General features: G+C 61.5%; 105 protein-coding genes and 3 pseudogenes (2 of these 108 only partly in view). 56 read left to right on the top strand and 52 right to left on the bottom strand.

The window, feature by feature from the left end; genetic code table 11:
• A protein-coding gene (locus CH290_RS10180) for a 2,3-bisphosphoglycerate-dependent phosphoglycerate mutase (protein WP_033188508.1) crosses the window boundary here: on the top strand, window positions 1-598 show its 3' portion. The gene continues 95 nt to the left of window position 1, outside the view; 598 of the gene's 693 nt are visible here — the last part of the coding sequence; the start codon falls outside the window, past its left edge; its stop codon occupies window positions 596-598.
• 235 nt (window positions 599-833) lie between these two features.
• On the opposite strand, the gene CH290_RS10175 is transcribed toward CH290_RS10180, so the two are convergent.
• Both CH290_RS10175 and CH290_RS10170 read right to left on the bottom strand, forming a co-directional pair.
• Window positions 834-1,199: a nuclear transport factor 2 family protein gene (locus tag CH290_RS10175; protein WP_254924969.1), complete on the bottom strand. Its 366-nt coding sequence runs from the start codon at window positions 1,197-1,199 to the stop codon at window positions 834-836.
• Window positions 1,200-1,531: 332 nt separating this feature from the next.
• Complete coding sequence (locus tag CH290_RS10170; RefSeq protein WP_033188509.1) at window positions 1,532-2,386, bottom strand: acyl-CoA thioesterase; 855 nt, start codon at window positions 2,384-2,386, stop codon at window positions 1,532-1,534.
• Window positions 2,387-2,695: 309 nt separating this feature from the next.
• Between CH290_RS10170 and CH290_RS10165 the strand changes: the two genes are divergently transcribed.
• Together CH290_RS10165 and CH290_RS10160 are read left to right on the top strand one after the other, a co-directional pair.
• Window positions 2,696-4,180: an aldehyde dehydrogenase gene (locus CH290_RS10165; protein WP_033188451.1), complete on the top strand. Its 1,485-nt coding sequence runs from the start codon at window positions 2,696-2,698 to the stop codon at window positions 4,178-4,180.
• 248 nt (window positions 4,181-4,428) lie between these two features.
• The gene (locus CH290_RS10160; RefSeq protein ID WP_033188452.1) at window positions 4,429-5,469 is read left to right on the top strand and encodes a zinc-binding dehydrogenase; all 1,041 of its coding nucleotides are present in this window, start codon (window positions 4,429-4,431) and stop codon (window positions 5,467-5,469) included.
• Between the two features lie 75 nt (window positions 5,470-5,544).
• Here CH290_RS10160 and CH290_RS10155 read toward each other — a convergent pair whose 3' ends face one another.
• Together CH290_RS10155 and CH290_RS10150 are read right to left on the bottom strand one after the other, a co-directional pair.
• Window positions 5,545-6,474: an MBL fold metallo-hydrolase gene (locus tag CH290_RS10155; protein ID WP_052083067.1), complete on the bottom strand. Its 930-nt coding sequence runs from the start codon at window positions 6,472-6,474 to the stop codon at window positions 5,545-5,547.
• A 157-nt stretch (window positions 6,475-6,631) separates the two neighbouring features.
• Window positions 6,632-7,993 (bottom strand): MFS transporter, encoded by a 1,362-nt coding sequence (locus CH290_RS10150; RefSeq protein WP_052083084.1) that lies wholly within the window; start codon window positions 7,991-7,993, stop codon window positions 6,632-6,634.
• 234 nt (window positions 7,994-8,227) lie between these two features.
• On the opposite strand from CH290_RS10150, the gene CH290_RS10145 reads away from it, so the two are divergent.
• The 4 genes and pseudogenes from CH290_RS10145 to CH290_RS31050 all read left to right on the top strand — a co-directional run bounded on the left by CH290_RS10145 (window position 8,228) and on the right by CH290_RS31050 (window position 11,466).
• Entirely contained in the window at window positions 8,228-9,415 is a 1,188-nt protein-coding gene (locus CH290_RS10145; RefSeq protein WP_033188453.1) for a CaiB/BaiF CoA transferase family protein, read from the top strand.
• A 52-nt stretch (window positions 9,416-9,467) separates the two neighbouring features.
• Window positions 9,468-10,655: an FAS1-like dehydratase domain-containing protein gene (locus CH290_RS10140; protein WP_033188454.1), complete on the top strand. Its 1,188-nt coding sequence runs from the start codon at window positions 9,468-9,470 to the stop codon at window positions 10,653-10,655.
• Window positions 10,656-10,710: 55 nt separating this feature from the next.
• A pseudogene (locus CH290_RS31125) lies at window positions 10,711-10,959 on the top strand (acyl-CoA thioesterase domain-containing protein); the annotation flags it as partial.
• Window positions 10,960-11,250: 291 nt separating this feature from the next.
• Window positions 11,251-11,466, top strand: a complete 216-nt coding sequence (locus CH290_RS31050; protein WP_329955221.1) for a hypothetical protein — start codon at window positions 11,251-11,253, stop codon at window positions 11,464-11,466.
• A gap of 36 nt (window positions 11,467-11,502) precedes the next feature.
• Here CH290_RS31050 and CH290_RS10130 read toward each other — a convergent pair whose 3' ends face one another.
• On the bottom strand, window positions 11,503-12,273 hold the full coding sequence (locus CH290_RS10130; protein ID WP_052083069.1) for an IclR family transcriptional regulator: 771 nt from the start codon (window positions 12,271-12,273) through the stop codon (window positions 11,503-11,505).
• Between the two features lie 352 nt (window positions 12,274-12,625).
• Here CH290_RS10130 and CH290_RS10125 point away from each other — a divergent pair, with 352 nt between their 5' ends.
• The 7 genes from CH290_RS10125 (at window position 12,626) to CH290_RS10095 (ending at window position 21,481) form a co-directional block, all read left to right on the top strand.
• A complete protein-coding gene (locus CH290_RS10125) occupies window positions 12,626-13,798 on the top strand; it encodes an iron-containing alcohol dehydrogenase family protein (protein WP_052083070.1) in 1,173 nt (390 codons plus the stop codon).
• 445 nt (window positions 13,799-14,243) lie between these two features.
• Window positions 14,244-14,687, top strand: coding sequence for a MarR family winged helix-turn-helix transcriptional regulator (locus CH290_RS10120; protein WP_033188456.1), 444 nt, complete (start codon window positions 14,244-14,246; stop codon window positions 14,685-14,687).
• Window positions 14,684-16,099 (top strand): MFS transporter, encoded by a 1,416-nt coding sequence (locus CH290_RS10115; protein WP_033188457.1) that lies wholly within the window; start codon window positions 14,684-14,686, stop codon window positions 16,097-16,099. Before CH290_RS10120 ends, CH290_RS10115 begins: the two co-directional genes overlap by 4 nt.
• A 540-nt stretch (window positions 16,100-16,639) precedes the next feature.
• Window positions 16,640-17,587: an ABC transporter substrate-binding protein gene (locus CH290_RS10110; RefSeq protein WP_033188458.1), complete on the top strand. Its 948-nt coding sequence runs from the start codon at window positions 16,640-16,642 to the stop codon at window positions 17,585-17,587.
• A gap of 66 nt (window positions 17,588-17,653) precedes the next feature.
• On the top strand, window positions 17,654-19,432 hold the full coding sequence (locus tag CH290_RS10105) for an ABC transporter permease (RefSeq protein WP_052083071.1): 1,779 nt from the start codon (window positions 17,654-17,656) through the stop codon (window positions 19,430-19,432).
• Window positions 19,433-19,451: 19 nt separating this feature from the next.
• Window positions 19,452-20,600 (top strand): ABC transporter ATP-binding protein, encoded by a 1,149-nt coding sequence (locus CH290_RS10100; protein WP_170947640.1) that lies wholly within the window; start codon window positions 19,452-19,454, stop codon window positions 20,598-20,600.
• Window positions 20,601-20,608: 8 nt separating this feature from the next.
• Window positions 20,609-21,481: an SDR family oxidoreductase gene (locus CH290_RS10095; protein ID WP_141216144.1), complete on the top strand. Its 873-nt coding sequence runs from the start codon at window positions 20,609-20,611 to the stop codon at window positions 21,479-21,481.
• Between the two features lie 174 nt (window positions 21,482-21,655).
• Here CH290_RS10095 and CH290_RS10090 read toward each other — a convergent pair whose 3' ends face one another.
• Window positions 21,656-23,074, bottom strand: a complete 1,419-nt coding sequence (locus CH290_RS10090) for an MmgE/PrpD family protein (RefSeq protein ID WP_080748653.1) — start codon at window positions 23,072-23,074, stop codon at window positions 21,656-21,658.
• Between the two features lie 463 nt (window positions 23,075-23,537).
• Here CH290_RS10090 and CH290_RS10085 point away from each other — a divergent pair, with 463 nt between their 5' ends.
• The 4 genes from CH290_RS10085 (at window position 23,538) to CH290_RS10070 (ending at window position 26,429) form a co-directional block, all read left to right on the top strand.
• Window positions 23,538-23,867 carry a hypothetical protein gene (locus CH290_RS10085; RefSeq protein WP_033188460.1) on the top strand — a complete coding sequence of 110 codons (330 nt, stop codon included), beginning with the start codon at window positions 23,538-23,540 and terminating at the stop codon, window positions 23,865-23,867.
• Between the two features lie 67 nt (window positions 23,868-23,934).
• A complete protein-coding gene (locus tag CH290_RS10080; protein ID WP_033188461.1) occupies window positions 23,935-25,119 on the top strand; it encodes an acyl-CoA dehydrogenase family protein in 1,185 nt (394 codons plus the stop codon).
• Window position 25,120: 1 nt separating this feature from the next.
• A complete protein-coding gene (locus CH290_RS10075; protein WP_033188462.1) occupies window positions 25,121-25,657 on the top strand; it encodes a MaoC/PaaZ C-terminal domain-containing protein in 537 nt (178 codons plus the stop codon).
• Between the two features lie 73 nt (window positions 25,658-25,730).
• Window positions 25,731-26,429: an IclR family transcriptional regulator gene (locus CH290_RS10070; protein ID WP_230620886.1), complete on the top strand. Its 699-nt coding sequence runs from the start codon at window positions 25,731-25,733 to the stop codon at window positions 26,427-26,429.
• 1 nt (window position 26,430) lies between these two features.
• On the opposite strand, the gene CH290_RS10065 is transcribed toward CH290_RS10070, so the two are convergent.
• The 6 genes from CH290_RS10065 to CH290_RS10040 all read right to left on the bottom strand — a co-directional run bounded on the left by CH290_RS10065 (window position 26,431) and on the right by CH290_RS10040 (window position 34,540).
• Entirely contained in the window at window positions 26,431-27,687 is a 1,257-nt protein-coding gene (locus CH290_RS10065; protein WP_033188463.1) for an MFS transporter, read from the bottom strand.
• Between the two features lie 143 nt (window positions 27,688-27,830).
• Window positions 27,831-29,240, bottom strand: coding sequence for an aldehyde dehydrogenase family protein (locus CH290_RS10060; RefSeq protein WP_033188518.1), 1,410 nt, complete (start codon window positions 29,238-29,240; stop codon window positions 27,831-27,833).
• A gap of 239 nt (window positions 29,241-29,479) precedes the next feature.
• Window positions 29,480-30,229, bottom strand: a complete 750-nt coding sequence (locus CH290_RS10055; protein WP_033188464.1) for an enoyl-CoA hydratase/isomerase family protein — start codon at window positions 30,227-30,229, stop codon at window positions 29,480-29,482.
• Window positions 30,226-31,800: a class I adenylate-forming enzyme family protein gene (locus CH290_RS10050; protein ID WP_033188465.1), complete on the bottom strand. Its 1,575-nt coding sequence runs from the start codon at window positions 31,798-31,800 to the stop codon at window positions 30,226-30,228. Before CH290_RS10050 ends, CH290_RS10055 begins: the two co-directional genes overlap by 4 nt.
• Complete coding sequence (locus CH290_RS10045) at window positions 31,797-32,975, bottom strand: FAS1-like dehydratase domain-containing protein (RefSeq protein WP_033188466.1); 1,179 nt, start codon at window positions 32,973-32,975, stop codon at window positions 31,797-31,799. Before CH290_RS10045 ends, CH290_RS10050 begins: the two co-directional genes overlap by 4 nt.
• A gap of 77 nt (window positions 32,976-33,052) precedes the next feature.
• Complete coding sequence (locus tag CH290_RS10040; RefSeq protein WP_033188467.1) at window positions 33,053-34,540, bottom strand: aldehyde dehydrogenase family protein; 1,488 nt, start codon at window positions 34,538-34,540, stop codon at window positions 33,053-33,055.
• 216 nt (window positions 34,541-34,756) lie between these two features.
• On the opposite strand from CH290_RS10040, the gene CH290_RS10035 reads away from it, so the two are divergent.
• From CH290_RS10035 to CH290_RS30215, 6 genes and pseudogenes are all read left to right on the top strand, one after another.
• The gene (locus CH290_RS10035) at window positions 34,757-35,944 is read left to right on the top strand and encodes a CaiB/BaiF CoA transferase family protein (RefSeq protein WP_033188468.1); all 1,188 of its coding nucleotides are present in this window, start codon (window positions 34,757-34,759) and stop codon (window positions 35,942-35,944) included.
• Window positions 35,945-35,968: 24 nt separating this feature from the next.
• Window positions 35,969-36,319: pseudogene (locus CH290_RS30695) on the top strand (alcohol dehydrogenase catalytic domain-containing protein); the annotation flags it as partial.
• Window positions 36,320-36,343: 24 nt separating this feature from the next.
• Entirely contained in the window at window positions 36,344-36,994 is a 651-nt protein-coding gene (locus tag CH290_RS30690; RefSeq protein WP_230620888.1) for a zinc-binding dehydrogenase, read from the top strand.
• 82 nt (window positions 36,995-37,076) lie between these two features.
• Window positions 37,077-38,300, top strand: a complete 1,224-nt coding sequence (locus CH290_RS10025) for an acetyl-CoA C-acetyltransferase (protein ID WP_052083075.1) — start codon at window positions 37,077-37,079, stop codon at window positions 38,298-38,300.
• Window positions 38,297-40,477, top strand: coding sequence for a malate synthase G (locus tag CH290_RS10020; RefSeq protein WP_094620661.1), 2,181 nt, complete (start codon window positions 38,297-38,299; stop codon window positions 40,475-40,477). Before CH290_RS10025 ends, CH290_RS10020 begins: the two co-directional genes overlap by 4 nt.
• A gap of 467 nt (window positions 40,478-40,944) precedes the next feature.
• Window positions 40,945-41,082, top strand: coding sequence for a hypothetical protein (locus CH290_RS30215; protein ID WP_155295519.1), 138 nt, complete (start codon window positions 40,945-40,947; stop codon window positions 41,080-41,082).
• A gap of 204 nt (window positions 41,083-41,286) precedes the next feature.
• Here the strand turns inward: CH290_RS30215 and CH290_RS10015 are convergent, their stop codons facing one another.
• Window positions 41,287-42,348, bottom strand: a complete 1,062-nt coding sequence (locus CH290_RS10015) for an asparaginase (protein ID WP_052083104.1) — start codon at window positions 42,346-42,348, stop codon at window positions 41,287-41,289.
• A gap of 102 nt (window positions 42,349-42,450) precedes the next feature.
• A complete protein-coding gene (locus CH290_RS10010) occupies window positions 42,451-43,299 on the bottom strand; it encodes an alpha/beta fold hydrolase (protein ID WP_033188808.1) in 849 nt (282 codons plus the stop codon).
• A 762-nt stretch (window positions 43,300-44,061) separates the two neighbouring features.
• On the opposite strand from CH290_RS10010, the gene CH290_RS10005 reads away from it, so the two are divergent.
• The 6 genes from CH290_RS10005 (at window position 44,062) to argH (ending at window position 50,869) form a co-directional block, all read left to right on the top strand.
• Window positions 44,062-44,955 carry a transporter substrate-binding domain-containing protein gene (locus tag CH290_RS10005; RefSeq protein ID WP_033188807.1) on the top strand — a complete coding sequence of 298 codons (894 nt, stop codon included), beginning with the start codon at window positions 44,062-44,064 and terminating at the stop codon, window positions 44,953-44,955.
• Between the two features lie 2 nt (window positions 44,956-44,957).
• Complete coding sequence (locus CH290_RS10000; protein ID WP_033188806.1) at window positions 44,958-45,905, top strand: amino acid ABC transporter permease; 948 nt, start codon at window positions 44,958-44,960, stop codon at window positions 45,903-45,905.
• A 5-nt stretch (window positions 45,906-45,910) separates the two neighbouring features.
• Window positions 45,911-46,663 (top strand): amino acid ABC transporter ATP-binding protein, encoded by a 753-nt coding sequence (locus tag CH290_RS09995; protein WP_033188860.1) that lies wholly within the window; start codon window positions 45,911-45,913, stop codon window positions 46,661-46,663.
• Between the two features lie 73 nt (window positions 46,664-46,736).
• Complete coding sequence (locus tag CH290_RS09990) at window positions 46,737-48,101, top strand: NtaA/DmoA family FMN-dependent monooxygenase (RefSeq protein WP_141216150.1); 1,365 nt, start codon at window positions 46,737-46,739, stop codon at window positions 48,099-48,101.
• Window positions 48,102-48,238: 137 nt separating this feature from the next.
• Window positions 48,239-49,129, top strand: coding sequence for an alpha/beta hydrolase (locus CH290_RS09985; protein ID WP_170947644.1), 891 nt, complete (start codon window positions 48,239-48,241; stop codon window positions 49,127-49,129).
• A 234-nt stretch (window positions 49,130-49,363) separates the two neighbouring features.
• Entirely contained in the window at window positions 49,364-50,869 is a 1,506-nt protein-coding gene (gene argH, locus CH290_RS09980) for an argininosuccinate lyase (protein ID WP_141216148.1), read from the top strand.
• A 181-nt stretch (window positions 50,870-51,050) separates the two neighbouring features.
• On the opposite strand, the gene CH290_RS09975 is transcribed toward argH, so the two are convergent.
• The 6 genes from CH290_RS09975 to CH290_RS09950 are packed head-to-tail and all read right to left on the bottom strand — an operon-like array spanning window position 51,051 to window position 57,371.
• On the bottom strand, window positions 51,051-51,689 hold the full coding sequence (locus CH290_RS09975) for an isochorismatase family protein (RefSeq protein WP_052083102.1): 639 nt from the start codon (window positions 51,687-51,689) through the stop codon (window positions 51,051-51,053).
• Window positions 51,686-54,025 (bottom strand): xanthine dehydrogenase family protein molybdopterin-binding subunit, encoded by a 2,340-nt coding sequence (locus tag CH290_RS09970; protein WP_052083101.1) that lies wholly within the window; start codon window positions 54,023-54,025, stop codon window positions 51,686-51,688. Before CH290_RS09970 ends, CH290_RS09975 begins: the two co-directional genes overlap by 4 nt.
• Window positions 54,022-54,552 (bottom strand): (2Fe-2S)-binding protein, encoded by a 531-nt coding sequence (locus CH290_RS09965; RefSeq protein WP_033188803.1) that lies wholly within the window; start codon window positions 54,550-54,552, stop codon window positions 54,022-54,024. Before CH290_RS09965 ends, CH290_RS09970 begins: the two co-directional genes overlap by 4 nt.
• Entirely contained in the window at window positions 54,527-55,429 is a 903-nt protein-coding gene (locus CH290_RS09960; protein WP_033188802.1) for an FAD binding domain-containing protein, read from the bottom strand. The genes CH290_RS09965 and CH290_RS09960 overlap by 26 nt, the downstream gene beginning before the upstream one ends.
• Window positions 55,426-56,082, bottom strand: coding sequence for an SRPBCC family protein (locus CH290_RS09955; protein WP_033188801.1), 657 nt, complete (start codon window positions 56,080-56,082; stop codon window positions 55,426-55,428). The genes CH290_RS09960 and CH290_RS09955 overlap by 4 nt, the downstream gene beginning before the upstream one ends.
• Window positions 56,079-57,371 carry an FAD-dependent monooxygenase gene (locus tag CH290_RS09950; RefSeq protein WP_052083100.1) on the bottom strand — a complete coding sequence of 431 codons (1,293 nt, stop codon included), beginning with the start codon at window positions 57,369-57,371 and terminating at the stop codon, window positions 56,079-56,081. The genes CH290_RS09955 and CH290_RS09950 overlap by 4 nt, the downstream gene beginning before the upstream one ends.
• 308 nt (window positions 57,372-57,679) lie before the next feature.
• On the opposite strand from CH290_RS09950, the gene CH290_RS09945 reads away from it, so the two are divergent.
• The 3 genes from CH290_RS09945 (at window position 57,680) to CH290_RS09935 (ending at window position 60,054) form a co-directional block, all read left to right on the top strand.
• Window positions 57,680-58,726, top strand: coding sequence for a 2,5-dihydroxypyridine 5,6-dioxygenase NicX family protein (locus CH290_RS09945; protein ID WP_033188800.1), 1,047 nt, complete (start codon window positions 57,680-57,682; stop codon window positions 58,724-58,726).
• Window positions 58,727-58,751: 25 nt separating this feature from the next.
• On the top strand, window positions 58,752-59,351 hold the full coding sequence (locus CH290_RS09940) for an SRPBCC family protein (RefSeq protein WP_033188799.1): 600 nt from the start codon (window positions 58,752-58,754) through the stop codon (window positions 59,349-59,351).
• 175 nt (window positions 59,352-59,526) lie between these two features.
• Complete coding sequence (locus CH290_RS09935; protein WP_230620920.1) at window positions 59,527-60,054, top strand: MarR family winged helix-turn-helix transcriptional regulator; 528 nt, start codon at window positions 59,527-59,529, stop codon at window positions 60,052-60,054.
• A gap of 82 nt (window positions 60,055-60,136) precedes the next feature.
• Here the strand turns inward: CH290_RS09935 and CH290_RS09930 are convergent, their stop codons facing one another.
• A complete protein-coding gene (locus tag CH290_RS09930; RefSeq protein ID WP_033188798.1) occupies window positions 60,137-61,474 on the bottom strand; it encodes an MFS transporter in 1,338 nt (445 codons plus the stop codon).
• 461 nt (window positions 61,475-61,935) lie between these two features.
• Between CH290_RS09930 and CH290_RS09925 the strand changes: the two genes are divergently transcribed.
• Complete coding sequence (locus CH290_RS09925; protein ID WP_230620919.1) at window positions 61,936-62,811, top strand: alpha/beta fold hydrolase; 876 nt, start codon at window positions 61,936-61,938, stop codon at window positions 62,809-62,811.
• Window positions 62,812-62,837: 26 nt separating this feature from the next.
• Here the strand turns inward: CH290_RS09925 and CH290_RS09920 are convergent, their stop codons facing one another.
• The 5 genes from CH290_RS09920 to CH290_RS09900 form a co-directional block, all read right to left on the bottom strand.
• Window positions 62,838-63,725, bottom strand: a complete 888-nt coding sequence (locus tag CH290_RS09920; protein ID WP_033188797.1) for an isocitrate lyase/PEP mutase family protein — start codon at window positions 63,723-63,725, stop codon at window positions 62,838-62,840.
• 33 nt (window positions 63,726-63,758) lie between these two features.
• Complete coding sequence (locus tag CH290_RS09915) at window positions 63,759-64,865, bottom strand: zinc-binding dehydrogenase (protein WP_033188796.1); 1,107 nt, start codon at window positions 64,863-64,865, stop codon at window positions 63,759-63,761.
• Window positions 64,866-64,922: 57 nt separating this feature from the next.
• The gene (locus tag CH290_RS09910) at window positions 64,923-65,717 is read right to left on the bottom strand and encodes an SDR family NAD(P)-dependent oxidoreductase (protein ID WP_033188795.1); all 795 of its coding nucleotides are present in this window, start codon (window positions 65,715-65,717) and stop codon (window positions 64,923-64,925) included.
• Between the two features lie 41 nt (window positions 65,718-65,758).
• Entirely contained in the window at window positions 65,759-67,036 is a 1,278-nt protein-coding gene (locus CH290_RS09905) for an FAD-dependent monooxygenase (RefSeq protein WP_230620918.1), read from the bottom strand.
• 216 nt (window positions 67,037-67,252) lie between these two features.
• Window positions 67,253-68,338 carry an XdhC family protein gene (locus CH290_RS09900; protein WP_033188793.1) on the bottom strand — a complete coding sequence of 362 codons (1,086 nt, stop codon included), beginning with the start codon at window positions 68,336-68,338 and terminating at the stop codon, window positions 67,253-67,255.
• Between the two features lie 531 nt (window positions 68,339-68,869).
• On the opposite strand from CH290_RS09900, the gene CH290_RS09895 reads away from it, so the two are divergent.
• The 5 genes and pseudogenes from CH290_RS09895 to CH290_RS09875 all read left to right on the top strand — a co-directional run.
• A complete protein-coding gene (locus CH290_RS09895) occupies window positions 68,870-70,210 on the top strand; it encodes an MFS transporter (protein ID WP_052083099.1) in 1,341 nt (446 codons plus the stop codon).
• A gap of 45 nt (window positions 70,211-70,255) precedes the next feature.
• Window positions 70,256-71,557: an LLM class flavin-dependent oxidoreductase gene (locus CH290_RS09890; RefSeq protein ID WP_033188792.1), complete on the top strand. Its 1,302-nt coding sequence runs from the start codon at window positions 70,256-70,258 to the stop codon at window positions 71,555-71,557.
• Window positions 71,554-72,060, top strand: coding sequence for a flavin reductase family protein (locus CH290_RS09885; RefSeq protein WP_033188791.1), 507 nt, complete (start codon window positions 71,554-71,556; stop codon window positions 72,058-72,060). Before CH290_RS09890 ends, CH290_RS09885 begins: the two co-directional genes overlap by 4 nt.
• On the top strand, window positions 72,057-72,698 hold the full coding sequence (locus CH290_RS09880; protein ID WP_052083098.1) for a 3,4-dihydroxy-2-butanone-4-phosphate synthase: 642 nt from the start codon (window positions 72,057-72,059) through the stop codon (window positions 72,696-72,698). The genes CH290_RS09885 and CH290_RS09880 overlap by 4 nt, the downstream gene beginning before the upstream one ends.
• 559 nt (window positions 72,699-73,257) lie before the next feature.
• A pseudogene (locus CH290_RS09875) lies at window positions 73,258-74,031 on the top strand (site-specific integrase); the annotation flags it as partial.
• Between the two features lie 715 nt (window positions 74,032-74,746).
• Here the strand turns inward: CH290_RS09875 and CH290_RS09870 are convergent.
• Window positions 74,747-75,082, bottom strand: coding sequence for a MerR family transcriptional regulator (locus CH290_RS09870; RefSeq protein ID WP_254924970.1), 336 nt, complete (start codon window positions 75,080-75,082; stop codon window positions 74,747-74,749).
• 104 nt (window positions 75,083-75,186) lie between these two features.
• On the opposite strand from CH290_RS09870, the gene CH290_RS09865 reads away from it, so the two are divergent.
• Both CH290_RS09865 and CH290_RS09855 read left to right on the top strand, forming a co-directional pair.
• Window positions 75,187-75,906 (top strand): SDR family NAD(P)-dependent oxidoreductase, encoded by a 720-nt coding sequence (locus CH290_RS09865; RefSeq protein ID WP_033188789.1) that lies wholly within the window; start codon window positions 75,187-75,189, stop codon window positions 75,904-75,906.
• Window positions 75,907-76,593: 687 nt separating this feature from the next.
• Window positions 76,594-77,184 carry a TetR/AcrR family transcriptional regulator gene (locus tag CH290_RS09855; RefSeq protein WP_170947643.1) on the top strand — a complete coding sequence of 197 codons (591 nt, stop codon included), beginning with the start codon at window positions 76,594-76,596 and terminating at the stop codon, window positions 77,182-77,184.
• Here the strand turns inward: CH290_RS09855 and CH290_RS09850 are convergent.
• Window positions 77,162-78,313 (bottom strand): alkene reductase, encoded by a 1,152-nt coding sequence (locus CH290_RS09850; protein ID WP_052083096.1) that lies wholly within the window; start codon window positions 78,311-78,313, stop codon window positions 77,162-77,164. The two genes, CH290_RS09855 and CH290_RS09850, sit on opposite strands and share 23 nt — an antisense overlap.
• Before the next feature lie 192 nt (window positions 78,314-78,505).
• Between CH290_RS09850 and CH290_RS09845 the strand changes: the two genes are divergently transcribed.
• Window positions 78,506-79,090 (top strand): TetR/AcrR family transcriptional regulator, encoded by a 585-nt coding sequence (locus tag CH290_RS09845; RefSeq protein ID WP_033188787.1) that lies wholly within the window; start codon window positions 78,506-78,508, stop codon window positions 79,088-79,090.
• Between the two features lie 74 nt (window positions 79,091-79,164).
• On the top strand, window positions 79,165-79,887 hold the full coding sequence (locus CH290_RS09840) for an SDR family NAD(P)-dependent oxidoreductase (RefSeq protein ID WP_033188786.1): 723 nt from the start codon (window positions 79,165-79,167) through the stop codon (window positions 79,885-79,887).
• A gap of 22 nt (window positions 79,888-79,909) precedes the next feature.
• Here the strand turns inward: CH290_RS09840 and CH290_RS31045 are convergent, their stop codons facing one another.
• The 3 genes from CH290_RS31045 to CH290_RS31120 form a co-directional block, all read right to left on the bottom strand.
• Complete coding sequence (locus CH290_RS31045) at window positions 79,910-80,119, bottom strand: mycothiol transferase (RefSeq protein ID WP_329955230.1); 210 nt, start codon at window positions 80,117-80,119, stop codon at window positions 79,910-79,912.
• Between the two features lie 306 nt (window positions 80,120-80,425).
• On the bottom strand, window positions 80,426-80,638 hold the full coding sequence (locus tag CH290_RS30210) for a hypothetical protein (RefSeq protein WP_170947642.1): 213 nt from the start codon (window positions 80,636-80,638) through the stop codon (window positions 80,426-80,428).
• Window positions 80,563-80,841, bottom strand: coding sequence for a MerR family transcriptional regulator (locus tag CH290_RS31120; protein ID WP_080748673.1), 279 nt, complete (start codon window positions 80,839-80,841; stop codon window positions 80,563-80,565). The genes CH290_RS30210 and CH290_RS31120 overlap by 76 nt, the downstream gene beginning before the upstream one ends.
• 94 nt (window positions 80,842-80,935) lie before the next feature.
• Between CH290_RS31120 and CH290_RS09825 the strand changes: the two genes are divergently transcribed.
• A complete protein-coding gene (locus CH290_RS09825; protein WP_033188785.1) occupies window positions 80,936-81,850 on the top strand; it encodes an NADP-dependent oxidoreductase in 915 nt (304 codons plus the stop codon).
• A 420-nt stretch (window positions 81,851-82,270) separates the two neighbouring features.
• On the opposite strand, the gene CH290_RS09820 is transcribed toward CH290_RS09825, so the two are convergent.
• From CH290_RS09820 to CH290_RS09810, 3 genes are read right to left on the bottom strand one after another with little or no spacing between them, the layout of a single operon-like run.
• The gene (locus CH290_RS09820; protein WP_230620917.1) at window positions 82,271-83,296 is read right to left on the bottom strand and encodes an alpha/beta fold hydrolase; all 1,026 of its coding nucleotides are present in this window, start codon (window positions 83,294-83,296) and stop codon (window positions 82,271-82,273) included.
• Window positions 83,293-83,790: a mycothiol transferase gene (locus tag CH290_RS09815; protein WP_033188784.1), complete on the bottom strand. Its 498-nt coding sequence runs from the start codon at window positions 83,788-83,790 to the stop codon at window positions 83,293-83,295. Before CH290_RS09815 ends, CH290_RS09820 begins: the two co-directional genes overlap by 4 nt.
• Window positions 83,791-83,815: 25 nt before the next feature.
• Entirely contained in the window at window positions 83,816-84,469 is a 654-nt protein-coding gene (locus CH290_RS09810; RefSeq protein ID WP_212555945.1) for an SAM-dependent methyltransferase, read from the bottom strand.
• A gap of 86 nt (window positions 84,470-84,555) precedes the next feature.
• Between CH290_RS09810 and CH290_RS09805 the strand changes: the two genes are divergently transcribed.
• A complete protein-coding gene (locus CH290_RS09805; protein WP_033188783.1) occupies window positions 84,556-85,152 on the top strand; it encodes a helix-turn-helix domain-containing protein in 597 nt (198 codons plus the stop codon).
• Between the two features lie 1,514 nt (window positions 85,153-86,666).
• Here the strand turns inward: CH290_RS09805 and CH290_RS09800 are convergent.
• Window positions 86,667-87,590, bottom strand: a complete 924-nt coding sequence (locus tag CH290_RS09800; RefSeq protein WP_052083095.1) for a DUF1942 domain-containing protein — start codon at window positions 87,588-87,590, stop codon at window positions 86,667-86,669.
• Window positions 87,591-87,896: 306 nt separating this feature from the next.
• Between CH290_RS09800 and CH290_RS09795 the strand changes: the two genes are divergently transcribed.
• Entirely contained in the window at window positions 87,897-88,355 is a 459-nt protein-coding gene (locus CH290_RS09795) for a hypothetical protein (protein WP_094620660.1), read from the top strand.
• A gap of 161 nt (window positions 88,356-88,516) precedes the next feature.
• Here the strand turns inward: CH290_RS09795 and CH290_RS09790 are convergent, their stop codons facing one another.
• On the bottom strand, window positions 88,517-88,768 hold the full coding sequence (locus tag CH290_RS09790; RefSeq protein WP_033188781.1) for a hypothetical protein: 252 nt from the start codon (window positions 88,766-88,768) through the stop codon (window positions 88,517-88,519).
• A 604-nt stretch (window positions 88,769-89,372) separates the two neighbouring features.
• Between CH290_RS09790 and CH290_RS09785 the strand changes: the two genes are divergently transcribed.
• Window positions 89,373-90,230, top strand: a complete 858-nt coding sequence (locus CH290_RS09785) for a hypothetical protein (protein ID WP_141216147.1) — start codon at window positions 89,373-89,375, stop codon at window positions 90,228-90,230.
• A 590-nt stretch (window positions 90,231-90,820) separates the two neighbouring features.
• On the opposite strand, the gene CH290_RS09780 is transcribed toward CH290_RS09785, so the two are convergent.
• Both CH290_RS09780 and CH290_RS30205 read right to left on the bottom strand, forming a co-directional pair.
• Window positions 90,821-91,825, bottom strand: a complete 1,005-nt coding sequence (locus tag CH290_RS09780; RefSeq protein ID WP_033188779.1) for a hypothetical protein — start codon at window positions 91,823-91,825, stop codon at window positions 90,821-90,823.
• A gap of 90 nt (window positions 91,826-91,915) precedes the next feature.
• Complete coding sequence (locus tag CH290_RS30205; protein ID WP_155295518.1) at window positions 91,916-92,071, bottom strand: hypothetical protein; 156 nt, start codon at window positions 92,069-92,071, stop codon at window positions 91,916-91,918.
• A gap of 1,339 nt (window positions 92,072-93,410) precedes the next feature.
• Between CH290_RS30205 and CH290_RS09770 the strand changes: the two genes are divergently transcribed.
• Entirely contained in the window at window positions 93,411-94,067 is a 657-nt protein-coding gene (locus CH290_RS09770) for a hypothetical protein (protein ID WP_052083094.1), read from the top strand.
• A 542-nt stretch (window positions 94,068-94,609) separates the two neighbouring features.
• Here CH290_RS09770 and CH290_RS09765 read toward each other — a convergent pair.
• A complete protein-coding gene (locus tag CH290_RS09765; protein WP_033188777.1) occupies window positions 94,610-95,971 on the bottom strand; it encodes an MFS transporter in 1,362 nt (453 codons plus the stop codon).
• A 41-nt stretch (window positions 95,972-96,012) separates the two neighbouring features.
• Window positions 96,013-96,933: an amidohydrolase family protein gene (locus CH290_RS09760; protein WP_033188776.1), complete on the bottom strand. Its 921-nt coding sequence runs from the start codon at window positions 96,931-96,933 to the stop codon at window positions 96,013-96,015.
• A 104-nt stretch (window positions 96,934-97,037) separates the two neighbouring features.
• Here CH290_RS09760 and CH290_RS09755 point away from each other — a divergent pair, with 104 nt between their 5' ends.
• The 5 genes from CH290_RS09755 to CH290_RS09735 all read left to right on the top strand — a co-directional run bounded on the left by CH290_RS09755 (window position 97,038) and on the right by CH290_RS09735 (window position 101,041).
• Window positions 97,038-97,757 carry a GntR family transcriptional regulator gene (locus CH290_RS09755; protein ID WP_329955124.1) on the top strand — a complete coding sequence of 240 codons (720 nt, stop codon included), beginning with the start codon at window positions 97,038-97,040 and terminating at the stop codon, window positions 97,755-97,757.
• 276 nt (window positions 97,758-98,033) lie between these two features.
• Window positions 98,034-98,771, top strand: a complete 738-nt coding sequence (locus tag CH290_RS09750) for a PIG-L deacetylase family protein (RefSeq protein WP_033188775.1) — start codon at window positions 98,034-98,036, stop codon at window positions 98,769-98,771.
• On the top strand, window positions 98,768-99,481 hold the full coding sequence (locus CH290_RS09745; RefSeq protein ID WP_033188774.1) for a 4-carboxy-4-hydroxy-2-oxoadipate aldolase/oxaloacetate decarboxylase: 714 nt from the start codon (window positions 98,768-98,770) through the stop codon (window positions 99,479-99,481). Before CH290_RS09750 ends, CH290_RS09745 begins: the two co-directional genes overlap by 4 nt.
• Window positions 99,478-100,560 (top strand): 4-oxalomesaconate tautomerase, encoded by a 1,083-nt coding sequence (locus tag CH290_RS09740; RefSeq protein ID WP_033188773.1) that lies wholly within the window; start codon window positions 99,478-99,480, stop codon window positions 100,558-100,560. Before CH290_RS09745 ends, CH290_RS09740 begins: the two co-directional genes overlap by 4 nt.
• A gap of 82 nt (window positions 100,561-100,642) precedes the next feature.
• On the top strand, window positions 100,643-101,041 hold the full coding sequence (locus CH290_RS09735) for a WhiB family transcriptional regulator (RefSeq protein WP_080733802.1): 399 nt from the start codon (window positions 100,643-100,645) through the stop codon (window positions 101,039-101,041).
• 301 nt (window positions 101,042-101,342) lie between these two features.
• On the opposite strand, the gene CH290_RS09730 is transcribed toward CH290_RS09735, so the two are convergent.
• Window positions 101,343-102,368 (bottom strand): aldo/keto reductase, encoded by a 1,026-nt coding sequence (locus CH290_RS09730; RefSeq protein WP_033188772.1) that lies wholly within the window; start codon window positions 102,366-102,368, stop codon window positions 101,343-101,345.
• A complete protein-coding gene (locus CH290_RS09725; RefSeq protein ID WP_033188771.1) occupies window positions 102,365-103,006 on the bottom strand; it encodes a TetR/AcrR family transcriptional regulator in 642 nt (213 codons plus the stop codon). The genes CH290_RS09730 and CH290_RS09725 overlap by 4 nt, the downstream gene beginning before the upstream one ends.
• 186 nt (window positions 103,007-103,192) lie before the next feature.
• Between CH290_RS09725 and CH290_RS09720 the strand changes: the two genes are divergently transcribed.
• From CH290_RS09720 to CH290_RS09710, 3 genes are all read left to right on the top strand, one after another.
• On the top strand, window positions 103,193-104,653 hold the full coding sequence (locus tag CH290_RS09720) for a DHA2 family efflux MFS transporter permease subunit (protein ID WP_033188770.1): 1,461 nt from the start codon (window positions 103,193-103,195) through the stop codon (window positions 104,651-104,653).
• A 76-nt stretch (window positions 104,654-104,729) separates the two neighbouring features.
• Window positions 104,730-105,146: a DUF1761 domain-containing protein gene (locus CH290_RS09715; protein WP_033188769.1), complete on the top strand. Its 417-nt coding sequence runs from the start codon at window positions 104,730-104,732 to the stop codon at window positions 105,144-105,146.
• A gap of 111 nt (window positions 105,147-105,257) precedes the next feature.
• Window positions 105,258-106,403: a metallophosphoesterase gene (locus CH290_RS09710; RefSeq protein WP_033188768.1), complete on the top strand. Its 1,146-nt coding sequence runs from the start codon at window positions 105,258-105,260 to the stop codon at window positions 106,401-106,403.
• An 11-nt stretch (window positions 106,404-106,414) separates the two neighbouring features.
• Here the strand turns inward: CH290_RS09710 and CH290_RS09705 are convergent, their stop codons facing one another.
• The 10 genes in view from CH290_RS09705 to CH290_RS09660 are tightly spaced (at most 10 nt apart) and all read right to left on the bottom strand, a layout consistent with a single transcriptional unit that may run on beyond the window.
• Entirely contained in the window at window positions 106,415-107,539 is a 1,125-nt protein-coding gene (locus CH290_RS09705; RefSeq protein ID WP_033188767.1) for an alcohol dehydrogenase catalytic domain-containing protein, read from the bottom strand.
• 10 nt (window positions 107,540-107,549) lie between these two features.
• A complete protein-coding gene (locus CH290_RS09700) occupies window positions 107,550-108,509 on the bottom strand; it encodes an ROK family protein (protein ID WP_020113248.1) in 960 nt (319 codons plus the stop codon).
• Window positions 108,506-109,210, bottom strand: a complete 705-nt coding sequence (locus tag CH290_RS09695; RefSeq protein WP_019667785.1) for an HAD-IA family hydrolase — start codon at window positions 109,208-109,210, stop codon at window positions 108,506-108,508. Before CH290_RS09695 ends, CH290_RS09700 begins: the two co-directional genes overlap by 4 nt.
• Window positions 109,207-110,088: a TIGR03619 family F420-dependent LLM class oxidoreductase gene (locus CH290_RS09690; RefSeq protein WP_033188766.1), complete on the bottom strand. Its 882-nt coding sequence runs from the start codon at window positions 110,086-110,088 to the stop codon at window positions 109,207-109,209. The genes CH290_RS09695 and CH290_RS09690 overlap by 4 nt, the downstream gene beginning before the upstream one ends.
• Window positions 110,085-110,876, bottom strand: coding sequence for a VOC family protein (locus CH290_RS09685; protein ID WP_020113250.1), 792 nt, complete (start codon window positions 110,874-110,876; stop codon window positions 110,085-110,087). Before CH290_RS09685 ends, CH290_RS09690 begins: the two co-directional genes overlap by 4 nt.
• Entirely contained in the window at window positions 110,873-111,772 is a 900-nt protein-coding gene (locus CH290_RS09680) for an NADP-dependent oxidoreductase (protein ID WP_020113251.1), read from the bottom strand. Before CH290_RS09680 ends, CH290_RS09685 begins: the two co-directional genes overlap by 4 nt.
• Complete coding sequence (locus tag CH290_RS09675; RefSeq protein WP_033188765.1) at window positions 111,769-112,602, bottom strand: SDR family oxidoreductase; 834 nt, start codon at window positions 112,600-112,602, stop codon at window positions 111,769-111,771. Before CH290_RS09675 ends, CH290_RS09680 begins: the two co-directional genes overlap by 4 nt.
• Window positions 112,595-113,578, bottom strand: a complete 984-nt coding sequence (locus CH290_RS09670) for a zinc-dependent alcohol dehydrogenase (RefSeq protein WP_230620915.1) — start codon at window positions 113,576-113,578, stop codon at window positions 112,595-112,597. The genes CH290_RS09675 and CH290_RS09670 overlap by 8 nt, the downstream gene beginning before the upstream one ends.
• 8 nt (window positions 113,579-113,586) lie before the next feature.
• Window positions 113,587-114,789, bottom strand: coding sequence for an MFS transporter (locus CH290_RS09665; protein WP_020113254.1), 1,203 nt, complete (start codon window positions 114,787-114,789; stop codon window positions 113,587-113,589).
• Window positions 114,790-114,792: 3 nt separating this feature from the next.
• Window positions 114,793-115,343, bottom strand: the 3' portion of a protein-coding gene (locus CH290_RS09660) for a 3-oxoacyl-ACP synthase III family protein (RefSeq protein ID WP_033188763.1). It continues 487 nt past the right edge of the window; only the last 551 of its 1,038 coding nucleotides appear in the window; its start codon lies beyond the right edge, outside the window — the gene reads right to left on this strand; it ends in the stop codon at window positions 114,793-114,795.

Raw genomic sequence — 115,343 nt, 5'->3', positions numbered from 1 at the left:
GAAGGGACGTCTCGGTGCAATGAACGCTGGGCTTCTGCTCGCCAGTAGCGACGTACTGCCTGACGTAGTCCACACTTCACTCTTGCGGCGTGCTATTGACACCGCATCGATCGCTCTGGACGCCGCTGACAGGCACTGGATCCCGGCGCAACGCTCGTGGCGACTCAACGAGCGGCATTACGGCGCTTTGCAGGGTCGTGACCGAGACGGTGCTGCCGCGGAATGGGGTGCCCACCAAGTGCGAATGTGGCGAAGGAGTTTCCGCGCTCGCCCGCCGTCGCTGCCCGGTGAAGGCGCTCGACAGCAACTCTCCGGCTATCGCTACGCAGGTATCGCAGATGTGCCTAACGGTGAGTCTCTCGCTGATGTTCACGAGCGAGTGGTGCCGTACTACCTCGACGAGATCATCCCCGATCTCGATGCGGGGAGAACGGTTTTGGTCGTGTCGCACGGCAACACTCTGCGCGCCTTGTTGAAACATCTGGATGAGATTTCCGACGACCAGATCGACACTGTCGAGGTGCCCATCGGTCGACCACTTCGCTATCGGTTCGACGATGCTCTGTGTCCCATCGTGACGGGTGGGGTATACCTGTAAGTGATTCCAATCTCCGGTGCCGCTCGTGGCCGTCGGATCCCTCACAGTGGCGTCTTGCAACTACGTTGTGATGATGATGGTCGTCGCTCGGCGGATCCAGGGAATGGGCGATCGCGTATTTACGTTGGCGTTACGCATCATTCGTGACGAGTTGCGGACGTAAAGTCCCCGGCGCCGTGGGAATCACTGCGCTCTTGCTTGGAAGTGGAGTCGAGGCCACGATGTCGCCTCGATCTCAATAGGTGCTGGCCACGGTCTTCGTCGCGATCCACCGGCCGGCAGATCGGGCGTAATCGGTGGTCAGTTGCAGGTTCCACGTCCTCCGATGGCCCCAAATGCAAGCGTCCACCACGCTTTGGCCGACGACGGTGCCGATTTCGCCGACGCTGTCGAGCGAGGTTCGGTGTTCGCGAGCGGAGAAGTACCGCATCTCGCCCGATTCGATCTGCTTCAGCCAATCCTTCTTCGTCTGCGTGTGCCCGGTCATGTGGGTCAACGTGTACTCCTCGGCCAGGAGATCGTCGAGCAGATCGGTGTCTTGTTCGACCATGCCCCGGTACATCGAGCGATATGCACTCAACAGGTCGGCTTCGCCACACATCATGAGTCTTTTCGGCGGCCGGCGATACGCAATTCGCTTGCTCGTCCGACGGCGTCGAGTTCGGCGCAATTCCATTCTGTCATTGTGTCCGCACCTTTCAGATCCCTTGTCAATCCAGGTGAGTCAGCATTATCACCAGACCGATCACTGATGTGAACGGCAGGGCCATGGTTCTGCTCATTGCCCAACGGTAGGCGTACGCACGTGACCGGGGGAGGCACTGGCAGTACCTGGAGGGACAATGAATCTCCCGAGCTGGGCGTCCACGTCCCCAGCGATCCGAGAACATCGCCACGGTGCGTCGTCGGCGTCCACCTCGACTGTCGGTATTCTCATCTCTGTAGCGCGAACCGGCCGGAGGGCGTCGACTTGGAGCTGTCCGCCTGGATACGCGTCAGTCCTTCTTGCATGACAGCAGCCACCATTCGCCCACTCGAGTCGAAGATTTCGCCGCGCGTCAGTGCCCGTCCGTCCGCGGCCGACGGGGAACTTTGGTCGTAGAGCAGCCACTCGTCTGCCCTGAACGGCCGCAGAAACCACAGAGCGTGGTCGAGCGATGCTGCTTGCACCGCGACCCCAGGATGTTTCGCCATCGCTGAGCGAAGGAGCATCATGTCGCTCATATAGGTCAGGGCGGAGACGTGAAGCGAGTGTTCGTCCGGCAGCGGCGCTCGATAGCGAAACCAAACTTGTTGACCTGACGCGGTAACCGACGTGCCGTCCTCCGCCGGTTGTGTCAAGCGGATGTCCCACTCCTTCCACTCTTCGTACAGCGAGTCGCCGTACTCGGACAATGTCTGCGGGTCCGGCAGCGATGCTGGTTCGACCACGGTCGGCATCGGGTCCTGATGAGAAATACCTGAATCGGCGGCATGGAACGATGCCGACATCGTGAAGATCGCTTCGCCGTCCTGGACTCCCGTTACCCGCCTCGTGCAGAAGGAGCGCCCGTCTCGTACCCGGTCGACCGAGTAAACAGTCGGCGCAAGGGGATTGCCGGGCCGCAAGAAGTATCCGTGCAGCGAATGGACGCGAACGTTGTCCTCTACGGTCCCGACGGCGGACATCAAGGCTTGCCCCGCCACCTGGCCGCCGAACGTTCGCTGCAGCTTGCTCTCGATGGTGCGTCCGCGAAAAATGTCTCGATCCATGGGCTCGAGGGTGAGAATGTCTTCGATGTTTGCCACCACTTGACTGTACGGGACGGTACTACATTCTCGGCCGTCGGATTCGAGAAATCGTCGAGCCGAGCATGGGTGTGATCTTGACTGCTGATCGGTATGGGCGACCGGGAGCTGAGCTATGTCGAGCCCAGAATGCGCTTCCGGGTGTCGCAGTGTCGAGAGCAGCCTTGCTCCTGATGTCTGTTTAGTCAATGGTATGTCAGTCAGGCACTTTACTATTTTGTCATTGGTAATTATGGTGTGGGTCACGCGACCGAGGCGCTTCGAGTCACTCGAGCCCGCGGCTCACATCCGCTCGACAGGAAGACCGATATGAGCATCACGACGTTCGAAATGCCCCTTCGCCATGCCGATCGGCTGTACATCGGCGGCCGGTGGGTAACCCCGTCGACGACAGCGACCATCAGCGTGGTCGACTCCGCGACTGAACTGCCCTTTTATGAGGTGGCCGCAGCGAGCGCAGCCGACATGGACCGTGCGATCGGAGCCGCACGCGAAGCGTTCGACAACGGCCCCTGGCCGGAACTGACACACGGGGAACGTGCCGAGTACCTCCGTGGGTTCGCCAACCACCTGCGGCAGCGTGCTGCCGACATCGGCCAGGTCTGGCCCCGAGAGTCGGGAGTTCTGCACTCGCTGGCGAAACCGTTCACCGATTTCGGTGCAAAGGAGTGGGACGATAACGCCGACCTGGCGGGCACTTTCGCATTCGAGGAACAGATCGCGCCGAGCGCGGGTGGTGTTTTCGGACTCCGGCGACGCGAGCCCGTCGGCGTAGTAGGTGCAATTATTCCGTGGAACGGCCCTCTCGGTTCGATCTCGCACAAAGTCGGTCCTGCCCTTCTGGCCGGATGTACCGTCGTGCTGAAGTCCGCGCCTGAGGCGCCGGGAATCGGTCTCATCGTCGCCGAGATCGCTGAGGCAATAGGACTACCGGCCGGCGTTCTGAACGTTGTCACTGCCGACCGCGAAACGTCGGAACTGCTGGTGCGCGATCCTAGAGTCGACAAGATCTCGTTCACTGGATCGACCCTTGCCGGTCGGCGCATCGCGTCCATTTGCGGAGGCAGGATCGCACGCGTCAGTCTGGAGCTCGGTGGCAAGTCCGCCGCGATCCTGCTCGACGACGTAAATGTCGAGGACGCGGCCAAGTCGTTGGCAGCGGCAGAGTGCATCGTGAGCGGGCAGGTTTGCTATTCGCTGACCAGGATCGTCGTGCCGCGTGCTCTTGAAAAGGACTTCGCCGAAGCGCTGGCGGTCGCATTCTCCGGTGTATCGGTCGGCGATCCCTACGACCCTTCCACTCAGATCGGGCCGCTGGCATCTGCAGTTCAGCGAGACCGGGTCAAGGGTTATATCGCTCGCGGCGTCGATCAGGGCGCAAAGTTGGTATCCGGTGGCGGACGTCCTGCACACCTTGATCGGGGCTTCTACCTCGAACCGACGGTGTTCTCGGGTGTGAGCAACAAGCACGATATCGCCCGTGAGGAGATCTTCGGACCTGTCCTCAGTGTCATCCCGGTGGACAGCGAACACGAAGCGGTGCGGGTCGCGAACGACAGTATTTACGGCCTCAATGCTTCGGTCTTCACTCCTGATGCAGATCGCGCACATGCCATCGCGCGGCGGTTGAGAAGCGGTACCGTCGGCCACAACGCGACACGAAGCGACCTTCGCTTGGGCTTCGGGGGCTTCAAGCAGTCGGGACTGGGGAGAGAAGGCGGCGTCGAGGGCCTACGCAACTATCTCGAAACGAAGGCCATCATTCTGGAGGACGTTCCCGTCGACTATCGCTAGCTGACGAGAGGTGAGGGTGAGTGCAGGCGAGACCGAAAGGGCGGCTCGCTGCGCGCGCTCACATATCTGCAACTGCTCCGACACTGTTCCCGACCATTCGGAACGAACATCGACGCGCATGGAAGCGGCCGTGGAGGGGGTACTCACGGTACCGGCTTCACCCGTCACTGTTGCACATCGGCCGAACGCAGTCGAATAGCAACAGCGCGGGGTCTCCCGCGATTCATCGATCGAGAAGGACAGTGTCAATGAAAGCCACATTCATGTATGCCCCCGGCGATGTCCGAGTCGAGACCGTACCCGACGCCGCGATCATCGAACCTACCGACGCGATCGTCCGCAACGTGCGCGGATGTATCTGCGGGTCCGACCTGCATCCGTATCACTCGATGGAGGCTTCGACGGACGGACGCGCCATGGGTCACGAGATGATCGGTGTCGTGGAGGAAATTGGATCCGCAGTATCGACTTTGAAGAAAGGTGACTTCGTCATCGCGCCTTTCGTGATGAGCGATAACACGTGTTCGTTCTGCCGCGACGGACTTCAGACTTCATGCAAGCACGGTGCGTTCTTCGGTAGCCCTGCGATCGGAGGCACGCAAGCGGAGTATCAACGTATCGCTCAGGCGGACGGCACACTGGTAGTTGTACCTGGAATCGATGACAAGAGTGATTTGCTGCCGAGTCTGCTGACCCTCTCGGATGTGTATCTCACCGGCTACCACGCTGCCGTCATGGGTAAAGTCGAGGCGGGTAAGACCGTCACGGTGATAGGTGACGGCGCGGTCGGACTGTCTGCCGTGCTCGCGTCGAAGCAGTTGGGTGCCGAGCGCATCATTCTGATGGGACGCCACAAGGCGCGCACTGATATCGGTATCGACTTCGGAGCTACCGACATCGTTGCCGATCGCGGCGAGGACGGTATCGCACAGGTGATGGAACTGACGGGCGGCGAAGGCAGTCACATCGTTCTCGAAGCAGTCGGTCTGATGCCCGCGTACGAGCAGTCCTACGGCATCGTGCGACCTGGTGGTGTGATCAGTCGAGTGGGCGCACCCCAGTACGAAGACGCGCCCGTCGGTTTCAGTTCTTTGTTCGCGCACAACGTAACTCTCACCGGGGGCATCGCACCTGTTCGCGCCTACATCGAGCAGGCGATCCCACAGGTGCTCGAAGGTGACATCAATCCAGGAAGAGTATTCGACAAAACGGTCGCGATCGACGACGTGCCTTCTGGATACGCCGCAATGGACACCCGCGAGGCACTCAAGGTGCTCATCGAATTCTGATTACGACGTCGGGGGCGGCTCACGTTCCGCCCGAACGCTTGTGGGGTTTGGGCGGAACGTGAGCCGAACGACAATTCAACTATCTCGCCTTGTCTCCAGGGTCTCGGTGAGTAACCCGCCGTTCCGGACGAAGCGCAGGTAGAGATCTGTCTGAAGGAGTGCGGACTGCAGCCGCAAGCCCTCGAGCCGGTTTGCGCCGCCACCCCACGTCAGTTTGTGGACGATCGACCATGTCGAGGCGTTCTGAGATGCTGTCTCCACCGAGTCGACTTCGTTGGCGCGGCGCAGTACGTGCGCGCGGATCTGTCGGCATCGCGCATCGAGATTCAGAAACCGGTACTCGTGCCCAGGCGCCACTTCGTAAGTGTTGTAGGGCGTAAGCCGAGACAAGGAATGAAGGAAGTCGCGGACAGGGTCGCTGTCCGCTGGGATTCCGCCGCGACCGATGCCAGGGTAGATGCGAGGCATCACGTGATCGCCTGTCAGCAGAAGCTTTTCGTCGGCGAGCGCGAAGCACGTATGGCCGCGGGTATGTCCGGGAGTGTGGACAACGCGCACATGTCTTCCTGATATCGGTAGCTCGACACCGTCGACGAGCCGGCAACTCGAGTCAGGAACGATGGGGGGAGCCGGACGCGGGGTGATCTGCAGGCGGTGTCGTTCGGGCGTCGGTACATCCCAACGGTCGCCGACTACATCGACGTCGTGGGAGTATCTGCCGTCAGCGGCGTGTGTGTTCGAGTCGTCGAGATCTGCCGGGTGGATATAGAGATCGATTCCGTTACGGACGGTCAGCCAGTGGGCCAGGCCCATGTGATCACCGTGCAGATGAGTTACGACGACACTTGCCAATTCGTCGAGCCCGGAGCCCGCCGCGGTGAGTGACGCGACGAGGTGTTCGCGATTCTCCGGTGTGTCGAACCCTGGGTCGAAAAGGTGAGTGCGCCCGTCGGATCCACGAATGAGATAGGTGAGTGTGTAGGGGACGTCGTGCCGGTAGGGCATGGGCAATGACCAGATTCCGGGCCTCACCTCATCGACCGGAGGCAGCGTCCGCGCGTGACAGCGGGAGTATTGAACGGCACTCACTGCACGAATCGCATCCGATTCTGGGTATGACACTGACACGATTGCGGTTTACTTTCGTGGAGGGTTCGGTGGGCTATTTCGTGAAGGCTGTCGGGAACGTGCCTGGTTCGGAGCTCATCGGTTCGCGCTCTTCTTCGCCACGATCGACGGCACCGGTGTGTCGGACCGATCTGACGGAGCCGTAGACAATGCTTACTGCAGCCAGTACGAAGATTGCGGACACGCCCCACGTTGCGTTGGTGGGCGACGACTGCACTAGGCCCAGCGCCAACACCGGAGCCAGGCCACCCGCGACAGCGCCTGCCGTTTCTCTACTGAGGCCGATTCCCGACGTTCGAATCTCCACTGGAAACTGCGCGGAGAAAAATGATCCCTGGGCTGCGGTCATGAGCGGCATTGCAATGCCGGTGGTGACGACCAACGCCAGCCAAATCCACAGTGCGTTTCCGGTGTTGAGCAACCAAAAGAACGGGAACGCAGCGAGGGCGACGATTATGCCTCCCGAGCGGAGGACATTGTTGGTTCCGAATCGATCACACATCATGCCGGCGAGTGGAACGACCACCACGGCGACAGCCGTTGCTATGGCCACGCCGGTCGCACCGACGTTCGCTTCTACGCCACGGTAAGTCGTCATGTATGCGAGTGAGAAGGTCTTGAACAGGTAGCTTGCCGCAGTCGAGCCCAGCATCACGAGAAACGCCGCGAGTAGACCGCGCTTGTGATCTTTTATCAGCGTGCGGAACGACGATTTGTGTACGTCAGGTTGTGCCTTGACCGAAGCGACGAACTCCGGCGTTTCAGGCATCACCCGTCGGACGTAGACGCCGACACCCAGCAACGCGAAACTCGCGAGGAATGGAAGACGCCAGCCCCAGTCGAACAAGAATTCATCGCTTGCGCTCGTGAGGACGGCGACGGTGATGGACGACACAAGCAAACCGAGATTGGTACCGAGTGACGGCCACGAACCTTGGCGTCCGCGGCGCCCAGCGGTTGCATGCTCCGTCGCAACGGCGGTGGCGGGGGAAAATTCTGCCCCGGCACCGAGTCCCTGCATGAGGCGGAGAACGACGAGAAGAATCGGTGCCGCCACGCCGATTGTTTCGTAGGTCGGCAGCAGGCCGATGCAGCCGGTGGCAACACCCATGACGACGAACGACATCATCAGGACGCGCTTGCGTCCCAGTCGGTCGCCGAGCGCGCCGAAAACGATACCGCCGAACGGACGCGCGATGAACCCGACTCCGAACGTGGCCACCGACGCGAGCGTTGCCGTTGCGGGATCGAAAGCAGGGAAGAACAGCCGGCCGAAGACCAGCGCCGCCATGGAGGCAAACAGAAAGAAGTCGAACCACTCGAGGGCGGTTCCGATGACGACCGCCGACCGAACGCGTCGGATTCGGATCGCATCTGCTGAGTTATCGCGGGACACGTGAGCTCCTGGAACATAGTTCGTATATGCGAGATTAAGTTCGCTGATGCGAATGTAGCACAGCTCACAGCACGAGATCGAGGTGTCGGCAGTCATCGTGCATCGCGCGTCGGCCCTGGCCGTCGCGGTCGAATTGGTGCGGTCTACGTCGTTCTGTGAGCGTTGACACATGGCTTGCCTGCACGTTATGGTCGCAATAGCAATTACTTGTTCGTAAATAGAAACGGAGAATGCATGTCGGCCCTGAGCGGAGTGAAGGTGATATGCGTGGGTCAGTTCTACTTCGCTCCTTACTGCTCCATGTTGCTAGCACGTCTCGGGGCCGACGTCGTGAAGGTCGAATCTCCGAGCGGTGACCCGTATCGAAAGCTGCCCTCTACTTACGACGACGGGGTCTCGATCCAGTTCTCGATGATCAATTCGGGGAAGCGGTCGTTGAAGCTCGACCTCAGTGTTCCGGACGGCCAAGATGTACTACGTCGCCTGGTAGCTGGCGCTGACATACTCATCCAGAACTTGTCGCCGGGAGCTATGGATCGATTCGGACTGGGGTACGCCGCACTCGAGAAGATCAACCCGCGACTTATCATGGCGTCGGGCACCGGCTTCGGGTCGTTCGGTCCCTATGCAGGCGAGCCGGCGATGGACCTCACCGTCCAGGCACGGACTGCGATCATGAGTACCACCGGTGACATGGATGGTGAGCCGTTCCGAACCGGACCGTCCGTCGTGGACTTCATGGCGGGTTCGCACCTGTTCGGCGGCGTGATGACCGCGCTCTATCAGCGAGAGCGGACCGGGCGAGGCCAGCACGTGGAGGTCGCTCTCCAGGACGCAATCCTTCCGTCTTTGTCATCGAACATTGCAGGAATGTTGAACAGTAAGGGTGCGATGCCCGAGCGGACCGGTAATCGGCACGGAGGTCTTGCCGTGGTTCCGTACAACGCTTACCTGGCTTCCGACGGGTGGGTGACCGTGCTGTGCCCGACTCAGGCTCATTGGGAACGCCTGTGCCTGTTGATGGGTGACCCCGATGCTCGACACGCTCGATTCGCGAACATGGATCTACGCTGCGTCAACGTCGATGAGGTCGACGCAATCGTCGGCAAGTGGACGATCACGCACACCAAGAGTGAGATCGCGGCGATCCTGGCGGAGGCTCGCATTCCGAATGCCCCGGTCCTCAGCCTGCAGGAAGTCGTAGACGACCCGCACGTCGCCGAGCGTGGAGTTCTCCGCCGGATGAAGGACGACGAGGGTGAATGGCTGACGTTGGGAAGCCCACTCTTCCTGTCGGATTCGCCATTGGTCGAGCCTGAGCGTGCGCGTGGGCTCGGTGCGGACACGGACGACATCCTTGGCAACGAGCTGCAGATGACGCAAGATCAGATATCGAGCCTACGCTCCCGCAGCGTCATCTGACCGTCGCTTCCTCGCCGATTGCCTCCCCTCCCATTTCGTACAGGAGTAAGAAATGCGTCCCGTGGACACCGAATCGAACGTTGGCATCTCACGGGAATTGGCCGCGGGAGTTTTTACCGACAAGATGCTTTCCGACATGCGCGCCCTGATCGGAACAGAACTGCGCACCGAGACCTCGGTGAACAACGAATACGCAACGCGCACCGCCATTATGCGATTCGCCGAAGGTATCGGTGACGGCAATCCTTTGTGGGTGGACTCGGAATACGCTGCAGGCACACGGCACCGGGGCCTGGTCGCCCCGCCGAGCTTCATCTTTGCGTGCCTAGGCGGAATACAGGTGGGGTGGCCGGGACTCGGTGGGTTTCATGCCGAAACGACCATCGATTTCCGGCGTCCGATTCGATTGGGGGACAGAATCACGCCGAAGGTCTTCTTCGACGGCTTCGACGGCCCTATCGAAACCAGCAACTTCGGTGGTCGACGGATCAAGGACTACCTTCGGCAAGAATACTGGAACCAGGACGGTGAGCTGGTGGCGAAGTTCATTTGTTCACGGATGCGGTTCGAGCGCAACGAGATGCGGGCGCGTAAGGAATCACGCTCGGTCGAACTACCGCATCCGTGGACCGACGAAGAGCTGAGCGCGATCGACGAGGATATCCTCGCCGAGTCTCCGCGAGGGGCGAACCCTCGTTTCTGGGAGGACGTTACGGTCGGTGACGAACTCGAACTGCTCACCAAGGGGCCGATCGGGTTGACCGACGAAATTGCCTTCATCGCGGCCGGTGCGGCACCGATTCCACGTGTCTCCGCTCACGGCGTCGCGCTGCGTCGCTACCGCAAGCACCCGAAGTGGGCGTACCGCGATCCACGTACCCATGCGCTCGAGCCGGTGTATTCGGTGCATTACAACGGCTACGCCGCAGGGTTGCAGGGCGCACAGATGGCTTACGACGTTGGTATCCAGCGCACGTCATGGCAGATCCAGCTACTGACGAATTGGGCAGGAGACGACGGTAGTGTGGCCTCGATCTTCGGTCAATATCGAGGCCACGTCTACCTTTCGGACGTTGTCCGCCTCGGCGGGCGCGTGCTGGCCAAGGAACTCGACGCCACTGGCAGTCATGTTGTGCGGATCGAGACGTGGGCGTACAACCAGCGCGGCCAGAATGTCATGCCCGGCTCCGCGGTCGTGACACTTCCGAGTCGCGGTCGACTGCCTGCGAACCAGTCATGACCGGCGCTGCCCTTTTCTCTGTCCAGTCGAGCTCTGCAGGGAGCACCTGATCCCGTTGCCTGCTGCCGCAGGCAAATGGGGACCAGGGCGGATGCGGGGTATGGCGGTCAGCGGCGTCCTCGCTCGCGCTGTCGAGCACGCTGTAACCGATCCCGTTTTGCGTCCGGTGCGATGGACCTTGGAAATGTGCCGCGTCGCAACGATGAACACGTGTCGGTCCGACGTCAGAATCATTCGGCAAGGCCGTCGTATCACTCTGGTCGAGGCCGACTTGATCCAACAGAACGAGGTCGTAGCTACCGCCCGGGCACTTTTTCTCCGCGGGGAACCGAGGGCGATTGGTGCGGAGGTATGGGCACCGGCGTGTCGGTGGTCGGCACCGCCGACGGATCTTTTACCGGTCACCGCGGGTTCGAGGTTGTATTACGACGAAGTGGGCGGCTGGACGGCCGAACCGCCGGCTCACAGCGCAAAGCGAAACGTGTTGTGGCTAAGTGGTTTTCGAATCGTAGACTGCGACGAGCCCACGCCATTCCAATTCGCGGCCAGTACCGCCGATGTCGCGAGCGTCGTCGGCAACTGGGGGAATGCGGGAATGCAGTTCATAAACGCCGATGTCACTTTGGCTCTCGCTCGATTGCCGGAGGGGCCCGGAATCGGCATGGCGGCACTCGATCACGTCGAGACGGACGGAATCACCACGAGTGTTGTCAGTGTGTTCGATCGGACAGGGACTTTAGGGACTGCAGTCGTGTGCGCCGTTGCGAACCTCGATGTCACCGTTGACCCCGCAGAGTCCGCGGTACGCTGAGATACGGTCTGGTCACGCCGTACCAGCGCAGGTACCTCAGCGTTTGCCAGGGCTTCGGTTCTTCCATCTCCCTACATGTTCGAGCAACAATGCTGACAGTTCTTGGAGGCGCGGTTCCACCTGCGTTGTGGGGCCGACGAGGGTTACCTCGGCCGCAGCCTTACCGTTCGGTCCAGGGACCACGGTGGCGAGTGCGGTTCGTGTTCCGTTGTGCAAGGTGTTGTACGCGATGCCGGTCAGCTTGATTTCGTCGTATTGCGAAAGGAATTCGTCGACGAGGTGGCCCTCGTCGCGGCCTCGACGACGCAGAAAGACGTCGCGCTGTTCGGGGGCGAGATCTGCCAGCAGAGCTTTGCCGCCCGCCGTCTCCAGGAGCCGACGGCGAATGTTGGATCTGGCCGCAAAGCCCGCGAGCAGATCGGCACCGACCTCGGACACGTAGATGAGGTCGTCACCTGCCTGGACACCGAGGAATACCGTGACTTCTGCGGCTTCGTGCAGCGCTTGTAGGTCTGCGTCCGTCACCGATCCGGCCCGGAGGTGTCCGCTGGCCAGAGTGAGCCCGTGCAGTGCGGGACCGATGTAGAAGCGATTGCTGTCCTGGTGCAGCCATCCTGCGGCGATGAGTCCGCGGATGAATCCGTACAACGAGCTCTTGGGCGCGTCGATGGATCGGGACAACTCGGCGAACGTCATGCCGGGGTTGTAGACGACCTCTTCGAGTATTCGAGTAACGCGGTCGATCGTGCGATGGTTCTGAGGTTCTCTGTCGATGCGCTCACTCGAATCCTCGGTCACAGTCACCATTTAACCCCATCGAAGATTGTGCGGGTGACGACCGCATCGTCCACCTACAGTTCGTACGGTTCGTACGCATATTGGTACAGCTATTCGCTATTAGGCACCTTGCGAAATCTACCGAGCTGCGTTGTTTGTGTCAACCATCACAACGCCCCCGGTGCTCCTGCCGGAGAATCGCCCGCTGTTCCCGTTCTGACCATTGACAGGATTCGACCGGCAACGCTAGGTTCGTTATTACGAACAATGTTACGTAATAACGAACCGTCGCTCAATGTGCCATCTTCGATCGTGGTCTGAGCAACCACGGAGCCAGCCCGTGTCGTGCCATCGGTCGACCGTCTCACGGAAGTGAAAATTGATGACCTACAGCCAAAACTTGGAACTGCGTCACGTGACGCCGCCGTTTCGTACCTTCGTCGGTGAAAAGGCCATGTCCGCGTTGCCTAGAGAGCTCGCCAGGGTCGGTGCCAGTCGCGCAGTCGTAGTGTGTGTAAAGCCGATCGTGGATCACCCGGAGGCTATGCAGCGACTGCGCGACGCTTTGGGGTCGAGCTTGGTCGGTCTGTTCGATGGCGTTGTGGAACACAGCCCGCTACCCGCCGTGAACGAGGCACGCCAGTATCTCGCGGATATGGAAGCGGACGCGATCATCGCGGTCGGAGGGGGATCGTCCGTTGTCACCGCGAGAGCGGCCTCCATCCTGCTGGCGGAAAGGCGAGACATCCGTGAACTCTGCACACGCCGAGAGGAGGATGGCCGGCTGACGAGTCCGAAACTGTCGGCGCCGAAACTCCCGCAGTGGGTGGTGCCCAGCACGCCGACGACGGCCTACGCCAAAGCCGGTGCGGCGATTCGCGATCCGGAAACCGGCGAGCGTCTGGCCTTGTTCGACCCGAAGGCCCGTGCCCAGGGCGTGATCCTCGATCCTGTCGTGGCGTCGACGGCGCCGGAGAAACTGGCATGGTCTGCATCGCTCAACATTTTCGCCATGGCTATCGAAGGCCTTCAGTCACGTTCGGTCGATCCGTTGGCGGACGCTTTGTTGCTTCAGGCGCTGCGCACTGTAATCGAGTGGGTGCCGCGTCTGAAAACGAAGCCGAATAGTGCTCAACCCCGACTCAACCTGATGCTGGCATCGTTGATGAGCGGCCAGGGTAGCGACCATACAGGTGGAGGTCTGGCGCAGGCGCTCGCGCATGCGATCGGACCCCGGTCGTCCGCGCCCAACGGAGTTGTGGAATCCATCCTGCTACCACACGTTACGAGATACAACATCGAGGCGGTGAGCACGCGGATTGCGTCCATCGGCGACGCGCTGGGCATCGCCGACCGTTCTGCTGACGGTACCGTCCGTGAGATCGAACGACTCCTCGACGTGTTCGAGACCCCGAGGCGGCTGCGCGACATCAGTGTCTCGCGGGATGCATTGGAGGAGTGTGCCGATCATGCCTTGGATGACTTCTTCATCACCACCGGGCCGCGTCCCGTCGATCGAACTAAGTTGCTCGAGTTGTTGACCGCTGCGTGGTAAGGACAGGGACGGTTCGAGCCCGTCGCAGTAGTTCTGTCTGCGTCGTCGTGTCTATCCCCGAGTTCTACCGCTGTTGGAGGGTAGTGGTGGCTCGGTTCGCACGCGCCCTTGCTCGGTCCACGCTGCGTACGAAATATCTGTCGCGTACTGCCCGCGAACTCGCTGTCTGATCACCGGTCGACCGCGCGTCGACGCGCCTGGCCGTTCGCGGTGCTGCGTCTGCATCTACCGCCGAGTGAAACTCCATCGTCGAATCTGCGACCGTCTCGGGCGACAGCCCGAGACGGTCGACGTCGTTCAGTGATCCGTTGGGGCTCCGCTGGATGTCGATATGACGAATTAGACAGCAAGAGTGGCTATTGTGTCGCCGCGAACTTGGCTTTGACCCGGGAAGCGAGCTATATTTAGTACGCAATGCTGTCTATATGAACGGATGAGTCGTCGAATGCAGGATCGTGTCGATCAGTTGCGCGAGGACATTGTCGTTTTCAATCGCATGATTCGCAGCAAAGGTGAGAACCACTTGCTCTCACCGACCCAACTGCAGGCGCTGGCCCACCTGGATCGAGTGGGGCCGATGAGTGCGCGATCTCTGGCCGACCTCGAACGGGTAACTCCGCAGACGGTTGCTCGCACAGTCGCGGCACTGGAAGGCGACCAACTGGTGTCCCGCACGGTTGATCCGGATGACGGGCGCGCACACGTGATCTCCATCAGCGATCGCGGTCGTGGAAAACTCGATGCCGAACGTGGCAAACGCAGGCAGTGGCTGGCTGCCGTACTCGCGGAAGAGTGCACCGATGTCGAGCAGGAGTTACTTTTTCTCGCCGGATCGGTGCTCCGACGTTTGGCGGAGTCCAGACGCGGTCGCGGGGTCGAGACTCGGTGACGGCCACCACGGAGAGATCGGATGCGGTTCCGCTCCGAGTCAGCGGTGCTGTAGCGACCGGAACGGTTCTGCAACCGCTCAATTCGTCCATGATTGCCGTCGCTGTTGTCGCGATCGCCGCTCAATTCGGATCATCGACCGGTGTTTCTTGGATCATTTCGGCTATGTACATCACTACGGCAGTGTGCGCACCGATGGCGGGTCGCCTTGGTGTTCTTCTGGGCGCGCGCCGGGTGTTCCTCGGCGGGCTTCTCTTGGTTGCGCTTGGCTCGCTCTTGGGTACTGTCGCCCCAAATGTGAAGTGGCTGATCGCGTCATACGTAGTTCTCGGCATTGGCATCGCGGCCCACATGCCCAACGCCATGACGATGGTGCGCGAGCACGCCGCGCGCTACCGACTGGAATCACGCTCCGCAACAACAACATTAGTGGTATGCGGCCAGTCGATTGCGGCTGTCGGTCCAACACTCGGCGGTCTCCTCGTCGGGACGTTCGGGTGGCAATCGATCCTGTGGGTCAATGTGCCGGTCGTGATAGTGAGCGCCTGTGCCGTGCTACGAGCGGATGTCGCGTCACCGAACCGTGTCCGCCTTTCGCCGAGAGAGGCGTTCACGGCCCTCGACCTTGTCGGCGTGGGACTGTTCCTTGTCGCCATCACGTCCACGATGCTGTTGTTGGTGTCGTTTCGAGGGTCACCGACATGGTGGTTCCTTCCAATCGCAGCGTGCTCGTCGATGCTCTTTGTCGCGTGGGAACGCCGTACCCGAGAACCGTTCATCGATGTCAGGGCACTGAGCCGCAACAGAGCGCTGAGTGCGACGCTCGCGCGCACGCTGCTGACGTATACCTGCTTCTATCTGATTTTCTTCGGAATTCCACAGTGGCTGCAAGTCTCTCGCGGAATGTCGGCAACCGAGGCCGGGCTGAGCATGCTTCCGGTCGCAGGCGTCAGTGTTGTCGCAACAATGTTGGGAGCACGGACATTTCGTCGTTACGGCGCCCGAATCACGCTGTTGACAGGCACATCTGCCCTCTTGATCGGAGGGATCTTGATCGCGCTCGTCGAGGATAGTACCGCGCCGGTGTTGGTCCTGTTGCTGGTCGCTGCAGTACTCGGTATTCCGAACGGGTTCAACAACATCGGCAATCAGAGCCTTATCAACTCAGTGACGTCTGTCGAAGAAGTGGGCACCGCGATCGGTATGTACCGGACGGTCGCGTTCGTCGGCGCGAACATCTCAGTGGTCGTTCTGCACATCACCGCGGGTGATGTCCTGGACGACGACGGACTGCACCGCACTGGGTGGTTCATCGCAGCGTGTTCCGTGATTCTCCTCGTCGGCACCGCGTTCTCTCGCAGCATTCGCGGATCCCGTGCGTCATCGTTCCGCGAGGCCGCAACCGCTACGTAAAGCCGGCGGATGACCAGACGAGATCCGTCGTTCGTGCGACGACCATAGAGTTCACCGATCGGGAATTCCCCAGGATGGACGCGCGAAGATGCGTTCTGGGTGTACGCGGTTGCCTATCCGGATTGCGCGATCGCCATCGAGCCGAAATGGCGACCACCCGCAAGTCGCGGTATCTCTCCTCGATCGCTCCGACGTCCATTCTTGCCGTGTGCTCGATGGCTCGGGGCCGGTCTTCCGATCCTGAAATCGACCTCCCGAGCAGGCGTCGCTCTCGCTCCGTTCGTGTTGTTTCCGACATCGACATTGACGTGTGATGGGGCGCACACTATGGTCACTTAGGTCGCACACGCGGAATAAAGATCGCATATACGAACAGACGTAGACAGGATGAGACCAGTGTCCAACAAGAACCCGCTCCGTTCCCGCGCTGCTCGAAGGAGATTTCGTGCTCCGGCTGCGGTTGTCTTTGCAGCCGCTTCGCTGCTGATGGCCGCATGCGGATCTTCTGGTTCGACCCAAACCGCAGAATCGGGACCGGCAGTGTCCGTGGACGAAGCCGCATGGTCCGAGATCGTCGAGGCAGCCAAGGCGGAGGGTTCGTTGGTTGTCTACTCGTCTTTGAGTGACGTCGAATCGAGCTTTGCTCAGTTCGAGGAGCTCTACCCGGAAATCGATGTCACGATCGAGAGGGCACCTACCGGCGACCTGATCACACGACTCGATCAGGAACTCGAAGTCAACGCTCAGGGCGCAGACCTGACCATGCACAGTCAGAGCGCGTGGTTCGAGGAACGCTACGGCCAGAACTACTTCGCCCAGCTGAAGCTCAGCCCCGAGCAAACTGCGGCGGGCTGGGAGGACATGGTCGACGGCGTGAGTTACGCACATGTGTTCACCAACGCCTTCATCTTCGGGTACAACACGAGCACCGGACGGCCGATCGAGACCATGCGTGATGTCCTCGGCACTGTCGGCGGGGCCGCGATCGGTGTGCCCGACGCCGCAATCACCCCGGCGCAGACCTTCTTGTACCACACTTGGAACGAGGCCTACGGCGACGACTTCCTCGCGAACATCTGCGCCTCGAACAAGACGGTTTACGGCAGCAACGTCCCCTTGGGGCAGAGCTTGGCCGCCGGTGAGATCAGCTACGGAGTCGGACTGGCACCGTCCACGCTGCTCAGTCTGAAGGCGGAGGGAGCGCCGGTCGACTACGTCATCCCTGCGGAAGCGAACACCGGCGTCGGTTACGACGCGGCCGTTCTCGCCAACGCTGCTCATCCCAACGCGGCACAGGTGTTCGCCGACTGGCTGATGAGCGAACGCGGTGCGGAGATGTTCACGGAGAACCATGGTCCGGCGTCGACGCCGATCGCTGTCGAAGGGTCCATTCCGTGGGGCGAGCTTCCTACACCCGCCGACGGTGACTGGTCTGTCGAGGATCACGAAGATTTCATCGAGAACGTCTGGACGCCGGCCTGTGGCTGATCCGTCGTACGGGGAGCGGAGGGCATGTGCCCCACTCCTGGAGACCATGAAACGAAAGGAGCCGTCGTGTCGACTGGCTTGATCGAGAAGAAGAAGCCGACGGAAGCTCAGCACGCGCCGGACGAGTCTGTGAACAGTGCGATGGTCGGGTTGGTCAATCGCTACGGCGGCAAGACCGCCTGGTACGTGTTCGCGATCGGGATGGCTCTGTTCGTGCTGGTTCCCATCGTCATGTTCTTCGCTCGTGCATTCGAAGGCGGCGGCGAGGCCATCGGCGATGTGTTCACTTCGCCTGGAATCGGCCGAGTCATGTTCAACACGGTGTTGTTGGCAGTGGGCGCAACCATCATCGCCGGGTTCCTGGCCGTCGTTCTCGCGCTTCTGGTCATGCGGGTGCCGCCGAAGTGGCGTGGACTTGCCGCCTTCCTGCCCCAGCTACCATTGGTCATCCCTCCGGTTGCAAGCATCGTCGGGTGGATCTTCATCTTCGCGCCGACTGTGGGATACGGAAACACACTGCTCCGAGGCCTACCATTTTTCGACCGAATGACCGATGGACCGGTCAACATCTACTCTCTCGGTGCGATCATCGGCATCACGGGAATCGACCTCACGGGCATCGCATTCGCCTTCGTCTTCGCTCGACTCCACGAGATCAACGGATCGTTGGTCGCCGCGGCAAAATTATGCGGAGCTTCGCCTCTCAAAGCCTTCTTCACCATTGCTCTGCCGCTGCTGCGTCCGGCGCTGGTGTCCTCCCTTGTAGTTGTCTTCCTCCTCGGTCTTGGTCAGTTCACGGCGCCGTTGCTACTCGGCTCCAACGGTGGAATCGATGTCCTGACGACTGAAATCTTCCATCTCCGTGAGCAATTCCCGATCAATTATGCGGCCACGGCGGCACTCGGGCTGCCGCTCGTGGCATTGGGCATCGGATCCATCTTGATCCAGCGCGCAGTGATCGGCGATCAGCGGCGCTACGTAACCGACGGTGCCAGCCCCGGTGCAACCACGAAGCCTTCGCGGTGGGCCTTCGCTGCGATCGTCTTCTACGCGTTCGTGACATGTGTGGTGCCGCTACTGGCTCTCGCACACGTAGCCATCTCGCCGTTCTGGGCAGGCGACCTCAGCAGCACGTCGTTCACGATGAGACACATCGAAGCGACGTTGTCCAACCCAACTGTTACAAGTGCAATCACGAACAGTGTCGTCATCTCGATCATCGCCGCCGTGATCGTCATCCCGTTCGGTTTCATTGCTGCACTCGCTCTCAGCGGGGTGCTCAAAGCCCCGAAGGTCGTACAAGTCGTTCTCGACTTCGTATTTCTGGGCCCGCTGGCAGTACCTCGCGCGATGTTGGGGCTCGCTGTTCTGTACGTATTTCTTCGCGAACCGTTCAACCTGTACGGAACGCTCACGCTGTTCGTCATCGGCTTCGTGTTCATAGTCCTGCCCTTCTCGCTGCGGTCACAACATGCCAGCTTGATCGGACTGCACCCCTCTCTGTTCGAGGCTGCGAGAATTTGTGGGGCAGGGACGTTCCGGACAGTCTTGAACATCGCGCTACCGCTGACGCGACGAGGTATGGCGGCGGCGCTCGCGATCATGTTGATTCTTCTCTCCCACGACTTTGCAGTGTCGGTGATGCTGAGGTCACCGGGCAATCACGTAATGGGAACTGCAATTTACGAGTTTTACGAGGGAGGCGTCTTCCCGCAGGTCGCCGTCATGGCCATCATCATGACCCTCGTCACCGGAGTGCTTCTGGCACTGACGGTTTGGATCGGCGGAAAGTCCGCCCTAGACAGCGTCGCAGGAGGTGGCAATGCCAAGCCTAACAATGCATGAGAAAGAGACCATGCCCACGATGAGTCAGCCCGCCACGTCGGAGAGTGCCAATATTTCCGGCGTTCGCAAGACTTTCAATGCCAAGGGTCGTTCGGTCAATGCCGTCGACGGTATCGACCTCGACATCAAGAAGGGGGAGTACGTCGTGATCCTCGGCCCCAGTGGCTGCGGAAAATCGACCCTGCTTCGGTGCCTGGCGGGCCTCGAGACCCCAACCGAGGGAACAATCACGCTACAGAACAAGACGGTGTACGACGCTCGGCGCAACATCGACATCAAGCCGAACAATCGGGAGGTGGGCATGGTCTTCCAGAGCTATGCGCTCTGGCCCCACATGTCGATCGAAGACAACGTCGCGTATCCGCTGAAGATGCGCAAGGTACCGAAGGTAGAACGTGCGAAACGCGTCGCCGAGGTTCTCGAGGTGCTCGAATGCTCAGCATTGGCCAAGAGGTTGCCCGCGGAGCTGAGCGGCGGCCAGCAGCAGCGCGTGGCCTTGGCGCGAGCGCTTGTCTACGAGCCGTCGATACTCTTGCTCGACGAGCCGCTCAGCAACCTCGATGCGTTGCTCAGGGTCTCGCTGCGTACGGAACTACTGCGGTTGCATCGCACTCTTGGGTTCACAGCTCTCCATATCACCCACGATCAGGACGAAGCCTTGGAGATGGGTGATCGCGTGGTTCTCATGCGTGAGGGTCGGATCGAGCAGATGGGTGCCCCCGAGGACGTCTACGCGCGCCCTGTCTCGCCGTACGCCGCCCACTTTCTCGGCGTCCGCAACCAAGCGGCAGTCACCGTGACCGGTGGCGTTCTGAGCAGTGACGCCGGCCCAGTCCTCGGTAGTGAGCGGCTGGCAACTCAGCATGCGGACGGTTCCGAACTCACCTTGTTCGCACGTGGTCAGGACACCGACGTGATGGCATTCAATGCGGCTGAGGAGCACACGCCGGCACCGGGTCGGGCGGCTCTGGAAGGCACGCTGGCTCAGAGCGTGTTGGGAGAGGGGGGACGCCGCCAGTACATCGTCGACGTCCACGGCCATCAGTGGATCGCGCACAGCTCGCTCACCGACGACCTGCAGGCAGGTGACCGTGTTCTGGTGACGGTACCGATCGACTCGGTACTGCTGTACGAGGGCGAAAAGCTTGTCTCCCCGGCTGCGGGGTAGTGCAGCCGATGGAAGCCCTTACGACCACCGACGATGCGAAAACGCGCATGTTCGATTCCCAGCCGTTCTCGGCTGACCTTCTGGCTGGGTCGACAGCGATCGTCACCGGTGGGGGCAGCGGCCTCGGGCGCGGAATTGCTATCGGTCTCGCTGCGTGCGGAGCGTCCGTTGCAGTCACTGGCCGCCGGCGAGAGAAGCTCGATTCAGTGGTCCAGGAGATCGAGGCGGCGGGTGGCACTGCGTCGGCCGCCACCTGTGACGTGCGAGATCCCGTCGCCGTCGAAGCTATGATGACGACGGTCGAGGACGCCATCGGGCCCGCCGACCTGCTTGTCAACAACGCAGGTGCCACGTTCACGCTCCCTACACTGGACATGTCACCGAACGCGTTCCGGGCCGTCGTCGAGACCGATGCGTTCGGAACCTTCTATCTGTGTCGCGAATTCGGCAGGCGTCGAGTTGCGAGTAAAGCGGGTGGGGCGATTCTGAACATCACCAGTACCTCGCCGTACACCGGCAACCCTGGCCGCGTCCACGGGGGCGTCGGCAAGGCTGGAGTTGATTCGCTGACGAAGAGTCTGGCTGTGGAATGGGGGCCCTATGGAATCAGAGTCAATGCTCTGGCGCCTGGTTACACCCCTACCCGAGGAGTGGACGCCGCGACGGGTGTCTCGCCCGACGAGGACGAGCATGACGCACACCTCGCGGGTATCGCTGCCGGCGTACCCCTACAGCGGGTGGGCGTCGTCGAGGACATTCTATGGCCGGCGGTGTTCTTGATGTCGAGTGCCGCACGATTCGTCAACGGGGCCACTTTGGTCGTCGACGGCGGAAAATGGCTCTCCTCTGGTCGTAGTGCGGCAGCGGGACAACCGAACTGAGCCTCGGACACGACAGAAACTGCCCCGGGGCCGTTCAGGCCTCGGGGCAGTATTGTTGCCGAACGAAGAACGGCTGCATGTAAGTGCCGACGTCAGCGGGCCCGTATTCCCGATGATAACCAGGAATACGGGCCCGCCTTCGCGTCCAACCTCGTCGGGGTCCGCCTCGAACGATCACCCCACGGGCACGAGCACCTCCGTCAGCGCAGAGCTGTCATCGAGGGTATCGAGCCGGGCAACGACCTCGCGGAGTCGGTCGGCTGCGTCGTCGGCCAGAGGCCGAGCCGCAAACACCATGCAATCGCGTGCCTTTGCCAGTCGCTCCCCGTCGGTCATCGGGTTCTTCGGATGTCCTTTGGCATAATCGACCCGCGACTCGATCGTTGTGCCGTCGGTGAACTCGACGATGACGCGGGCAGGGGTCACGAAACGGTGCCACTCTGCATGGATCTCGTCGTCGACGTACGGTGCAACCTTCGTGGCAAGTTCCAGGACGTCCGCCCTGACGATCCCCTCCGGCGTGAAGTGCCGCATCTCGACGGCACCATCGATCCAGGCGGCTGCGACGGTGTAGGGAATGCTGAACTGTGCCTCGACGATCGTCGACGGCGCAAGTCGGACGGCCTCGGGAACACACACCATCTGATAGCCGGGTCCGGTGACACCCACGCGGATTCGCGCGATGTCCGACGCAGGTCGAGTTGCGTCGCCCCGCGCTTCCAGGGCCGCGTCGATGGCTGAATGTGTGTCGCGGCAGCAGGGGTACGGCTTGTAGCTCAGGTTGAGCAACTCGAATCGTGCGCCAAGTCCCTCGCGCGCAATCTCGACGTCGACCCTGTTCTTCAGATAGATACGGTTGAACCCATCAGCACCCTCGAAAACCTCTCGGGCTCCTTTGACTCCGCGCGCGGCAAGTTGCACGGCGACGAGGGCAGCCTGAGCTGCGAGGCCGGGCTGCAGACGTTTCATCAACGACGCGTCGCGGGTGACCTGGTGATTTCCGGCCACAGAGCTGTACACGATGCCGAAAGCGTCCCACATTTGCAGTCCATCGAGGCCCAGGGCGCGGCCTGCGGCAGCTGTGGCTCCGAAATAGCCGAGTAGCGAAGAGTAGATGAACCCGCTTTCGACGATGTCGACTTCGACGGCCGTGCCTAGGCGTGTGATGACCTCGAGACCGGCGGCGACAGAGCAGATGAGATCCTTGCCGCTGATCCCGCCACGAAGCTGGGCCGCTGCGATGGCGGCGGGCACACAGGAGATTCCGGCATGGAGGATAGCGGCGTCGTGGGTGTCGTCGTAGTCGCGAGCGTGCGAAATGGCGCTGTTCAACCACGCCGCATGATGTGCGGGGTAACGCCCGCCGAAAACCCAGGCGTCGGCCTGCTCGGTTCCGGCCCATTCTTCGACGAGCGCGCGTACTTCGCTGACGGCCGGCGCTGTGCTGCCGGCGACAGCGCACACGAGTGTGTCGAGGATGTTGGCCTTGGTTGCATCGACCACAGCGTCACCCAGGTCAGCGTAGGACAGGCCAGTCACGAAATCAGCTAGGTCAGCAGCTAGGTCGCGGGGCGGTGGGGTGGATGTGGTCATGGGGCTCCTCAGTGGTCGGAGGTGCGATCCGGTGGTTTCGGCGATGCAGAACCATATCGTCCGCCGGGAACCGGTCGCAATTACGAATACAAATTCTTAAATACGATAGTAACTTCGATTTGACTGTGTCAACGGTCACCGTGTGCGCCGGTCGGGGTCGCGGTCACATGTTGACCTACATCACACTGCCCTCGTAGTGTGACGTGTATGCGAATCGAAGTTCGTAAATACAGACAACGGTGTAGTAGAAGGGAGCCACTGTTGGTTGCTGCCGGAAGACTCGCCGAGAACTCATGCGCTCGTATCGGAAACGCGTCGGCCCTGGGCTTGGACAGCACCCCGACCCGAAGCATGTTCTGGCAATGACGTCGGCGCGTGTAGGCACAGAGCCGAACGCAGATTCAAAGGTCGGAAATCGGCTTGCCAAGCACATGCACAGGATGGAGTCCCGTTGAGCATCGCTATGACCAAGACATGGCAGGCAGCGACCGAGGCCGAACTCGCCTCGATTCCGAGTACCACCGGGGTGTACGAAATCCGACGACGTAACGAGGACGAACTGCTCGATCTCGACTACGCAGGCACCCGCGAGTCCTTCGGTCTCGCGTCGGCGATCGCCGACGCAATCGAAAGTCAAGGGTCGGACGACCTGGAGTTTCGCTACGAAGTGCACATCCAGTATCGCTCCCGGCTCATCGAGCTCGTTCTCCTGCACCGGGCACACAGCGACCGCTTCTCTCCGCGGCTCACCGAGCGATTGGCCCATATCAAGGGACGTCTCAGTCCCGGCTGAACGAGCAAATCGGCCGCCGTTGCACGGATACCAGGCGACCCAGAGACTTTGACGAGGAGTACTACCGGTGTTCACTCTCACCGACGAGCAGCACGACTTGATGTCCATCGTCCGACGCTTCGTGCGTGACGAAATTCGCCCACTCGAGGACAGCCTCGATACCGACGAAACCCACCTCCCGACGCCCGACTACGGCCGACTGAGCGCCAAGGTCAAACAGATGGGGTTGTTCAACCTGGATCTCCCGGAAGAGGAGGGCGGCCCGGGTATGGATCTGGTGACTCGTTGCCTTCTCGCCATCGAGATGTCACAGCATCGCGCCGGACTGTACGCCCCGTGTTACGACGTTTTCGGACACACGGGCCAAATTCCGCTCCTGTCCGCCTGGGCGACGCCGGAGCAGCGCGAGAAATATCTGATTCCGTCGATCAACGGCGACAAGAAAGCGGCGTTCGCTTTGTCGGAACCGAGTGGAGGTAGTGACCCGGGGCGCAACGTACGGACGCGAGCCGTGCAGTCCGGTGATGAATGGATAATCAACGGCGACAAACTGTGGATCAGTTTCGCGCACGAGGCTGAGTTCGCTCTGGTGTTTGCGCGAACAGGAGGACCGGGTCGGGACGGAATCACATGTTTCCTCGTGGACACGGACACCCCGGGGTTTCACGTTCGCCGAATCGTGCACACACTGCGATCGACCCATCCCGCCACCGAGCTTCAGCTGCAGAACGTACGAGTACCGGCAGGCAATGTTCTCGGGGAGGTGGGGCGAGGCTTCTACCTCGCAAATGAGCGGTTGAGTCGAAACCGGATCCCATACAGCGCAGGGTGTATCGGGCTCGCAGTACGTGCTCAAGAGCTCTCGATCGAGTGGACCAAGATGCGGGATTCGTTCGGCAAGAAAATCGCCGAGCATCAAGGTGCCGCTTGGATGCTGGTCGAAAACGAACACGACATCCGTACGGCGACGATGATGGTCCTGAACGCGGCGGCGGCGGCCGACGCGGGAGTCTCGTTTCGGACGGAGGCGGCACTGGCGAAAGTGGCCGCGACCGAGGCCGCGTCCCGTGTCGTCGACCGTTCCATACAACTGCACGGTGGAATGGGTGTCTCTCGCGAGCTGCCGCTGGAACGGTGGTACCGCGAGCTGCGCATCCGGCGCATCGGCGAAGGTGCGACCGAGATTCAGAAGGTGATCGCGAGCCGCGACCTGATCAACAACCGGTATCGCTTCTTCCTGGACAGGTTCTGACATGACACACGAATCATACGTGCTACCAGAGGGTTTCGGGTTCGTCAATCGGAGTCGTGGCCGCACGATCACCGAAGGTGATTTCAGTGCTATGACGAATCTGACGTGGACGTTCGAAGAAATTCACACTGACAGGATCGCCATCATGGAGGAACGCGGGCACGAGCGCATGCTCGCCGGGGGGTGTGTCCTTGCCTTCGCTCTCGGTCTCGCCACGCCTGCCATCCGTCAACCGGTTGTCGAACGGGGTATGCGACTGATCGCGCTCCTTGGTTACGACAATGTGCGCTTCGTGTCGCCACTGCATCCAGGTGACACTATTTACGTCGAAAGTTCGCTCGCGGGAGTACTGAAGACATCGCGTCCGGAGCGCGGGGTGATCCAATTCGACGACACCCTCGTCGATCACACCGGCCGTCGCATGATGACCTACCGGCGGAGCGCCCTGTGTGATGTGTCGGGTTCCATCTTGTTCGTGCCGCACGCCGCGAAGCGTCTCGATGCAGTCGACGGTTCCGCCGGCCGCATCGGTGGATAGCGAGCTGATGATGCCTGTGCCCGATGACAGGGCGATCCGCCGTAGAACGGAGTACCACCGCACGATCGACCGCGTGACCACCATTGTCGAGCAAGTCGTGTACTCCCCAGGCATCACCTTCGTGGAACTATCGCGTGCAGTCGGTGCGCCGAAAAGTTCGGTCCACGGCTTCGTCCGAGGGCTGATCACGGCCGGTTGGCTCCGGCAGGAGGGCACCCGGTTCTACGTCGGTCCGGCGCTCCACGGTCTCTCCGTTGCGAGTGGACACATGCGGGCGGGCGCAGTGACCGAAGAGGACCTACAGGCTCTGCACGTCGAGGTCGACGCGACCGTGGTGCTCGGTGTTCGAGCGGGGGACGATCTCATCTACGTGGCCGAAGTGGGCAACGAACATATGCCACCATTGGCTGCCCGATCGAACATCAGACGTGATCTGTTGGCGACCGCGGGGGGAAAGGCCCTGATGGCGGCGATGCCGCCGCAGACACGGGACGCGTACCTACGTAGCCGTCGACATGACACCCCAGAGAAGATCGATGCGTTCGTACAGGAGTTCCATGACATCGTTCGCACTCGTATCGCCCGGAACTATCGACGGGACCGGTCGCGTTTCGGGATGTCGACCGTGGTCTACGACGAGGCGCGCAGGGCCGTAGCCGAGGTTACGATCGTCGGGCCGACTGCGAGTCTGGAGCCACGGGCCAACGATCTCGAAGCTGTATTGCTCCGCCATGTCGATATGTGGGCGGCCCGAATTCGGAGATCGGGCTGAGTTACGTCGACTCCGTTGCCTCGCTCGGACCGCGTAACGTCGACGGTCGGCAGATCCAGGCGGCCCCGAACATGGCGACAGCGACGGCACCGAACGCGATGTGCACGGCGGTCCAGTCCGCCAAAGCACCGATCGACAGCGCACCCACAGGCCGAGCGCCTACGAATCCCATCAGCCACAACGCCATGACCCGGCCTCGCAACACGGGTGGCAATCGTAGTTGCAGGACGGTGCTCAGGCAGGTGACCGCGACCAGAAAACCGAACCCGGTGATTCCGAAGGCGACCATCGACAGCCAAGTACCGATGGGTGCAGCGCATCCGCCGAGACCGACTGCCATGAGCACGACGCCGATAGTCGACATCGCGTCCTGACGGATTCTCGTAGCCAACGCAGCGGTGAGGACGGTGCCGACAGCAGCTCCTATACCCATCGACGCAGTGAGAGCGCCCACGGTGTGTGTGCCGCCGCCGAGGGCGTCTCCAAGCGAAGGGGCGAGGGTGATCATAGGTTCGGATCCGAACCCCAGCGCGGTGACCGTCAGCAGGATCCGAAATGTCGGACGGTCGTTGCGCACGAAGGACAATCCGTCACGAATGGCGTAATTGTCACCGTCGACGCGGCCCTCGGGCGGGGGGATTGCGATCATGGACACTATCGCGATGAATGTCAGATGACAGACGGCAGCGATGGCGAAGGCGTACTGATAACCGATCGACGCTGCAACGACGGCACCGAGCGCGGGTCCCGCTACTCGACCGATGGTGATCGGTGTGGTGTTCAGGGCCATCGCCGCCGGCAGTTCGTCCCGGCTGACCAGAAGCGGGACGGTTGATTGCATGGCCGGCCCACCGACGACCAAGCCGATACCCACGATGAACGAGAAGCCGATGACCCACGAGGCCGAGCCCCAGCCCGTCGCGTCTCCCACCAGCGCGAACCACACTGCGAGCGAGGCTGATCCGACGAAACTGAAGCCGCGCCCGAGCATCAGTTGTCGTTTGATGCTGCCGCGGTCCGACCACTTGCCGCTGACCGGTCCAAGGATCAACTGTGGCGCGAACTGGACCAGGCTGACCAGGCCGACAGCAGTGGCCGACCCGGTGAGGCCGAAAACGGCAATCGCGGCTACGAGGCTGTGCAGCCACGTGCCGGTGGCAGTGAGGAGCCGTCCGAGGAAGTATGACCCGAACCGGCGGTCCGCAAGCAGGCGGAGGGCATTTCTGCGGGTGGGTGTCGTTTCTCCGGTTCTACTCATAACCCACGTAGTCCTCGTGCGGAGTTGTTCTCAGCGACATCGGCTTCAGCGTCCTGCCCGACTCATCTTTTCGGGTGTAGGTCGAGGTCGGGTCCATGAGCGGTGCCCTTCTCCGTGGGTACGGGGCAGACGAGCCATTCGACTCAGTTGATGACAAGCAGTCGTTCCTCGGTCATGTCCCTGATGGCGAACTTTGGGCCCTCGCGTCCAATTCCGCTGTCTTTGACTCCGCCGTAGGGCATTTGGTCCGAGCGCCATCGCGATGTCCCGTTGAGTATGACGCCGCCGGTACGAACGTTGCGGAAGGCGGACATGGCGACCTTCATGGAGTCGGTGTAGATGCCGCACTGGAGTCCGAAAGGACTGTCGCTGATGCGGCGGAAGATCGGCTCTATATCGTCGTAGGCCTGAATTGTGATCACCGGGCCGAAGATTTCGTCGGTTACGACGTCCATCTTATCGGTCACGTCGGTGAGCACTGTGGCAGGAAGTGCAGCGCCCCGGCGAGTTCCACTGCACAGTGACGTGGCGCCTGCGGACGTTGCACGGTCGACTAGTGCTTCGACGCGTTTCGCTGCAGATTCGTCGATCAGGGTACCGACTTCGGTGTCCGGGTCGAGTGGATCACCGAACCGGATCCGTGCAACCTCCTCCTTCACAGCCTCGCAGAATTCGTCGTATCGTGTGCGCTCGACGTAGACGTTCTGCACTGAAACGCAACTCTGTCCGGCGAGGAGCACACCATTGCGCGCGCATGCTGCCGCGGCCGTCGCGATGTCGGCGTCGTGGTGGACGAATGTCGGTCCCACGCCGCCAAGCTCGAGCGCCGCCCTTTTCATTCCCATCGACGAACGGATAATTTTGCCCACGGGGATCGACCCTGTGAAGGATACGAAATCGACCCGGGAATCTGCTACGAGCTTGGCCGACACCGTGTCGCCGTAGAGGGTGCCGATCACCCCGTCCGGGACGCCGGCTCCGATAACGGCTTCGAGAAACAAGTGGGCGGACAAAGGCGCCTTGGGCGACGGCTTGACTACCACCGCGTTGCCTGCCGCAAGCGCCGGACCGACCTTGTGTGCGGCAAGGTTGACCGGTCCGTTGAACGGAGTGATGGCGGCTACGACCCCAACTGGGAACCGTGTGGACAGACCGATCTTTCCAGCTCCGATTGCCGAGGCATCCATGGGGATATGCTCACCTTGGATCCGAACCGCTTCTTCAGCGCACAGGCGCAATGTGTCGCCTGACCGCTGCACCTCTGCAATGCAGTCCCGAACTGCCTTTCCGGTTTCCCGGGCCATCGTCGATCCGATGGCTTCGGCGCGCGCAACCACCTCGTCTGCGGCGCGCCGCAGTAGGGCCGCGCGTTCGTATCCTGGCATTCCTGCAATGATCTCGGTTGCTTGCACTGCCGCGTCGAGGCAGTCGTCGCAGTCCTGGAGCGTAGACACCGGCATCGAACCGACGGTGGTGTTGCGGAACGGGTCGATGACCGGGACGACGGATTCGGCGTCCCGCCAGGTTTGTCCGATGCGAGCACGAACGGTCAACTGCTGTAAGGGTGCATCGGTGAAGCCCATTATCCTCATCGCCTTCGTCGGCCGTACCTGTCGGTCGGTGTGCTGGGTTGAACCGGCGCGTCGAGGCCGGTTGTGAGCGTGGTCGAGCAGCAATGAGGCGGGTCAGGAGCACCTCGTCGAGGACCCGAGCGACACGGTCTACTTCGTATCGGCGCGGTGGTTCCCGATGACCGCGCCTGTACTCGGATCCTCGATGTCGATCACGGGAATCAGGCTCCGGTGAAGATCGGATCCCGCTTGCCGATGGACGCCGCGATTCCTTCTCGAAAATCATTGGAAGTCAACAACATTGTCTGTGCAGTAGCTTCCTCGTCGAGGGCCGCAACGACCTGTGCGGCAAGTTCACGCCGCATGGTCGACCGGATTGCGGCCAACGACAGCGGTGCTGACTCCGCAATGTCTGCAGCCCATGTCAGCGCAGCTGGACGCGGATCGTCGTCGGTGATTTTGTCCACAAGGCCGAGCCGTAGCGCCTCGGCCGCGTCGACGTTCCGACCCGTGTACAACAGATCGAGTGCGTTCTGCTGTCCGACGGCTGCGGGCAGCGTGACCGACAATCCGAAACCGTGATGGAAGCCGAGCCTGGCAAAGTTCGCGGTCAGGCGGGCCCGCGGACCGGCGACTCGGAAGTCCGCCGCCATCGCCAGTCCGAGTCCGCCGCCGACTGCTGCGCCTTGGATGGCCGCGACGATGGGTTTGCGGGTAGTGAACAATTGCGACGCAACGCGGTAGACCCGTCGCAGCACATGCTGATCGACATCACGCAGATCCGCACCCGCGCAGAAGTTCTTCCCTTCTGAACAGAGGACCACGCTCCGCACGTCCGAGAGTGAATCGGTGTGCACCAGAGCCTCACTCAACTCCGTCAAGCTGCACTCGTCGAAGAAGTTGTGCGGCCCTCGCTGGATCTCGACGACTGCCACGCGTCCCACGATGTCGACGCCGATCTTGTCGGTCACTGCGACACCGCCTCCGGCCGTGCCTGCGCTACGACGGCGTTCTTGTCGACCTTGCCAGCATGATTGGTCGGGAAGTCCTCTTCGGCGACCACCCAACGGGTAGGTATTGCGAACGACGCGATGACGCCCTTCAATCGCGGTCCGAAACTTGCGGGATCCAACGGGTGTGAGAGGACGACGACAGCAACGACCTCTTCGCCCAGATCGGGGTGTGGGAGTCCGAATACAACGGCATCCCTTATCTCGGGCAACCTGATCAGGGCAGCCTCGACGGCTGCGGGTGAGATGTTCTCACCGCCGCGGATGATCATGTCCTTCGACCTGCCGGTAATCCATAGATAGCCGTTTTCGTCGAGGTGGCCGAGGTCACCGGTGTGCAGCCAGCCCTCGTCGTCTATCGGTGATTCGACACCGCCGAGGTAGCCCAGCATTTGAGTGGGGCTGCGGAGCAATATCTCTCCGTCGGGTAAGTCTGGTCGCGGTGCGATCGATACATCGACGCATGGCAGTGCACGGCCGGTGGTTCCCGGATGCTTCACTGTGTCCTTGCCTGACGCAGCGACTGCCTGGCCGCCGTTCTCGGTCAGTCCGTATCCGGTGGCGATCCGTGGCTCCACCCCGGGCAGGCCGTTGCGCAGGCGCTCGAGGAACTCGGCGTTGATCGGTGCGCCGCCGACAGTGACGGCTTTCAGTGTCGTGAGATCACGGGTTTGCGCGTCCGGATGATCGAGAACCCGGTTGACCATCGTGGGTACTGCGCTCCAGCGCTTGATCTTCCACTGCTCCACTAGCCGCATGGCCTCGGCGGCGTCGAATCGGCCGGCTGGCATGACAAGTGTGTCGCCGACGCAGATCGCGCGCAGGAGTGTCTGGACGCCACCGACGTGGAACATCGGGCCGGTGTGCAGTGCGGCTTCGCCGGCGGTGTCCTCCACCTGATGGGGGAGGCGACGGGTGATGTGCAGCAGCATCTGTAGACCTGCGAGCAGCGAACGATGGCTCAGCACTACACCTTTGGGCTTACCCGACGTACCGGAGGTGAAGATGACAACGGCCGGATCCTCCTCGGAGGTACCGGTATCCGACACTGGTGCTCGATTCGCGCCGTCAGCGTCGGAATCCGTTGTCCAAGGCAGAACGGCATAGCGAGTCGGGACACGTGGTGCGATCTTTTCATCGGCCAGAACTGCAGTGGGACCGACGATTTCGAGCGAATCTTTGAGTTCCTCATCGCTCCACCATGCATTGGCGAGAACGGACACGCCGCCGACCGCGACAGTCGCCCAGAAATTGACGATCCATGCCGAACTGTTGAAACCGAGCAGGACGACTCGGTCTCCCGAACCGATTCCAGCGGAGGAGAGTTCGCGAGCGCGGACGTATACCGCATCGCGAAAGTCGTCGAACGACATAATGTTTTCGCCCTGTACGATATGCGGTCGATCGCCCCACCGGCCTGCCAGTTCGAGTAGGCTGCCCAGCCGGTGCGGTCGGGCGCTGTACATTCGGTAGTGGACGCCGGAGACCGTGACCGGGACGATCTCCGACCCCCAGGTATGGGTTTCTGTCATCGCGCGCTCGCCCCCGTGCCGTCGGCGCGATGCGGCAACCGAATAGTGGCGGAGCCGGGCATGACCGACTGGTCACGCTGGTTGGTGGCCCAGGTCTCGACTTTGACAACATGATCGCCGTCCTCGTCGACGAGTTTCTCGGTTACGCGTCCGCCGAGGCGAACCACATCGGACAGGTAGACATGCGAGCGATACTGGTCGTGCAACGACTTGATGAAGCCCTCGTCGCCTATCCAGTTGGTCAGGTGGTGAATCTGCCAACACGTGCGTTGGATACCCACGTCGTATGCGGCCTGCGCGCCCTGCAGACTAGCTGCGTAGTCGTTGTAATGGACCGAGTAGACGGGCTCGAGCGCGTTGGTGTTCGGGTCACGGAAGGCCCATTTCGGGTGCTTCCGGTACCGACGCAGTGCGACGCCGTGCGCGGCGAGCCTGGGGATGGGCGCGGCACCGGAGGCGATGAACGCGATCTCGTCGGTGAGGCCGATCGGGCCCTTCGTGATCACATCCAGGTCGTCGCCTACCGAAACGTCGTCCCAATACCGGGTCTCCGCACCCCGGGGACGCTCGGCGAGGACGCTCGCGTCGATCTCGGCCAGCTGTTCGTCGGTCCAGGGGTGCGGCAGTTCGATCTTGCGTGACTCACGCTTAGCCTGCATTTCGCTGCGCTCGAACCTCATTCGCGAGCAGATGAACGTGGCAACGAGTTCGCCGTCCTGGTTGCGGTACTCCTGACGCAGGTAGTCCTTGATGCGACGTCCGGCGAACTGACTCGCCTCGGTGGGGCCGTCGAACCCGTCGAACACGACGGTCGCAGTGATTTTGTCGCCCACCTTGATGGGATGGTGGAAGGTCATGTTCGTCTCGGCGTGGAACCCGCCCAGTCCGCGCCAGCCGACCTGTACCGAACCGAGGCAAGCGAAGATGAAGCTCGGGGGAGCGATGATGCCGCCGTGGACGCTCTTCGCTGCGTATTCCTCGTCCGACCAGAGTGGATTGTCGTCGCCGATGCCCTCGGCGAACCGCAAGATAGCGAGCCGGGTGGCGTACTCGTTGTTGATCGAACCGGCTGTCCGCAGCTCGGTTCCTATCAGTGCGCGCATGTCGGCCAGCATCTCGTCGGTGAAGCTCGCCCGGGCAAGCTCACGGCCGATTCCGTTTTCGGTAGTGGTCATGGTTCTCCATTCGTAATTAAGAACTGCTGTGCGTATTTAAGAACATAACTCGGACTGTGACGGAGGTCAATGGCACGTCATGCGAGCGTCGAGACAACAGACTTCGTTTCCAGATAGTTCTCGAGAGCCTCGGCGCCGTTCTCGCGTCCCCAACCGGACTGGCGGTAGCCGCCTGCCGGCATGTAGACCCCTCCGGCTCGGTGCACGTTGATGCCAACGCGGCCGGCGCGCAGCCGTCGGGCGATCGAGTGGCCGACCGAGCCGTCGGCTGTCCACACGCTCGATGCCAGGCCATAGGAGGAGTCGTTGGCCAGCGCAACCGCTTCGTCGACGTCGGAGAACTTCATGACCCCTAGGACGGGTCCGAAAATCTCCTCGCGCATGACACTCATGGATTGATCGACGTCGACCAGCACGGTGGGCTCGAAGAAGTAGCCGGATTCGCCTACGCGATTTCCGCCGGACACGATAGTCGCTCCGTCCCGGAGTCCGGTCTGCACGTACGAGGTGACGCGATCGAGCTGTTTGCGAGAAATCAGGGGTCCGATATCGACGCCGTTCTCGGTCCCACGTCCGATGCGCAAGTCGCGGCCCGCGGCCGCAACGCCGTCCACGACCCGGTCGAATATCGATTGGTGAACGAAAAGTCTCGTGCCGGCTGCGCAGACCTGGCCGGTGTTCCAGAACACGGCACCCGCTACCCCGGGTATGGCCGCTTCGATGTCGGCATCGGGCATGACTATGACGGGCGACTTGCCGCCCAGTTCGAGCGAGAGTTTTTTCATGTTTCCGGTCGACGCATGGACGATGGATCGACCGACTTCGGTGGAACCGGTGAACGCCACGGCGTCGACGTCGGGATGTTCGGCGAGTGCTGCACCGACGGTCTGCCCGGGTCCGGTGACGACGTTGACGACCCCAGCGGGCACCCCGGCTTCGAGAAGTAGCTGACCGAGCCACAGTGCGGTGAGTGGTGTTTCGTCAGCGGGTTTGAGTACGCACGTGCAACCGGCGGCAAGGGCGGGGGCCAATTTCTTGGACGCGGAGATGATGGGCGCGTTCCACGGGACGATCATGGCGACTACGCCCACGGGCTCGCGAAGCGTGTAGCCCTGGATGCGCTTCTCGCCGGGGCCGAGGTCCAATGTGTTGCCGTGGATCTTGTCGGCCCAGCCCCCGAAGTACTGAAACTGCGCAGCGGCCTCGACCACCATTGCCCGCGCCTGCGGCACCGGAATTCCCATGTTGCGGCTTTCCCATGCGGCGAGGGCATCGGCGGAATCACGCATGAGTTGGCCTGCGCGCCAGAGGATGGAACCGCGTTGAGCCGCTGGGAAGCGCATCCAGCGTTCCTCGTCGAAGGCGCGACGAGCCACCGCGACCGCTCTGTCTGCATCCTTGGAGTCGGCGAGAGCGACGTGAGCGATGGCTTGGCCGGTCGCCGGATCGAACGTCTCGAACGAATGCCCCGATGTCGCGTGCGTCCACTCCCCGTCGATCAGCATCGGCACGGTGTCGTCTTCGTTCAGGCTTTCAGGGAACGTCCAGGGCGGTACTCGGGACATCGGTGAATCTCCTCCATCATTCGCATATAAAAATGCACGTGCTCATTTATGAACAAAATCCGAACGTAGTCCGGGCCTCTTCGTAGTGTCAAGGCTCACAGCGAGTCGCATTCCTCGATGCAACCTGTGTGCGCACTGCTGTTTGACAGCGGATCGCATGCGCATTTAGTGTTCCAAATAACAAACAATCGTTCGTAATTACGAAACGGAGTGACGATGCCGGCTCTCAGCGGTGTGAAGGTCATCTGCGTGGGCCAGTTCTACTTCGCCCCGTACTGCTCGATGCTGCTCGCTCGGCTCGGTGCGGACGTCATCAAGATCGAGTCTCCGCAGGGTGATCCGTACCGACGTCTCCCGACCGCCGACCGCGACGGAACCTCGGTGCAGTTCACAATGCTCAATTCTGGAAAACGGGCCATGCGTCTGGATCTGAAGAACCCCAAGGGTCGCGACATCGTTCGCAAGCTCGCCGGTCAGGCAGACATTCTGATCCAGAACCTGTCGCCTGGGGCAATGGATCGTTTCGGGTTGGGTTACGACGCGCTCCATGAGATCAACCCACGTTTGATCATGGCCTCGGGCACTGGTTTCGGTTCGTTCGGACCGTATGCGGGAGAGTCTGCGATGGACCTGACCATTCAGGCGCGCACGGCAATCATGAGTACGACGGGGTTCATGGATGGCCCGCCAGTTCGAACTGGACCTTCGGTCGTCGACTTCATGGCGGGCACCCACATGTTGAGCGGGATTCTCGCGGCGCTCTATCAACGGGAACGAACAGGTCGTGGTCAGCACGTCGAGGTTTCACTCCAGGACTCCATTCTTCCGGCGCTGTCGTCGAACATCGCGGGCATGATCAACTCCAAGGGCACCATGCCCGAGCGCACCGGAAATCGGCACGGCGGGCTGGCAGTAGTGCCGTACAACGCTTACCGCACCACCGATGGTTGGGTGACGGTTCTGTGCCCTACACAAACGCATTGGGAAAGACTGTGTGAAGTGATGGATGATCCGGAAGCAAAAGATGACCGGTACAGCACGATGCATGGCCGATGCGCGCACTCGGACGAGGTCGACGTACTGGTCGAACGGTGGACCTCGACGCACACCAAGCGGGAGGTGGCGAAGCTGCTTGCGAACACGGCGATCCCGACGGCACCAGTACTCGGTCTGGCCGAATTGATGGACGATCCGCATGTTGCCGAGCGCGGCATTCTGAGGTGGATGGACGACGAGTCCGGTGAATGGTTGACGTTGGGCAGTCCACTGTTCTTGTCCGACTCGCCGATGGTCGAACCGGATCGAGCACACGGACTCGGTGCCGATACGGACTCGATCTTGATGAACGAACTGGGAATGAGCGAACACGAGGTCGCCGAACTACGCCTCGCCGGTGCCATCTGACAATCGAACCGAAAGGCAGAACAAATGCAGGGCTTGGTCTTCGAGGGCGAACGCCGCGTCGCGCTCCGCGATTTCCCCGATCCCGAACCCGGTCCGGGCGAGGTGGTCATCGGGGTAACAGCATCCGGAATGTGTGGGAGTGATCTGCACTATTACCGCGCGACTGCCGAAGCGCAGGCGCAGAACCAGTGCATCGGTGGACACGAACCGACGGGTGTAATTCTCGAGCTCGGTACGGGAGCGTTGTCCCACGGACTTGCCGTTGGACAGCGTGTGATGATTCATCACTATGCGGGTTGCGGACTTTGTGGTGCATGCCGGTCGGGCTGGAGCCAGATGTGCACCACGGCGCCTTCTACGGTGTACGGGAAGTCGGCGAACGGGTCGCACGCCCCCTTCATGAAAGTTTCTGCGCAAGCGGTACTTCCGTTACGTGACGACCTTTCGGATCTGGCGGCCGCAGCCATTGGCTGCGGCACGGGTACTGCCTGGGGTGCACTGGACAGAGTCGGCGACGTGGGTGGCATGGACCTTGTCGTCTTCGGTCAGGGCCCGGTGGGTCTGTCGGTCACTATGCTGGCCCAGGCGCGAGGTGCCCGAGTGATTGCGGTCGATCTTGCCGACGGCCGACTCGAACAGTCGCGGGTTTTCGGCGCGGCCGAGACCGTGAATTCGAGTTCGATCGACCCAGTAACAGCGCTGAAGGAACTGACGGACGGTCGGGGCCCTGCGGTTGCCATAGAGACATCGGGAGCAACTGCAGCAGCTTCTGCTGCTCTCGATTCATTGGCGCCGTGGGGTCGGCTTGCAGTCGTCGGACTCGGCGGGCGCGTCGAACTCGATGTGCGCAAATTCCTTTCGCGCCAGATCACCATCGTGACGTCGTGGTCGCTGTCAAGCGTGCAACAACTCGTGTGCGCCGACTTCATCGCCCGACACGAGTTGAGCGTCGATGACCTGTTCAGTCACCGCTGGTCACTCGACCAGGCCACCGAGGCGTACGAGGAATTCGATCGACAGACGTCGGGTAAGGGCGTGTTCGTCTTCTGACTCGCGGTGGGGTGGTCGGCCCCACCATTAGCCACTGTGCGAGTCGAAAGGTTGTCGTGCCAAATATTCTTGGAGGAATTTCGTGACCACGTCTGTCATCGTGGCTGGGGCCAGGACCCCGGTCGGTCGGTTGTCCGGATCGTTGAAGGATTTCTCGGGTTCGGATCTCGGCGGGATTGCGATCAAGGGTGCGTTGGACAAGTCGGGGGTGGCTCCCGAACTCGTCGAGTACGTCATCATGGGCCAGGTCCTCACCGCGGGTGCGGGTCAGATCCCGGCTCGTCAGGCTGCGGTCGCTGCGGGGATTCCGATGGATGTTCCGGCGTTGACGATCAACAAGGTGTGCCTGTCGGGGGTCGACGCGATCGCGTTGGCCGATCAGCTGATTCGCGCGGGGGAGTTCGAGATCGTCGTCGCCGGTGGTCAGGAGTCGATGACCCAGGCACCGCACATGCTCGAGAAGTCGCGTGCCGGGTTCAAGTACGGCGATGTGACGATGAAGGATCACCTCGCCTACGACGGCTTGTACGACATCTTCACCGATCAGGCGATGGGCGGGCTCACCGAATCGCGCAACGAGGGTGCGGTCGCGAGCACCCGTGAGGAGCAGGACGCGTTCGCCGCGGCCTCGCATCAGCGTGCGGCGACGGCGTGGAAGAACGGTGTCTTCGACGACGAGGTCGTGCCGGTGCAGATCCCGCAGCGCAAAGGCGATCCGATCGTCTTCGCTCAGGACGAGGGCATCCGCGCCGACACCACCACCGACACACTCGCCAAGCTGCGGCCGGCGTTCTCCAAGACCGGCACCATCACCGCGGGCAATGCGTCGACGATCAACGACGGTGCTGCTGCGGTCATCGTGATGAGCAAGGCCAAGGCCGAAAGCCTCGGGCTGGAGTGGATCGCGGAGATCGGTGCGCACGGTGTGGTCGCGGGGCCCGATTCGTCGTTGCAGTCGCAGCCGGCGCGGGCGATCGCGAAGGCCTGCGCCAAGGAGGGAATCGATCCGAAGGATCTGGATCTGATCGAGATCAACGAGGCGTTCGCTGCGGTCGGTATCGCCTCGACCCGTGAGCTGGGTGTGGACGAGAGCAAGGTCAACGTCAACGGTGGCGCTATCTCCATCGGGCATCCGCTGGGGATGTCCGGTGCCCGCATCGCGTTGCATCTGGCGCTCGAACTGCAGCGCCGCGGCGGCGGTGTCGGCGCAGCTGCACTGTGCGGCGGAGGCGGACAAGGCGACGCCCTGATACTCCGGGTGCCTCCGTACGCCGCGGCAGAAACGAGGAGGCTCCGGAAAATATGACCCATCGAGTTCGTGTTGGTGGTCTTCAGGTTGCCAAGGTGCTGTACGACTTCGTGCAGAACGAAGCACTTCCGGGCACCGGCGTAGATCCCGAGAAGTTCTGGAGTGGTGCCGAATCGGTGATCACCGATCTGGCTCCGAAGAACAAGACTCTCCTCGGTGTGCGTGACGAAATTCAGGGCAAGGTCGATGCCTGGCACGGCGAGCACGCCGGACCGGATTACGACAAGGCCGCGTACAAGGCGTTCCTGCAGGAGATCGGCTACCTGATCGACGAACCGGCCGACTTCCAGATCAGCACCTCCGGTGTCGACACCGAGATCACCTCCACCGCGGGCCCGCAGCTCGTGGTCCCGGTGCTTAACGCCCGCTTCGCGATCAACGCTTCCAACGCACGCTGGGGATCGCTCTACGACGCCTTGTACGGCACCGACGCCATCTCCGAGGACGGCGGCGCGGAGAAGGGCACCAGCTACAACAAGGTCCGCGGCGACAAGGTCATCGCCTTCGCCCGCGAATTCCTCGACGAGGCTGCTCCCCTGTCCTCCGGTTCACACGTGGGCACCACCCAGTATGTTGTCGATGCCGCATCGTTGACGGTGACCCTCGCCGACGGATCCACCGTCGGTTTGGCAGACCCGGCGCAGCTGCTCGGATATCAGGGCCCCCCGGATGCGCCGACGGCGATCTTGTTCGTGCACAACGGGTTGCATTTCGAGATCCAGATCGATCCGCAGTCTCCGATCGGGGAAACCGACGCGGCAGGGGTCAAGGATGTTCTGCTCGAATCCGCGGTCACCACGATCATGGACTTCGAGGATTCCGTCGCCGCCGTCGACGCCGACGACAAGGTTCTCGGCTACCGCAACTGGCTCGGTTTGATGCGCGGCGACCTCACCGAAGAAGTCTCCAAGGGCGGCAAAACCTTCACCCGCAGCTTGAATCAGGACCGCAGTTACACCGCGGTCGACGGGTCCGAGCTGACCCTGCACGGTCGGTCGCTGCTGTTCGTCCGCAACGTCGGGCATCTGATGACCTCCGATGCGATCCTCGACGCCGACGGCAACGAGGTCCCCGAGGGCATCCTCGATGCACTGTTCACCTCGCTCGCCGGGTTGCATTCGCTGGCCACCGACAACGTTCTGAAGAACAGCCGCACCGGATCGTTGTACATCGTCAAGCCGAAGATGCACGGTCCCGACGAGGTCGCGTTCACCGCGGAACTGTTCGGCCGGGTGGAGCAGGTTCTCGGGCTGCCGGTCAACACCCTCAAGGTCGGCATCATGGACGAGGAACGCCGCACCACGGTCAATTTGAAGGCTGCGATCGAGGCCGCGAAGGAACGCGTGGTGTTCATCAACACCGGGTTCCTCGACCGGACGGGCGACGAGATCCACACCTCCATGGAAGCCGGACCGGTCGTGCCGAAGGGTGAGATGAAGGCCCAGACGTGGATCAAGGCGTACGAGGACTTCAACGTCGACACCGGGTTGGCGGCCGGGTTGGAAGGTAAAGCGCAGATCGGCAAGGGCATGTGGGCGATGCCGGATCTGATGCACGACATGCTCGAGCAGAAGATCGGGCACCCGCAGTCCGGTGCCAACACTGCGTGGGTGCCCTCGCCGACGGCAGCGACGTTGCACGCCTTGCACTATCACAAGGTCGATGTGTTCGCCCGTCAGGAAGAGATCGCGAAAGCCAAGCGCGCGAGCGTCGACGAGATCCTCGAGATTCCGTTGGCACCGACGACCGACTTCTCCGAGGAGCAGAAGCAACGCGAGCTCGACAACAACGCTCAGTCGATCCTCGGATACGTCGTGCGGTGGATCGATCACGGTGTGGGATGTTCGAAGGTTCCCGACATCAATGACATCGCGTTGATGGAAGACCGGGCGACGCTGCGTATCTCGAGCCAGTTCCTGGCGAACTGGATCCGGCACGGCATCGTCACCGAAGATCAGGTGCGCGCTTCGCTCGAGCGGATGGCTCCGGTGGTCGATCGACAGAACGCATCCGATCCGACGTACAAAAACCTCGCACCCGATTTCGGGTCGAACATCGCCTTCCAAGCAGCCAGTGACCTGATCTTCCAGGGCACCAGCCAGCCCAACGGCTACACCGAACCGATCCTGCACCGCCGCCGCCGCGAGTACAAAGCCAATTACGCGCTCATGTGACATCCCTGGTCGCCCCATAGGGGGCTGGCCAACGCGCGAAACGGGCGCCCTCCGACTCGTGCGCTGGCCCACAATGACGTGTGGTCCGCCGAATCCTTCGGATCGGTGGGCCACACGTCCCTGTTCTTTATGCGGCCAAGCACCTGCGCCGGTCACCGCGTGATCGGTCGACGAAGTAGAGCGAACAGTCGTGGCCCAGGTGACGGCTTGGACGGTCGCCGTCGTCACCGGTGAACAATGTAAATGGAATCGCGAGCGATCATCGATGAACTGGTACCGAAGACAAAAGTTTTCATGAAGCGGGTGGCGAAGAAACCCTCCCCAGAGTTGGCGCAACGAAGTGACTCTGTCAACGGTGGAGTATCTATGAGGGTACGACCCGATCGATTCCGTGCACAGAATCGCCCCTCACGCCATTTCTCCCGGCCGTTGGCGATCGTGATCGCGTCCCGGCCAGTGAACTGGGTATGGCCGCCTACCAAGCCGCTCGGCATCCGGAGACGTCGGTGATACTGCGCGGGGGACATTTCGATGTCTACGACAACGAGGGATTCGTGCATTCCTCGTCAGCGGCCGCATCCTGGTTCGGACGGCACCTGCTCTGAGCGAAGCCAGCATTCTTCGCACCTGTGTCTCAACCCGGAATCTATGAGAGGACCCGTACACTCCGTAGAGGGTCGGGTGCCAGCGTTACGGATCCGCTGACTCGCGCCCCCTCGCCGCTACGTCGTCCAGACCTGCACCGACGAGCCATTCGTCGCAGCAATTCTCCGACCAGGCAATGGGATTCACACGGACTGACTCAAATGTCATTCGGAGTCGAGTCGGACGCCGAACTGCGAGTCTCCGATCGTAGTGAATAATTCACGAACCCGATTCTTGTCGTCGTGGCTGAAGGTCATGCACATCTGAAGCAATATCCGAGCCTTTTGCGGGGTCAAGTCGGCGGCGCCGATCACTCCTGGCGAGCCGCCGTCGTACTTGCCCTCGCCACCGGTCCTGGTCGCGGCAACGAAGAGTACTCCCTCGTTCGTTGCAGTGGCCACGGCTGCTGCTTGGGCATCGGACATGCCGCCGGGACCGTGTCCTGCGATGACGATGCCTCTGATTCCCGCTGCGGTCAGTGCCCGAATCGGAACGTCCGAGGCGTCGAGGTAGCTGCTCACGATCTCCACGGCTACCACGTCGGAGGCGGTCCGAGTCGAGAGATCGAACGGAGTCGTCCAATTGGCGCCCTGGTGTGTGATTCGGGCGGGTGCTCGCATGAGCCTGATTCGGGTGGCGTTCACTACTCCCAGTGCTCCGTAACTACCCGCAGCGAACGCATCGAGTCGGTACCCATCCGACTTCGTGACCTCGCGAGCTGAGAAAATCTGATCGTTCATCAGTATTACGGTCCCGAAAGAAGTTGTTCGCGCACTCGCTGCTAGCCGGACAGCGCTGATCAGGTTCGTCATTCCATCTTCGGTGAACGTTCCGCTCTGGTGCATTGCGCCGGTGACGACAACTGGTTTCTCGCTCTGCACAGTCAGATCGAGGAAGTACGCGTCTTCTTCGAGGAGATTGGTGCCGCCGGTCACGACGACGCCGACAACGTCGTCGAGAGCCAGACAGTCGTCGACGGTCCGAGATAAGTGGCATCTGCTCTCGGTGGTCGACTCCGACGATAGCCCTGAGATGTCGGTTGACACCACTGATACGTTCGCGATGGACCCCAGCTCCGGGTACAGCCGTCTCAGAACGTCTTTGATCCCTCCTGCAAGTGATGTCGCATACGTGTGGTAGCTGATTCGATCCGGCGTCGTACCCGTGATCGTCCCGCCGGCATCGACTACGACGACGGTTGGTAGGCCCGCTACGAACTCGGCCATCGCGATTCGACGAATACAGGAGTCTGGACGGGGGTGTCGGGCGCTGATCATCTTCTTGCTCTGTTTCTCCGAGTCGACACATCTGGGTTGGGGCGTCAGTGGCTAGCGCGTGAGGAAGGTGGTCAGATAGCTAGCGAACTCGTCGGCTCGTTCGTGTTGCAGCCAGTGACCTGTGTGGGGAAGGACGAGCAGCTCGGACCTACGAAGTGCGGACAGGTAGTGGAAGGCGTCTTCGGTCGGACAGAATCTGTCGTCGCGTCCCCACATGAGCAGGGTCGCATTGTCGATTGTGCTGATCCATTCGGCAGGAGTTCGGCGCTCGGGATCCTCGACCCAGCCGCCACGGGCAAGCCGCTGATGCGCATCCTCGATTCCAGGCGCCAGCGTGCTTTCGTATCGCGATGTGACAATTCCTTCGAGGTCCGAGATCGTGTTCACGTCAGCCATCAGTCCGGTGAGAAGGTTGCGCATTTTTTCCGGCGTCGGATGCGGGTAGTAGCCGCGTAAGAGTGCGCCGCCCTCGGGAGGAGGGGCAAGGAATTGCGGGCAGAAACCGCGAACATAGGGAGCGATCAAGCCGATGCGATCGACCACGGCCGGATGGTCGAGGGCCATTCTCAGCGCAACGCCACCCCCGAGGGAGTTTCCTGCCACGTGCGCACTTGCGATATCGAGCTGACCGAGGAGCTCTGCCATTGCCTTCGCGGAGATGGCGTTGTACGGAAGTCCATTGTCGTGGACAAGGCGCGATCTTCCGAATCCCAGTTGGTCCGGAACGATGATTCTGAACCTGTCTTGCAGCAATTCGATACTGGCAGCGAAACTTTCCCAACCAGTTTCCCCTGGGGCTGCTCCGTGCAAGAGCAGGAGGGCCGGGCCCGACCCGACCTCTTGGTACGAGATCGAGGCGTCGGAGGTCCGGCAGGACTGAACCTCGGGTACGTAAGCCATTGATCCGGCGCTCCTTCGATGGCGTCCTGTCGCGGTGGTGGTCCGAGCGTTTCGAGCGGTCCGATGACCCCGACCAGCCGACGAGTCTCCTCGACGATCACCCCGACTGACTGGTGTCTGATAATACGAGCACAGACTATCGACAGACGCAAGCGCTGCAGCAACGCCACCCCACCTGTAATCGCTCGCGTGAGATTCGGTGGCCGAGCTTAGCCTGGGTCTCATCGGCGAGGTGGGTTTCAAGGTCGGAATGGAATGTTCGTTTCGAGCAAACCCGGCATTAAGTCGAGGTCAGGCATGTCTTTTCCGGATTGCTGAATCGATGCGTGGCTTCGGCCTGTGTGACTGTGGCGCAGACCAGTGGTTCTCGGGGGCTCGCGCTCGGAGTGGCTTGTTTCCGGTATGAAAACTTCTGCACACATCTGATTTCTGCGTTTGCGGCACACGATCGTCTGTGTTCGTATTAAATGCATCGAAGGACGACGGTCATGCGGACGCCGGCCCGACACCGCACCTTGGATTGGTTGCCACGCAGCAGAAGTGCTGCATGGAACCGGAGAAGAGAATTGACATCCATGCTCGTACATCTGAATTCAGCTCAGTGAGCTGATGCCGTCCACCCGGCCCCGTAGTTCTCGCACGAGCCTGGAGCTCGGAGACAAGCGACGACTTCACCGTTGTCGTCCGGGCGATGGGAACCAACGTTCCCGTTTCGCGCCTCAACACCGAGGCTTCGTTGTATTCCCATTCGAAAGGAAGTCCGTGAAGCACGTTAACAAATCACTCACCGCCGTCTTCGGCGCTGTCGGTCTCATTGCCCTGACGGCTTGCGCGGGCAGCGGTCCGGGTAGCTCGGATTCGACGGGGAGCGACACGTCCGAATCGTCCATCGCACTGCCCGCGAGCGTCGAAGCCAAGCGTGCGCTCGATGTTGCCGTGTACGTGCCTTACCCCCCGTACACCACGATTGGCGCCGATGGGCAGCCGGGAGGCCTGGAACCAGACCTCTTGCGCGCCGTAGCCGGGAAGCTGGGTGTCACGGCGAATTTCCATTCCATGAAGTTCGAGGCCATGATCCCCTCGGTTGTGAGCGGGCGAAACGACGTCATGATCGGCGTCATGGCTGACACGGAGGAACGGCGCAACGTCGTCAGTTTCACAGATCTGTACACGGCCGGATTCAAAGTTGTCACAGCGGCCGGAAACCCGGCATCTGTCGATGCAACCAACCTGTGCGGCACGACGCTCGGTGAGACACCGGTCAGCGTTCAGCACGACATCGTCAGTCAGCTCTCCGAAGACTGCGTCGCCGCAGGAAACCCGCCAATCGAGATCCTCGACCTGGTCAACCCTGCGGACAATTTGGTCACCATCACGAACGGACGAACCGATGGAACCCTCATCGACGCCATCATGGCAGCGGATCTCGTCAAAACCAACCCGGATTTCGCGGCTCTCGACGAGATCATCGAGGGCCCGCCGATATACACCGGTTGGCTGTACGAGAAGAACAACGATGTCATGATCAACGCTGTCTGCCAGGCGGTCACGGAACTCATGGACGATGGCACCTGGGGCGAGATCATGACTCAGTACGGGGCCGACCAGGTTGCTCTCGACCCGATCCGTATCAACACCGAGCCAGCGGACTGCTGACCATGATCAACAAAATCGACGCGCCTTCCGCTCGTGTGTACGATGCCGACGTATCTCTGCCCGGCGACGCAACTCTGCCTATCAAGAAGTTGGGACACCCCTATCGGTGGATGGCCGCAGTAGTCATTGCGTTGCTATCGGTGTGGTTCGTTCGAATTCTCGTCGTGACTCCTACATTCGAGTGGGACGTTGTGTGGGAGTACCTCTTCGCGCATGAAGTTCTGCTAGGTGTCCTTCGAACGTTGCAGATGACCGTGATCTGTATGGTGGTAGGGATCACCCTCGGGACCATCATTGCGATCATGCGACTGTCGCCCAATCCGATTCTGAAGGGCGTCGCGTCGTTCTACCAATGGTTTTTTCGGGGAACACCTACACTGATTCAGTTGATTTTCTGGTTCAACCTCTCGAGCATCTTTCCCGCGATCCAGTTAGACCTGTTCGGGTACACGTTCGTGAGTTGGAATACCAACGAATTGATGACGCCGTTTCTGGCGGCAGTACTCGGCCTCAGTCTGAACTTTGCGGCTTACCACTCCGAAATCGTCAGAGCAGGAATCCTTTCGGTCGACGAAGGACAGTCCGATGCAGCCGACGCTTATGGGTTGAGTCGTACGAAGACTCTGCGCTACATAGTGTTGCCACAGGCGATGCGAGTGATCATTCCCCCTACTGCCAACGAGACCATCGGAATGTTGAAGTGGACTTCGTTGGCGAGCATCGTCTCGTACACCGAGTTGCTCACCACGGTCGGCAACGTCTACAACACGACCTACCAGGTGATCCCGCTGCTCATCGTCGCTGCGCTCTGGTATCTGTTCATGACCACAATTCTGAGTATCGGTCAGATCTTCATCGAGAAGCGTTTCGCTCGGGGAACCACCAGGACTGCCAAGAAGTCGGCCATCGGTGACATCTTCGGCACTATGAGGAGAGGAGTGCGCGCATGAACCCCATGATCTCGGCCCGGTCGATAAGCAAGCACTACGGCCACCAAGTGGTTCTGAAGGATGTTTCCCTCGACGTTGCCGAAGGTGAGGTCTGTTGTCTGATCGGACCGTCAGGTGCAGGCAAGAGCACGTTGCTGCGCTGCGTGAATCACCTCGAGCACCTCGACGGCGGACGACTGATGGTCGACGGCGAGACCGTCGGCTACCGCGAACGTGGTGGCAAACTCAAGGAGATGAAGGGCCGGGACGTTGCAAAGCAGCGTGCCAAGATCGGCATGGTTTTTCAGCATTTCAATCTCTATCCGCACTTGACGGCGGAGCAAAATGTCAGTCTCGCACCCATCACGGTGCACGGCAAAGACAAGAGCGCGGCCCGCGAACGCAGTATCGAGCTGCTCGAGCGTGTCGGCCTCGGAGCAAAATCCGGTAAGTATCCGAGGCAGCTGTCCGGAGGTGAGCAGCAGCGGGTCGCGATCGCACGCGCCCTCGCCATCGAGCCCAAGTTGATCCTGTTCGACGAGCCGACCAGTGCACTCGATCCCGAGCTCGTGGGTGAGGTGTTGTCAGTCATTCGGGACGTCGCGAACGAGGGAATGACGCTGTTGGTCGTCACACACGAGATCGCATTCGCTCGCGAAGTTGCCAGCCGTGTGGTCTTCATGGACGGTGGCGTGATCGTGGAGCAAGGCACCCCGGACGAGGTCACACTGCATCCGAAGGCGGAGCGGACGCAAGCGTTCTTGGAGCGCGTCCTCTAACAAGTACATTCCTGCCGGCCACTGATCTTTCGTTTGGTCAGGCGGTATTTCAAAACCCGATAGAAGGAATCCCGTGTCAAGTTCCCGAGCGCATATGAATCTGGTGTTGTTCTTCAATCCTGGAGGCAGGCTTCCGTCGAGTTGGCGTCGGCCCGAGAGCCGTGTCGAAGATCTTTACAAGTTGGACTTTGCGATCGAGGTGGCACAGCGAGCCGAGGGCGCAGGTTTCGATGCGCTCTTCCTGGCTGACGTCTTCTACGAGGCTCATCTGGGCAGGGATCCATTCTCCACAGGAGCCGAGCCGTTGACGCTGATGAGCGCGCTCAGCCCGGTCACTTCGCGGATCGGCCTGATCGGAACGGTCTCGACGTCGTTCACCAACCCCTACAATCTGGCCCGCTACCTTTCGAGCATCGACCACATGAGTAATGGTCGGGTCGGGTGGAACGTGGTGACCTCGTCTGCAGGCGGTGAAGTGTTCGGTGTCGACCTTCCGCCGCGGGAAGAGCGTTACGTTCGTGCCGACGAGTTCGTCCGAGTAGCGGAAAAGCTGTGGGACGCCTGGGACGACGATGCGGTTCTGAACGATCGAAGCTCCCGAGTCTGGGCGCGTCACGACGGTATCCACCCGGTCGATTTCACGGGGGAGTACTTCAGCGTCAAAGGTCAACTGAAGATGCCGCGGTCACCGCAGGGTCACCCGGTCATCGTTCAGGCTGGGCAGTCGAGCGACGGAATGGATTTCGCAGCACGCCATGCCGAGGTGGTCTTCACCGCACAAACCGATATCGAGGAGGCGCAACAGTTCTACTCGGAAGTCAAGAACCGAGCTGCGGCTCTCGGGCGCGATCCGTCGACGATCAAGATTCTTCCCGGAATAGCACCGATCATCGGTGAAACCACCGTCGCTGCAGAGCAGATCGCTAAAGATCTGGCGTCGCTTGTGGATATGGAGGTCGGCCGAAAAGCCATGGAGGTCACGCTTCAGGGGGCGGACCTCACGGGTCTGTCGCTCGATGCGCCCATCCCGAAGGAACTTCTCGCGGATCCAGCGGTTGCAGGTTCGGCTGGAGGACTCGGCGCCAGTAGGTACAAGAATTTCTACACCATGGCGGTCCGCGACAAGATGACCCTGCGAGACCTCATTTTCGAAAGTGAGCGAGGACTCGGACACAGTACGGTGACCGACTCGGTGACTCGGGTGGCCGACAGATTCGAGGAGTGGTTCACCAAGGGAGCATGCGACGGCTTCGCGATCACCCCCGTCTACATGCCCGACGGACTCGACGTGATCTGTGACAGCCTTCTCCCCGAACTGCAACGACGAGGACTCCATTCTCCGGATTACACTGGTTCCACTCTGCGCGACCACCTCGGTCTGACGAGGCCGGAGGTTCGCAGAGAGTCCGGGGACGAAGACGCACTCCGGTTCGCCTGAGTGTCCGATGGGCCGGCTTGTCTGCTTCCGACAGTCAAGCCGGCCTGGCTCGTCCGTCGAAGTACGCGAAAGCACACGAAATGCCCGTCTGCGCGGCAACGCGGACGCCCGGTCGGAAAGAAACTTGGAGAATGACGATGCGATCACCTCGATCCGGAAACGACGTCGCGACTGCGATGTCCGAGTTCTTCGTCGGAGACGATCCGCATCGGATGTATGTCCAGCATTGGCACTCGTTCGCGCCGGCGTCGGAGTCACGTGGTCCGGCTGTTCTGGTTCACGGTGGCTTTCATTCTGGAATCGTCTGGACGACCACACCTGACGGACGTCCCGGTTGGGCACACCTGCTGGCTGCGGCCGGCTGGGACGTCTATGTGGTCGACTGGCCAGGAACCGGACGATCCGGGCTCAATGCCGAGAGTGTCGGCGTTACCGCGGCCGCCGTCGTCGACGGTCTTGCCGCCCTCGTCGAACAAACCGGGCCTGCGGTGATGATCGGACACAGCATCGGTGCCGCACTCTCGTTCAAACTTGCCGAGCGGCGCCCGGCCGCCGTTCGGGCGATTGTGGCCGTCGCTCCTGCATCCGTGGAAAGCCCGGTCGTTGGCTGGGACTCGGCTCCCCTCGACGATTTCGTGTATTTCCCCGAACCTGTTGTCCGCTCGCTGTTCGCGAACAGCGATGCCTTCCCACACGAAGCCTTCGACAACTACATGTCCTCCGTGGTGCCGTCGACCCCGGCGATCTTCAATGCCTCACTCGGGCTCACCGAGGATCTGAAAACGGATCCTTCCGTCGATCCTGGCTGGGGAAATCGCATTCCGATGCTTCTATTGGTGGCAGATCAAGATCAGCTGATACCGGAAGTCAGGTCTGCGGAGACGTCTGCCGCGCTGGGAGTAGCGGTCACCCGACTCGCGGACGACTGGGGCTTGCCCGGACACGGTCATAACTTCATCGTCGAAATCGGTTCCGACGCAATAGCAGGTCGCGTCGTGGAGTGGTTGGCTCGACCCGAAGTTCGGTAGCCGAAGGCATTCGCGATCGCAGTCCGTAGGCCTGAACGGCACTGCATCTCTGCGGTCTTGGCGAGATCGACCTCAGACCCTCGTCGAAGGTTCCGAAGAGCGTTCGGAATGGTCAGGTGCCCACATGCATCCGATGACAACTAGGGATCCGCGTGCGAGACAAACCGATCTGTCTGACTTCACCCAAGTAATCGGCTGCGTGTCCAAGGTCTAAAAGAAAGGGTGGTCGCCTCTATGAAACCGCACCATTCAAGCAGCGCGTATCGAGGATATCGGAACGCGGGTATTCGGCTATCCGAAGACGCGTGGGCAGACCGTCGGTACTCACCGAGAAATACCCGAAGGGCTCCGATATCCTGCATCCTGCAATTCGACAAGGCACACGTGGTGATGCTGACCGAGTCAGGCGTGATCAGTATCGAGAATGGCGTTGAAATGCTCAGGGAGATACGAGACGTTATTTCGACCGAAGTCGAGCTCGCCGGGTGGGACGGCGGAATGCACTGGACTGAAACCAAACTGATCCAGAGCCTGGGGGAGGACGTGGGCGGCTGGATCAATCTGGGCCGAAGCACAGGTGATATCTCCGAAGTAGCACGTAGGCTCCACACTCGGCTACTCGTCATCGACAATATCGCGTCGTTGAATCGACTTCGCGGCGTTCTGTTGACACTGTCGATCTCGTTCACGGAAACGGTCGTGCCAGGCCAAACTTTTCTGCAGCATGCTCAGCCGACTACTCTCGCTCACTGGATATGCATGTGGGAAGCGATGCTCGGCCGGGACGTTCACCGCTACCTGGAATTGCTGCAACGGCTGAACGAGTCACCTGCCGGAGCTGGAATTTTGAGTACAACCGACTTTCGAATCGACCGGTCGCGAGTATCGGATCTCTTGGGTTTCGACCGCCCGATAGCCAACAGCATGGACGCGATCATGAGCCATGACGTGGCCCTCGAGGCAGTGAGCGCAATGACGATTTCGGCGCTCGATCTTTCGCGAATAGCTGACGACCTCGAACTCTGGATGTCCAGTGAATATCGTTATGTCGACTTTCCCGATCGATTCTGCGCGACATCGAGCATCATGCCGCAGAAGCGTAATCCCAATCTGCCGCAGCAGATCAAAGCTCAAAGTGCCCGAGCACTAGGCGCCATGTCCATCGCCATTGCAGCCGAACGCGGAGCAACTGGGCAGCCCATGCTCGAGCGATTCGAGAGCGACACGATCCTGTGGGAACTGCTCGAAGACTTGCCCGCCCTGATGGGTGACCTGTCGACGATGCTGCCGGCTATGAGGGTCGACAGCACGCGGATGAAAGACAGCTCCGAGCGCCACTGGTCCTCGGCGAGTGACTTGGCGTCGCTGATCACCGCGGAATCGTCGCTGTCCTGGCGCAGTGCACATCAGATCACCGGCATCGTCGTCCGGATCTGCTATGAACGTGGTATCGAGCCCGCAGCGCTGACTCCCGAGATCGTCGACGAGGCTGCGCACATGTATGGGTGCGCACCATTATCCCTTTCGCCGAGTGCAATCGAATCGGCACTCGATGCTGCCGCCGCAGTGTCGCGGCGGACGATTATCGGCGGACCGGCTGCCGGCGAGGTGTCGCGCGCGATCGCGACAGCCGGCCAACGATTGGATAAGGACATTCGAGCGACCTCAGCATGGACCGGCCGTGTCGTGGAGTCCGAGGCACGCCTCTCGCGAGCTGTCGATCGATTGCTGGGGGGTTGATATTCGAGGGGCAGCCACACTTTGTGCGAACGGCGCTATTGGAGAACAGTTTCGCTGCAGTAGCGACCAGTTCGGTGAATCGATCGCTGCTGCAGCCGTTCTACTGTGCACATGATGCCGGTACCGAGGGTGTCGGATGCGTATCAGTGAACCCGACGGTCGTGGCTGCGCGTGCTGTAGGTCACGATGGATTCTCGGTGCCGGCCAGGGCATCGATGCGAGTGATGGCCTCTCGAAGATGGCACACGTCGGCGTATTTCGCGTCGAGGTCGGCAAGATTGGACTCGTGCACCTCCTTCGTGCGGTCTGCGCACGTTTCGCGAATCACCTGTGGCCGGAAGCCGTGATTGAGCCCATCCATTGCGGTGGCCCGCACACATCCCGACGTCGACACACCACCGACCAGAATGGTGTCGACTCCGGCGGTGTGCAGAGTCGACGCCAACGACGTGGAGAAGAAGGAACTCGCATAATGCTTGGTGATGCGAATGTCGCCTGGTTCCGGCGTCAGGACGAGCTCACCTGCCCTCTTGGGGGATCCCTTGGCGAACGCGGCGAGACCGGGCACCTTCTTACCGAAAAGCCCTGCGTCGACCATGGTCTCGTCGTATCTTACGTCGGTCCAGACGACCGGGAACCCAGCGCTGCGCATCACCTCGACGAGCCGGGCCGTCGCCTCGATCACCTTTTCCATGTGAGGGAGTGCAAAGACACCGTCGTGGTCGACGTATGCGTTGACGAGGTCTACGACTATCAGGGCTGGACGAACACCCCACCCGACGCGTCCAGCGAACGGTGCGAGCGAATCGGTCGTGATCATGATGCGGTAGCCTCCCCGGCCAGTTGTCGCAGTAACGATTGGGCGCGTTTCTGTAGAGCCTCCGGATGCAGTGGGAGCTCGTTGAACTCGAAGTTCAACGCGTTGGTGACCGCATTGGCCAAACACACGCCGGCCGCGATGGTTCCGCCTTCACCAACCCCCTTGGCACCGAGAATTCCTTCGGGGGCCGGAGTGGTGAGGTGCCTCAGTTCGACGTTGGTCATCTCGCTCGCTGTGGGCATGAGGTAGTCCATGAAAGAACCGGCCAACGGTTGGCCCTCGCTGTCGTAATGGAACGATTCGTACAGTGCCGCGGCGATGCCCTGTGCGATGGCACCTTTTGTTTGTCCTTCGACAACCAAGGGGTTGATGATTCGGCCACAGTCCTCCGCAACGACCCAGTCGAGGATCTTCACGAATCCTGTCTCGGCGTCCACCTCGACCCGGCATCCGTGTGTCGCATAGGAATACAGAACCGACTTGGCCTCGAACATCCGGCCGAGTGTGTACCTGTCGTCCGGAGCCTTGGCCGCCAGACTACGGACGTTCTCCGAGATCGCGGGTTCGTCGATCGACGAGACAAGACCGGACTGGATCTGCAGCCGGTCGACAGGTACGTCGAGCAGAACGGACGCGTCTTCGAGCAGCCGGTCCTTCAGCTCTCCGCCGGCAAGGACGATCGCACCGGAGGTCACCGATGCGCTACGAGAGGAACCGGTTCCGGTTCCGTCGACGTCACCGGAACCGGTGTCACTCTGGATGACGTCGATCTGGTCGAATTCGATACCGGTGGCGTCGGCGAGTACCTGGGAATACGTCGTCGCGCTGCCTTGCCCGATGGATGGACTGGACGTCCATACCTTGACCCGCCCGTCTGCGCCGAGGCTGAGCTGGCAACTGTCCCAGCCTTTCATCGCCGACATACCGCGTTGCTTGAAGAGCGTCGAATTGTTACCGGTCCACTCGACGTAGGACGCAAACCCCACACCGATCAGCGTGCCGTTCTCGCGAGCCGTAGCCTGCTCTGCCTCAGCATCTTCGTAACGGAGCATGTCAGCGGCGGCCTCGAGTGCTGCTGGGTAGTCGCCCGAATCGTACCTCTGACCGGTAACAGTGACGTAGGGAAGATCGTCTGGTGTGATGAGGTTTCGGCGGCGAATTTCGATCGGATCGATGCCGGCTGCCTCGGCGAAGATGTCCATGAGGCGCTCGTGAATGAGCGAGGCAACAGGTAGTCCCACCCCTCGATACGGTCCCGCAGGGCACGTGTTCGTTGCCACCGCACGGCCACGAGCGCGATAGTGCGACAACCTGTACGGTCCCGGCGTCATGCCGAGCACTCCTGCCGTCTCCAGAACATGCGTGATCGGGTACACCGAGTACGCACCGCCGTTACCCAGCGAATCGAGGTCGATCGCCAGCAGGTGTCCATCGGCGTCTGCTGCTGCGCGCACCGTGACCTCGAAATCGCGGGCGTGCGCCGACGCCGTGAGGTTCTCGGCACGGTCCTCCACCCATTTGACGGAACGAGCAAGCTTGACCGCCAGCCACGCCACGAGTAGGTCCTCAGGCGAGACGATGCTCTTGAGCCCGAAGCCACCGCCGATATCCGGGCACTTCACACGCACCCGGAAGCCGAAGAGATCTCGGACGCACTCCATCAGCGCGTGCGGAAATTGCGTCGACGCCCAGAGTACGACTTCGCCGTCCTCGACGTACGCTGCAGCGCCTCGCCCCTCCATGGGCGCAGGCACCAGACGGGGATGACGGAACACTCGCTCGACGACATGTGCGGCTCCCGCGAAGGCGGCATCCGGGTCACCCACCTCGATCAGACGATCGAAGAGCACGTTCGACGTGATCTCCTCGGACTCGTGCAGAACAGGCTTCGACGGGTCGAGCGCGTCGGCGATGTGGCTGACGACAGGTAGCGGGTCGATGACGACATCGACCATCCCGGCGGCATCTTCGGCGATGTAGCGCGACGCCGCAACGACTGCGGCGATCGGTTCACCCACGTAGCGCACTCGGTCGTGCGGAAGGATGGGGCGCGGAGGCTTGCTCGCATTCGCGACGGGTGTGACCAGGTCGGGGACGTCACCGAGATCCTCGCGTGTGAAGACACCCACAACGCCCTCGATGGCTCTCGCGTCCTCCGCCCTGATTTCCCGGATCAGCCCGTGCGCGATGGTGCTTCGCACGAACACGACGTGGAGAGCGTCGCCGGGTAGTGGAACATCGTCGAGAAACATCGCTTTACCGGTGAGCAGCGGACGGTCTTCGACTCGAAGAGTCGCGCGCCCCACCATCTCCAGCGGTTCGGCGACGGCACTCACGACGCCACCTCCTGTGAGTCACGTTCTGCGACGGGGTTTGACGTTCGTGCGATTCGCAGTTGCTCGAGTGTGTGCGTCACCGCGTTCACGATGCTCTCGTATCCGGTACACCTGCAGAGATTGCCGGAGATGGCTTCTCGGATCTCTTCTTCGGTGAAGTCTTGGTTGGCCAGCAGAAGCGGTTGAAGCGCCATCAGAAACCCTGGTGTACAGAAGCCACACTGGAGAGCGTGACGCTCGTGGAAAGCCTGCTGAAGTATCGACAATTCGTCGTCTTCGCGACCTGCCACTGCCTCGACGGTACGCACGTGACACCCTTCGGCCTGGGCCGCGAACATCAGACAGGAACGAACGGGAGCGCCGTCGACCTCGACCGTGCAGGCGCCGCACACGCCGTGTTCGCATCCGACATGTGTGCCGGTGAGACCTGCTTCGTGCCTGATGAAGTCGGACAGGAGTGTTCGCGGCTCGACTTCGGCGGTGAAGTCGTTGCCGTTCAAGCTAATCGTTGTCGTTCGCAGTTGCATCGCGGGCTCCCTTTGCTCTTTCGACTGCTGTGTTGATTGCCCGGCGTAGAACCACCCCGACCAGTGATCGTCGATATTCGGCGGAGCCGTGCATGTCTCCGGTGGGTTCACTGGCGTCGCAGGCACGCCGAACCGCGGATTCGACGACGGCCTCGTCGATCACCTCGCCGGTCAGGAGTGCTTCGGCCGAAGGCACGCGCAACGGGGTCTGAGCGGCTCCGAGCAGCGAAATTCTCGCCTCCGAGCATCGACCGAGATCGTCGATGCTGACGATCACCGCCGCTCCGGCCAGACCGTAATCGCCGTTTCGCCGTGAAATTTCCTCGAACGAGAACCCGTGGCCGCGGGGCGGCGAAGGCACCCTGATCTCCACGAGTATCTCGTCGGGTTCCAACGCCGTCGTCATCGTCCCCACGAAGAATTCGCGCGACGGGATGGTTCGCTCCCCCCTCTTGCTCGAGCGAGCCACGATCGTCGCGTCCATAGCGATGAACGCGACCGGGAGTTCTGCCGCCGAATCAGCATGCGCGACACCGCCGCCGACCGTCCCCCTGTTTCTGATCGCGGCATGAGCGATCCAGCGAACCGCGTCCTCGAGCAGCGGCCACTTGCGTTCGATGACTCCGGACTTCTCGAGCATCGCAGTTCTGGTCATGGCGCCGATGCGCAGGGTTCCGTCGACGGATCGGATGTACGCGAGCTCGGACAGCCGGTTGATGTCGATGAGGCGTTCCGGCGATGCCATTCGAAAGTTCAACACGGGGATCAGGCTCTGGCCTCCCGCAAGAATTTTCGAGTCGTCTGGGTTTTCGGCAAGCATCTCGAGTGCCTCGTCGACGCTCCCCGGTCTCAGGTATTCGAAATTCGGTGGTTTCACGAGTGTGCAACTTTCGATCCGTCGAGGCGAACGGCGCGAACGGCGCGCCATATCGAATAGGCCAGTACGCTCGCAACGCTCACGGCGCCGAGCGGTAGCAACATCTCCTGCACCCTCGAGTCCTTGGGTGACTCGGTCGATTTCGTGTACGACGTGCCGGGGGACGAGTCCTCGGCCGGATGAGTCCCCGGAGCCGGCCACAGCCTCCCGGTGTCGGCGCCGAGGGCCGCGACAATACCGGTGCCGAAAGCGACCAGCTTGTCGGCAACGGCCTGTTCCAGGTGTGCGTACGATCTACTCGCGCCCATCCCGGCCATCTCGATTCGGGAGTTCACGGCGAGCAAGAAGGAGTCTCCGTCGGCAGTCACTGTGAAATCCACCGTCAACGACGCCAACCCTCGTCCACCGACCTCGCGCGCACTGGCCTCGTAGCTCACGCTTCTGCCGTCCGCGTCGAAGTCGACGAGGCGAGCACTGCACTGGTAGCTCGAATCCGAGTCCGCTACGTCGAACGTTCCCCGCAGCAGACCGTCTGCAACAGTGCGTTCCAAGTGGACGCCGGGAAGGCAACCGGCGAGGAAGTCGCTGTCGGCGAGGGCGTTGATCGCTTGATCGCCGGATACGGGCAACAGTGCGTTGAACGGGATGATCATCTGTCCTGCAATCTAGCTAGAGCCGGGCGGTCCCCCTTGGTGAAAGCATACGAGGTGGTCATGGGTTCGTGTCTACCGTTCCACAGCCACTCGTACGAAACGTCCGACTCACCCTCGAACCGAGTGAGCTTCGAGTCACGCAGCACTTGTTCAGGGCCGTCCGGAAGTTGGTAGAGGTGTGCGTTCTGAGCGGACGCTTCCTGAATCGTGCCTGCCCGTTTGGCACGCTTGGCGCCATACCGCAACAGCGCGTTCGAGATGTCGTTCTTGTTCACCACGGCGAGTTCCTCGGCTAGAACGGATGCGTCTTCGACGGCCTGCGATGCCCCCTGGGCTTGGAACGGCACCATTGCGTGAGCAGCGTCGCCGAGCAGTCCGATGTTGTCTCGAACCCAGACCGGGTTCTGGCGGTGCGCGAACAGAGCCCACTTCAGCACGGGCCCTTCGGCTTTCTCCAGTATCGACGCGATCCTGGAGTCCCAGCTGCTGAAAGTCTCGACGAACTCCTCTGCGGTGGTCTCCTGGGTCCATCCCTCGTCCAGGTCGACGTCGCTGGCAAGCGCCGCAGCAACATTCAGATATTCACCGCCGCGAATGAAGTAATGAACGAGGTGCTTCCCGGGGCCGTACCACATGGTCGACTGGAAGTCGTCCCACAGGAAACGCGTTGCGGGGTCGGCCTTCAACGCTGCTCCCGGGACCATGGCTCGGAAAACCATCTGGCCAGAGAAGAGGAGGTCGTCTTCGCTCATGCCCATTGCCGGTCGCACTTTCGAGTGCACACCGTCGGCACCGATGAGAACGTCGCCGGAGTAGCGCGTACCGTCCAGTGTGATTGCAACGGGCCGTGCCGGATTCGAGTTGTCGACATCGACCACGCGAGAACTCGTACGAAGCTCGACAACAGGGCCGGGAAACGCGGGGTCCGAGCACACGTCGACCAACATCTGGTGTAAGTCTGCGCGATGGAAGTGCCAGTACGGCGCGCCGAATTCGTCCCAAAGGCTTTCGCCGAGCGGTCTGCTGGCCAGAATCTTGCCGTCGCTCCAGCGACGACGTACCTGGCTGGTCGGCACAGTTTTGATCGCTTCCAATTGCGGACGCAGGCCGGCGTCGATGAGGATTCGACTCGCGTTCGGTGCGGTTTGGATTCCGGCTCCGACCTCGCCGAGCGACGTCGACTGCTCCAGCACGGTTACCTTCATCCCTACATTACGAAGTAGATAGGCTGCCGTCAGGCCACCGAGTCCACCGCCTGCGATCACGACTTCGTGAATATGGTTACTCAAGGGATGCCTCCTGGAACGGTGTGTCGCCGCGGCTGGGTACGGACCGAGTGTGTGAAATGGCGTTGCATGAAATAGTACGCACGCTGATCAATGTCGCAACCCGAATTTTCGTCACGCAAAAGACCCGCAGATGTAACAGAGTCCGGTCCGATGATCTACTCACGCTGCTGAGCTGGTGTTGAGGGTGTCAAGTCTGCCAGATCGCATGGTGTGATCGACGAATCGCGAGGTGGGAACATCGCGCGAGGAAGGCTGCTCTGTACTAATATAGTTTGTGTACAGATTAATTGACCCCGAGAGGCAACACGATGAATGACACTGTCTTCAACGAGCTCTGTTTGAAGCAACTGCAGCTCAGCGCGGTGAACGAGTCCGAGACGATCGTTGTTCTGACTCGTGGCGACGAGCGGCTCGAATACGCGGACTCCTTCATGTGGGCGGCGCAGCGTCTCGGTGCGCAGGCGTACCACCTGCGGCTGCCTGCCTCTGCCGACCCGGCCGGAGCATGGCAGGTGGGCGACGTGGGGCTCGGAACCAACCCGCTCGCCGTCGAGGCCCTCAAGCAGGCCGACATGGTCGTCGACTGTGCCCTCATGCTCTTCAGCCCCGAACAGTTCGAGATCCAGGGTGCAGGTACCCGAGTGCTGACCGCCATCGAGCCGGTGTCCGTTCTTGCCCGCCTCTTTCCGACGCAGGAGCTCCGCAACCGCGTCGAGCTCTCCCAAAAGTACCTCGCGGATGCGAAATCCTTACGCATCACCAATGATCTGGGCACGGACGTCACTTACAGCCTGGGTAAGTACCCGGCCATGGCCGAGTACGGATACACCGACACTGCAGGCCGTTGGGATCATTGGGGCTGCGGATTCGCCTTTACGGGCGCATCGGACGACGGTGTCGACGGCACCATCGTGCTCGGTCCGGGCGACATCGTCCACCCCTTCGACACATACGTTCAGTCGCCCGTTGAGTTCACGATCGAAAAGGGCTTCATCGTCGACATCCGCGGGGTCGACGGCTACTCCAGTCTCGATTCCGACTTCATCAAGGCGCACATCGACTCGTTCCAGGACCCTCGAGGGTTCGGGATGAGCCACGTGGGGTGGGGCCTCGACGAGCGAGCGCGGTGGCATGGAATGACCCATGATCCGGCTGTGATCGGGGCCGAGACCCGTTCGTACTATGGCAATGTGATGATGTCGACTGGGCCGAACAACGAACTCGGCGGACCCAATGACACACCGTGCCACATGGATATTCCGATGCGTAACTGCTCGCTGTACCTCGACGACGAACTCATCGTGGATCGAGGCGACCTCGCCATTCCCGAGCTCCGTCCCGCATCGCGCCGCTGACAACAGAAAGGCCCCAGGAGATCTCATGGAACTCACGAACACGTTCGTCATCGAAGCACCGATCGACGATGTCTGGAAAGCGTTCAACGACCCGGAGTTCGTCGCTCCGTGTTTTCCCGGTGCAGACCTGACGGAGTACACCGGCGACTCGTTCACGGGCGGTGTGAAGGTCAAACTCGGTCCAGTCTCCCTGAAGTACAAGGGTAAGGGCACCTACATGGACCGGAACGAGTCGACGCGGGTCCTCGTCATCGACGCGGAGGGGAGAGACACCAGCGGCAACGGCACGGCGCGTGCGCTCGTCACGGGGTCCATGGAGTCTGCTGGAGCCACCAGGACCAGCGTGACGATGGTGACCGACCTCAACATCACCGGACGCCCAGCGCAGTTCGGTCGCGGAATCATGTCGGACGTCGCCGACAAGATCATCGGTCAGTTCGCAAGTCGCTTGGCAGACAAGCTGAATGGAGCCGCCGGATCCGAGACGGACGAAGCCCCAGCCGGAAGCGAGGACTCGCTCGACATCCTCGGGGCTGCGATGGTGCCGGTCCTACGGATCGTGGTGCCGGGCGTGCTCGCGGCACTCCTAGCAGTCGTCGGGTACCGGCTGTTGCATCGACGGTAGAAGCCTGACTCGGCAACGAGCACTGTTTCGATCACCACACTTCGAGGCGGCCACCGCGGACGCCTCGAAGTTGTGCTTGTACCGCAGAATCAACTCCGCCTCGCGTGCAAGGCGCACCCGACCCATCGAACGGACCAGCCATGGAACGACACCTGTTTTGGCGTATTCTCATCGCATGGCCCTGCACCGCGACGTTCCGGCAGTGAACCACAATAATCGGAAGCCGGAGTATTCGACTCCGTCGGACATGATGACGGCGCCAGGATATTTGCTTCGACGACTGAATCAGGCGTATCAGGCAGCGTGGGTCGCCCACGTCGACTCGACATCGACGGGAGCGCAGCTCGCCGTACTCATGGCAATTCGCACGTACCCAGGCGTCGAGCAGGGCATGGTCGGAGCCTCGGTCTCACTCGATCGATCGACCATGGCGAGTATCGTCACACGCTTGGTCGAACGTGGACTGATCGAGAGGGTCCGGCCCGCGGACGACGGCCGCAAACGACTGCTGTACCTCACCAAGGACGGAAAGATCGCGGTGAAGGAGCTCGTCGAACGGGCACAGAAGCTGGATGGTCTGCTCATGGAGGGTTTCGGCCCCATCGGAATGGAGATCGTCGTCGGCATGATGGACTCGCTTGCGCGACGGTGGGAAGACGTCGCCGACCGCGATGCCGATTCGGAGCGGGAAGCGTCCAGCTGATTTCTGTTTCACCCACCGACGCCGAGTGCCCCGAACCGCATAGGTTCGGGGCACTCGGCGTCGGTGGCAGGGACCTCGGTGGCTACAGGTCGACCAATTCGTTCTTGCGCGTGTCGCCGAGGCTGTAGCAGGTGATTGCGCTGATCACGCAGAACACTGCGATCATGATCGAGATGGATACAGTACTCATGCCGCCTCCGATGAACGACGCTGCGATGAGCGGTCCGAGTCCTCCGCCGATCAATCCGGCGAACTGGTAGGCAACCGACGCTCCCGTGTAGCGATGACGTGTTGGAAAGACCTCGGAAAGAATCGAACCCACGACGCCGACGGTTGCGGAGTTCATGAGGCTCATCCCCAGCACGAATACTGTTATTATGACCCATGTTTCGCCGGTACCGACCAGTGGGAACGTGAAGAACGAGAAGAGGCCGAAGGCGAGGCAGGCTGGTGTGTAGACCGTTCGGCGGCCGACTCGGTCCGACAGCGAACCGAATACTGGGATGAGGGCCATCATGCCCAACAGCGAAATCATCATCGCATTGAGCAGTATTTGCCGTGGGATCCCCAGTTCGGTTGTCGCGTAGGTGATCAGATATGTCGTGAGTATTGCTTGGGCCATGAACGGTCCCGCGTACACCAGGATCGCGACTATGGTGCGGCCTGGTTGTTCCGCGATGAGGGAAAAGATGGGCAACCGTCGCTTCAGGTCCGACTGCTCCTCCTGTTTCGCCTCGAGGAAGACGGGGGATTCCTCCACCTTCAAGCGGATGTACAACCCGACGCTGAGCAAAAGGATCGACGCGACGAACGGAATGCGCCAACCGAATGACAAGAATTGGTCCTCGGGCAGCGAACCGAGGGCGGCGAACGACGCGTACGCGAGGAAAACTCCGAACGCGGATCCCATGGCGACTGCCGTTGCCGAGAAGCCGCGCTTCTTGCTGCCCGCGTGCTCGACGGACATCAACACTGCACCGCCCCACTCGCCTCCAACGGCGATGCCTTGGACGACACGCAACGCTATGAGAAGGATCGGAGCCAGAATTCCTATCATCGTCGATGACGGCAGGAGTCCGGTGAGGAACGTGGCGACGCCCATGACCGACATCGTGGCCACGAGAACGTGTTTGCGTCCGTACCTGTCGCCGTAATGACCCCCGATGACACCGCCGATCGGTCGCGCAGCGTAACCGATGGCGAGTGTGGCGAACGAGAACACGATGCCCATGGCCGGGTTCACGCCATCGAAGAAGACGGTTGGGAACACCAGCGCCGCCGCGGTTCCGTAGACGATGAAGTCGAAGAACTCGATCGTCGTACCGATGAAACTCGCAAAATAGATTCGGGTGGCTTGCCTGCGCGAGGTGGCAAGTCCTCCCGGTTCGGACCGAGGGGTCCGTAATTCGTTGATGGCCACGCTCTCTCCTTAGGTTGCCGTCGTCTTTCTGCGGCGTGGGAGCAGCCGGAAAACGACATCGATCATTCGCCCACTCGGTCTGTCGTTCGGACGACGAGTACTCACCAGCGGATGAATCGTCGGTAATCCGACCACAAACTATTTTGTCGTGCAAGAGCTGCCGGGGGACGTGGTTTCTCAATGTTTCGTCGACTTTTCAAGCTGATGACGAGGTGAATCGGCGCCGCGCACCGGAGGTCGATTCGATCCGGTCTCCGCAGCTCGCATGTGGTCCCGCGTAACAAGATCGCAACGAGAGTTATTGTGTGAGTTGAGTATCACGGAATCGTCGAGACCGACCCGCGCGGTCCGATCACCGCTCGAGAACCTACTTTCCGGCTTGACACCGGCGCGCACGCGCAAGATGATCAGTAGACGGACTATAAAGTCCTGCCATACCGAACACTCCCGAGGAGCAGCTGGTGTCCACTGTGCACGTCCACAGTCCGAGGTCTGTTCTACAGACAGCGATCGCAGACCTCGCCTCGCTCCGGGCACGCAGCCGATGGGTCGATACCGGAACGGTTCGACTACACGTTCTGGACTATGGCGGTGACAAACAGCCACTGATCGTGATTCCCGGAATCACCAGTCCGGCAATCACAATGGATTTCGTTGCCGAGAAGCTGCTCGACCTTGTCCGACCGGTGATCATCGACATGAGGGGCCGCGGTTTGTCGGACAGTGCAGCGTCGTACACGCTCGACGATTATGTCGACGACACTCGTGCAGTGATCGACACGCTCGGACTTCGGTCACCCGTTCTGCTCGGGCACTCGATGGGCGCGCGCGTCGCAGGACTTGCCGCGTCGCGCGACGATACGAACATCGCGGCTACTGTGCTGGTCGACCCTCCGATGACGAGCGGACCGGGCCGAGGGGCGTATCCGGTCCCCCTGAAGTCTTTCGAGGAGCAGCTCGTCGCGGCTCGTCGCGGCCTCGATCAATCGGAGATGGCGCAGACGTGGCCGACGTGGCCCATTCGCGAACTAGGACTGCGTGCGCGGTGGCTGTCGAGCTGCGCTGAACAGGCAATTGCCGACACGCATCGAGGCTTCGAAAACGACGACTTCTTCGACTTCTGGCCGCAGGTTCGGGTGCCGACGGTGCTCGTCCATGGATCCGTCAGCCCCATGGCAACCGAGGAGTCCGTGAAAGAAGCCGCATCGTCCAACCCTTCGGCTCGAATCGTCACAGTAGCCGGGGCCGGGCACATGGTCTTCTGGGACGTGCCGACGCAGGGTCTTTCGGCGCTACGTTCGGCGCTGCATGCCTTGGGGCTGTCGACTGCCAGGTGATGAAGGGCAGGTCGTATCGATTCGTTTCAGCTGTAGCGTTTCTCGAGCACACCGATTTCGGGTAGCCCGACAATGGAGGTGAACTCGTCGAACGAAGGAACCTCTGGCAGTGCCGCGTGCGGTGTGCCGTCGCGAGCGATCGTTGCCAGAATCGACCGCATTCCCGCCGTAGCGGCCAGCAGAGTACTGATGGGGTAGAGCACTAGAGAAAACCCGAGCTCGTCGAGCTGGGGCAATGTCAGCGCCGGAGTTTTCCCACCCTCGGCCGAGTTGAAAACCAAAGGCGCAACACCTGAGAGCTCCTGCGTGATCCGGGAAATATCATGGGTGGACGACGGCGCTTCCACGAACAGCAGATCAGCGCCTGCTGCCGCGAACGCACGGGCGCGTTCGATTGCAGAATTGACCCCGTCTACAGCGGCGGCATCGGTGCGGGCGATGATCAGAAAGTCGGGGTCGCGGCGGGCGTCGAGTGCGGCGGTGATCTTGCCCAGCATCTCCCGCAGCGGGATCACTTGTTTGCCGCTCATGTGCCCGCATCGCTTCGGTGTCACCTGATCTTCCAGTTGAATCGCCGAGACACCAGCCTGTTCGTACAGTTTCACCGTTCGCAGAACATTGATCGCGTTGCCGTAACCGGTGTCACCGTCGGCGATGACGGGCACGTCGACGGCCGCGACTATTCGCCGGGCGTTGTCGACCATCTCGGTCGCGGAGATCAGCCCCACGTCCGGGCGTCCGATGAGACTCGCCGTCGTGCCGAAGCCCGTCATGTACACCGCCTCGAAACCTGCCTGTTCGATCAACCGGGCGGACAACGAATCATATGCCCCGGGTGCGATGAGAGGACCCCTGCCGTTCAACAGTTCTCGAAGTCGCGCCCGCGGCGCGGGGGTGTTCAGCAGATCCGACATGATTCTCCTTCTCGGGCGATGTAGTGGGACGTATCAGACGACGGCCGGCTGGGGAACGATCACCGCTTTGATGGTTTCTTGTCGCCCGACGGATTCGAGGGCGGACTGGGCGTCTTCGATGTCGAATTTGTGTGACACGATCTCGGCGAGCGGAAACTGCCGATGATTGTTCCGTGCCAACGCAACTGCCTGATGTAAATGCCGCGGACGCGAGAGTGCCGACCCGATGATGGAGACATTGGCATTGTTGAGATGGCGGGGTTCGACAGGAACGGTTCCGGGAGCCGACCACAGGCCCACGATGAGGTAGCGACCGCCTCTGGCCACCAATTGTGTCCCCTCGGAGAATGCAGGCAATTTGCCTGCAGCCTCGATGACGACGTCGGCACCTCGCCCCCATGTCGCGTCCAGCGCGGCCGCCACGCGATCCTCGGGCTTCGAGAAGGTGGTCAGGTCGATCGTGGTCGTCGCACCCAGCCTCTCGGCCATGTCGAGCCGGGCGGCGGGGGCGCCGACGACCGTTATTTCGCCTGCTCCAGCGAGACGTGCGAGCAACACAGCCGCCAAGCCGACCGGGCCTGCACCTTGGACGATCACACTCTGTCCGTAGTCGATTCGCCCCAGCCGCTCCATGGCGTGCAGCATCGTCGGCATTGCGCAACCGAACGCGATCACGGCCTCGGGAGGGGTGTCGTCGGGGATGCGGAAGAATGCCATTCCTGCTGGAAGCAGCGAATACTCGGAGTACGTGGCAAACGGAGGCAACAAGGGATCACGTGACCGCGCGGGCGACAAGTTTCTGCACAGCGACGTGTCTTCGAGCACGGTGCACGCGTGGCAACGATGACACGGTTTGAGGGGAACCCAGTACACGAGGTCGCCAGGTGTTATCGGGTCGCCGGCGTAATCTGTGTCGACGTCGGGGCCGAGCTCGACGATGCGTCCGATACCTTCGTGCCCCAGCACCATCGGTCCAAGGAGGTTCACCTCGCCGAGCGCGAAGTGATGATCCGTGCCGCAGACACCGGCCATCTGAACAGCGACGAGAACGTCCGCTCCTGTCGTCTGCGGGATGGGCGCGTCCCAGATCTCGACCGGCTCACCGGGTCGCACCAGAACGACTCGTTTGGCAGTCCGCATACGCTCTTCTCCTTCTGTTCCACAGATTCTGTCGAGAACTGACGAGTGAAGTACGCGTCAGATGGTCAAGCCGCCGTCGGCCACGATTGCGGCACCGGTGACGAAGGATGCAGCGTCGGACACGAGAAAGGCTACGACGGAGGCAATTTCGCTCGGTTGTGCGAAGCGGCCGAGGAGCACATTGTTGGCCATTCTGGCTTTCTGGTCTGCCACGGTGTCACTACCGACGACTCGTTGCGAGCTCAATGATTCCATCATCCGTGTGTCCACCGGTCCGGGACAGACTGCATTGACGCGGATGCCACCCGACGCGAGATCACTTGCTGCAGATCGTGTCAGGCCGAGAACTGCGTGCTTGCTCGCGACGTAAGGTGCGAGATTCTTCGAGGCTCGAATCGCGCCGACCGACGCGATGTTCACGATCGCGCCACGCTGCTGGGCAAGCATGAGCGGGACGACGTGTTTGATGTTGAGCCATGTTCCTCGGCCGTTCACCGCCCAGACGGTGTCGAACTCTTCCTCGGAATATTCGTGAATGCATCGCACGCGACCTTCGACTCCAGCATTGTTGACCAACACAGAGGGAGTGCCGATCTCGGCTGCCACGCGCGCGACGTAATTCTCCACGTCGGATCCCTGAGTTACGTCCGCGCCGAAGACAGTCACATGTGCATCGAGAACTTCGGAGAGTACCTTCTCGGCTGTTCGCTGCGCGGCGACCGCATCTCGGTCGACAAGAGCCACCGCGTATCCCGCCCGTGCAAGTTCGAGCGCGACGGCACGACCGATTCCCCCTGCGGCCCCGGTGAGAATCGCTACCTCGCGGCTCTGCGAGGTCGACGCGTCGTTCATGGGTTCATCCCCTGTCCAGTCTTTCTGCTCATCATTGTCACTCAACTTTCGTTACGACGTCTGAGTGTGTACGAGTGCGGAACACTGTCGGAGTCGGACAGTGGTGTGCCGCGCCAGAGCCAGTCGTAGGAGACATGGGACTCTCCCTCGAACGACGAGAGGTTGCTGTCGCGCTCCTCCTGCTCCGGGCCGTCGGGCAATTGGTAGAAGCGCTTGTTGGCGAGCGACGCGTCCTGAACCATGCCGGCGTGCTTGGACCGTCGTGCAACGTATCGGTTGAGGCCGCTTGCAATATCGGATCGCGTGACCGCGGCGAGTTCTTCGGCGAGTACCGCCGCGTCTTCGATTGCCTGGGAAGCACCCTGGGCTTGGTAGGGGAGCATGGCGTGGCACGCGTCGCCAAGCAATGCGACGTGGCCGTCCGTCCATACCGGGTCACGACGCTGTCGGAAGATCGCCCACTTGCTGGGTTCGCCCTCGGCTTTGGCCAGGATGGCGCCTACACGGGAATCCCAGCCGGCGAACGCTTCGACCATCTCGTCGACGGTGGCAGGTGCGCTCCAGCCCTCGCTCAGGTCGAGGGTGTTTGGAACAGCGGCACCGAGATTAAGGTACTCCCCACCGCGGATCATGTAATGCACCAGGTGTTTTCCTGGTCCGTACCATAGCGTCGAGTGGAACCGATCGAGCAGGAATCGAGTCGCCGGATCTGCCGCAAGCTTGTTTCCGGGGATCATTGCGCGATAGACCATTTGGCCGGAGAAGACCAGGTTTTCGGGAAAGCCTATGGCCCGCCTGACGCTCGAGCGAACGCCGTCGGCCCCGATCAACACATCACCGGCGAACCGTCGTCCATCGTCGGTGATCGCGACCGGTCGCGCGGGATCGGTCCGGTCCACTTCGGTCACGCCCGAGTCCGTGCGGACGTCGACGACCGGGCCCGGACCTTCGGGATCGCGGCATGCGTCGAGCAGAACCTGGTGAAGGTCTGCGCGGTGGAAATGCCAGTACGGTGCGCCGTATTCGTCCCAGACGGCATTCGACAGTGGTCGTGAGGCGATGATCTTTCCATCGGACCACCGGCGACGGACCTGATCGGTCGGCTCTGTGCGAATGGCTTCGAGTGCCGGGCGAAGACCGAGACTCAGGAGTATCCGGCTGGCGTTGGGCGCCGTCTGAATACCGGCGCCGACCTCGCCGAGTTCGGCCGCGCGCTCCAATACGGTGACGTGCATTCCGTGGTGGCGAAGCGACAACGCGGCGGTGAGCCCTCCTAGTCCGCCACCGACGATGGTGACGTCGAGAGTGTGGTGAGGCAAGATTTTCCTCCTGTGCGACGAACGCGGACCGAAATCGTCAAGTCCTCGAAATCAACGGTTGGATCCGAGAATTGCTGGAGATCAGCAGAGACGATTCCTCGTTTCGGACCAAGATAATACGAACACAAACTATCTCTCCGTGCAACTGCTGAAGGTGTTGTACGAGTGTGCACCTTGCATCGGCGGACCGGGCCCGGCCGTGCGTGACCGAGGGTGTCAACCGAGCGAGGATCGATGGATCGGCCCGGTGAGATGCCGTAATTCGTCACCGGACGCCTCGCGGACGGTCTTCATGATCTCGGCGACGATCGACACCGCTGTCTCGTCCGGAGAGCGCGCACCCAGATCGAGGCCGATAGGGGAGTGCAGACGTTCCAGAGACTTCAGCGGAAGCCCCAGGTCGAGGAGGGCCGCAACCCGTCGTTCGTGGGTTCTACGACTGCCCAGAGCGCCGATGTACGCGGCTTCGGAGCGGAGAGCATGTTCCAGCAGCGGAAGGTCGAACTTCTCGTCGTGGGTGAGAACCGCGAGGACGGTGTCGGTCTCTATACGTGCGGTCCGAAGGAACACGTGCGGCCACTCCACGACAACCTCGTCGGCATCAGGAAAGCGAGCCTGCGTCGCGAACACAGCTCGCGCGTCGACGACGGTCACGTGGTAACCGACAAGGGCCCCGAGCCGAGTCAACGCGGCGGCGAAGTCGATGGCACCGAAAACGATCATCCTCGGACGTGGATTGTGGACTTCGACCATCAGGGAGGGCCCACCCACCTCTGCCGCGTCGATTGTGTAGCAGTTGGATTCGCTCGATTTCATTCGGGCTCGCAGGTCGTCGACGATGTTGGCCGACAAGGACGAGTTGCCGAAGACCGTCGTTTTCGTCACCACGCTCGAGGTTGCGTGTGCCCCGATGGTCATATCGGTGACGATGGCAACGGAGTCGTCGGACGCGATTTTCTGGGCGACACGGGTGAGTGCGTCGGCGCCTGCCGAGTCGATGCGGCGCACGAGTACTTCGATCGTTCCACCGCAGGTCAGGCCCACGCTGAAGGCGTCGTCGTCGTTCACCTCATATCGTTCCAACCTGCTGTGACCGTCGGCGATCACGTCGAGTGCCGTCTCGTAGAGTGCGCCCTCGACACACCCTCCCGAGACGCTCCCCAGGACGTGCCCGGATTGTGACACCGCCATCGATGCGCCTGGTGGCCTGGGCGCGGATTTCCATGTTCGAACGATCGTCGCCATCGCGAACGGTTCGGCACGATCGATCCAGTCGGACACTCCCGCAATGATATCGCGCACTCGATACTCCTCGATCTTGGTTCCGGCTTCACCGGTGATGTCACTCGCGCGAAAAAACGAGTGACATCGCAGTGTGATCGTACGGGCGAACCGGGGAGTGTGCCGACCGCTATCGTCTGTGTTCGTACGATCACCCCCGAGGCTCGATCGAGCACAGTACCGACAGGTGGTGAAGCGATCGATCCGAGACGGCGGCAGTCGTATTCGGCCAAACCTTATGGGGTTTCGTCGAAGTAAAACTCTTGTTTCATCGAATACGGTCATTAATACGAATGCTGACTAGTACGATCGGTCATGCGACGGCAAAGTCTCGTGGTCAGCGCGGGATCACGATGCCGTGAGGTATTTGAAGTGCTGTTTTGTCATGAGTTTTGATGTCGGGCGGAGTCGGCTTCATGTGTTGCGCGAGTAAGTCGTCTGTGTTCGTATTAATTCAACGAACGGCAACCGGCTGAATGCGGCAGATGGTCTCTGCCGGCCGATGGGCTGAAGCCGGCTTGGATCAAAATCGGCTATGGAGAGGCATTTTCGATGACGAATACGCAAGACGCCGAAGGCGTGACTACGAACGGTGCTGTCCCAGACAGGAAGCAGTTGCGTCGGGTCTACCTCGCTAGTTTGGTCGGAACCACCGTAGAGTTTTACGACTTCATCGTCTTCGGAGTAGCGGCGAGCTTGGTCTTCGGGCCCGTGTTCTTCGATTCGGCGTCGCCCGCGGTAGGGACGATCGCGTCGTTCGCGATCTTGGCGATCGGCTACGCGGCGCGCCCCCTGGGCGGGATCATCTTCGGTCATTTCGGTGACAAGGCTGGGCGAAAGTCCACATTGATGTGGACGATGGGCCTGATGGGGGCGAGCACTGTCGCAATCGGACTCTTGCCATCCTCGGCTCAGATCGGTGGGTGGGCCCCGATCCTTCTGGTGGTCTTGCGGCTGGTTCAGGGCATTGCAGTCGGCGGCGAGTGGGGCGGTGCCGTGATGATGGCCGTGGAACACGCTCCGGCTAAGCGTCGTGGATTCTTCGGTGGCGCTGCCAGCCTGGGATCGGGTGCAGGCGTCCTGCTGGCGTACTTGGTGTTCGGGTTGATGAGCAATTTGAACGACGAATCGTTCGAGTCATGGGGCTGGCGCGTGCCGTTCTTACTGTCGATCGTGGTGGTGGGCGTGGGATTCTTCGTGAGACTCCGGGTCGAGGAGAGCCCGGTGTTCGAGGCGGAGCAGAAGCAGAAGTCTTCGACACCGTCGAAGAGTCGGATTCCTCTGGTGCAGGTATTGAGCGAAAAGCCGACGACCGTACTGCTCGGTATCGGGATGTGCTCGGGTGCCTTCATGGCACAGGCAATTCTCACTACGACTGTAATCAGTTACGCCACCTCGACTTACGAGGTCAGTCGGTCGATGATGCTGAGTCTGCTCAATGTGGCCCTGGTCATCATGCTGTTCACGATTCCTCTGTTCTCCTGGCTAGGAGACACTGTCGGGCGACGCACGGTCTACATTCCGTCGGTGATCCTGTTCGGTGTGTTCAGCTTCGCGATGTTCCCGCTCTTCGGAACCGGTTCGACTCCGGTCATTCTGTTCACCTTCGTTGTGGGGATGGCAGTTCTCAACGCAGCAACCACGGCGAACGGCGGGACACTCCTGTCGGAGCAGTTTCCGACCAAGTTCCGGTACACGGGAGCAGGAGTCGCGTACCAGTTCGCCGGACTCATCGGTGGCGGAATCGGCCCGTTGTTGGCGTCCGTCTTCATCGCGCCGGGAGGATTGGGGCCGATCGCGGTGTCGGTGATGATCGGCTTCTTCTGTGCACTGAGCGCTCTGTGCGTGTTCCTGGCCTCAGACCGTGGGGACACGTTCCTGAGCGATATCTGATCAACACAACCGCCGCAGTGATCAGGAAAGAATAGGTGAAACCGCATGACTCGCACTATGAATCTCGTTGCGTACTTGAAAACCGGTCCGACCGCAATGCATTCGGGCGGATGGCGGCATCCCGAGTCGATGGTGAACGACATCTTCGATCCCGTTCGATACGAACAGACCGCGTTGACTCTGGAAGCCGCGAAACTCGACGGGGCATTCTTCGCCGACCTCTTCGGGGTCGCGGACACGTACAAGGGTTTGGAGATGTTCATTCGCTCGGGTGGACAGAACAGCTACCTCGACCCCATGACCGTTCTTCCGATCATGGCCCGCGTCACGCGGAACCTCGGACTCGGGGTCACAGTGTCGACCAGTTTTCACAACGCGTTTCACATAGCCCGTTCGCTCGCATCGATCGACATGCTGAGCAAGGGTCGTGTGGCGTGGAACGTCGTCACGTCGACAAGCGAACTCGAAGCCGCCAACGCGGGGTTGGACGGCCTGCCTCCGCACGGCGAGCGCTACGACCGTGCAGACGAAGTTCTGGAAGCGTGCAACGCTCTGTGGAACTCTTGGGACGATGACCCGTTCGTGTTCGACAAGCGAACAGGGGTGTTCGGCGACACGGAGAAGATCCACTATGCCGACTACGTAGGCAAGTGGATCAAGTCACGTGGACCACTTCCCACTCCGCGTAGTCCGCAAGGTCAACCCGTCATCATGCAGGCGGGGAGTTCGGGCCGCGGACTCGAATTCGCGGCACGTTGGGCAGAAGTCGTGTTCACCCGGCAGAGTAGTCCCGAGGACATGGTTGCGTTCTACGCGGACATGCACGATCGGGTAGCTGCGGTCGGCCGTGATCCGGGAACGATGAAGATTCTTCCCGGAATCACGCCGATCATCGGTGAGACCGAATCGATCGCGCAGGAGCGGGCCGACTACCTCGACAGTCTCCAGCATTCCGAGTACGACCTGGCCTACGCATCTCTGGCCGTCGGTGCCGACCTGAGCAGGCATCAGACTACCGAAGCAGTATCGGGTGCCAGAGGTAATCAAGGTACACACGGTGTGACCGACCAACTGAACAAATACGCCGAGACGAACGGAGTGACTCTCGCGGAGGCCGCGGTGAAACGTTCTCGTTCTCGTGCGTTGGTTGGAACCGCCGAAACCGTCGCGGACCAGCTGCAGGGACTGTTCGAATCGGGGGCGTGTGACGGTTTCGTAATCATGCCCACCACGTTCCCGACATCGCACGAGCAGTTCTGTCGATCCGTGGTGCCCGAATTGCAGCGTAGGGGGCTGTTTAGAACCGAATACGCGGCGTCCACCCTGCGCGAGAATCTGTTCGCATGACCGGAAGGGTGACAGTGGAGACCTACGAAGAGGCAACGCTTCGAGAGGCGTTTGCGATGTTTCCGAGTGGCGTGGTGGCGTTGTGCGCCGAAGTCGACGGTGTTCCGGTGGGAATGGCTGCGAGCAGTTTCGTGTCCGTATCCCTCGACCCTCCGCTCGTCGCGGTCTGCCCCCAGAACACCTCGTCGACGTGGCCTGTGTTGAGGCAGTCCGATTATCTGGGTGTAAGTGTTCTTGGAGAGGCACAAGGACGGGCAGTGTCTGCCTTGGCGTCCAAGACGGGAGATCGCTTCGCCGGCGTCGACACGGTGACCGCAGACGACGGCGCAATCCACGTCGTAGGAGCGTCGTTGTGGCTGACCACGACAGTCGAACACCTCTATCCAGCAGGAGATCACACGATTGCCGTTCTTCGCATCGTGGAACTCAGGATGCACGACGAACACTCGCCGATCATTTTTCACGGCAGCAGATTCCATCGACTGCACCGGGATACCGCATGAGCGCCGGGTTCACCGGCGTCGAGGAAGCAGCGAGTGCATTGCGGGCCGGTCGGCCCGTCCTGAGCCTAGATCGAACGGGAGTCGGGGCGGTCGTCCTCGCCGCAGAGAACGCAACGGTGAAGTGGACGGCGTGGGCAGTCAGATACTCGTCCGGCCTGCTGTTCGCGGCGATGCCGGCTGAGCGGGCGGACCACCTCGACCTGCCACCGATGGTCCCGCAGAACAACCAGACATCCGGACACCGATTCACAGTTGCGGTAGACGCCCGCCGCGGCGTGACGACCGGCATCAGCGCAGCCGACCGCGCCCATACCTTCCGGACACTGAGTGATTCGAGTACGACGCCCGACGATCTCACTCGCCCAGGTCATGTAGTGCCTTTGTGTACCAGTCGCCGCGGTGTCCTGGAGCGCGCAGCCAATCCGGAGTGCGCCGTCGACCTTTGCGCCGCTGCCGGCATGTCGCGAGTGGCCGCCGTTGCGACCCTTGTCAGTGACGATGGTGATGTCCTCGACGAAGCTGGTGTGAACGACTTGGCTGCCGCCTACGGACTTCAACTCGTGCGTCTCGAGGAGATGCTGGCCTACCAAGAGCATTCGACTTTTACCGCGCGCACGCGGTGCGTTGTAGGTTCATAGGACAACGGCGTCCTGGAGCACCGTCTGTCTCGGTGGGCTGCGCGCTTCGGGAAGTCGACTGTGCTTCCGCGCAATGACTTTCGTCGAAGAATATGCCGCAGCGCAACGGCCGAGCAGGATCTGAACGTGCGGTCGCCGATTGAAGTGTTCAGATTCTGGACCACCGTTTGTGTCGACATCGAAGCTTTCTTCGATAGCGGGACGATTCGAGGTCCTATGTCGTTGGATCGGGCTGTCCTTTCGGGTGATAAGCGATTGGGGTCAGGACCTCGGCACGCACGACGAGGATGCGTGCAGCTACCCGAAGTGCTCTAAACGGTGCAGTCGCTTTTGCGCGCAGCGAGAATCGGACGTGCATCGATGACTTTGATATCGATGCGCGATCAGTTTCCGGGCGGCGCTCTGTCTAACCGATACGTGGTTTCCGCGACGGATCATGACCTTCCGTCTTTGGCGTGTGTTGCCGCAGCCCGGTAACCCGCGCTGACGATCTCGTCGACTCCATCGGCACCCGCACAGAGGAGGGCGTGTGCGCCCACGTACCCCAGGGGCAAGCTAGTCAGCACACGAACTTGTCACCGCCACGATGTCGGGAATGCGGCGGGAGTACGCCGCCACGGGGGACCGCCCCCGCACCCCACGCGACCCGCTGCCCGTCGACGACATCCGAGTCCTGGTGGCCACCGCGGGGGAACGCTGCAACGGCTGGGCCGACGAGGTCCTCGAACGCCGCGACTCGGCAATTCTGCTTCTCGGTTTCGCCGGAGCCTTTCGCCGCAGCGAACTCTCCGACCTACTCCTGGGAGACATCAAACTGCACCGCCTCGACGGAATCCACGTCAGGTTACGAAAGTCGAACACCGACCAGGAAGGGAGAGGAGCCGTGAAAGCGCTGCCATACACCGAGTCCCACGTGACCTGCCCACCCTGCGCGTACGTCCGGTGGGTCCAGGTCGTGGCCGCGTTCGATGCCGGCGGACGACCGTCGGTCTTTCGCCTGCTTGGGAATCGCGAACCGTTCACCGGGCATGTGTGTCGTGGGGGAGTACCGCGCACCGCTGCTCGTGCACCGCTACTCCGGGCCGTCGCGAAGAACGGCAACCTCGGCACTACCGCACTTTCCGGTGCCGCAATTCACCAGACCATCCGCCGACGCGCCCAGCACGCAGGCTTCGACCCCAGTGCCCTCGCGAAGCTCGACGGGCACTCACTCCGCGCGGGGTTCGTCACCCAAGGCATGCGCAACGGTGTCAACGGATCCGCCATCGCCCGCCAAACCGCACACGCCAGCCTCGACTCCGTCGAGGTCGACCGCCGCGAGCCCACACCAGTCGAGCGCGATTCCGAATACTACCGCTCGGGAGTCGATGCGCGGCGCCGCGCGCACACTGTCCTGGCGGACGTGCCCGACTTAGTCGACGATGTCAAAGACCGCATCGAAGCGCTCCTTCAGCGCACCCTCGATCGACACTTGAGTGCTGAGGTGTGCAAGCCCGTTGAGCACTTTATGGATCCCAACGAGGGGAAGGACCTACGCAACGATCGCAGAGATGCGCGGGTGTCCCCGTCCACCATCGGCCGTCAGATCGCGAAGTGGCAGCACGCCACAATGCGAATCGCAGCCATACGTAGTGCCATTGTTCAGACTAGGGCGAGTCCATTGGGGTCAACCTCGCAGGAAGACAAAACCCACCGCGTCCGGGAGCGACGTCGCAGCCTAAGCAGCGCGCACGGCGAGAACGATCGGAATGTCTGATCGGGTGTAAACGTCTGTGTAACAATCTATTTAGTCATTGGGATCCGTCCATCACAGTGCAACTTTCAGTGTCATGCAGTCCTCTGCTTCGAGGCGCGTTCCAGCCGTGCTGGTTTGACTGTTTCGACAAGAGTTGACGACGCAAGTTGGATTCCATTCCATCGGACCAAACTCCCAGAACGCACGGCTCCCTCTCCGACCAGATGACTACGACCTGCGGCAAGGAAGATTGCGGACCAGGTATCCGGCCACGGCAAGTGCCGGGCAGCCGCTTGTAATTCGATTTGGAGGGTCAGGCAATGTCCATCTGCTTCAGGAGTGCAACAAGTCGCGTTCTTGCTTGACCGAGCTCGTCCATCTGATGCTCGACGCGCGCATATTCGTTCTCGACCACTCGAACCATCTCTGGGGTGACAACGCCCGTGTCTTCGCACGTGATGAGCACGGCGATCGACCGGCTTGTCAGTCCGGCGGCCAGGAGCGTTCGGATCAGCCCGACCCGGGCGATGGTCTCCGGGGCATACACGCGTTGGCCGGCCGGCGTTCGGACGGAGGTCAACAGGCCTTGTTGCTCGTAGTACCGCAGTGACCGGGCGCTGACGCCTGTGATGCGACCGAGTTCTCCGATTCGGATGTGACCTCACTCCTTCGGCTTGCCTCTGACATTGATGTCAGCGTTTAGTCTAGGCGCTCGTCGCTATGCATCACACTTCGGATTGAGGAATGAACTGTATGAAGCTCGAAAATCAGGTTGCTTTCGTCACTGGCGCCAACCGGGGGATCGGAAGCGCCTATGTCACGGCGCTCTTGGACCGCGGGGTCGGGAAGGTGTTCCTCGGTGCACGTAACCCGGAGTCGGTGTCGGAGTCTTTGGCTGGCGACTCACGAGTGGAGGTGGTTCGTCTCGATGTCACAGATCCGAAGACAGTAGACGACGCGGCCCGGCTGGCAGACGATACGTCGATTCTGATCAACAACGCCGGCGTCGCCACGGGCGGACGTCTCCTCGACAGACCGACCCAGGAGTTGCAGGCTCTGCTCGACGTCAACGTGTTCGGATCGCTGAACATGGTTCGGGCTTTTGCCCCCGGACTTATCTCTCGCGGCGGGGCCGTTGTCAATGTCGTATCGGCGATCGCGTGGTTTTCGCCTCTCGCATATGGTGCGTATGCCGCGTCGAAGGCCGCAGCGTGGAGTATCACCAACGGTATTCGTGAGGAGCTTCGGCCTTCCGGGGTTCTGGTGCAAGGTGTGTTTTTCGGCGCAGTCGACACTGACTTCGCGTCAGGCTACGACGGTCCGATGATTTCCCCCAGCCTGGTCGCGACCGCCACCCTCGATGGAATCGAAAACGATTCGACCGAGGTGCTGGTAGATCCCGAGAGCCGGCAGGCGAAAGCGGCGTTGACGGGCGAACCGAACGCGTACGCGGTGCTGCAAGCTGCCCAGTAGAGCTTGTTGGTCATGAAGAACTAGACGCCGTCAAGCTCGCGCTTCGAGCAATGCGGCTGTGCCGATGAGCTCACTGCTGCTGATGCTCCGAAGCTGTTGTGGTTAACAGACTTCCAGCTCGGTTCGACCGTCGAAGGTGATCGAAATCGCGTCGATGATCGACGAACACACCTGGCAGTCCCTGTTACACAGGGTGGAGCGTTCGATCACCGCACAGCGACTGACCGAAGAGCCCCGTTCACAGGGGACACGCCATCGGGTCCTGTCGTCGGCGACGTGGTCGAGTACGCTCTGGTCGCCGCCTCCGAGACGACTCCGAAGCTGCTAGGTGAACATCTCTTGCGTCCTGCTCGAGCGATCGGCCAGGCGGTCGATCCTCGTTCTGTTCGGGACATGCATCGACGACGTGTGCTTGCAGTGCAAGCGGCGAGAGAGTGGCCCGAGGGTTCTCCCGTGCGTGAGACGAGTGCATCCACTTGAATCGTTACCTCTCAATCAGCGGGTCAGGGGTTCGAGACCCTTATGGCCCACAGGAATGGCCCCCTGACCGGCTCAAGCGCTGATCAGGGGGTCATCTTCTTGTCATGTGGAGTACCGGACGCCGATACATCCGCACGGTTCGAACGAGCACCTCCCCTCCGAACAAGCGAGCGCATTGCGTATCGTCGAATCGGAAACGGAAGGGAGATGGGTCCTTTGCACAGTCAGCGGACGCTTACCGCTCGTGGGGTCGAGCGGCGTGATGCTCTGCTCGATGCTGCGATGTCCGTCGTCGCCGGCGCTGGTGCAAGTAGCCTGACTCATCGCGCGGTCGCCGCGGAAGCCTCTGTGTCACTGGCATCGACGACATACCACTTCGCATCCATCGAGGATCTGCGCAGCGCAACTTTCGAACGAGCGCTGATGGTGCTCGACAACCAACTCTCCAGTGCGGTCGACTCTTTCGGTGGCTCGATCGAACGGATGCCCCGAGTTTTCGCCGAATACGTCGGAGCGTTGTTGACGAACCATCGCCATGCAGTGGTTACGGTCAACGAAATGATCGTGGCAGCGAGCCATGACGATCATCTGCGGATGTCATTTCACGCCCACCAGCACCATTTTGCGGAACTGTTGGCGCCCTGTGTCGGTGGGCAAGACGCCGGGGTCATGGTCGCCGCAGCGCTTCAAGGTCTGATCCTGTCGGCAGTGACGTACGATCATGCGGACACAGCCGTCGACGAGTCCGCCCGATGGAAGAACGCCGTCATCGATCTTATCGAGCGGGTTCGTCGCTAGGGGCGTAGTCGGCCGTGTCGAGGGTCTGTGCGTCCGCCGGCGGGTAGTCCGTATAACCGGCAGCCCCTCCTTCGTAGAACGTTTCGGGATCGGCTTCTGTAAGTGCGGCTTGCGTGCCGAGACGCTCGACCAAGTCCGGGTTGCCGATGTAAGCGCGTCCGAAAGCTGCCAGATCGATCACTCCGTCGTCGATGAGGTCGGCCGCCGTCCGGGGAGTCAGGCCACCTGCCAACATGAACGGCGTGCTCCCTGTGTGACCACGGATCTCGCGCAGAAAGGTCTGAACTCGCCGACCCAGGGTTGGATCGATATAGGACGTGTCGTGAAGGCTTATGTATGCAAGTTCTCTGTCCGAGAGTTCCTGAATCAGGGCGCGATAGGTTTCATCGGCGTGTTCATCGACGGGCATGTTGCCGACTGTGCTGAAGGGCGAGAGTCTGATGCCCACCCGTCCGGCGTCGAGACGATCGATTGCGGCGTCGACGACGTCCAGGACGAAGCGCAGCCGGTCGGTGACCGTGCGCGTGCCGTAGCGGTCCGACCGATCGTTGAAGGCGCTGTTGAGGAACTGCTCGAACAGGTAGCGTGTCGCGCCGTGAATCTCCACGCCGTGAAATCCAGCCCTGACGGCGTTGTCGGTTGCCGTCGCGAAATCGTCTACTAGTCGGGGTATTTCGGCGGTAGTGAGCGCGCGGGGCATCGAAGACGCGACGCGTCCGAACGTGCCGTCCGTGCGGTAGGCGTGGAGAGTGTCGCCGTCCTTCTCGACGGAACTGACGGGCGCTCTCCCGTCGGGCTGCAGCGAGACGTGGGATGCGCGACCGACGTGCCAAAGCTGAACGAACATCCGTCCACCTCGGTCGCGCACTGCGTCGGTGACGCGCCGCCATCCGTCGACTTGATCATCCGCCCAAATTCCGGGCGTACCGACGTATCCGGTTCCCTCTCTAGAGATGGGTGAGCCCTCGGTGACGATCAGGCCCGCACTCGCCCTCTGCGTGTAGTACTGCTCGGTCATTGCGTCCGCGGCGCCCGATATCGCGCGCGATCGAGTCATCGGTGCCATGACAACGCGGTTGGGAAGGTGCAACCCGCGCAGATCGAACGGCTCGAGAAGGCTACTGCTCATGTCGACTCCTGAATGTGAGATCCGTCTTTAACTCGGTACAAATGTACCAGGTACAAATGTACCGTTTGGCGATCGAGGCGGCAGACTGATCGCGGTGTGTGGCGTGATGCGCGATGAAGGCCACCGTGCCCGCAGGGTCATTCGTCAAACATCTTATTTGACTGATCGATCAATTTCAGGTTGACTGTCGCCGTGCCCAGAACCCGAAAGTTCGACGTCGACGCCGCTACACGCGCGGCTGCCGAGGTGTTCTGGTCGTGCGGCTATGCAGGTGCGAGCACCGACTCGCTGCTCGGCGCTATGGGAATCGGCCGGCAAAGTCTGTATTCCACGTTCGGTAGTAAGCGGGATCTGTATCTCCGGTGCCTTCGCCAGTACGGTGAGGACACCACCGTCGCTCACGTTGCCAGGTTGACGGCCCCGGACGACCCTGTCGACGGAATTCGGGAAATGTTGCACGGGCTGGTGTCCGACGACGACAATCTGCGTGCGCGAGGCTGTTTCGCGGTGGCGGCGACTGCAGAGTTCGGGCGTACGGACAGCGACGTCGCCCGCGAGCTGGGCAGGCCCGAACAAAGGCTTCGGGCGCGACTGCTCGAACGAGTTCGCCAAGCTCGGCGCATAGGGCGGATTCGAACCACGCTCGACGACATGGACGTCGTCGAATATATCAGCGGCCAGATGGTTGCAGTACAGGTAGCTGCGCGCGGCGGAGCTCCTGCCGAGCAGATGCATCGCTCGGCTGAATTCGCGGTGTTGCTGCTCGTGAACCCCTAGCTCGTGAACCCCTACTTCGAGCAGTGGAGGTGTTCACGATCTTATAATTGATCGATCAGTCCAGAGGAGGAACTATGAGTGAGCGTAAGGCGGCCCTTGTCTTCGGTGGGTCGCGCGGACTCGGTGCGGCTGCAGTGCTCAGGCTTGCTGCAGAGGGCTATTCGGTGGCGTTCACCTACGTCTCACGCAAGGGCGCGGCTGATTCGCTGGTCGAAGACGTCGTCGCGCGCGGTGGAAGCGCTGTGGCAATACGTGCCGACAGCGCCGACGAGGAGCAGATTCGGAGCGCAGTGGCGGAAGCCGTAGATCTTCACGGGTCGTTGTCGACCGTGGTGGTCAACGCTGGGCTGATGCGTGTCGGGTCGGTGGACGAGGTGTCCGTGGAGGACCTCGATCTGATGCTGAGCGTCAACGTCAGGGGCGTGTACTTGGCAATTCAGGCCGTCGTACCACATCTCGGCCAGGGCGGAAGCATCATCACCATCGGCAGCAACGTCGCGGTCAGTCCATCCGCAGGTTTGAGCGTGTATCAGTTGACCAAGGCCGCAGTCGCCGGGATGGTCGAGTCGATCGCTCTCGATCTGGCTCCGCGGGGAATCACCGTCAACAACATTCAGCCCGGGCCATTCGATACCGACATGAACGCAGGTGCTCTCGATTCATTGTCCGAACGCAATCCGATGAAGCGGGTGGGCAAGACGTCAGAACTCGGAGGTTTGATCGCCTACCTCGCCGGGCCGGAATCGCGGTATGTGACCGGCGCCGATTTCACCATCGACGGCGGCTTCTCCCTCTGAGGTGCATGCGAAACATGGACTGTCACCGGCCGACCGTCCCGTCTGTCAGTTCGCGCAAGATGTCGAGATGGCCTGCATGGCGGCCGGTTTCCTCGATCATGTGTGTCAACGCCCACCGCATCGAAGGGCTGCTTGTGCGGCCAGGTCGGCGCGGTGCCGGGGCGGACAGGTCGTCGTAGGTGTCGATGATGGCATTCGCGTCCCGTACCGCCGCCTGGTATTCGACTACCACGGCGGCGATCGACGTTTCGGATGTGACGTGAAAAGTGCTGGGCCAGTTCGTAACCTTGTGGCCGAGGAATGTAGCCGTTCTACGTAAGTCAGATGTCGTAGCAGCCCGCGAGGGTGGATCCCGACGGTACAGCCACGCTCCGGGCAGCTACGTCATCGATGCCGCGTACTTTGCCGATCACACAGTCCCTCAGATAGTTCAGAAAACCAGTCAACACCTCTGCTTCCGACGACCCGGTACGAGGCGGCGGGGCGTCACGTTTGCGGGGTCGGGGTGAATCCGTCTTGGGTACGCCCATGTCGCGTCTCACATCGACTGCTGACGCGGTTGGTGTTCGACGAGCGTCGACGATGGCGTTGCGGCGCTGTCCACGTGCTCCGTCGCGCACGCAATGAGGTATTCGAGTTGGTCGCGCGTCTGCGTGATGGTGTCGATTTGTTCGCTCAGCCGATCGCGCTGCGTCTGCAAGACACAGATATCGAATCCAAAGTTGTACCGGTGGTAGGTGCGTCGACGCACGGCATGATGGTTGCGATTGCCGCGCTGGACAATCCGGCCGCATACATCTGGCGCAGTACGCGAACTCGGCTTATGGCGTCTCGGTCGAAGTCTCGATGTGCGCCGGTGCCGGCGCGTCGCGCCTCGAGTAGCCCGAGCCCTTCGTAATAGCGCAGCGACCGCACGCTGGCCCCGGTTGCGCGCGAGAGTTCACCTATTCTCATATGTGTTTCCGATCACTTCGACTTGAAACTGACATCAGTGGCAGATTTTACGCTGGACAGATCACCCGCTCACCGATGAAAGTGTTGGACAGCAATGCTCGCAGTGCAGTATCGAAACTATGGAAGCCCCGACGTGCTCGAGGTCGTCTCACGTGCGGAACCTCATGCACAGGAAGGCGCGGTGCGCATTCGCGTCCTGGCCGTCAGTATCAATCCCATTGACTACCTGCTCCGCGCCGGTCAGCTCGAACAGATTATGCCCGTGGAGTTTCCAGCCATTCCCGGTCGTGATGCGGTGGGTGTCGTGGACGAGATCGGCGCCGGTGTCGATGACGTGGCGACGGGCGACAAAGTGTTCGGGCTCGGGGGAGTCGCCGACACCACCGCCGAATATGCAGTATTGACCGCGTGGGCGAAGGTTCCCGCAACGTGGAACGACGAGCAAGCCGCCGCCGCCGGGCTGGCATCGGTCACCGCGCTCCAAGCGCTGGACGCCCTTGGGTCCATGGCGGGCGCGACGATCGTCGTCGACGGCGCTGCAGGAGCGGTGGGAGGGGCAGCGGCAGCATTCGCGCTTGCTGCAGGCGCTGAGCAGGTCATCGGAACTGCGCGCAACGCCAATCATGAACGTCTACGCGCCCAAGGCGTCACGCCCGTTGCCTACGGCGATGGTCTGGTCGAGCGGATTCGCGCTGTTGCTCCCGACGGTATCGATTTCGCTCTGGACGCGGCTGGGGCTGGATCGCTCGCCCAACTCGTCGAACTGGTGGGTCATCCCCAGCGTGTGGTCACGGTTGCAGATCACGGCGGCGCACGTGAAGTCGGTGTCGTCGCAGTCAACGCGGTGAACGACTCGGGTCTCCTTGGCCGAGCTGCCACGATAGCGGACGCCGGTCGATACACTCCGCACGTCAGTGCCTCGATGTCGTTCCGTGGGGCCGCACGTGCACACGCGCTGTCCGAGGCCGGTGGCGGCAAAATCGTCCTGCGGGTTGGGCTGGATGTTTGACCGAACCGGGTACCGATTCTGGCGGGCGATGGCCGAACTCCATTTTCATCGTCGACTGTCGGCCCGTCCACACAGCATTTCAGTAGACCTCTTCGTGATGCTCCACCGTGGCCAACGAAATTCCCAGGGGGCAACTGGGTGGTCGGGGCTCGGTGGTGAGAATTCGAAAACCGGCACTGGTCACGACTTTCGATACAGCGGTGGTCAGTCCGTGGGAACAGGTTGACGATGCGATTTCTTGGCCTAACGGTGGACGCTGCTCGATCAACTGGGAGATATCATTCCTCGCGACGGCAATCACATCGACCACGACATGTGGTGATGCTGTCCCCTCAGCGGGCCCGGGCTCGATATGAAGTCGATGCTGTCCCATTCCGGCAGCACCGGCCGCCACCGGAGTGGGATTTGAAGTACGCGTAGTTACGGCGCGAGGAACCCCGACAGTGTTCGGGTTACGAATTCCGGGTTCTCTTCGACAAGCCAGTGTCCCGAGTGGGGCACATCGACTGAGTGTTCGATCGTGGTGACAACCGATGTGAGTGTTGCCCTGACGGACTCTGCTTGTCCCTCCGCAGCCATGACAAGCGTTGGTGTGGAGATAGGTCGTGCTGCGACGTTGGCATCGACGTCGCGGTCGAGTGAACGGTAGAGGTCGAATCCGGCGCGAAGTACCTCCGGTCGGTCGTAGGTGCGAGCGTATTCGTCGATCTCGGCGTCGGTGAACGGGCTGGTGGCTCCTGGCCCGCCGAACGCAGTTCCGCGGTAGGCAACTCGAGGATAGAAGTCGGCGAGGTAACTGCGTACCCGTCCGGTCACCAGCATCTCCGGCACGGACGGTTGAGAGTGAAATGCGATGTGCCAGCTCAAAGATCGGTATTGCTGCCCGTCGATGGCGGGCCCGGGCAGAGGTAGGTCGAGGTAGGCGAGTTGGTCCACCTCACTCGGGTACTGCGCAGCATAGCGGAACGCTACGGCTGCGCCGAGATCATGTCCGACGATATCGATGTCGCGCTGTCCGAGCTGATCGGCGACGAGGTCGTGGACGTAGGTGGCCAGGGTGGCTTTGTCAAGGCTGGGTGGGGTTCCTCGGCTGTCTCCTAGACCGGGGAGGTCGACTGCGTAGACGGTGTGGGTACGAGCCAGTGCCGGCATGATCTCCCGCCATTCGAACCAGGTCTGGGGCCACCCATGCAGCAGCACCATGGCGGGCCCGGTACCACCGACCACGTAGTGCATTTGCATCCCGCGCACGGTTGCGAACTCGTGTCGAAACAGACGATTGAACTCCTCGTCGTTCGCGGTGGCTGAGTCGTACCCCGGCGCGATGTGGTGGTGATCGTCTGGCTCGATGACGGTCTGCGCACACCCGGTCGCGACTGTGCACAGCACGAGAACGACGACAGACGCCATGAGCGCGCGAATGACGCGTCGCCTGTCGATCGTCACCGGCCAGTCCTCCGATCGATCGATTCACACAGGATGTCGAGGTGACCCGCATGACGAGCGGTCTCTTCGATCATGTGTGTCAGTGTCCACCGAAGGGAGGCCGCGGACTTGTGTCCGTCGCGCGGGGGAGCGCTCGACGACGGATCCGTCAGTGAAGCGATGACGTGGTCGGCGCGCTCGACCGCGTTCTGGTATCCGGTGACGACATCGTGAAGTGAGGTGGTAGCTGGGACGTGGAAGGTCGCGGCCCAGTCCGCGACCGGCTCGCCGAGGAACGTGAATCGCTCGACGTGCGCGAGATGCCACACCAGTCCGAGAGCATTGGTGCCGCTGTGCACCGGCGACAAACGGGCTCGCTCGTCGTCGATGCCAGAAATCTTGGTCACGACACAGGTGCGCAGATAGCCGAGGAACCCAGTCAAGGTGTCAAATTCGCTGGAACCCGTGCGAGGCGGAGGTGCATCGTTGTGGTGTCTTGATGCGCGCGGCGTCATCGAAGAACTCCTTTCTGTAGTGCGACTAGCGCGCAGTCCGGCGAATTCCGAGGACGTGATCGACGACGGTGGCGCGCTCACCGGATGGACCCGTCGCAGTGCGGCTGCTCGAATGTGCCGTTTCGATGTTCCACCGGGTGGTGTCGATCTCGATATCGGCTGCAACGTCGTGCGGGGTGGGAAAGTTGTTCGCAGCCCCGCGGTCCCACGACCAAGGGGCGGTCGATCCATGATCGACGACGAGCAGCAGTCCGCCGACGGTCAATTGCTGTAGCGCCTGGCGGAAAATGGTTGTGCGTGGGATGGCGAACGGTGAGTGCAGGAACTGGGCGGACACGAGGTCGTAGTTGCCCGGGGGGATGCCCCCGCTCAGATCGTGGCGCAGTGCGATTACTCGGTGAGCGAGGCCGGCCGCGCGCGCAACAGATGCCACGTGATCGATCGCCACGGCCGACGTGTCGACAGCGGTCACCTTCCACCCCTGTTCGGCGAGCCACAAGGCGTCGCCGCCGCTCCCGCACCCAAGGTCGAGTGCATTGCCGGCAAATAAACCGGAAACCTGCTCGCGCAAGGCGAGGTTTGCTGCCGGCCTGGTCGGCAGTCTTCGATCACGATAAATTCTGTCCCAGAACGATATCGAGTCATCGGGCATGGTTCGTTCGGGTGGCGGTGTGGTCATGTGGCTCTCCTGTCGACGAGCCACCAGTATCAGGCTGCCGTTGTCGAAAATGCACACCTTCTTGCAGTTTCTGCAAGAATCACTGGATGAGCAACATCGACGACGCCCTCTCCGCCGTCGGACCCAGACTGAGGTCGCTACGCGTGCAGCGTGAGATGACCTTGAACGACGTCGCCGGCCGTATCGATATCTCACCGAGTACTCTTTCTCGCCTCGAGTCGGGTCAGAGACGGGCGAGTCTGGAGGTGTTGCTTCCACTGGCCGAGGTTTACGGAGTTCCTCTCGATGCGTTGGTCGGCGCTCCCCGTACCGGTGATCCTCGTATTCACCTCCAACCAATCCATCGACACGGATTGGTATTCATCCCGTTGAGCAGGCGAGCAGGGGGAGTGCAGTCCTACAAGATGGTCATCCCGTCTCGAACGGTGTCCTCTCGTCCCTCACTGAAGACTCACGATGGTCACGAATGGCTCTACGTGCTGTTCGGCCGTTTGCGACTGGCTCTCGGCGACGATGTGTTCGTTGTCACGGCAGGGGAGGCAGCAGAGTTCGACACGGCTCGGCCCCACGCACTCGACACAGAGGACGGTGCAGCGGTGGAACTGCTGATCCTTTTCGGGTTGCACGGCGAGCGAGCGCACGTCGCACCGCGCGCCTCTGCTGGAAGGGCAACTCGTAGGTGACCCAACGCACTGTGCTGCGGGGGCGGTGGCGGCCCAACGTGCAACTGGAGCGCGACTGCTGGAACGGGTTGCCAAGGTTAACGTCACGGTCGAAATCCATTCACACCTCGATGGCAGTCGTTTCCGCGCGAAGTTGTGGGCACAAGCATGTCTGTTGTTGCCGTTTCAGTAAAGTATTCGGCTTTGCCAGCGCATCGCTGCAGCGAACCCCGGCCTCCATCTGACTGGCATCCTATGTATCACTGCGACGGCTTCCTCTTCCGGTTCCGCGACTTCAGGACAGATCGAGAGGGCCGCCGGGTAGCGAAATGCTGGCCGCAATGGCAGCGATGAAACGTGCCCGTTCCACGCTGAGATGCGCTGATGCAAAGTCTTTGCAGAATCGCTGACGCCTAGCCCGAATTGAAGACCAGCGTTGGTCTAACAAGTTACTGGACGAATACGGTCGGTGTCGCAACGTCATGCTACTGATTCGAGGGCGTTATGTGTTCGCGACGAATGAGTCTCGTAGTCACGAGTCCGCACAGAGTGCCGATGCGGGATGGCGCGCTTGTCCACCCGAAACCGTAGTTGTCCGCGGCTGACCACGACTGTCCGGTGCCGGAGCACCGGCGGTAGCTCGGTGTCACGAGAGTGTCACAAGTCGGTACGTTCGTGCATGAACCGGTTCGGAAGGTGATGTACGAAAAGCGTTGCGAATAAACAAATATCGAGTCCCGAGAAGTTCAGGTGAATCCACTCCTAGGGACTTGAAATCCGCTGCCTCGTGGATTCTTGTTGTGATCCGGCGTTCGGTTACGCAACTGTGGACCGTGATCGCTTCATCCAAGCGGTGTGGGCTGTTTCACGACACGCAGGGTTTGCTACGTAGTAACTGAAGGATGTAAGCCATGGTGGATCGTGTCGTACGCTCGTGGACTGTCACGGATTGCGTCATGCGTGGATGAGCGCTCGGTGCTGTGTGCGTGGCAGTCATGTGGGGAGTCGAGCGCAGGTGTTGAGAGTTGTTTGAGTGTCACGACGTTGTCACAACATGGTGCGACCGGGGGTGGATTCTTATGGATGGTGACGGACGATATTGCCTGCTCAAGGTCGGATTCGTGGTTCCACGTGGACCCATGTAGGCCTGCCGCATCTAGCTGGGGGTCAAGTGGTCGCAGGTTCAAATCCTGTCAGCCCGACGTATAACTGCAGTTCAGAGGCGGTTTCGGAGAAATCTGGAGCCGCCTTTTTCGTCTGCGTGCCGCGAGAGTGTCACTACTCGTTCCTTACAGGGTCGAGTCCGGCGCTGAGGCGGTGTCCAAATGGATCCATCAGTGTCCGGAAATCTGCGTAAGTTGAGCGAATGTACCTGGGCGGACGATGCCACTTGATTCGGCTGGTTCGCTGTCAAGTAGCTGCGGAGTCCGGAGGGGCCCGTGTCGAGTTGCAGAGTGACTGAATCGGAAGCGCCCGCTCTGAATTGCACGCGGCGCTATGACACTGCGGCTTGTGCTGCCAGTTGATGTTCGCGTTCAGCACGGGATGATGTAGCTCGGGTCTGTCGTGGTGTCGAGCCATTTGCCGTACGAGTCGCCGCCGGATGCCGCGACGGCTGCGCATACCTCTGCCGAGGTGGTGCCGGCGATGCGGTATACCGCATAGATGGCGTTTCCGTCGGTGGTGGCTTGTCGAAGCGACGGACAAGCGTTGTCGGTACGCAGATATTGCGCGCCCGGGTTGGTGATTAATTGCGCGGCGACCTCCTCCGCGTAGGTGTTGGGGTTTGTTGCCGAGAACAGCACGACGATTCCTGTGCCGTCGCACGACGGGACTGACATGGTGGAGGCCAGGCCGAGGTCGCCTCGCGCCGAGCCGGTCGATGCCGTAGGTGCGGTGGCTGACAAGGGGGATGACGATGGCGCGGACGCTGCTATTTGTCCGACCCACTTAGCCAATTCGTCTCCGAGGGCGCCGTTGTAGCGGATGGATGCAATCGGCGGTCCGGTGACATCGAAGGCGACGATTCCTTTGAGGATGTCGCCCGATGTGACGGTTCCCGTAGCTAGTTGGCCGTCGACGGTTCCGAGGGCTGCGTCGTAGGAGGTGCCGTCGGCTGCCCTGGCGGTGAAGTAGAGGGGATTGACGTTGGTTGTCCCTTGAATGCCTTCCAATGTGACAGTGATCTGCTGCAGTTCGCCGGCGGCGGGGAGGCCGTACTTCGACCCTTGTGCGTATGTCAGGTTCTCGACGGTGATGCGGGTGGTCACGTCGTCGTCGGCGACATCCTGTGCGGCCCCGATGGGAACCGAAGTCTCGGCCGGTGGTGCAGTAGGCGCCTCGCTGCTCGACGTGCTCTCCGTAGTTGCAACGCCATCGGTGCTACCGCAACCTGTCAGCACGAGTGCGGCGATGATTGGGGCAAGAAGCCACGATGCTGCAAAGCGCCTGCGCGTCATTGATGCGTCCTATTTCTGTGTCAGTAGATAGCCGATAACATAATCTTCTTGTGCTGTCAGGCGTTACATCTGAGCACTAGAAGCTGTGCCGAGTGGCGCGTCGAATTCTTCGGCGTCGCGCACCTGACGATGAGAAACGAAACCGAGTCCACAGTCTCCGATCCCCTCATGTGTGACTACCCGGGTTTGGGTAGCTTCTTTAGTCGATCGTTTGAATGAACGGACTGTGCGGATTGTCCGAAGTTCTTTCGAACCGCTTACCATCAGCAACACTCGACTTCTTGTTCAACGTGGAAAGTGGATGGCATGACTGCGAATTATCCCGCGCACGGCGCTCACCAACCCGCGTCGCAGACGCTTCCGTACAAGCCGTGGGTTGTTGCCTCGTTGGCATCGAGTTTGGCGATTGTGGTGGGCAGTCTTGGTCCGTGGGCGACCATCTTCGCGTTCACCAAGAATGGCATGGAGGGTGACGGTGCGGTCACCATTTTCCTCGGTGGGATCGCTGCGTTGATTTCATTTGCGGTGTTGTTGCGCAACGGCAAGCCGATGGTGGGGGACCGATTCGTCAACCCTGTTATCGCCCTCGTGGTGGTGGTCGTGGCGTTCTACGACGTCGGGAACATCGGTTCTGTGAAAAGCGAGTTCATGGGCGCGACGATCAGTCCGTCGGTCGGCTGGGGTTTGTGGCTGGTGCTCGTCGGCGCCTTGGTCCTGTTGGTCAGTTCTATTTTGGTAGCGGTGAAAGCAAAGTCGCAGAGGTAGGGCTGCTGACGCGAGCGGCGTACTCGGGTACGCGGTGTACGGGTCTGCCGGATTGTTCCGGCACACGAAGCGCGACTCATACTGTGTTGCTATTGCATCATTCGGTTAAATGATGTTGTTGCGCAGGAAGAATAGGGACCCTGGTGTGTCGGTCTGGCGGGCTATTCTGCACGGACTCGGTAGGTGTTCGATGTTTGATGGAGTTGTGTGACCTCGCGGTCGGCGACGACGAGCAGGGTCAGGTGGCTAGGCAGTGCGGGTTCTTCGCGGAGATGCAGCATCGGGCTCGATTGCGCGAGCAACGTGAGCGCCAGCAACAGCGGGCGTCGGCTCAGGCGCATGCTCGCGCTGTTCGTGAAGCGGAGCGCTGGCGTCGGGAGTGGGAACGTGCACGTGCTGCCGATGCTCGTCATGCGGCTGCGATGTCGGCTTTCGAAGCCAAGGAGCAGGCACGGCTACATGTCGAGGCACGCGAGTCCGAGGTCCGATTGCTCAATGCCGAATTGGCTCACAAGGTGGAGGATATCGGCGGGATTCTGGCCGCCCACCCTCGACGTCGACGACTATGTCGATCTGGCGTCGTTGAGGCAAATGGTGCAGCATCCTCCCTTCGACCGGCCGGATCACACTCAGGAGGTTTCTCCTACGATCGCACCTGTTGTGACGAAGGTGTGGATGGCTGGCGAGGTAGGGGAGTCGATCTGCACGGCAATACTTCGGGCCGTACCGCTGTCTATGTTCTCCTCGGCTGCTGTCGTTCGTTTTAGTTGGTAGTCGATGGAGTCGTCATCGGTCCATCGATCAGGGTTGTTGGGTTGGCTGGGTAGTCGTTCACCAGTATCGCTAATTTCATTAGCATTGCGTACTACCAGTGGGAACCTAAGATTATCAAAACTAGAACGGGAGGTCTCGTTGTTCCACAGTCACACTCAGCCATGGGGGACAGGCGATCCGCAGGCGTGGATCACTAAAAAGTACGGACCTGGCTACAGGCCGGTTCCATGGAAAGAGATGTTCATGAGTGTCGAGTGGCCGGACATCCCAGTGATGTACCGGAACGTGGCGCAACGGACTAACGCATGGACCGGCCAGATCACCTTGAAGTCGATCCCGCTGCATGACGCTGTTCTTCCCGAGGATCTACTGTTTCCAATCCCGTTGGTGGACGAAGCACTCAACCCCGACACCTTCAGCTACCACTGGCAGCAGCTTACTTACGCTTTCAAACTGCCCAGCCCAGCCAACTTCCCGGCCCTCACCCATCTGACCGATGACGAGCGGTTGATGCTGCGCCAGTACGTGAAGAACGCACGAAAGTTGGCTAAGTACTCGGTGTTTGGCGACACCCTCGGATCATTCGACATCACCCATGAAGATGGTGAGCGGTTCGTCAACGCCAACTTGCCGAGTGAGGAAGCTTTTACGGCCGCTTCGGCTACGTTCCGGCAGCTGAACAACCAGAATGACGAGGCGTCGTTCGACAAGGTGAAGGCTGTCCTGGAGAGGGCTATCTCGCAAGAGGGATCATCCAAAAGAGCACGCGGTCAAAAGCTTTTGAAGCCTTGGCTTGCAGCACGCAAACAGCTCGCGAAACAGATGATCGAGACGATAATCGCGCGCAAGCTAGTCGGTGACAAGGATGAGCGTCCGCCCTACACATTCGAGGGCGTGAACCCAAGCAAACTGATCAAGACGTACAACTATGGTGACACCCTCCACTGGGGAAAAGAGCGTGAAGCGCTTGCCGAGCTGACCGCAGATCCGGATCTAGAGAAGTTCTGGATGCACTGCGTGCTCAGTTCGATGCTGACGATGAGTCACTTCTACTTCGGGTTTGCCATAGCAGTTGAGGCTGCACTGGGAGAGCGACGGTAGATCAACGCATTTCACCCCGGCGCGAACGACGGGAAGTCAGTGCCGGGGTGGACACACTGATCTATGTCCAGTGGATCTTTGTGATGAACCAGAAGACCAAGGCTGCAGCCAGGGCACCGGTAAGAAGGACGGCGAACAGCTGGATCTGACTTGTGTGGAGATCACGCGGTCTTACCGTTCAGGACGGGGTAGCGGCCGACTAGCGGCGGTGTTTTATTGTCAACGCGATACCTTATAATTGGCATGGCGACCATGAGGAGTGTGACTGTTAGGTGGAAGATTAATTTCTCCCTCACCGAATTGGCTCCTTCGGCTTTCGTTGACGTGTAAGGGTTCAACACATCTTTGACCGATCGTCATCGTGTCGCTCGTTGGCATCGGTACCGCTTTGCCAAGCCGATTAGTTTGAAAAACGGTACGTCGACCCCGTGTTCAATGCAAATGATGCTGCGATAGTAACGATGGTTTAGGTTCTCTATTCATTGCCCCTCCAGCAGAAGACTACGAGCCATTTGCTAAGAAATTGCTATACTTTTCTTCTTCCTCAGGTGGGATAACTCTGGTGGAAAAGTCAGCGCTTACAGAGGTGGTTAAGCAGGTTCGGGCTTGTCGTTTCGTGCCATGAACTTGTAGGCCCCATACGACAACACCGGTGGGACAGCGTCACCACCGGTGGTCATCAGGTTGCTAAGAGTGCGTGCCAACTCGGGCGGTCCCCACTGAAGGGCGTAGAAGATTGCGACATACGAGAACACGTACACAGTTGCAACGACGATTTTTACCGCGATGTGGTGGGGGATCTTCAGACTGGATACGAGAGATTGAACTGCCGTGTTGAACGCTTCGAGCTTAGACGGATCGGACGCAATCTGTTCCTCGACCGCATCCGCCAGGTCGTCGTCGACATATGTGCCTACGAGGTCTCGCAGCTGGGTGAAGTCCGGGAACTCGGGCATCTGCGGGACGAGCCGTTGGATGGCCTCTGCAAACGGTGTGCCGTAAGTGTCACCCAGCGCACCGGCTGCGAGCATCCCGACACCCGAGTTGTCGCTCACTGCCTTGGTGAGGGAGCTGACCTCGGCCTTGAAATTGATGATCGACGCCTGCGACTCGCGGATCTGCTTCATGGCATCGGCCAGTGGGTGATCGACCTTGGGGAACAGTGCGTTGTAGTTCAGCACCTCTTTGAACCCGATGTCGATCTGAGGCAACTCGACATTCGCTAGCGCACCTGCCGCCATCTTCGAGATGCCCGTCGTATCGATCTGGTCGCGCCACAGTTCGGAGATGTCAGGCATAGCGTCGATCAAGCTGTTGCGAAACGGCTCGACCTGGATCGCGGCCAGCTCACTCAATGCTGTGGTCGTCGCGGGCATGAGCTGGTTCTTTGCGATCTCACTTAACCGGTTGCTCTCCCGGAAGTACTCAGCGAGAGGGGAGAAGTCGAACTGCGCCTTGACCGATACTGAGTCGATCAACCGCTGCATGGCAGGCTCGGCGATGAACGAGTCCTTGAAGGGCTGAGTTACGTCTAGCATCCGTTGACGGTTCGCTTCGGTCATCGCCCGCATGGCTGTCTTCAAGTGGTCGGTCATGGTCGATCCTCTCGTCAGCTTGGAACCATCCTATAAGTCGGTTCCGACAGAAAGCCGTAGCTGCACGGACCTACCCGAGTCGTCCGGGGTCTACAGGTTCATGAGGATCAGGTAGCCGGTTAGGAACATGAGTCTGAACACGATGAGGCCGGCGATCAGTAGTGCGACTGCTCCGCCGATGACCTCAGCTACCAGCTTTCCACAGCGGTCGTCGCTCGATCTGCAGGGTGGGATGCGGTCAGTCATCGCTTGGCCTTTGGAAGTTCGCCTGCTTGGGACTGCCACCAGACAAATGCGGCGCTTGCCGGTTTGATGTCGAAGGGGGTTAGAGGGGCGTTCTTGATTGGATGCCATTCCTGGGCAGCCTCTGGGCGGATGTCGGAAAGCGACATACCGGGAAGTGGATGTGCGCTGGCCACAGTGCTCCTCGCTCGTCGACGGTCATTCGTAGTTTTAGCACGCGATCTGGACACTCTTCTTCTTAAGAGGTTCGGTACCTGCAGTGGCGCCTGCAATGCTAAAAATTCAGATATGCACACGATTCGGACGCTTACGGCCTGTACCGGGGCCACCGCTGTCGTTCTTCTCACCGCTGCGTGCGGAGGTCAGGAAGGCACGACGGGGACCGTTCAGGAGCCATTGACATTCGCGCCAACCACGACCCCAGCCGTAACTATGCCTACCGGTGTTGCTGAGAATTCTCGGGGAGCGCTCGAAAAGCAGTGGCGTGAGCTCGCAGGAGCCGGATGCGAGGATCCAACTAACTGCGACGCACTCTTCGCTTTGGACCCACCGACGGACGCTACCGGCTGCCGGGATTCGATCCCATCGGAGAACGGTCAGTTGAAGGCCTTCTCTTTCACCGTCCAAACCGGAAGCAATTTCGCCCCCGCGAACTACGGAACTTTGCTCGGTGGTTTCGACTTCGCAGCGATCCGAGCGAATGGATACACCCAAACGAATCTGTGGACCGACGCGTCTATCAACTGCGACGAATCCGATCAGGTGTTGCCCACACAGCTCGCGCCCCGGTCGATGTACACCGGATTCGTTGTCCTTGATTTGCCACCGGACTCGACCGCGATAGCCTATCGGCCTGCATTCGCGACGGGCGGTTGGGAGTGGAAATTGAACGGCGGCGTCGCATAGGGATGCATCAAACACGCCTTGGCCACTGGCGATCTAAGGCGGCGTTCAGCAGGCCAGGCTGATGAGACAACTCCGCTGGCGTGCGGGAGCGTCTACCTCGTCAATCCGACTGCGGCCGTAGTGCAGAACAGATACACGACTGGTCGTTGTCCCGAGCGTTTGCGGTGACCTTCCCAGGTGCAACGCAGGTTGCCCTAGCCGCTAGAAACTTTATGCAGGAGTCAGGCTGTTTTCAATCGGTGATGATGGCGAGTGTGTCGGCGAGTTGGATATGGTCGTCGAAACGGCCTTGTAGGTCGAGTCAGAAGCGTTCGGGGAGATGAGAGCTTCCCAGGAACGAACGTAGCCCCGGCGATGTGACGTGAGTCAGGGATCGTTCCGGGGCCTTCGTCGTCTAGTTTAGGGAACAGTGTCGGTATGTCAACCAGTAGGAGGAGTGGCGTTGTCGTGGAGTAACGAGGTCATCGCCGATCTGTTGACTCGGCAGCGTCTCGGTTCGTACCTCTCGGCGAGTGGCGGTGACATCGATGCGGCGATTGCGTTGTACGACTGGAACATCGAAGCATCAGGTGCAGTGTTATCGCTGGTGTCGATGGTCGAAGTGGTGGCTCGCAACGCGCTCGACCCTCAGCTGAGCGCGTGGTCGCAGCGCACGCGGGGGACATCGGAGTGGTTCGATCATGTGCCTCTGGATCAGCGGGGTCGGCGCGATGTCATCGAAGCTCGAGGCCGGGCGGTTCGTCGGCAGCCAAGCGAGGTGCATGGGAAGGTGGTCGCCGAGTTGTCGTTGGGGTTTTGGCGGTACCTCGCGGCGTCGCGGTATTTGACGTCGTTGTGGGTGCCGGCGCTTCATGGTGCGTTCCCGCATGGCGCCTCGGATGCGCGGCAGCGTCGCGGGGAGGTCGAGCGCCGGCTTCAGAGGCTGGCGTTCGTGCGAAACAGGGCTGCGCACCACGAGCCGATCCATCAGCGTCTGCTGGTCTCTGATGTCGCGGACGCCGTCACGCTCGCTGGGTGGGTATCGCGTGATGCGGCGGAGTGGGTACGCGCACGCGAGTCAGTTTCCTCGGTGTACGCGAGGAGGCCGTCGTGAAAGGCGATTTGGCTGCGGCCGAGGCGCCCGTGCTGCCTGGGAGTGAGACCCTCGCGGGGCGATGGATCGGTAACTTTTCGGGGCGTTGGACTCGTGTGATGTCAGGTGACTTTCGGTGGATCGGCATGGAGTAATGGGAATTCGAGCGTGCCGCGAGAGTGTCACTACTCGGTGCAACCGGGCATGGATTGTCGCATACGGTCTCGGACGAAACTGCCTGCTCAGAGGCTGTGCAGTGAGTACAGGTGGGTCCATCGAAATCTGGTCGATCTAGCTGGGGGTCAAGTGGTCGCAGGTTCAAATCCTGTCAGCCCGACACAATGCAGTTTCAAAGGCGGTCTCGGAGAAATCCGAGGCCGCCTTTGTGCTTTGACGTAAGTACCGCAAGCCGAACCTATTGCAGTTTCGGAGATTCGGGCCAGTTTGCCTTGCAGACAATGGGGCTGGCCGGAGTCTCAACCGTGGAGAGCAAGCCAGGTACCTGGTGAATCAGGTACCTGGCTTGCTTCCGCTGCACAGAGCTCGAGCGGGTCAGGTGATGGTCATGATGTAGCGGGTTGCTCCGTGGGGGTACTTGCTGCCAGTCGTGCTTTCCGTGTTCTCGGCCCGAAGACGGCGAGCGTAAAGGAACCGAAGAGCCACATACCTGCGATGAAGTAGAACACGCTTTGATAGCCCTGACCGTTGTAGAGAGCGACGATGATCAGTGGTCCGATGGCGTTGGAGAGTCGCCCCAGTCCGTAGGAGACGCCGGTGCCCAGTGAGCGCGCTCGGGTGTCGAACACCTCAGGGGAGTAGGCGTAAGCGACTGCCGTGTAGCCACGTTCGAAGAAGTTCACGAGGAATCCGAACGTGACGATCATGATCGGGTTGAACGTGAGACCATACAGCAGACCACAACCGGCAATGACTGCGCCGAAGATTGCCAGACACCACTTGCGTTCGAATCGGTCGGTGATCTGCGCTGCGAGCAACGATCCCAACGGTGCACCAACTGTTGTGAGCGCTACGTAGAAGATCGAATCCTCGACGCTGAACCCTTCGTTGGCGAGAAGAGTGGGTGCCCAACTGGAGTACCCGAAGAATCCGATCGTCTGGGTGATCCACATGACCGACAGGAGGATGGTCGGGAACAGGTATCGCTTCTGCAACAACATTTTCACGGGTGCTTTGGACTGCGAAGCGGTCTCGATCACCTCGGTCTTCGGTTCAGGAAGGGGCCCGGACTCGGCAACTATGTGCTCTTCGATGTCTTTCAGGACCGCATCTGCCTTGTCGTATTCGCCTTTGCTTTCGTACCAGCGTGGCGACTCCTTCAGTCGACGTGCAAATATCAAGAAGAGGATCCCGCATGCACCCCACAGATAGACCAACCGCCACGACCAGTCACTGGCCGGGACCACTGCACTGGCAATGAGGTTGGTGACCGGGGTCCCGCAGATCCCGATGGCAATCGCGTAGGCCTGGTACTTACCGCGGATCGCGCTCGGAAATATCTCATTGACGTAAATCACCGCGGCCACGGTCATCGCAGACAATCCAGCTGAAGTCAGGATCCGAAGCAGCCCGAGGGAGTAGATATCCCAGGAAAAGACTGACAGGAAAGAGAAAGACGCGAACCAGATTGTGGTTGCGAACAGCGCTTTCTTGCGTCCGAGCCTGTCCGCGATGTAGCCGCCGATCATGGAACCGAAGAACATCCCCACGAACGACAGTGAGGTGACGTAGGCGATCTGATTGACATTGACACCCCAGACCGAGATGAGCTTGGGGACCGTAGTGGCGAAAGTATTCAAGTCGGCGAACTCGAAGAAGTATGCGAACGCGATTGCAATCAGGGTGATCTTGTGGAATTTGGACACCGGCATTCGATCGAGTCGGTTCGCCGCATTGGAGTGTTGCATCGGAAGCTCAATTCTCAAAGAAGGGTGAGGGTGGTCGGCGATCAGACATTCTCGTGGGGCCAATAGAGTCGAATGGGGTTGGCTACAAGGAGTTTGTGCTGGAGCTCGGGTGTTGGTGCGAAGAGCGGAATTCGGTCGACTACGAGTCCGTCGTCGGGCATATGGTTGGTCAGGTTCGGATGTGGCCAGTCGCTTCCCCAGAGCACCGAGTCCGGAAATTCGTCGACGACTTTTCGTTCGAAAGGTAAAACGTCGAGGTATGCGTTGCGTTCACCACTGAGTGCCGCAGGTCCGGTTACGGTGAGCCGTTCTGGACAACTGACCTTCACCCACGCGTTGTTGCGCTCGACGAACCGCAGGAACCGACTGAAGTCCGGACCGTCGACAGGAGCCGTGACGTCGGGTCGCCCCATGTGATCGATGACGATCGGGACAGGGAGTGTGTCGAAAAATCCCTCCAGGTCCGCGAGGCCCTGCCCCTCGAAGTAGATGACGATGTGCCAGCCGAAAGGCTCGATTCGTTTGGCAATCGTGAGCAGTTCGGCTTCGGGAGCACTGTCGACCAGCCGTTTGAGAAAGTTGAAGCGAACCCCTCGTACGCCCGCGTCGTGCAGGGTGCTCAGTTCGGTGTCTGTTACGTCGGGCCGGACGGTGGCGATGCCGCGAGCAGTACCACTGGAAGCTACGACGGCGTCGACCATGGCGGTGTTGTCAGCTCCGTGGCACGTTGCTTGGACGATGACGTTGCGGGTGGCTCCGAGTTGGTCGCGGAGTGCGAACAGTTGATCTTTGCTTGCGTCGCAGGGTGTGTACTTGCGCTCGTTGGCGAACGGGAACTGGTCGGACGGTCCAAAGACGTGGCAGTGAGCGTCCACGGCCCCGGTCGGCATCGCGAAACGCGGCGTGCTCGGGTCGGGATACCAGTCGAGCCATCCAGGGCTTTTGACTGCAGGTGTGGTCATGCGGTTCTCCTGTGTCGAAGAGTCGGGTGTTGGTCTCGTATCCAGCGGCGTGCAACCGCATCGAGAAGGTCGGTCCGGTCGAAGTCCGCGGAAAAAGCCGTTTAATGAGCTACGATTTGAACAACAATTTTGGTGACAATCTTGAAGGTGGTTCGAAGTCGATGGCGGAACAGGGATCGAAGGAACTGATTACCGATCACACTGTGGTGACCGATGGGATTCGGCAGGCGATTCTCGGCGGTGACTTCGCACCCAATCAACGAATGGTCGAAGCCGATTTGTGCGTGCAATTCCATGCCAGTCGGAGTGCCGTTCGCGCTGCTTTGCAGGAGCTCGGCGCTCAAGGCTTGATCGAACGTGTGGCAAATCGGGGCGCGCGGGTTCGGTCGGTGTCGCTCGACGAGGCAGTCGAGATCACCGAGGTCCGTATGGTCGTCGAAGGTCTGTGTGCCGCCCGGGCCGCGCGCAATGTCACCGACGACAACATTGCCGAATTCACCGACCTTCGCCGCGCTATTGCCGAATCCGCAGCAGCAGGCGATGTCTTTGGATATTCGCGTCAGAATCAGTTGCTGCACCGACGTATTCGTGAGATCAGCGCTCAGCGCTCCGCGGACGAGATCTTGGAGCGGTTGCGTGGGCAACTCGTCCGGCATCAGTTCAAACTGGCGATGCATCCTGGACGTATGTCGGTGTCGTTGCCCGAGCATGTTGCGATCATCGATGCCGTCTGCGCCCGAGACTCCGATGCGGCCGAGGCTGCGATGCGCGCACATTTGCGGAGCGTGATCACTGCGCTTCGCGAAGTAGCCGCAGCGCGGTAGATCCGGCACATCCGTCACTGGAGCGACATGCGAGGAACTCGAGGCCGACGGCGCATCGAGTTCTTCGTACGAGGTCATGGAAGCTCCCGGAAATGGAGGTTGGTGGTGACTGGGGTCACCTGATGGGGACATACGTTAAGCACGCCGCCGGTGATTCGTCAACAGTCCGGTGAATCTTTCTGTGCGCAAAATTGTTGACAATCGTGTCGGCGATGTGGATTACTGATGGAGCAGCGGTCGCGTTCGTGGCCGGAACTTCGTCGTTAGGTGAACCCAGTGTCAGCAAATGTCACACCAGCCCTGCTGGTGATCAGTGCCCACGCCGGAGACTTCGTGTGGCGTGCGGGTGGCGCAATCGCGGCCGCCACGGCCCGTGGTGAACGAGCCAAGGTGGTGTGCCTCAGCTACGGCGAACGCGGAGAGTCGGCGCGTGCGTGGCGCGATGGCAAGACTCTGGAGGAGATCAAATCGATTCGTCGCGGTGAGGCGGAAGCCGCTGCATCAGCTCTGGGTGCGGAAATCGAGTTCTTCGACGCGGGCGACTACCCTCTACTGCAATCTGCCGAGATCGTCGACAAGCTGGTTCACGTCTACCGTGATGTCGAACCGACTGTTGTGCTGACACACCCGCTGATCGACCCGTACAACGCGGACCACCCTGTCGCGGCGAGAATGGCTCTCGATGCTCGGATCCTCGCTCAAGCAATCGGATATCCCGCCGAGGGTGAAGCCCTCGGGGCGCCGCCAGTTTTCTTCTTCGAGCCACATCAGCCCGAACAAAGCGACTTCAAGCCCAACGTCCTCCTCGATATCACCGAGGTGTTCCCGCAGAAGCGCAAGGCGATGGAAAGCCTTGTCGCGCAGGAGCACATGTGGACCTACTACACCGACCTCGCGCGCAGGCGAGGTGTGCAGCTCAAGCGCAATGCCGGCCCTAATCTCGGTTTTACCACCGACACCTTGGGGGAAGCGTACGTGCGGTATTACCCCGAGGTTGCTGGAGTTCTGGCATGAGCTCGGTCATCGTCACCGATCCGGTGCGCACGTCGCTCGAGGTCGTTGACGCACTGGCGGAGTTCGGGACGGCCACCGTCCACGAAGCGCAGGGGCGAACAGGACTTCCGGGTCCGGAGTTCCGGCCGATTCAGTCGGGCGCGCGGATTGCAGGTAACGCAATTACCGTCCACTCGTGGCCGGGCGACAACCTGATGATTCACGCGGCCATCGAGCAGTGCACTGCCGGTGACATTTTGGTGGTCGCGACCAATTCGCCGTCGACCGACGGTATGTTCGGCGAGCTGTTTGCGACAGCGCTGCAAGTACGAGGTGTTCGCGGACTTGTGACCGCGGCAGGTGTTCGCGATCTCGCCGAGCTCAACGAGATGGACTTTCCGGTGTGGTCACGGGCTGTTTCGGCGCAGGGGACGGTCAAGTCCACCGCAGGGTCGGTCAACGTTCCGATCGTGTTGGGGCAGGTGACGGTGAATCCAGGAGACGTGGTGGTAGCAGACGACGATGGTGTCGTCATTGTGCCTCGTCGCAGCGCGGCTGCGGCGGTCGAATCGTCGCGTGCTCGTCTCGACAAGGAAGAAGCTGCACGGCAGGCCTTTCGAGGTGGGCAACTCGGTCTCGATCGGTACGGTCTGCGGCCGGTTCTCGCTGATTTGGGCGTCCGATACCTGACCCAACAGGAATTTGATCGGGAAGAACGTGGTGAAGCATGATCGGTGGAATCCAGTGCACATGGATGCGTGGTGGAACTTCGAAGGGTGCGTTTTTTCTGGCCGGGGACTTGCCTGCCGGTGTGATCGAACGTGACCGTCTGCTTCTACGAATCATGGGCTCGCCGGACACCCGTCAGATCGACGGTATTGGCGGGGGACACCCGCTGACCAGCAAAGTAGCAATAGTCAGGGTGTCCAATGATCCACGGGCGGACGTCGAGTATCTCTTCCTTCAGGTCGGCGTCGACAGGGCCACGGTCAGCTCGGCGCAGAACTGCGGCAACCTACTCGCCGGTGTAGGGCAGTTCGCCGTCGAACGAGGACTCGTCTCCACTGGCGAACACAAGACCACAGTACGAATCAAGATGCTCAACTCCGACAGCTACGCAGCTTCTACGTTCCCCACTCCGTTGGGGAAGGTCGAGTATTCGGGAACAAGTCGTATCGACGGTGTACCCGGCACGGCAGCCGAGGTTCGTGTCGAGTTCTCCGACACAGCAGGGTCGAGTTGCGGGAAGCTCCTTCCGACCGGAAACGTGATCGATATCGTCGATGGTGTCGACGTGACGTGTATCGACAACGGAATGCCCACAGTGGTTCTGGCCGCGACCGATGTCGGGGTAAGCGGTCACGAGAGCCCGTCGGATCTCGAGGGCAACGCCGAACTCGCCGAACGTGTCGCGAACATCCGGGCGCAGGCCGCCAAGTTGATGGGGCTCGGCGACGTATCCGAATCGACCGTTCCGAAAATGACGCTCGTGTCCGAACCAGACAACGATGGCAGTATCGCGACCAGGACCTTCATCCCGGTCCGGTGCCACACCGCCATCGGCGTTCTCGGCGCGCTCACCGTGGGAACAGCCGCCCGCCTCGAGGGGTCGGTGGCGGAACGAGTGACCCGCACGAGTGACGGCGGCGTGGTGCGAATCGAGCATCCCACCGGCTTCTTCGATGTCGACGTCGAAGTGGAGTCGGCAACAACAGGCGAGGTCGAGGTACGCCGCGGGGCGGTGATTCGGACCGCCCGGAAACTTTTCGCGGGCGAGGTGTTTCCCGGGCCGGAACGCGCCGAAACATAGAGACAGTCTCGACGGTTGACCGTATTCTCGTCCGGGGTCGGCGATCACCCCCCCCGGGAGAGCTCAGTTCGAAAGTTGACCCATGCGTAACTCTTTCCCTCCACCCAGGCTCCCCGCTCCTCAAAGCTCGGAGTGGGAATGGCAGCTCGACGCTCGGTGCCGTACGGAATCGATTTCGATCTTTTATCCGCCGCACGGAGTTCGAGGTGCGGCGTTGAGACGGATCGAGAACGCGGCGAAACTTCACTGTGCAAATTGCCCAGTGGTAGACAGGTGTCGCTCGTTTGCGCTCGAAAACTTCGAGCCCTACGGAATTTGGGGCGGGCTGACGGCGACCGAGCGCTTCGGGCTGATCAGCAAGCCCCTTGACGCACAGCAGCCTGGAATTGAGACAGCGTCGAATCGACGGCGAAGAATGCTGACTATTTCAACGGACCTTCCGCCCCCAGGCCAACGCCAACTGTCAAAGCTTCCGATGTAGATGGCCCGCTGCGGTCGGGGCACTGTGCGGCCGGTCGAGGCGTCGAGTGTTCGAGCCTCGACCGGAGGTCAGCACTGCGGAATAGTAGGTGAGGCCTGTGTCTCAACGGTTGCTGTTCGAGGTGTGGCCATCGGTCGTGGCTTCGAAGAACATCTGAACGAACGGTGGGCTGTCGGCGAGGGGATGGTGCTTTGTTGAGTTGTTCGCTCCGGCAGTGCAGTGAATCTCGTTGCCGGGAGCGGTCTCCGGAGGGCGACTCATGCGACGACTCTTTCTGTGGGCCCGCTGTCGGGTCGGACGTTCAGCGCCGACGCAGAGATGGCTGCACGATGGCAGGGGGAAGGTAGCCCGCGTCGCGCTCGGTCATGTTGCGGCCGGGGGAGACGATGTCGTCGATTCGGTCGAGTGTCTCGTGATCGAGCACGAGATCGCTGGCCGCGAGCTGACTTTCGAGTTGATCGACGTTCATTGGGCCGATGATGGCCGCGGTCACTGCCGGGTGCGACAGAACGAATCCAAGTGCGAGATGAATAAGCGAGATGCCGAGTTCCTCGGCAAGGAGTGCGAGGGCTTCGGCGGCGTCCAACTTGCCCGCGTTGTGCGGTGCGGTGATGTCGAACAGGCCGGGCATGAGCTTGTTTCGGTCGCTGACGAAGTCCGGGGAGCCCTTTCTGTATGCACCGGAAAGCCAGCCCCCGCCGAGCGGACTCCACACCAGGACTCCGAGTGCAAGCTGTTGTGCGACGGGGAGAACGTCGGCTTCGATTCCTCGTGCGAACAGTGAGTAGGGAGGCTGCTCGGTGACGAAGCGGCCGAAATTTCGCCGTTCCGAGGTCCATTGTGCAGTGACGAGTTCGTGTGCGGGGTACGTCGTTGTGCCGAAGTATCGGATCTTTCCGGCTCGTTGCAGATCGGTCAGCGCGCCCAATGTCTCTTCGATGTCGGTGTCCGGATCGGGGCGGTGCACTTGGTACAGATCGAGATGGTCGGTCTGCAGTCTGCGCAGGCTGTTCTCGACGGCTTGCACGATCCAACGGCGGGAGTTTCCTCGTGCGTTGACGTCGTCGCCCATGGGGTTGTGGAATTTGCTCGCCAGCACCACATTGTCTCTGCGTCCCCCGGCCAATGCCTTTCCGACGATTGTCTCGGCTTCACCGTGTGAGTACAGATCTGCGGTGTCGATCATGTTGATTCCGGCGTCGAGCGCGCGGTGCACGACTCGGATCGATTCGTCGTGATCCTTGTTGCCCCACGTTCCGAACATCATGGTGCCCAGACAGAGGTTGCTCACTCGTACACCGGTTCGTCCGAGGGTTCGGTACCTCATTGTCCACCTTCTGTGGTGTCGGATGGGTTTGTCAGTGCTGGCAGCAGCAGAGTGTCGATCAGTGTGAGTACGTGCTCGGGATCGAGGGAGCGACCCTCCACGGTCACGCGGTAATAGCACATGGCGGGAATGACTCGGGCCATGAACTCGACGTCCGTGTCGGCGGCGATTTCAGCTCGCGCGACGGCACGTTCGATCATGATGCGATTGGCCGCGATCCACGGATTGGTGCCGGATATCGACGCTGCCAATTCTGGATCGTCCTGGGCGGCAAGCATGCTTGCCACCGCACTCATGATCTTCAGCTGTTTGTTGCCGCTGTCGAACGCCTCCGGGCGCATCAAGGCCTTGAGATCGCCCCGAAGGGTTCCCGAGTCCGGCAGCTCGTCGACGTCGACTTCTTGTTTGGACACACGCGCGACGGCGTCGACGATCATGTGCGCCTTCGACGGCCACCGCCGGTACACCGTGGCCTTTCCGGCTTTCGCGCGGGCAGCGACCATATCCATCGTCATTCCGTCGTAGCCGTGCTCGGCGAGAACCTCGACTGTCGCGTCCAGGATGTCGCCGTCGCGGGACTGATCGCGTTTGCGTCCGCGCGGCGTCGGCGCATCGGGCGTCGTTGTCCTATCTGGCACGGTTCCTCCTTGTTCCGGGTTGGATACTGGCCTGGTAATTACGGTACTGGACAGATCCGATACTAGCAAGTACCGTAATGAGAGTTCGTCTCGTACGTCAGCTCTCCAACAGTCGGCACCCCGACATCCGATCGCTCGCGTATCGCGCGCCGGGTCGCACAGTTCTCGCTCGAGAAAGTCCACACAATGTCACGAGATTTTTCGACGCCGAGAGCAAAAAATCTTGCTCTCGCGTTACTTGCCCTGACTCAATTCCTGATCGTCATCGACGCGTCGATCGTGAACGTCGCGCTGCCGTCGATCGGTGAATCACTGGGGATCGGTCAAGACGGCCTGTCCTGGGTGATCAACGCCTACATCCTCGCGTTCGGCGGGTTCCTGCTGTTGGGCGGCAGGCTCGCCGACCTACTCGGACGGCGCAAGATGTTCGTCACCGGATTGCTCATCTTCACGGTCGCCTCGCTCATGGGCGGCTTGGCGCAGAACGACGCATGGCTCAACATTGCCCGAGCAGTGCAGGGACTCGGGGCGGCCATCGTTTCTCCTGCTGCCCTGTCGATCCTCACCACCACCTTCAAAGAAGGCTCCGAACGTAACCGCGCGCTCGCGGTGTGGGGTGCGATGTCCGGTGCGGGCGGGGCGGCCGGCGTGCTGCTCGGCGGTGTGCTCACCGAGTATCTCGGATGGGAATGGGTGCTCTTCGTCAATGTTCCCGTGGGATTGTTCATGGTGTGGCAAGCATTCCGCCTGTTCCCGGCGTCGAGCAGAGTCGACGGGGCCCGCAGCTTCGACCTACCCGGTTCTATCAGCGTGACGGCCGGCCTGGCGCTGTTGGTGTTCACACTCGTCGACGCCGAAAAAGCCGGATGGACATCGACTACGACACTGCTGCGAGCTGCGGCTGGAGTCGCACTTCTGGTGGTCTTCGTGGTGATCGAGCGGCGCAGTGCGGCACCGCTGGTGACACTGTCGATTTTCCGACTGCGTACCCTTCGTGGCGCTAACGTCGTCATGCTCCTCGTGGGCGCATCCTTGATCTCCGGCTTCTTCCTCATCACCCTGTACCTGCAGCAGGTCCTGGGGTTCACCCCGCTTCAGGCTGGTCTTGCGTACCTGCCTCTGGCTCTGTCGATCATCGCCTCGGCCGGCGGCGCGTCACCGCTGATCACCAAGTTCGGGTTCAAGACTGTCCTTCTCGTCGCCTTGGGCTTCGTGGCTGCAGGCCTGGCCTGGTTCGCGCAGGTCGGTGCCGACGGTCGATTCATCTCCGACGTCTTCGGTCCGTCCGTTCTGACCGGCCTCGGACTGGGTGGCTCCTTGGTGGCCGTGACCGTAGCCGCCCTCACCGGAACGACGGACGAACAGGCCGGCCTCGCTTCAGGTCTCGTCAACGCCGGCAACCAAATCGGTGGGGCAGTGGGGCTGGCGGTCATCTCGGCGGTGGCAACAGCGACGACTGCACGCGCGATGTCCGGCGGGGTCGATCGAACCGTGGCGTTGACCGACGGCTTCCACGACGCGTTTCTCGTCGGGGCGGGTGTCGCGGTGGCAGGCATGGTTTTCGCGGCGTTGTCGATCTCCTCTCGGGACAGTCGTGAGCATGCTGCTGCGGCGCAGCGGGGCGAGGTGGCCGTGACAGCGCTCTGAGCGGCACACCGCACACCCGTTTCACCAACCGACTTCAACGGGCGTCGACGGACGCTCATTCTCGAAGGAATCCGAAATGTTCGATGTTCTGACCGATATCAATTGGCTCGCAGTGCTTGCCGCGTTCGTGGCCTCCGCGGTGATCGCAGGCGTGTATTTCCCCGTCCTCATCGCCAAGCCGTACATCGTTGCACTCGGCCGCGAGAACGCGGGGGAGCCCGAGTCCTCGCTCGTGCGTAATCTCGGCCCGGTGGCGTGCATCCTTGTCACCACCATCACGAGCGCGGTGTTGATCACCGCGCTGGACATCACCGCGGTCGGCGACGCCGTCGTGTTCGGTCTCCTCGTCGGGATCGGTTATCTCACGGCTATGACGTTTCAGATTGCGCTCAACCCCAACTTCCCCCGTCCGCTGTACTACGGGGTGCTCAATGCCCCGTTCTTCATCATCACCAGCGTGCTCACCAGCGTGATCATCGTCTGGATCGGCTGAGACGTCCGTCGCTCCGGAGTTGCCCGGCAGCTTCGGAGCGGCACCCGACGTGACGAACTCACGTCGTCTGCTGCAATGGTTCTTTCAACAGAAACCCGGTCATCGTTCACTATGCCTGCTCCTCTTCTCGCGCTCGTCGCAATCGTCGCAGTGCTGTCGATCTTCGTGCGCGTCATGTTCGTTGCTCCTCTGCGTCTGTCACGTCCGTTGGCACGCACCGTGGACTGTGTTCTCGCGGTCTTGTTGTGCCTCACGGTGGTCGGCTACGGAAGCGGAAGTATCTTCGATCCGTCCTGGGCGCGCGGCCCGGGGTTCGTCGGAGCTACGTGGGCTGCCGCACTGCTGTATCTGTGCCTCGGCGGTCTTGTGGTCGGTGCAGTGTTGCTTGCGATCCGGATCAAAGGTGTTGCGCAACAACGCGACAGTGCGCCCACCAGGATGCGAGTTGCGCGGGTCGGTGCCGCCGTGGTCGCGCTGACAACAGCCGGTACCGTCGGATACGGTCTCGTCGAAGCGGCCCAGCCTCAGGTCACGCACACCACCATCGCGTCGGATGGCCTCCCACAGCAATTCGACGGTCTACGGATCGCGTTCGTGTCCGACATCCACGCCGGGCCCACGCGAGGTGCAGGTTTCGTCGAGGCGATCGTCGGCGAGATCAATCAGCACGATCCCGACGTGGTGATTCTGGGCGGCGACCTCATCGACGGGACGGTCGAGTTGGTCGGCGATGTGTTGACGCCGCTGTCGGAGCTGAACGCCCCCCTCGGAGTGTTCGCGGTCACCGGCAACCACGAGTACTACGCCGACGCCGACGAATGGACCAGGCTGTGGTCGAGCCTGGGTGTGGAAGTTCTGCGCAATGCCACTGCGACACTGGAGCGTGGCGGCGCGTTCATCGATCTTGCGGGAATCAACGATGTCTCCGCTCCGCCGCCACATGCGCCCGACCTCGGACTCGCGCTCGGCGAGCGAACACCCGATCGATTCACCCTGTTGGCGGCTCATCAACCAGTTCAGGCGTTGGACGCCGTCGGTGCCGAAATCGATCTCCAGCTCTCCGGACACACTCACGCAGGTCAGTTGTGGCCTCTGCGGTATCTCGTTCCCTTGCAGCAACCCTCGATCGAAGGGCTCGTGACCGTTTCGGGCACCCCCGTCTTCACAACGCGCGGCGCCGGTACGTGGGGACCGCCCGTGCGCGTAGGTGCCGAGCCGGAAATATCGATGCTGGAACTACATTCGGTTGGTGCGTGACCTCGAGGCACTTATCGAAGTACGCGCGGCGGGCCCGCCTCACACCCCAACCCCACCACCAACCGCATCACGAGTTCACCGTCCACCACCCGGGTCCGTTGTTCGCAGATGGTGTTCATCAACGCCGTGCCCTCCACGATGTCGCGCCGGTGGGTCAGTAGTCCGTCGATCGCGTCGTCCGCTGCGGTCAGTGCCGTAGCCGCCGCGGTGAGTTGGTCGTTGGTGACGCCTCGATTACCAGTGAATGCCACTCGCTGCGCACCGCGGCTGAACGTGGTGACCGCGGGAGGCGTCGGGCCACCGGTGTTGGCTTGCCTCACCCCGGCGATGTCCACACCTGGTAGCAGGCCCGACGTCGCCTTGGCCGGCACCCCGCCGATAGGGTGCACGGCCACTACCCGATCCCCGAGACGCCGTATCGCCTCGTCGATCGAGGCGACAGTTCCCGCGCGGTGGGTCGCGCCGAGCACCGCAACGGACCCGGTGATGTGACGTTCCCAGTCGTCGCCGGAGGAGAAGTTCTGCACCGAGGGCAGGTAGTTGGCGGTCCACTTCGCACCCAGCTCCGTACGGTGCACCATCGCCACCTCGACGGTCGGGAACATCGCCGAGGGTGCAAGTGTGGCCGCGAGGTTGCCGATCAGACCGTCCCCGAAGATGAGAAGCGTTTGCGGGGTCTCGCGCGCGAGACACGACAGTGCATAGCGAACCACGGCATACGGCTCCACAAGGGTCGCTCGGACACTCGACAAGTCGTCCGGCAGCAACGACACCAGACCGCTGCTGACTGCGGACGCTCCGATCACGACGCGTTCCTGAAACAGACCTTCCACATTGTGGCCGAGTAGGAAGGACGAATCGTGGGGATGGGTCGGGTTGACCACCACGCGGTCACCCACTGCGAATTCCGACACTCCTTCGCCCAGCTCGACGACTCGCGCAGCACCCTCGTGCCCGACGATCGGGGACGGATCGTTCCGGTCTCCCCGCACGATCTGAATGTCGGTTCCACACAGCGACACCGCTTCCGGCGCGAGCAGCAGCTCGCCGGGCCCAGGGGAGGGCGTCGGGCGAATCTCGACGGACGAGTGGCTACCGTGCCGGACGATGGCGCGGTGGGTGAGTTCGATTGTCATCGTTCCTCTTTCAAATCTTAGTCACACGAAGGTAACCGTCGGCGATTGCGTCCGCTCCGGAGAGTGTGTCGATGTCGCCGGGCGCGCACACGTGGATGATCTCGCGAACCCGATCCGACGTGAGCGAGTCGGCATACGAACGCGAGCCGGCAAGTTGCGCAATGAGTTCGCGCTCGTAGAACCCGACCAGTCCCTCCGCTACCCCGCCGCCGATCCCGATGCGGTCGAGTCGCGGATCGAGCGTGATCATGGTGCGGATCAACTCGGCAATGGGTTCGACTACCACGGTCAGCAATCGAGCGAGGTCATCGATACCCTCCGCCAGCGAAGAAGCGAAACTCCGCTCCTCGTAGTCGATTCCGAGGACTTGCGCGACCGCCGCCACTCCGGGACCGGACGACATCGACGAAATGTGCCCGACGCCACCGCACGCGCACGGCAACTGCAGCACGGCCGGAGGCGCGGAACTGACGGCGCGCACGTGCCCGACCTCGCCTTGCAATCCGCGGTGATCGACCGGAACAACCTTCTCGGCCAGGTAGGCCGTGCGCACCGCGATGCCGCTGCTGATCGTGATATACGCCAGGTGCCGATCGGTGGGGCGAGCGAACCCCTGAGCGTACGACGCCAATCCTGCCGTCACGTCGTTGACCAGGGTCCAGCGCACATCGGGGCGTCGAGACGACAGCATGTGCAGTAGCGGAATCTCGCCCGAGGGCGCGCCGCCCCACAGTGGCCCGGAACCGAGTGCCACGCCCTTCTGCTCGTCGAGCGCCGCGCCGCAGGACATGTTCACCCTTGCACCGTGCGGCACGTGGACGTCGAGCGTATCCACCAACTGTTGCAGCAACCTGTCCACGGACAGGCCAGGCTGTTGCAGCACACTGGGCGCCGGGAACCGTTCGATCGCGCTCCCTGCACGAATGCGCAGCCACGTACCACCCAGATCGACGGAGACAGTATCGGTCATCGCACGGGAACCGCGTCGATCACCGGATGCACGTCTTTCGCCGGGTGCAGGTCGATGACCAGCGACCGGTCGCGCATCTCGACCCGCAGGGAGTCGAAGTTGTCGACGCGTGCGATGTTCTGGCCGGGCTCGTCGCCGATGGTGATGCACCGCACACCGGCATTCGCCGCGGCAGCCATTCCGGCCGACGAGTCCTCGAACACGATGCACGACTCGATGGACGCGCCCAGCTGCGCTGCCGCGGAGAGGAACCCTTCCGGGGCGGGCTTGCCGACGGTCACGTCCTCCGCGGCGACGGCGATCCGCGGCGTCGGTAGCCCGGCGGCGGTGAGGCGTCGGACCATCATCGATCGCGTCGCCGACGTGACCACCGCCCACCTCTCGGGCGGCACCGACGCAAGGAATCTCGCGGCGCCGGCAATCTGCTGAACCGGCACCACGCTCCGGCGCTCGTGCTCCCGTATCCACTGCAGCTCGGATCGTACGTCGGCTGCGGGTCCGAGGACGCGCAGAACGATATCGGCGGCGAGTCGGCCCGGAAGTGCCTCGGCAACAATCGATCTGTCGACGTCGTGTCGCTGGGCGAACTCGAACCACACCGCCTCGATGGATGCGTGCGAGTCGACGAGGGTGCCGTCCATGTCGAACAGGAACGCGCCCGCAGTGATGGACTGCCGAATCGGGCTGGGCTGCAGACTCATACCGTGACCCCCATCCCCAGGCTTTCTCCGGCGAAGCGGACGAGTTCGAGATCGTGCTCGGTGGATCGCCGCAACCGTTGATCGCCCGGATCGGTATCCAGAACCACGGTGCCGGCGCCGAGCCCCGCGAGGAAATGGATGTCCGAGTGGATCTGCTCGACGCTGCCGTACCCGAGGGGACGGTTCGGCGACTGGACCGGAGTCTCGGTGGGCAGGAAGTAGATACGTGGGACGAAGTCCTTGCCGTCGTCGAGGGCGTCGGCGCCGGCCGCGCACAGCTGCCTCGACGGGTGCAGCGGATGCCACCCAGTGCCCACGCGGTTCGTCCGCGCGATCGCAGCGGGGCCGTTGCCGCCGATCCACAGCGGCGGGTGCGGCGTCTGGGCGGGCAGCGGCCCACCGTGCACGCGGCGCGGGGTGCCACTGGCGCCGAGGGCCTCGTAGGTCTCCGACGACCATGCCGCCACCAGGGCGTCGAGGGTGACATCGGTCAGCCGCCCGCGTTGGTGATAGGGGACACCCAGCACGTCGAACGCCTCAGACGTCCACCCGACACCCACGCCAACGATCAACCGCCCACCGCTGAGTGTGTCGATGGTGGCCGTCGCGTGCGCGAGGTGCGCCGGATGGCGGTGGCTGCCGATGAGCACGCCGCTACCCAGACGGATGGTGTGGGTCTGACCCGCCAACCACGACAGCGTCGCCAGGCACTCGTAGAACGGCGCGGGCGAGCGGCGATGGGCGTCGTCGGTCAGCACCACGTGATCCGATAGCAGCACGTTGTCGAAGCCGGCGGCTTCCGCGGTGGTGGCCCACGCAAGGATCCCGTCGGCATCGATCTGCGGCCCGAAGTTCGGGAGGTTGAGTCCGTACCTCACAGCGCACCCGGAAACAGTCGAACGCCGTCGCGCCGACCCTCAGCAGGAAGCGTCAGGAAGTTGCTGCCGTTCGCGGTGAGTGGGCGTGCGGCGTATCGACGGCCGACGTGGTGTTCGAACAGCTCGATGTTCAGCTCTCCCACCGACACCATTGCCATCCGCGACGTACCTTCCACGTCGAGGTCGAACTGCGCGGTCATGAAGCCGCGGTCGGCCTCGATGTCGGTCCGCAGAACTTCCGTCGCTCCATGGTGATTCACGAGGCGGTCGATGGCCGCGTCCAGATCGGCGACGCTGTACCCCGAGTGGTCCAATCCGCGGCACGTGGGCAGAGTGGCCGACGGTAGGTCCTCGCGTCGGTGATGCAGGCGGGCGTCGGTGTCGCCGTAATAGCCCGGCACCTCGGGCCAGTTCTGCAGTTCGAACAATGTCCCCCACGGTGAACGGAAGTAGACCCATCTGTTGCCGGCGATCGGGCCTTCCGGCACGGTGATCACCTCGCCGAGAACGGACACATCGTCCAGCCCGGCAAGGTGATCGGCAGCGCGTTCGATGTCGCCGACGGTGAAGCAGAGGTGATTGGTGCCGATGTCGACCAGGCGCGGCGGGGCCTGATTCGGGCTGTGCGAGGACGTGAATTCGATCGATGTGGAGCCGACCGGAACCGTCGCGCCGTTGCCACTCTCGACGCCGAGCAGAGACGCGACGAAATCGGCTGCCTCGTGCGCGTCGGGAACAGTGATTCCGATCGTGCTGAGCGATGTTCGGGCATTCGTGGTGACGGTCATGGGATCAACAGCACCTTTCCTCGTGTTCCACCGGCAGCGAGCAGGGCGTGAGCCTGCGGGGCTTCGTCGAATCCGAATGTGCGAGCGATCGGCACGGTGATCTCCCCCGAGGAGACGAGTGAGGCGAACTCCGCTAGGCCAGGCCCGTCCTCGTTCACGTAGCTCTTACCCGGGGTGATGCCCCGCTGTGGTTCGGGTTGGTCGCCGTCTTCGATGGAGACGAACGATCCGCCGTCACGCACACCGTCGATGGCCTCGACCACTCCGGCGGTGTCGACCACCGCGTCGTACTTCCGTGGCTCGAGATCGACGGGCTTGGCCAACACCGTCCCCACGCCGAGCGTGAGAAGGTCGTCGGTGTCCGTCTCCCGCGCCAGCGCGTCGACCCGGTGGCCCCGCGACAACAGGATCGCCGACGCTATGCGCCCCACCGCGCCCGCAGCACCGGTCACCACCACGGTGGCGCCTGCCGGAAGCGTGATCTTGTCGAGCTGTTGCACGGCGGTGAGCGCCGCCAACGGGATCGCGGCCGCATGCTCGAGGCCGACGCCGGTGGGGGCGTGGGCGAACAGCGATTCGTCGGCGACGACGCGCTCGGCGTACGTACCGAAACGGTGCGCCGGCTGCGCGATCATCCCGATGACGGTGTCGCCGCGGGCGAATCGAGTGACGGACGAGCCGACTGCTTCGACCGTGCCCGACACGTCCCATCCCAGCACCGCGGGATACGTCAGTTCGATGGGCAGGAAGCCGGACCGGGTCTTGAGGTCTACCGGGTTGACGGCCGCGGCGGCCACCGACACGGTGATGTCGCCGGGCCCCGCGGTGGGCTCCTCGATCTCGCCGACGGTGAGGACGTCGGGGTCACCCTTGCCGTGAACGATGATGGCTCTCATGCAGCTCCCTTCGATGTGGCGGCCTTCGATGTATCGGCCGTGTGCAGTTCACCGGCATAGCGTGCGTTCTCCTCGGCGGCGGTGAGTACGAGTCCGCCGTCGACAGTGATGGTGGTTCCGGTGACATAGCTCGACGCGGAGCTCGCGAGAAACACCGCGGCAGTGGCTACTTCGTGCACACCCGCCGGACGACCGAGCGGGATCGCGGGCCGGTCGATGGCGGCGTAGGAGGACTCGTCGTCGACGCCGTTCATCGCGGTCGCCGTTTCGCCCGGTGCGACGCAATTGACGCGGATACCGTGCTGCGCGAATTCGAGGGCGAGCACCTTGCTCGACGCCGCCAGCGCCGCCTTGCTCGCGCAGTAGATCGATCCCCCGGTGATGGGCACCGAGTCGTGAACCGAGGTGATGTTGACGATGGATCCCGCGATACCGTCGGCGATCATGCGGCGACCCACCGCCGACGCCAACGCCAACGGCGTGACCGTGTTGATCGCCAGCACATCCTCGATGCGGCCGACGTCGAGCGCATCGGCCGGAGAACGGTCGTTGACACCGGCGTTGTTGACCAGGCATCGGATCTCGCCGAGGCGATCTGCTGCGTCGAGAACGGTCTCGACGGCGGTATGGGCGTCGCGCAGATACAGCCGAAGCGGGACGACATCGACGGGATGATCCGCACGAATATCGTTGACCAGGGCGTCGATTCGATCGATTCCGTTGCCGTAGCCGAGGATGAGGTTGTGCCCTTCCGTGGCGAGCGCAAGCGCGATGGCGCGGCCGATGCCGCTGCTCGCGCCGGTGACGACCGTGTAGCCGGGTCTAGTCAATGGAGATCACCACCTTCGGCCGGGTTCGGTGGCTTTCGAGTCGATCGAAGGCGGATTTCGCGTCCGAGAGGGGCACGACGCTGTCGATGAGCGACGCCAGGGCGGGCCGGATGAGGGGGAACAGGGCCGCTGCACGCCGATAGTGATCGACGCCATGGCGCACCCCGATGATCGAGATTCCGGCCAGCGCAACCGCTCCGGGGTCGATGGACTCCGACTGCGCGGCGACCCCGACGAGTATGCACTTTCCGCCCGGTCGGAGTACGCCGATTCCCGTTCCCAGCGCGCCGTCGCCACCTGAGGCTTCCACGACGATGTCGTAGGGTCCTGCCAGGGCCTCGGTACTGGTGAAGCTGTGTGCGGCGGCGCCGGGACCGAGGTGGTCGATGGGTCGTGGTTCGAGCACGTCGACGGTGACGGGGTACTGCGACAGCATGGCGATAGCGAGGCTGCCGATGGTCCCCGCTCCGATGACGAGGACGCGATCGCCCGGGGAGACCGACGCCGAGTCGACGGCTTCGAGCACGGTGACCAGGGGTTCGATGAGAACGTGTTCCGGTTCGGCCGGAGCGCGGCCCAGGGATACCAGGGCGCGACGCGGCATGACGAGGAATTCGGCTGCGGCGCCGCCGTGCTCGTAGAGGCCGACCTCACGGAGGTCGGAACATTGATTGCGTCGACCCGATCCGCAGGCCGTGCACGACTGGCAGAAGATCATCGTGCTGCCGGTGACGGCATCGCCGGCGGCGAGGTCATGGACGTGAGCGCCCGATTCCTGGACGATGCCCACCCACTCGTGTCCGAAGTGATGCGGATACGACGTCTTGCCGTCCATCAGATACGACGACGTGCCGTGCAGTAGTTCGAGATCCGTACCGCACAGGCCGACGTACTTCACCGCGACGACGACGTCGTCAGGACCGCAGACAGGCGCGTCGAGTTCGACGACCGACACCGAGTGAGGCGCGTCGATCACGGCCGCTCTCACACGGCCACCCGGGCGGTACGGCGACTGAGGAACAGCAATCCGACGGCGGCGACGGCGAGAACAGCCCCGATGGCGGGCAGAATCCCGACGCTGTAGCCGCCGGACAACGCAATGGACCCGATCCACGCGCCCGCGGCGTTCGCGAGCTGGAAACCGGCGATGTTGACCGTCGCGGCGAGGTGCGGCGCTTGACTGGCCGCGCCGATCAGTTTGGAGGCCAACGGCGGAATGATGGAGAAGCCTGCGGCGCCCAGGACGAACATCCATGCGAACGCGAACCACGGGGTGCCGCCGAACAGGAACAGCACCAGCAGTGCCGCGGCGAGTGCGGTGAGCGCGACGTAGAGCGTCTTGTCCAGGGCCTTGTCGGCGAAGTGGCCGCCGAGTTGGTTGCCGACCACCGAGCCGACCCCGAACACGAACAGCACGATGGTGACGGTGGACGCCGAGATCCCGGCGTGGTCGGTGAGGTACGGCGCGATGTAGGTGAACACGACGAACAGCGCGGCCTGGCTCAACGCGGTGAGGCCGATGGCCCAGAGCACCGGGCCGCGGGTGAACACGCCCAGTTCCGAGGTGACGCTGCCGGTCTGATGAGACGGCGCTGCGCGTCGGGTCGAGACGATGAGGGCTGCGGTGACGACGAGCTGGAAGATCGCGATGATGGCGAACGACCAGCGCCAGCCGAGTTGGGTGCCGATCAACGTGCCCAGCGGAACACCGAGAACCGTAGCGAGGTTGAGGCCGAGCGTGACGCGGGCGATGACGCGGCCCTGGAACTCGGGGGCCACCAGGGAGGTGGCCAGCACGAGGCACAGCGCGAAGAACGTCGCGTGCGGAAGCGCGGTGATGACCCGGAAGACGACCAGGGTGGCGAAGTTCGGCGCCAATGCGGTGCCGATGTTGCCGACGATGAACAGGGCCATCAGCGCTGCGATGAGCGGTGTTCGCGGGACCCGGGTGGTGACGATGGTGAGCAGCGGGCCGCCGATCACGACGGTGACGGCGTAGATCGTGACGAGCAGGCCGGCCGTCGAATTGCTCACGGCGACGTCGGACGAGATGTCCGGGAGGACACCCGCGACGAGATATTCGACGGTGCCGACGCCGAATACGGCGAGGAGCATCCAGAGGATGGCGACGTTCGCGTTGGTAGGACGCGTGGCTGCGGGCTCGCTCAGACGTGTCTCGGTGACCATGGTCTATCCCTTCGTTGAGTTGTCGTGGCCGGTGTATTCGACGACTGCACATCCCCAGGTGAATCCGACGCCGATGCCGGTGAGCATGATTCGGTCACCCGGGTCCAGCGTCTCGGTACGGCGGAGCAGATCGAGACCGAGCAAAGGATCGGCGGCACCGGTGTGGCCGATCTCGCGGCCGAGTTCGACAAGTGTCTGATCAGGGCGGATCTTCAGCGGCTCGAAGCATTGCTTGCGGAGCAGCACATTGCCGAAGTTCGGGACGATCCACCGGGTGATCTCACCGTGGTGCGTGGCGGCATCACCCAATGCTGTTTCGGCGCAACGCGACAGGGCTGCCGAGTTGCGGGACCAGAATTCGTCGATGGAATGCGTTTCGGTGAATCCGGCTACCCGCTTCCGCAGGTCGAGCGGACCGTCGGTGCTATAGACCTGCATGGCGAGACTGTCGTGGCCGCGGTGCATCTGCTCGAGGTGCGCGTCGCTCACCACGGAGGTGGACAGCAGGCGGAACGGGCCGGGATCCGGACCGATGACGGCGGCCCCCGCGCCGT

The sequence above is a fragment of the Rhodococcus sp. 06-156-4 genome (assembly GCF_002259345.1).
Lineage (GTDB): Bacteria > Actinomycetota > Actinomycetes > Mycobacteriales > Mycobacteriaceae > Rhodococcoides > Rhodococcoides fascians_E.
Note: the sequence above shows the minus strand (reverse complement) of the source record. Positions and strands in the feature narration are given on the sequence as shown.

Bases quoted from the DNA above. Each gene is read 5' to 3' on its own strand.
- CH290_RS09885 (WP_033188791.1), top strand. From the start codon at position 71,554: ATGACCGGAAGGGTGACAGTGGAGACCTACGAAGAGGCAACGCTTCGA.
- CH290_RS10010 (WP_033188808.1), bottom strand. From the start codon at position 43,299: ATGGCTTACGTACCCGAGGTTCAGTCCTGCCGGACCTCCGACGCCTCG.
- CH290_RS09765 (WP_033188777.1), bottom strand. From the start codon at position 95,971: ATGCAACACTCCAATGCGGCGAACCGACTCGATCGAATGCCGGTGTCC.
- CH290_RS09705 (WP_033188767.1), bottom strand. From the start codon at position 107,539: ATGACAATCGAACTCACCCACCGCGCCATCGTCCGGCACGGTAGCCAC.
- CH290_RS10040 (WP_033188467.1), bottom strand. From the start codon at position 34,540: ATGTCCCGAGTACCGCCCTGGACGTTCCCTGAAAGCCTGAACGAAGAC.
- CH290_RS10165 (WP_033188451.1), top strand. From the start codon at position 2,696: ATGAGCATCACGACGTTCGAAATGCCCCTTCGCCATGCCGATCGGCTG.
- CH290_RS31050 (WP_329955221.1), top strand. From the start codon at position 11,251: ATGCAGTTCATAAACGCCGATGTCACTTTGGCTCTCGCTCGATTGCCG.
- CH290_RS10035 (WP_033188468.1), top strand. From the start codon at position 34,757: ATGCCGGCTCTCAGCGGTGTGAAGGTCATCTGCGTGGGCCAGTTCTAC.
- CH290_RS09695 (WP_019667785.1), bottom strand. From the start codon at position 109,210: ATGAGTCTGCAGCCCAGCCCGATTCGGCAGTCCATCACTGCGGGCGCG.
- CH290_RS10085 (WP_033188460.1), top strand. From the start codon at position 23,538: ATGACCAAGACATGGCAGGCAGCGACCGAGGCCGAACTCGCCTCGATT.
- CH290_RS09805 (WP_033188783.1), top strand. From the start codon at position 84,556: ATGAGCAACATCGACGACGCCCTCTCCGCCGTCGGACCCAGACTGAGG.
- CH290_RS09720 (WP_033188770.1), top strand. From the start codon at position 103,193: ATGTCACGAGATTTTTCGACGCCGAGAGCAAAAAATCTTGCTCTCGCG.
- CH290_RS09790 (WP_033188781.1), bottom strand. From the start codon at position 88,768: ATGACGAGCATCGGCAGCACGTGCACGTTCCCACTCCCGACGCCAGCG.
- CH290_RS09965 (WP_033188803.1), bottom strand. From the start codon at position 54,552: ATGCAACTGCGAACGACAACGATTAGCTTGAACGGCAACGACTTCACC.
- CH290_RS10175 (WP_254924969.1), bottom strand. From the start codon at position 1,199: ATGTGTGGCGAAGCCGACCTGTTGAGTGCATATCGCTCGATGTACCGG.
- CH290_RS09880 (WP_052083098.1), top strand. From the start codon at position 72,057: ATGAGCGCCGGGTTCACCGGCGTCGAGGAAGCAGCGAGTGCATTGCGG.
- CH290_RS10095 (WP_141216144.1), top strand. From the start codon at position 20,609: ATGGAAGCCCTTACGACCACCGACGATGCGAAAACGCGCATGTTCGAT.
- CH290_RS09800 (WP_052083095.1), bottom strand. From the start codon at position 87,590: ATGACGCGCAGGCGCTTTGCAGCATCGTGGCTTCTTGCCCCAATCATC.
- CH290_RS09865 (WP_033188789.1), top strand. From the start codon at position 75,187: ATGAAGCTCGAAAATCAGGTTGCTTTCGTCACTGGCGCCAACCGGGGG.
- CH290_RS10125 (WP_052083070.1), top strand. From the start codon at position 12,626: ATGACCTACAGCCAAAACTTGGAACTGCGTCACGTGACGCCGCCGTTT.
- argH (WP_141216148.1), top strand. From the start codon at position 49,364: ATGAAACCGCACCATTCAAGCAGCGCGTATCGAGGATATCGGAACGCG.
- CH290_RS30215 (WP_155295519.1), top strand. From the start codon at position 40,945: ATGGCCGCCTACCAAGCCGCTCGGCATCCGGAGACGTCGGTGATACTG.
- CH290_RS10155 (WP_052083067.1), bottom strand. From the start codon at position 6,474: ATGCCCTACCGGCACGACGTCCCCTACACACTCACCTATCTCATTCGT.
- CH290_RS09810 (WP_212555945.1), bottom strand. From the start codon at position 84,469: ATGACCACACCGCCACCCGAACGAACCATGCCCGATGACTCGATATCG.
- CH290_RS09825 (WP_033188785.1), top strand. From the start codon at position 80,936: ATGCTCGCAGTGCAGTATCGAAACTATGGAAGCCCCGACGTGCTCGAG.
- CH290_RS09685 (WP_020113250.1), bottom strand. From the start codon at position 110,876: ATGACCGTCACCACGAATGCCCGAACATCGCTCAGCACGATCGGAATC.
- CH290_RS10145 (WP_033188453.1), top strand. From the start codon at position 8,228: ATGTCGGCCCTGAGCGGAGTGAAGGTGATATGCGTGGGTCAGTTCTAC.
- CH290_RS31120 (WP_080748673.1), bottom strand. From the start codon at position 80,841: ATGAGAATAGGTGAACTCTCGCGCGCAACCGGGGCCAGCGTGCGGTCG.
- CH290_RS09915 (WP_033188796.1), bottom strand. From the start codon at position 64,865: ATGCGGACTGCCAAACGAGTCGTTCTGGTGCGACCCGGTGAGCCGGTC.
- CH290_RS09995 (WP_033188860.1), top strand. From the start codon at position 45,911: ATGATCTCGGCCCGGTCGATAAGCAAGCACTACGGCCACCAAGTGGTT.
- CH290_RS10050 (WP_033188465.1), bottom strand. From the start codon at position 31,800: ATGACAGAAACCCATACCTGGGGGTCGGAGATCGTCCCGGTCACGGTC.
- CH290_RS09680 (WP_020113251.1), bottom strand. From the start codon at position 111,772: ATGAGAGCCATCATCGTTCACGGCAAGGGTGACCCCGACGTCCTCACC.
- CH290_RS09730 (WP_033188772.1), bottom strand. From the start codon at position 102,368: ATGAGGTACCGAACCCTCGGACGAACCGGTGTACGAGTGAGCAACCTC.
- CH290_RS10075 (WP_033188462.1), top strand. From the start codon at position 25,121: ATGACACACGAATCATACGTGCTACCAGAGGGTTTCGGGTTCGTCAAT.
- CH290_RS09710 (WP_033188768.1), top strand. From the start codon at position 105,258: ATGCCTGCTCCTCTTCTCGCGCTCGTCGCAATCGTCGCAGTGCTGTCG.
- CH290_RS10020 (WP_094620661.1), top strand. From the start codon at position 38,297: ATGACCCATCGAGTTCGTGTTGGTGGTCTTCAGGTTGCCAAGGTGCTG.
- CH290_RS09755 (WP_329955124.1), top strand. From the start codon at position 97,038: ATGAGCTACGATTTGAACAACAATTTTGGTGACAATCTTGAAGGTGGT.
- CH290_RS10120 (WP_033188456.1), top strand. From the start codon at position 14,244: ATGCAGGATCGTGTCGATCAGTTGCGCGAGGACATTGTCGTTTTCAAT.
- CH290_RS09955 (WP_033188801.1), bottom strand. From the start codon at position 56,082: ATGATCATCCCGTTCAACGCACTGTTGCCCGTATCCGGCGATCAAGCG.
- CH290_RS09850 (WP_052083096.1), bottom strand. From the start codon at position 78,313: ATGAGCAGTAGCCTTCTCGAGCCGTTCGATCTGCGCGGGTTGCACCTT.
- CH290_RS09740 (WP_033188773.1), top strand. From the start codon at position 99,478: ATGATCGGTGGAATCCAGTGCACATGGATGCGTGGTGGAACTTCGAAG.
- CH290_RS09815 (WP_033188784.1), bottom strand. From the start codon at position 83,790: ATGACGCCGCGCGCATCAAGACACCACAACGATGCACCTCCGCCTCGC.
- CH290_RS09840 (WP_033188786.1), top strand. From the start codon at position 79,165: ATGAGTGAGCGTAAGGCGGCCCTTGTCTTCGGTGGGTCGCGCGGACTC.
- CH290_RS09735 (WP_080733802.1), top strand. From the start codon at position 100,643: ATGCGTAACTCTTTCCCTCCACCCAGGCTCCCCGCTCCTCAAAGCTCG.
- CH290_RS09855 (WP_170947643.1), top strand. From the start codon at position 76,594: ATGGGTCCTTTGCACAGTCAGCGGACGCTTACCGCTCGTGGGGTCGAG.
- CH290_RS09665 (WP_020113254.1), bottom strand. From the start codon at position 114,789: ATGGTCACCGAGACACGTCTGAGCGAGCCCGCAGCCACGCGTCCTACC.
- CH290_RS09760 (WP_033188776.1), bottom strand. From the start codon at position 96,933: ATGACCACACCTGCAGTCAAAAGCCCTGGATGGCTCGACTGGTATCCC.
- CH290_RS09940 (WP_033188799.1), top strand. From the start codon at position 58,752: ATGGAACTCACGAACACGTTCGTCATCGAAGCACCGATCGACGATGTC.
- CH290_RS30690 (WP_230620888.1), top strand. From the start codon at position 36,344: ATGAAAGTTTCTGCGCAAGCGGTACTTCCGTTACGTGACGACCTTTCG.
- CH290_RS10130 (WP_052083069.1), bottom strand. From the start codon at position 12,273: ATGGTGACTGTGACCGAGGATTCGAGTGAGCGCATCGACAGAGAACCT.
- CH290_RS10045 (WP_033188466.1), bottom strand. From the start codon at position 32,975: ATGACCACTACCGAAAACGGAATCGGCCGTGAGCTTGCCCGGGCGAGC.
- CH290_RS09975 (WP_052083102.1), bottom strand. From the start codon at position 51,689: ATGATCACGACCGATTCGCTCGCACCGTTCGCTGGACGCGTCGGGTGG.
- CH290_RS09780 (WP_033188779.1), bottom strand. From the start codon at position 91,825: ATGACCGACCACTTGAAGACAGCCATGCGGGCGATGACCGAAGCGAAC.
- CH290_RS10140 (WP_033188454.1), top strand. From the start codon at position 9,468: ATGCGTCCCGTGGACACCGAATCGAACGTTGGCATCTCACGGGAATTG.
- CH290_RS10065 (WP_033188463.1), bottom strand. From the start codon at position 27,687: ATGAGTAGAACCGGAGAAACGACACCCACCCGCAGAAATGCCCTCCGC.
- CH290_RS09935 (WP_230620920.1), top strand. From the start codon at position 59,527: ATGGCCCTGCACCGCGACGTTCCGGCAGTGAACCACAATAATCGGAAG.
- CH290_RS09895 (WP_052083099.1), top strand. From the start codon at position 68,870: ATGACGAATACGCAAGACGCCGAAGGCGTGACTACGAACGGTGCTGTC.
- CH290_RS09910 (WP_033188795.1), bottom strand. From the start codon at position 65,717: ATGAACGACGCGTCGACCTCGCAGAGCCGCGAGGTAGCGATTCTCACC.
- CH290_RS30205 (WP_155295518.1), bottom strand. From the start codon at position 92,071: ATGACTGACCGCATCCCACCCTGCAGATCGAGCGACGACCGCTGTGGA.
- CH290_RS09945 (WP_033188800.1), top strand. From the start codon at position 57,680: ATGAATGACACTGTCTTCAACGAGCTCTGTTTGAAGCAACTGCAGCTC.
- CH290_RS09890 (WP_033188792.1), top strand. From the start codon at position 70,256: ATGACTCGCACTATGAATCTCGTTGCGTACTTGAAAACCGGTCCGACC.
- CH290_RS10090 (WP_080748653.1), bottom strand. From the start codon at position 23,074: ATGACCACATCCACCCCACCGCCCCGCGACCTAGCTGCTGACCTAGCT.
- CH290_RS09715 (WP_033188769.1), top strand. From the start codon at position 104,730: ATGTTCGATGTTCTGACCGATATCAATTGGCTCGCAGTGCTTGCCGCG.
- CH290_RS09700 (WP_020113248.1), bottom strand. From the start codon at position 108,509: ATGACCGATACTGTCTCCGTCGATCTGGGTGGTACGTGGCTGCGCATT.
- CH290_RS09985 (WP_170947644.1), top strand. From the start codon at position 48,239: ATGCGATCACCTCGATCCGGAAACGACGTCGCGACTGCGATGTCCGAG.
- CH290_RS09745 (WP_033188774.1), top strand. From the start codon at position 98,768: ATGAGCTCGGTCATCGTCACCGATCCGGTGCGCACGTCGCTCGAGGTC.
- CH290_RS09785 (WP_141216147.1), top strand. From the start codon at position 89,373: ATGAGTGTCGAGTGGCCGGACATCCCAGTGATGTACCGGAACGTGGCG.
- CH290_RS09795 (WP_094620660.1), top strand. From the start codon at position 87,897: ATGACTGCGAATTATCCCGCGCACGGCGCTCACCAACCCGCGTCGCAG.
- CH290_RS10100 (WP_170947640.1), top strand. From the start codon at position 19,452: ATGAGTCAGCCCGCCACGTCGGAGAGTGCCAATATTTCCGGCGTTCGC.
- CH290_RS09920 (WP_033188797.1), bottom strand. From the start codon at position 63,725: ATGTCGGATCTGCTGAACACCCCCGCGCCGCGGGCGCGACTTCGAGAA.
- CH290_RS10015 (WP_052083104.1), bottom strand. From the start codon at position 42,348: ATGGCCGAGTTCGTAGCGGGCCTACCAACCGTCGTCGTAGTCGATGCC.
- CH290_RS10160 (WP_033188452.1), top strand. From the start codon at position 4,429: ATGAAAGCCACATTCATGTATGCCCCCGGCGATGTCCGAGTCGAGACC.
- CH290_RS10000 (WP_033188806.1), top strand. From the start codon at position 44,958: ATGATCAACAAAATCGACGCGCCTTCCGCTCGTGTGTACGATGCCGAC.